The sequence below is a fragment of the Bradyrhizobium sp. INPA03-11B genome (assembly GCF_040446015.1).
Taxonomy (GTDB): Bacteria; Pseudomonadota; Alphaproteobacteria; order Rhizobiales; family Xanthobacteraceae; genus Bradyrhizobium; species Bradyrhizobium macuxiense_A.
Window position 1 is genome coordinate 1 of the sequence record NZ_JASGSR010000011.1, and the last position, 110923, is coordinate 110923.

106 protein-coding genes, 1 tRNA gene and 2 pseudogenes are annotated in these 110923 nt (G+C 63.1%); 67 read left to right on the top strand and 42 right to left on the bottom strand.

Features of this window, described 5'->3' with window-relative positions; translation table 11 throughout:
- Positions 1-10 precede the first annotated feature (10 nt).
- Together QMZ05_RS06510 and sfnG are read left to right on the top strand one after the other, a co-directional pair.
- Complete coding sequence (locus QMZ05_RS06510) at positions 11-799, top strand: ABC transporter ATP-binding protein (RefSeq protein WP_353700133.1); 789 nt, start codon at positions 11-13, stop codon at positions 797-799.
- Between the two features lie 16 nt (positions 800-815).
- Positions 816-1901: a dimethylsulfone monooxygenase SfnG gene (gene sfnG / locus QMZ05_RS06515; protein ID WP_353700043.1), complete on the top strand. Its 1086-nt coding sequence runs from the start codon at positions 816-818 to the stop codon at positions 1899-1901.
- Between the two features lie 569 nt (positions 1902-2470).
- Here the strand turns inward: sfnG and QMZ05_RS06520 are convergent.
- The gene (locus tag QMZ05_RS06520) at positions 2471-4093 is read right to left on the bottom strand and encodes an AMP-binding protein (RefSeq protein WP_353700044.1); all 1623 of its coding nucleotides are present in this window, start codon (positions 4091-4093) and stop codon (positions 2471-2473) included.
- Between the two features lie 478 nt (positions 4094-4571).
- Here QMZ05_RS06520 and QMZ05_RS06525 point away from each other — a divergent pair, with 478 nt between their 5' ends.
- Together QMZ05_RS06525 and QMZ05_RS06530 are read left to right on the top strand one after the other, a co-directional pair.
- Entirely contained in the window at positions 4572-4814 is a 243-nt protein-coding gene (locus tag QMZ05_RS06525; RefSeq protein WP_353700045.1) for a carboxymuconolactone decarboxylase family protein, read from the top strand.
- Positions 4815-4818: 4 nt separating this feature from the next.
- Positions 4819-4905 (top strand): hypothetical protein, encoded by an 87-nt coding sequence (locus QMZ05_RS06530; protein ID WP_353700134.1) that lies wholly within the window; start codon positions 4819-4821, stop codon positions 4903-4905.
- Between the two features lie 192 nt (positions 4906-5097).
- Here the strand turns inward: QMZ05_RS06530 and QMZ05_RS06535 are convergent, their stop codons facing one another.
- Together QMZ05_RS06535 and QMZ05_RS06540 are read right to left on the bottom strand one after the other, a co-directional pair.
- Positions 5098-5925 carry an MBL fold metallo-hydrolase gene (locus tag QMZ05_RS06535; protein WP_353700046.1) on the bottom strand — a complete coding sequence of 276 codons (828 nt, stop codon included), beginning with the start codon at positions 5923-5925 and terminating at the stop codon, positions 5098-5100.
- On the bottom strand, positions 5926-6153 hold the full coding sequence (locus QMZ05_RS06540) for a hypothetical protein (RefSeq protein WP_353700047.1): 228 nt from the start codon (positions 6151-6153) through the stop codon (positions 5926-5928).
- A gap of 607 nt (positions 6154-6760) precedes the next feature.
- Between QMZ05_RS06540 and QMZ05_RS06545 the strand changes: the two genes are divergently transcribed.
- Positions 6761-7360 carry a TetR/AcrR family transcriptional regulator gene (locus QMZ05_RS06545; protein ID WP_353700048.1) on the top strand — a complete coding sequence of 200 codons (600 nt, stop codon included), beginning with the start codon at positions 6761-6763 and terminating at the stop codon, positions 7358-7360.
- A gap of 17 nt (positions 7361-7377) precedes the next feature.
- Here the strand turns inward: QMZ05_RS06545 and QMZ05_RS06550 are convergent, their stop codons facing one another.
- Positions 7378-8595: an ABC transporter substrate-binding protein gene (locus QMZ05_RS06550; RefSeq protein WP_353700049.1), complete on the bottom strand. Its 1218-nt coding sequence runs from the start codon at positions 8593-8595 to the stop codon at positions 7378-7380.
- A 221-nt stretch (positions 8596-8816) separates the two neighbouring features.
- Between QMZ05_RS06550 and QMZ05_RS06555 the strand changes: the two genes are divergently transcribed.
- Genes QMZ05_RS06555 through QMZ05_RS06565 form a run of 3 tightly spaced genes read left to right on the top strand, consistent with a single transcriptional unit; the run spans position 8817 to position 12732 of the window.
- Positions 8817-10283, top strand: coding sequence for an NAD(P)/FAD-dependent oxidoreductase (locus QMZ05_RS06555; protein WP_353700050.1), 1467 nt, complete (start codon positions 8817-8819; stop codon positions 10281-10283).
- A gap of 25 nt (positions 10284-10308) precedes the next feature.
- Positions 10309-11964, top strand: coding sequence for an AMP-binding protein (locus QMZ05_RS06560; protein WP_353700051.1), 1656 nt, complete (start codon positions 10309-10311; stop codon positions 11962-11964).
- Positions 11965-11982: 18 nt separating this feature from the next.
- A complete protein-coding gene (locus QMZ05_RS06565) occupies positions 11983-12732 on the top strand; it encodes an SDR family oxidoreductase (protein WP_353700052.1) in 750 nt (249 codons plus the stop codon).
- Between the two features lie 901 nt (positions 12733-13633).
- Here the strand turns inward: QMZ05_RS06565 and QMZ05_RS06570 are convergent.
- A complete protein-coding gene (locus tag QMZ05_RS06570; protein WP_353700053.1) occupies positions 13634-14455 on the bottom strand; it encodes a fumarylacetoacetate hydrolase family protein in 822 nt (273 codons plus the stop codon).
- Positions 14456-14603: 148 nt separating this feature from the next.
- Here QMZ05_RS06570 and QMZ05_RS06575 point away from each other — a divergent pair, with 148 nt between their 5' ends.
- The 3 genes from QMZ05_RS06575 (at position 14604) to QMZ05_RS06585 (ending at position 17591) form a co-directional block, all read left to right on the top strand.
- Positions 14604-15863, top strand: a complete 1260-nt coding sequence (locus tag QMZ05_RS06575; RefSeq protein ID WP_353700054.1) for a flavin reductase — start codon at positions 14604-14606, stop codon at positions 15861-15863.
- A gap of 160 nt (positions 15864-16023) precedes the next feature.
- Positions 16024-16812: a fumarylacetoacetate hydrolase family protein gene (locus QMZ05_RS06580; RefSeq protein ID WP_353700055.1), complete on the top strand. Its 789-nt coding sequence runs from the start codon at positions 16024-16026 to the stop codon at positions 16810-16812.
- Positions 16813-16961: 149 nt separating this feature from the next.
- Positions 16962-17591, top strand: a complete 630-nt coding sequence (locus QMZ05_RS06585) for a cupin domain-containing protein (RefSeq protein ID WP_353700056.1) — start codon at positions 16962-16964, stop codon at positions 17589-17591.
- Positions 17592-17695: 104 nt separating this feature from the next.
- Here QMZ05_RS06585 and QMZ05_RS06590 read toward each other — a convergent pair whose 3' ends face one another.
- Complete coding sequence (locus tag QMZ05_RS06590; RefSeq protein WP_353700057.1) at positions 17696-18472, bottom strand: GntR family transcriptional regulator; 777 nt, start codon at positions 18470-18472, stop codon at positions 17696-17698.
- Between the two features lie 896 nt (positions 18473-19368).
- On the opposite strand from QMZ05_RS06590, the gene QMZ05_RS06595 reads away from it, so the two are divergent.
- From QMZ05_RS06595 to QMZ05_RS06610, 4 genes are all read left to right on the top strand, one after another.
- On the top strand, positions 19369-20337 hold the full coding sequence (locus QMZ05_RS06595; protein WP_353700058.1) for a transporter: 969 nt from the start codon (positions 19369-19371) through the stop codon (positions 20335-20337).
- A gap of 119 nt (positions 20338-20456) precedes the next feature.
- Positions 20457-21605: an LLM class flavin-dependent oxidoreductase gene (locus tag QMZ05_RS06600; RefSeq protein WP_353700059.1), complete on the top strand. Its 1149-nt coding sequence runs from the start codon at positions 20457-20459 to the stop codon at positions 21603-21605.
- 14 nt (positions 21606-21619) lie between these two features.
- Positions 21620-22444: an alpha/beta hydrolase gene (locus tag QMZ05_RS06605; protein WP_353700060.1), complete on the top strand. Its 825-nt coding sequence runs from the start codon at positions 21620-21622 to the stop codon at positions 22442-22444.
- 131 nt (positions 22445-22575) lie between these two features.
- Positions 22576-23016 (top strand): hypothetical protein, encoded by a 441-nt coding sequence (locus QMZ05_RS06610; RefSeq protein WP_353700061.1) that lies wholly within the window; start codon positions 22576-22578, stop codon positions 23014-23016.
- On the opposite strand, the gene QMZ05_RS06615 is transcribed toward QMZ05_RS06610, so the two are convergent.
- The 3 genes from QMZ05_RS06615 to QMZ05_RS06625 all read right to left on the bottom strand — a co-directional run bounded on the left by QMZ05_RS06615 (position 23004) and on the right by QMZ05_RS06625 (position 25256).
- Positions 23004-23579, bottom strand: coding sequence for a DUF4411 family protein (locus tag QMZ05_RS06615; protein ID WP_353700135.1), 576 nt, complete (start codon positions 23577-23579; stop codon positions 23004-23006). The two genes, QMZ05_RS06610 and QMZ05_RS06615, sit on opposite strands and share 13 nt — an antisense overlap.
- A gap of 115 nt (positions 23580-23694) precedes the next feature.
- Positions 23695-25002, bottom strand: coding sequence for a type II toxin-antitoxin system HipA family toxin (locus QMZ05_RS06620; RefSeq protein ID WP_353700062.1), 1308 nt, complete (start codon positions 25000-25002; stop codon positions 23695-23697).
- Positions 25002-25256 (bottom strand): helix-turn-helix domain-containing protein, encoded by a 255-nt coding sequence (locus QMZ05_RS06625; RefSeq protein ID WP_353700063.1) that lies wholly within the window; start codon positions 25254-25256, stop codon positions 25002-25004. Before QMZ05_RS06625 ends, QMZ05_RS06620 begins: the two co-directional genes overlap by 1 nt.
- Positions 25257-25283: 27 nt before the next feature.
- Between QMZ05_RS06625 and QMZ05_RS06630 the strand changes: the two genes are divergently transcribed.
- The 3 genes and pseudogenes from QMZ05_RS06630 to QMZ05_RS06640 form a co-directional block, all read left to right on the top strand.
- Entirely contained in the window at positions 25284-25457 is a 174-nt protein-coding gene (locus QMZ05_RS06630; protein WP_353700064.1) for a hypothetical protein, read from the top strand.
- A complete protein-coding gene (locus tag QMZ05_RS06635; RefSeq protein ID WP_353700065.1) occupies positions 25454-25777 on the top strand; it encodes a hypothetical protein in 324 nt (107 codons plus the stop codon). The genes QMZ05_RS06630 and QMZ05_RS06635 overlap by 4 nt, the downstream gene beginning before the upstream one ends.
- Before the next feature lie 56 nt (positions 25778-25833).
- A pseudogene (locus QMZ05_RS06640) lies at positions 25834-26637 on the top strand (ABC transporter substrate-binding protein); the annotation flags it as partial.
- A gap of 407 nt (positions 26638-27044) precedes the next feature.
- Here the strand turns inward: QMZ05_RS06640 and QMZ05_RS06645 are convergent.
- Positions 27045-28085 (bottom strand): LysR substrate-binding domain-containing protein, encoded by a 1041-nt coding sequence (locus QMZ05_RS06645; RefSeq protein ID WP_353700066.1) that lies wholly within the window; start codon positions 28083-28085, stop codon positions 27045-27047.
- On the opposite strand from QMZ05_RS06645, the gene QMZ05_RS06650 reads away from it, so the two are divergent.
- The 5 genes from QMZ05_RS06650 (at position 28084) to QMZ05_RS06670 (ending at position 33698) form a co-directional block, all read left to right on the top strand.
- The gene (locus QMZ05_RS06650; protein WP_353700067.1) at positions 28084-29052 is read left to right on the top strand and encodes a hydroxymethylglutaryl-CoA lyase; all 969 of its coding nucleotides are present in this window, start codon (positions 28084-28086) and stop codon (positions 29050-29052) included. The genes QMZ05_RS06645 and QMZ05_RS06650 overlap by 2 nt on opposite strands.
- Complete coding sequence (locus QMZ05_RS06655) at positions 29042-30244, top strand: CaiB/BaiF CoA-transferase family protein (RefSeq protein ID WP_353700068.1); 1203 nt, start codon at positions 29042-29044, stop codon at positions 30242-30244. The genes QMZ05_RS06650 and QMZ05_RS06655 overlap by 11 nt, the downstream gene beginning before the upstream one ends.
- Positions 30245-30283: 39 nt before the next feature.
- A complete protein-coding gene (locus QMZ05_RS06660) occupies positions 30284-31333 on the top strand; it encodes an SMP-30/gluconolactonase/LRE family protein (protein ID WP_353700069.1) in 1050 nt (349 codons plus the stop codon).
- 71 nt (positions 31334-31404) lie between these two features.
- Positions 31405-32838: an MFS transporter gene (locus QMZ05_RS06665; RefSeq protein ID WP_353700070.1), complete on the top strand. Its 1434-nt coding sequence runs from the start codon at positions 31405-31407 to the stop codon at positions 32836-32838.
- A 134-nt stretch (positions 32839-32972) separates the two neighbouring features.
- Positions 32973-33698: a hypothetical protein gene (locus tag QMZ05_RS06670; protein ID WP_353700071.1), complete on the top strand. Its 726-nt coding sequence runs from the start codon at positions 32973-32975 to the stop codon at positions 33696-33698.
- A 142-nt stretch (positions 33699-33840) separates the two neighbouring features.
- On the opposite strand, the gene QMZ05_RS06675 is transcribed toward QMZ05_RS06670, so the two are convergent.
- Genes QMZ05_RS06675 through mdcA form a run of 7 tightly spaced genes read right to left on the bottom strand, consistent with a single transcriptional unit; the run spans position 33841 to position 39856 of the window.
- Positions 33841-34761 carry an acyltransferase domain-containing protein gene (locus tag QMZ05_RS06675; protein ID WP_353700072.1) on the bottom strand — a complete coding sequence of 307 codons (921 nt, stop codon included), beginning with the start codon at positions 34759-34761 and terminating at the stop codon, positions 33841-33843.
- Positions 34762-35610 carry a triphosphoribosyl-dephospho-CoA synthase MdcB gene (gene mdcB, locus QMZ05_RS06680; protein WP_353700073.1) on the bottom strand — a complete coding sequence of 283 codons (849 nt, stop codon included), beginning with the start codon at positions 35608-35610 and terminating at the stop codon, positions 34762-34764.
- Positions 35607-36227 (bottom strand): malonate decarboxylase holo-[acyl-carrier-protein] synthase, encoded by a 621-nt coding sequence (mdcG, locus tag QMZ05_RS06685; protein WP_353700074.1) that lies wholly within the window; start codon positions 36225-36227, stop codon positions 35607-35609. Before mdcG ends, mdcB begins: the two co-directional genes overlap by 4 nt.
- 19 nt (positions 36228-36246) lie before the next feature.
- Complete coding sequence (gene mdcE / locus QMZ05_RS06690; RefSeq protein WP_353700075.1) at positions 36247-36984, bottom strand: biotin-independent malonate decarboxylase subunit gamma; 738 nt, start codon at positions 36982-36984, stop codon at positions 36247-36249.
- Complete coding sequence (locus QMZ05_RS06695; RefSeq protein ID WP_353700076.1) at positions 36971-37885, bottom strand: biotin-independent malonate decarboxylase subunit beta; 915 nt, start codon at positions 37883-37885, stop codon at positions 36971-36973. Before QMZ05_RS06695 ends, mdcE begins: the two co-directional genes overlap by 14 nt.
- On the bottom strand, positions 37882-38199 hold the full coding sequence (gene mdcC / locus QMZ05_RS06700) for a malonate decarboxylase acyl carrier protein (protein WP_353700077.1): 318 nt from the start codon (positions 38197-38199) through the stop codon (positions 37882-37884). Before mdcC ends, QMZ05_RS06695 begins: the two co-directional genes overlap by 4 nt.
- 10 nt (positions 38200-38209) lie before the next feature.
- Positions 38210-39856 (bottom strand): malonate decarboxylase subunit alpha, encoded by a 1647-nt coding sequence (gene mdcA, locus QMZ05_RS06705; RefSeq protein ID WP_353700078.1) that lies wholly within the window; start codon positions 39854-39856, stop codon positions 38210-38212.
- 194 nt (positions 39857-40050) lie between these two features.
- On the opposite strand from mdcA, the gene madL reads away from it, so the two are divergent.
- From madL to QMZ05_RS06730, 5 genes are all read left to right on the top strand, one after another.
- Entirely contained in the window at positions 40051-40491 is a 441-nt protein-coding gene (madL, locus tag QMZ05_RS06710) for a malonate transporter subunit MadL (RefSeq protein ID WP_353700079.1), read from the top strand.
- Positions 40488-41252, top strand: coding sequence for a malonate transporter subunit MadM (gene madM, locus QMZ05_RS06715; protein WP_353700080.1), 765 nt, complete (start codon positions 40488-40490; stop codon positions 41250-41252). Before madL ends, madM begins: the two co-directional genes overlap by 4 nt.
- The gene (locus tag QMZ05_RS06720; RefSeq protein WP_353700081.1) at positions 41253-41969 is read left to right on the top strand and encodes a GntR family transcriptional regulator; all 717 of its coding nucleotides are present in this window, start codon (positions 41253-41255) and stop codon (positions 41967-41969) included.
- A gap of 120 nt (positions 41970-42089) precedes the next feature.
- Positions 42090-42458 (top strand): AAA family ATPase, encoded by a 369-nt coding sequence (locus QMZ05_RS06725; protein ID WP_353700082.1) that lies wholly within the window; start codon positions 42090-42092, stop codon positions 42456-42458.
- A 750-nt stretch (positions 42459-43208) separates the two neighbouring features.
- Positions 43209-43523, top strand: coding sequence for a hypothetical protein (locus QMZ05_RS06730; RefSeq protein WP_353700083.1), 315 nt, complete (start codon positions 43209-43211; stop codon positions 43521-43523).
- A gap of 210 nt (positions 43524-43733) precedes the next feature.
- On the opposite strand, the gene QMZ05_RS06735 is transcribed toward QMZ05_RS06730, so the two are convergent.
- On the bottom strand, positions 43734-44336 hold the full coding sequence (locus tag QMZ05_RS06735) for a MarR family transcriptional regulator (protein ID WP_353700084.1): 603 nt from the start codon (positions 44334-44336) through the stop codon (positions 43734-43736).
- Between the two features lie 153 nt (positions 44337-44489).
- On the opposite strand from QMZ05_RS06735, the gene QMZ05_RS06740 reads away from it, so the two are divergent.
- The 13 genes and pseudogenes from QMZ05_RS06740 (at position 44490) to QMZ05_RS06800 (ending at position 55924) form a co-directional block, all read left to right on the top strand.
- Entirely contained in the window at positions 44490-45008 is a 519-nt protein-coding gene (locus QMZ05_RS06740) for a flavin reductase family protein (RefSeq protein WP_279707898.1), read from the top strand.
- Positions 45009-45028: 20 nt separating this feature from the next.
- A pseudogene (locus tag QMZ05_RS06745) lies at positions 45029-45771 on the top strand (4-hydroxyphenylacetate 3-hydroxylase N-terminal domain-containing protein); the annotation flags it as partial.
- A 132-nt stretch (positions 45772-45903) separates the two neighbouring features.
- Positions 45904-46497 carry a 4-hydroxyphenylacetate 3-hydroxylase C-terminal domain-containing protein gene (locus QMZ05_RS06750; RefSeq protein ID WP_353700136.1) on the top strand — a complete coding sequence of 198 codons (594 nt, stop codon included), beginning with the start codon at positions 45904-45906 and terminating at the stop codon, positions 46495-46497.
- Positions 46498-46515: 18 nt separating this feature from the next.
- A complete protein-coding gene (locus QMZ05_RS06755; RefSeq protein WP_353700085.1) occupies positions 46516-46896 on the top strand; it encodes a cupin in 381 nt (126 codons plus the stop codon).
- 194 nt (positions 46897-47090) lie between these two features.
- Positions 47091-48350 (top strand): ABC transporter substrate-binding protein, encoded by a 1260-nt coding sequence (locus QMZ05_RS06760; protein WP_353700086.1) that lies wholly within the window; start codon positions 47091-47093, stop codon positions 48348-48350.
- Positions 48351-48385: 35 nt separating this feature from the next.
- Positions 48386-49285 carry a branched-chain amino acid ABC transporter permease gene (locus QMZ05_RS06765; protein ID WP_353700087.1) on the top strand — a complete coding sequence of 300 codons (900 nt, stop codon included), beginning with the start codon at positions 48386-48388 and terminating at the stop codon, positions 49283-49285.
- Entirely contained in the window at positions 49285-50208 is a 924-nt protein-coding gene (locus QMZ05_RS06770; protein ID WP_353700088.1) for a branched-chain amino acid ABC transporter permease, read from the top strand. Before QMZ05_RS06765 ends, QMZ05_RS06770 begins: the two co-directional genes overlap by 1 nt.
- On the top strand, positions 50205-50951 hold the full coding sequence (locus QMZ05_RS06775) for an ATP-binding cassette domain-containing protein (protein ID WP_353700089.1): 747 nt from the start codon (positions 50205-50207) through the stop codon (positions 50949-50951). Before QMZ05_RS06770 ends, QMZ05_RS06775 begins: the two co-directional genes overlap by 4 nt.
- Positions 50951-51643, top strand: a complete 693-nt coding sequence (locus QMZ05_RS06780; RefSeq protein ID WP_353700090.1) for an ATP-binding cassette domain-containing protein — start codon at positions 50951-50953, stop codon at positions 51641-51643. The genes QMZ05_RS06775 and QMZ05_RS06780 overlap by 1 nt, the downstream gene beginning before the upstream one ends.
- Positions 51627-52310, top strand: coding sequence for a DUF2848 domain-containing protein (locus QMZ05_RS06785; RefSeq protein ID WP_353700091.1), 684 nt, complete (start codon positions 51627-51629; stop codon positions 52308-52310). Before QMZ05_RS06780 ends, QMZ05_RS06785 begins: the two co-directional genes overlap by 17 nt.
- Before the next feature lie 66 nt (positions 52311-52376).
- Positions 52377-53657 carry an amidase family protein gene (locus QMZ05_RS06790; RefSeq protein ID WP_353700137.1) on the top strand — a complete coding sequence of 427 codons (1281 nt, stop codon included), beginning with the start codon at positions 52377-52379 and terminating at the stop codon, positions 53655-53657.
- A 691-nt stretch (positions 53658-54348) separates the two neighbouring features.
- Complete coding sequence (locus QMZ05_RS06795; protein WP_253624811.1) at positions 54349-54672, top strand: helix-turn-helix transcriptional regulator; 324 nt, start codon at positions 54349-54351, stop codon at positions 54670-54672.
- Positions 54647-55924, top strand: a complete 1278-nt coding sequence (locus QMZ05_RS06800; protein ID WP_353700092.1) for a HipA domain-containing protein — start codon at positions 54647-54649, stop codon at positions 55922-55924. The genes QMZ05_RS06795 and QMZ05_RS06800 overlap by 26 nt, the downstream gene beginning before the upstream one ends.
- Before the next feature lie 658 nt (positions 55925-56582).
- Here QMZ05_RS06800 and QMZ05_RS06805 read toward each other — a convergent pair.
- The 4 genes from QMZ05_RS06805 to QMZ05_RS06820 all read right to left on the bottom strand — a co-directional run bounded on the left by QMZ05_RS06805 (position 56583) and on the right by QMZ05_RS06820 (position 60337).
- Positions 56583-57548, bottom strand: a complete 966-nt coding sequence (locus tag QMZ05_RS06805) for a hypothetical protein (RefSeq protein WP_353700093.1) — start codon at positions 57546-57548, stop codon at positions 56583-56585.
- 557 nt (positions 57549-58105) lie between these two features.
- A tRNA-Val gene (locus QMZ05_RS06810) sits at positions 58106-58180 on the bottom strand.
- 113 nt (positions 58181-58293) lie between these two features.
- The gene (locus QMZ05_RS06815) at positions 58294-59589 is read right to left on the bottom strand and encodes a hypothetical protein (protein ID WP_353700094.1); all 1296 of its coding nucleotides are present in this window, start codon (positions 59587-59589) and stop codon (positions 58294-58296) included.
- A 142-nt stretch (positions 59590-59731) separates the two neighbouring features.
- On the bottom strand, positions 59732-60337 hold the full coding sequence (locus tag QMZ05_RS06820) for a DUF1134 domain-containing protein (RefSeq protein ID WP_050420523.1): 606 nt from the start codon (positions 60335-60337) through the stop codon (positions 59732-59734).
- Between the two features lie 153 nt (positions 60338-60490).
- Between QMZ05_RS06820 and QMZ05_RS06825 the strand changes: the two genes are divergently transcribed.
- On the top strand, positions 60491-60955 hold the full coding sequence (locus QMZ05_RS06825; RefSeq protein ID WP_353700095.1) for a YHS domain-containing (seleno)protein: 465 nt from the start codon (positions 60491-60493) through the stop codon (positions 60953-60955).
- A gap of 90 nt (positions 60956-61045) precedes the next feature.
- Here the strand turns inward: QMZ05_RS06825 and cysQ are convergent, their stop codons facing one another.
- On the bottom strand, positions 61046-61870 hold the full coding sequence (cysQ, locus tag QMZ05_RS06830; RefSeq protein ID WP_353700096.1) for a 3'(2'),5'-bisphosphate nucleotidase CysQ: 825 nt from the start codon (positions 61868-61870) through the stop codon (positions 61046-61048).
- A 151-nt stretch (positions 61871-62021) separates the two neighbouring features.
- On the opposite strand from cysQ, the gene chpT reads away from it, so the two are divergent.
- The 6 genes from chpT to QMZ05_RS06860 all read left to right on the top strand — a co-directional run bounded on the left by chpT (position 62022) and on the right by QMZ05_RS06860 (position 68665).
- Entirely contained in the window at positions 62022-62669 is a 648-nt protein-coding gene (gene chpT, locus QMZ05_RS06835; protein ID WP_353700097.1) for a histidine phosphotransferase ChpT, read from the top strand.
- Positions 62670-62870: 201 nt separating this feature from the next.
- A complete protein-coding gene (locus QMZ05_RS06840) occupies positions 62871-65582 on the top strand; it encodes a hybrid sensor histidine kinase/response regulator (protein ID WP_353700098.1) in 2712 nt (903 codons plus the stop codon).
- A gap of 75 nt (positions 65583-65657) precedes the next feature.
- Entirely contained in the window at positions 65658-66125 is a 468-nt protein-coding gene (locus QMZ05_RS06845) for a chemotaxis protein CheW (protein WP_353700099.1), read from the top strand.
- Positions 66126-66188: 63 nt separating this feature from the next.
- Positions 66189-66554, top strand: coding sequence for a response regulator (locus QMZ05_RS06850; RefSeq protein WP_021081912.1), 366 nt, complete (start codon positions 66189-66191; stop codon positions 66552-66554).
- A gap of 75 nt (positions 66555-66629) precedes the next feature.
- A complete protein-coding gene (locus QMZ05_RS06855) occupies positions 66630-67796 on the top strand; it encodes a chemotaxis response regulator protein-glutamate methylesterase (protein WP_353700100.1) in 1167 nt (388 codons plus the stop codon).
- Positions 67793-68665: a protein-glutamate O-methyltransferase CheR gene (locus tag QMZ05_RS06860; RefSeq protein WP_353700101.1), complete on the top strand. Its 873-nt coding sequence runs from the start codon at positions 67793-67795 to the stop codon at positions 68663-68665. Before QMZ05_RS06855 ends, QMZ05_RS06860 begins: the two co-directional genes overlap by 4 nt.
- Before the next feature lie 181 nt (positions 68666-68846).
- On the opposite strand, the gene QMZ05_RS06865 is transcribed toward QMZ05_RS06860, so the two are convergent.
- From QMZ05_RS06865 to QMZ05_RS06880, 4 genes are all read right to left on the bottom strand, one after another.
- The gene (locus tag QMZ05_RS06865) at positions 68847-70004 is read right to left on the bottom strand and encodes a glutathionylspermidine synthase family protein (RefSeq protein ID WP_353700102.1); all 1158 of its coding nucleotides are present in this window, start codon (positions 70002-70004) and stop codon (positions 68847-68849) included.
- A 42-nt stretch (positions 70005-70046) separates the two neighbouring features.
- Positions 70047-70259 carry a hypothetical protein gene (locus QMZ05_RS06870; protein ID WP_353700103.1) on the bottom strand — a complete coding sequence of 71 codons (213 nt, stop codon included), beginning with the start codon at positions 70257-70259 and terminating at the stop codon, positions 70047-70049.
- Positions 70260-70367: 108 nt separating this feature from the next.
- Complete coding sequence (locus tag QMZ05_RS06875) at positions 70368-70772, bottom strand: hypothetical protein (RefSeq protein ID WP_353700104.1); 405 nt, start codon at positions 70770-70772, stop codon at positions 70368-70370.
- Positions 70773-70788: 16 nt separating this feature from the next.
- Positions 70789-71193, bottom strand: coding sequence for a DUF350 domain-containing protein (locus tag QMZ05_RS06880; RefSeq protein WP_074132099.1), 405 nt, complete (start codon positions 71191-71193; stop codon positions 70789-70791).
- 321 nt (positions 71194-71514) lie between these two features.
- Between QMZ05_RS06880 and QMZ05_RS06885 the strand changes: the two genes are divergently transcribed.
- From QMZ05_RS06885 to QMZ05_RS06895, 3 genes are read left to right on the top strand one after another with little or no spacing between them, the layout of a single operon-like run.
- Positions 71515-71772, top strand: a complete 258-nt coding sequence (locus tag QMZ05_RS06885) for a hypothetical protein (protein WP_353700105.1) — start codon at positions 71515-71517, stop codon at positions 71770-71772.
- A 21-nt stretch (positions 71773-71793) separates the two neighbouring features.
- The gene (locus QMZ05_RS06890; RefSeq protein WP_353700106.1) at positions 71794-72981 is read left to right on the top strand and encodes a hypothetical protein; all 1188 of its coding nucleotides are present in this window, start codon (positions 71794-71796) and stop codon (positions 72979-72981) included.
- 10 nt (positions 72982-72991) lie between these two features.
- A complete protein-coding gene (locus tag QMZ05_RS06895; RefSeq protein WP_353700107.1) occupies positions 72992-74578 on the top strand; it encodes a S53 family peptidase in 1587 nt (528 codons plus the stop codon).
- Positions 74579-74640: 62 nt separating this feature from the next.
- Here QMZ05_RS06895 and ctrA read toward each other — a convergent pair whose 3' ends face one another.
- Complete coding sequence (gene ctrA, locus QMZ05_RS06900) at positions 74641-75342, bottom strand: response regulator transcription factor CtrA (protein ID WP_016848562.1); 702 nt, start codon at positions 75340-75342, stop codon at positions 74641-74643.
- Positions 75343-75709: 367 nt separating this feature from the next.
- Between ctrA and fliI the strand changes: the two genes are divergently transcribed.
- The 4 genes from fliI (at position 75710) to QMZ05_RS06920 (ending at position 79305) form a co-directional block, all read left to right on the top strand.
- Entirely contained in the window at positions 75710-77035 is a 1326-nt protein-coding gene (gene fliI / locus QMZ05_RS06905; protein WP_353700108.1) for a flagellar protein export ATPase FliI, read from the top strand.
- A gap of 108 nt (positions 77036-77143) precedes the next feature.
- On the top strand, positions 77144-77563 hold the full coding sequence (gene fliJ, locus QMZ05_RS06910) for a flagellar export protein FliJ (RefSeq protein WP_021081901.1): 420 nt from the start codon (positions 77144-77146) through the stop codon (positions 77561-77563).
- 212 nt (positions 77564-77775) lie between these two features.
- Positions 77776-78321, top strand: coding sequence for a sigma-70 family RNA polymerase sigma factor (locus tag QMZ05_RS06915; protein ID WP_050425319.1), 546 nt, complete (start codon positions 77776-77778; stop codon positions 78319-78321).
- A 3-nt stretch (positions 78322-78324) separates the two neighbouring features.
- Positions 78325-79305: an anti-sigma factor gene (locus tag QMZ05_RS06920; protein ID WP_353700109.1), complete on the top strand. Its 981-nt coding sequence runs from the start codon at positions 78325-78327 to the stop codon at positions 79303-79305.
- 298 nt (positions 79306-79603) lie between these two features.
- Here the strand turns inward: QMZ05_RS06920 and QMZ05_RS06925 are convergent, their stop codons facing one another.
- From QMZ05_RS06925 to QMZ05_RS06945, 5 genes are all read right to left on the bottom strand, one after another.
- Positions 79604-79804, bottom strand: a complete 201-nt coding sequence (locus QMZ05_RS06925) for a hypothetical protein (protein WP_353700110.1) — start codon at positions 79802-79804, stop codon at positions 79604-79606.
- A 420-nt stretch (positions 79805-80224) separates the two neighbouring features.
- A complete protein-coding gene (flhA, locus tag QMZ05_RS06930) occupies positions 80225-82357 on the bottom strand; it encodes a flagellar biosynthesis protein FlhA (protein ID WP_353700111.1) in 2133 nt (710 codons plus the stop codon).
- A 285-nt stretch (positions 82358-82642) separates the two neighbouring features.
- Complete coding sequence (locus tag QMZ05_RS06935) at positions 82643-83740, bottom strand: DUF2971 domain-containing protein (protein ID WP_353700112.1); 1098 nt, start codon at positions 83738-83740, stop codon at positions 82643-82645.
- A gap of 153 nt (positions 83741-83893) precedes the next feature.
- The gene (locus tag QMZ05_RS06940) at positions 83894-84178 is read right to left on the bottom strand and encodes a hypothetical protein (protein WP_353700113.1); all 285 of its coding nucleotides are present in this window, start codon (positions 84176-84178) and stop codon (positions 83894-83896) included.
- 116 nt (positions 84179-84294) lie between these two features.
- Entirely contained in the window at positions 84295-84504 is a 210-nt protein-coding gene (locus tag QMZ05_RS06945; RefSeq protein WP_050425323.1) for a hypothetical protein, read from the bottom strand.
- 262 nt (positions 84505-84766) lie between these two features.
- Here QMZ05_RS06945 and QMZ05_RS06950 point away from each other — a divergent pair, with 262 nt between their 5' ends.
- A complete protein-coding gene (locus QMZ05_RS06950) occupies positions 84767-85210 on the top strand; it encodes a hypothetical protein (RefSeq protein WP_353700114.1) in 444 nt (147 codons plus the stop codon).
- 108 nt (positions 85211-85318) lie between these two features.
- The gene (locus QMZ05_RS06955) at positions 85319-86554 is read left to right on the top strand and encodes an MFS transporter (RefSeq protein WP_353700115.1); all 1236 of its coding nucleotides are present in this window, start codon (positions 85319-85321) and stop codon (positions 86552-86554) included.
- A gap of 42 nt (positions 86555-86596) precedes the next feature.
- Here QMZ05_RS06955 and QMZ05_RS06960 read toward each other — a convergent pair whose 3' ends face one another.
- On the bottom strand, positions 86597-87088 hold the full coding sequence (locus QMZ05_RS06960; RefSeq protein WP_050425326.1) for a MarR family transcriptional regulator: 492 nt from the start codon (positions 87086-87088) through the stop codon (positions 86597-86599).
- Positions 87089-87402: 314 nt separating this feature from the next.
- Between QMZ05_RS06960 and QMZ05_RS06965 the strand changes: the two genes are divergently transcribed.
- Entirely contained in the window at positions 87403-88962 is a 1560-nt protein-coding gene (locus QMZ05_RS06965; protein WP_353700116.1) for a porin, read from the top strand.
- A gap of 998 nt (positions 88963-89960) precedes the next feature.
- On the top strand, positions 89961-90938 hold the full coding sequence (locus QMZ05_RS06970) for a dienelactone hydrolase (RefSeq protein WP_353700117.1): 978 nt from the start codon (positions 89961-89963) through the stop codon (positions 90936-90938).
- Positions 90939-90967: 29 nt separating this feature from the next.
- On the opposite strand, the gene QMZ05_RS06975 is transcribed toward QMZ05_RS06970, so the two are convergent.
- Both QMZ05_RS06975 and QMZ05_RS06980 read right to left on the bottom strand, forming a co-directional pair.
- Positions 90968-91372 (bottom strand): DUF4864 domain-containing protein, encoded by a 405-nt coding sequence (locus QMZ05_RS06975; protein ID WP_353700118.1) that lies wholly within the window; start codon positions 91370-91372, stop codon positions 90968-90970.
- A 161-nt stretch (positions 91373-91533) separates the two neighbouring features.
- Positions 91534-91959, bottom strand: coding sequence for a hypothetical protein (locus tag QMZ05_RS06980; RefSeq protein ID WP_353700119.1), 426 nt, complete (start codon positions 91957-91959; stop codon positions 91534-91536).
- Positions 91960-92098: 139 nt separating this feature from the next.
- On the opposite strand from QMZ05_RS06980, the gene QMZ05_RS06985 reads away from it, so the two are divergent.
- Positions 92099-92851: a helix-turn-helix domain-containing protein gene (locus QMZ05_RS06985; RefSeq protein WP_353700120.1), complete on the top strand. Its 753-nt coding sequence runs from the start codon at positions 92099-92101 to the stop codon at positions 92849-92851.
- Positions 92852-93067: 216 nt separating this feature from the next.
- Here QMZ05_RS06985 and QMZ05_RS06990 read toward each other — a convergent pair whose 3' ends face one another.
- Positions 93068-94573 carry a lysozyme inhibitor LprI family protein gene (locus tag QMZ05_RS06990; RefSeq protein ID WP_353700121.1) on the bottom strand — a complete coding sequence of 502 codons (1506 nt, stop codon included), beginning with the start codon at positions 94571-94573 and terminating at the stop codon, positions 93068-93070.
- A gap of 100 nt (positions 94574-94673) precedes the next feature.
- Entirely contained in the window at positions 94674-95222 is a 549-nt protein-coding gene (locus tag QMZ05_RS06995; RefSeq protein ID WP_018273259.1) for a cupin domain-containing protein, read from the bottom strand.
- Between the two features lie 148 nt (positions 95223-95370).
- On the opposite strand from QMZ05_RS06995, the gene QMZ05_RS07000 reads away from it, so the two are divergent.
- From QMZ05_RS07000 to QMZ05_RS07010, 3 genes are all read left to right on the top strand, one after another.
- The gene (locus tag QMZ05_RS07000; protein WP_353700122.1) at positions 95371-96699 is read left to right on the top strand and encodes an aspartate aminotransferase family protein; all 1329 of its coding nucleotides are present in this window, start codon (positions 95371-95373) and stop codon (positions 96697-96699) included.
- 106 nt (positions 96700-96805) lie between these two features.
- Positions 96806-98071 carry a D-amino acid dehydrogenase gene (locus tag QMZ05_RS07005; RefSeq protein ID WP_353700123.1) on the top strand — a complete coding sequence of 422 codons (1266 nt, stop codon included), beginning with the start codon at positions 96806-96808 and terminating at the stop codon, positions 98069-98071.
- Positions 98072-98169: 98 nt separating this feature from the next.
- Positions 98170-98853, top strand: coding sequence for an FCD domain-containing protein (locus QMZ05_RS07010; RefSeq protein ID WP_353700124.1), 684 nt, complete (start codon positions 98170-98172; stop codon positions 98851-98853).
- A 3-nt stretch (positions 98854-98856) separates the two neighbouring features.
- Here the strand turns inward: QMZ05_RS07010 and QMZ05_RS07015 are convergent, their stop codons facing one another.
- Positions 98857-100152 carry an MFS transporter gene (locus tag QMZ05_RS07015; RefSeq protein WP_353700125.1) on the bottom strand — a complete coding sequence of 432 codons (1296 nt, stop codon included), beginning with the start codon at positions 100150-100152 and terminating at the stop codon, positions 98857-98859.
- Between the two features lie 57 nt (positions 100153-100209).
- Entirely contained in the window at positions 100210-101823 is a 1614-nt protein-coding gene (locus QMZ05_RS07020; RefSeq protein WP_353700126.1) for an FAD-dependent monooxygenase, read from the bottom strand.
- Positions 101824-102046: 223 nt separating this feature from the next.
- Between QMZ05_RS07020 and QMZ05_RS07025 the strand changes: the two genes are divergently transcribed.
- Positions 102047-102463: a hypothetical protein gene (locus QMZ05_RS07025; protein ID WP_353700127.1), complete on the top strand. Its 417-nt coding sequence runs from the start codon at positions 102047-102049 to the stop codon at positions 102461-102463.
- Between the two features lie 30 nt (positions 102464-102493).
- On the opposite strand, the gene QMZ05_RS07030 is transcribed toward QMZ05_RS07025, so the two are convergent.
- A complete protein-coding gene (locus QMZ05_RS07030; protein ID WP_353700128.1) occupies positions 102494-105625 on the bottom strand; it encodes a multidrug efflux RND transporter permease subunit in 3132 nt (1043 codons plus the stop codon).
- Positions 105626-106089: 464 nt separating this feature from the next.
- Positions 106090-106734 carry a TetR/AcrR family transcriptional regulator gene (locus QMZ05_RS07035; protein ID WP_353700129.1) on the bottom strand — a complete coding sequence of 215 codons (645 nt, stop codon included), beginning with the start codon at positions 106732-106734 and terminating at the stop codon, positions 106090-106092.
- Positions 106735-106886: 152 nt separating this feature from the next.
- Between QMZ05_RS07035 and QMZ05_RS07040 the strand changes: the two genes are divergently transcribed.
- Genes QMZ05_RS07040 through QMZ05_RS07050 form a run of 3 tightly spaced genes read left to right on the top strand, consistent with a single transcriptional unit; the run spans position 106887 to position 110698 of the window.
- Positions 106887-107384 carry a (2Fe-2S)-binding protein gene (locus tag QMZ05_RS07040; RefSeq protein ID WP_353700130.1) on the top strand — a complete coding sequence of 166 codons (498 nt, stop codon included), beginning with the start codon at positions 106887-106889 and terminating at the stop codon, positions 107382-107384.
- Positions 107381-108427, top strand: a complete 1047-nt coding sequence (locus QMZ05_RS07045) for a xanthine dehydrogenase family protein subunit M (protein WP_353700131.1) — start codon at positions 107381-107383, stop codon at positions 108425-108427. The genes QMZ05_RS07040 and QMZ05_RS07045 overlap by 4 nt, the downstream gene beginning before the upstream one ends.
- 3 nt (positions 108428-108430) lie before the next feature.
- Positions 108431-110698, top strand: coding sequence for a xanthine dehydrogenase family protein molybdopterin-binding subunit (locus QMZ05_RS07050; RefSeq protein ID WP_353700132.1), 2268 nt, complete (start codon positions 108431-108433; stop codon positions 110696-110698).
- Positions 110699-110923 lie beyond the last annotated feature (225 nt).

A 110923-nucleotide genomic window follows, 5' to 3' on the forward strand; every position in this document is an offset into this window, starting at 1 on the left:
AGGGATCGCCATGACCGCGTCTCAATTTCTCGACGTCGACAACATCGAGGTCCTCTACGGTCAGGCGATCCTGGCCCTGCGCGGCGTGTCGCTCAGGGTCGAACAGGGATCAATCGTTGCTCTTCTCGGCGCCAATGGCGCCGGGAAGACCACGACCCTGAAGGCAATCTCCAATCTGCTTGGATCCGAACGCGGTCATTTGAGCCGTGGTGCGATCACGTGGCGCGGTGAGGTGACCAGCCGGCTCGACCCGGCCGATCTCGTTGGCAGGGGGGTGGTCCAGGTTCTCGAAGGTCGCCATGTCTTTCCCCAGCTCACGGTCGAGGAGAATCTACTCAGCGGCGGGTTCGTCCGTCGGCCGAGCCGCCGCGCGCTCGCCGACGATCTCGAGCGCGTTTACACATGGTTTCCGCGGCTCAAGCAGCGCCGCAGCGCGCGTTGCGGCCTGACCTCGGGCGGCGAGCAGCAGATGGTCGCGATCGGGCGCGCCCTGATGACGCATCCGACTCTCGTGCTGCTCGACGAGCCCTCGATGGGGCTTGCCCCGATCATCGTGGAGGAGATCTTCCACATCATCCGCGATCTCAACAGGAACGAGGGTGTCAGCTTTCTGCTGGCCGAGCAGAACGCGCATCTCGTGCTTCAGTTTGCCGATCACGGCTACATTCTCGAGAACGGCAGGGTCGCCGTGTTGGGCACGGCGGCTGAGCTCGCCGGACGGGACGACGTCGCCGAATTTTATCTCGGCGCGTCGACGGCCGGAACGGCGGAGGCATCCCTTCGAACCCCGGTCGTCTAAGCAGGAGTAGTGCATCATGGCCATTCGTTTCGGATATTGGATGCCGCTCGGCAGCGGCGGCTTCGTCATCAGCAACGTTCCGCAGCGGACCGATTGGACGCTCGACTACAATGCCTCCCTCGCGCGTGAGGCCGAACAGCTCGGCTTCGAATATGGCCTCGCGCCGGCGCGCTTTATTGCGAGCCATGGCTGGGAGCTGCAACAAGAGGCAATCACCTGCACCGCAGTGCTCTCGGCGCAAACCAAGCGGCTGAAGCTGATCAGCGCGATTCACACCGGCTTTTGGCATCCGGCGATGATCGCCAAGGTCGGCGCCACGATCGACGTCTATTCCAAGGGACGGTTTGCCATCAACATCCTGACCGGCTGGTTCAAGGACGAGTTCCGCGCCTTCGGCGAGCCGTGGCTGGAACACGACGAACGCTACCGCCGCTCGGAAGAGTTCATCCAGGTGCTCAGGGGTCTCTGGACCCAGGACCGTTTCAGCTTCAAGGGCGATTTCTACAGCATCAACGATGCCTGGTTGAAGCCACGACCGATCTCGCACCCCTATCCGGAAATCTTCCAGGGCGGCAATTCCAAGGCCGCGCGCCGGATGGCTGCGAAATATTCGGATTGGTATTTCCTCAATGGCACCACGGTGGACGGTGCCAAGCAGCAGATCGACGAGGTCCGCGCGCTTGCCAAGGCAGAAGGCCGTACCGTGAAATTCGGGCTCAACGGCTTCATCATCCAGCGGCCGACCGAGCGGGAGGCGCTTGAGCAGCTCGAAGCGATCGTCGCAGGCGCCGACCCCGAGATCGTTCAGGCCTTCGCCGAACAGGTGAAGCAGGCCGGCGCATCGACCGCGGAGAAGATCGGGATGTGGGCGGATTCGAGCCACGCCAATCTGGTCCAGCCCAACGACGGCTTCAAGACTCGTCTGTTCGGTCCTCCCGAGCTAATTGCGGAGCGCATCCGTGCCTATGAGGCCGTTGGCGTCGACATGATTCTTTGCGCCTTCCTGAATTTTACCGACGAACTGCCAGCGTTCGGCCGCGAGGTCATTCCGCTCTTGGACACGACCGAAGCTAACAGGGCCCACGAGCCTGAACCGGCTTGAGTCGGCTAGGTTAGGATACAAAAGCGAACGGACTGAAATGGCAGGCGAATTCAAAACAAAGCTCGTGTCGGAGCAGCTATCGGCCGTGAAGCGACCCGCAACATTGAGCCCATGGACATGAAGACGGTCAAGCGCTTGGATGATCGATGACCCGACCAGGGCTCGTTACCGGAACGCGCCTGATGTCCTTCGCGGCTTGGCGCACCACGATCCGCGCCAATTGAAGATGCCCCAAAATCACGCGGCTCAGAGCGCATCTGCTCCGGAGCAGAACTGCTGCCTCGGTGAACCTCGATGGCCGAAGAACCCGCCTCAACAAAGGGCTCGTCCGTGCCCTCAGTTCCATCAACTCCGCATTGGGACGTCCTTGACGGTCCAGGCTGACCATTGCGCATCATTTGCTCCGATTGACGCTATGCCGCTGTCAGTACACTCGATCAGTCGCATCAACGCCTGGATGGAACGGCATGGATATTCCACCAGCTTGCGCAGCCAGTGCGTGTCGGCCGGCTGGCTGGTTCAACCGGCGCGGGGAACCTTCACACGTCCACTCGGCGATCGCTGGACCTTTATTGAAACGAAGCTAGCTCCTGCTTCGCTCGATCTCGGAGAAGAACGCGTTGCACTTTGCCCGAGGCGGTCATCGGGAGGGCATCGACTGGTATGACATAGTGCGGAATCTTGAAACTGGCGATCTTGCCCTTGCAGCGGGCTTTCACGTCCTCGAGCGAACATTCCATGCCTGGCTTGAGCACGACATAGGCGCAGGGCACCTCGATCAAACGGGGGTCGGGGACGCCGACCACCGCGACCTGCTCGATCGACGGTATCAGGGCCAGCAGCTCCGTCTCGAGCGCGGCGGGTGAGACGTTCTCGCCCCCGACCTTGAGCATCTCCTTGTACCGGCAGAGAAACTGGAGGAAGCCATCCGGCCGCCGGAAGCCTCGATCTCCGGTGAGCAGCCAACCATTGTCGATCGTCGCGGCGGTAGCCTTCGGATCACGGAAGTAACCGCGCATGACGGTGTAGCCGCGGACGGCGATTTCGCCTTCGACGCCGTCAGCCTGCTCCTTGCGGCCAACGGGATCCAGGATCTTGAATTCGAGCCCCGGCAGCGGGCGGCCTGATGTGGTGCAGCGCTGCTCCTCCGTATCTTCCAGTGAGCTCAAGAACACATAGCATCCGGCTTCCGACATGCCCCAACCCGACGCGGTTGGGCACATGACCGTTTGGACCTTTGCGGCGACGGCATTGGAATTCTCCATGCCCGCCGGTAACGAGCCGAAGCGGAGGCTAGAGAGATCGGCCTTCAGATGGGCTTGCGCACGCATCATGTCGGCATAATGCGTCTCGAAGCCGTGGAGACCGGAGATGCGCTCGCTTTCGATCAGCCTCACTGCCGTCTCGGCGTCCCAAGTGTCCATCACCACCTGACTCGTGCCGGCATACATGCAGCCGAATACCGTCTCGGACAGGCCGTACAGATGGAACATCGGTAGGAAATTAAGGACGACGCTTCCTTCCTTCAGCGGCCAGATGTCATAGCGTTTGCAAATGCTCCGCAGCAGGGTGTGATCGTGCATCACGCCCTTGGGATTGCCCGTTGTGCCAGATGTGAAGACAATCATGGCGATGTCGTCGACCTTCACCTCCGCGGCGACCCTCTCGAGCTCGTCGGCCGACACCCGTCCGGCATCGTCGAGGAAACGCGCCCAGGACAGCGGTCCGCCGTCCGGCGTATCGCTCATGATGACGATGTCGACCAAATGCGGGAAGGAGTCCGTGCGCTCGAAACGCTTGCCGTCGAATCTAGGAAGAACGGTCTTCAGGATATCGACATATCCAACCGGACCGGAGCGCTCGATGACGAACAGCAATTTGCACTCGGCCAGGCGAAGCGCATAGGCAACGTCATGTTCGCGATAGCGAGTGTTCATCGAGGCTGCAATGGCGCCAATCCTTAGGGTCGCATACAGCGCGATCGTGAACTCGATCCGGTTCGTGACCCACAGGCCGACGACGTCTCCCTTGCTCACGCCGCGTGCCAGCAGTGCGCGCGCCGCACGGTCGATTTCGGCGTTGAGTTCGCCGAAGGTCAGCCGGACATCCCGGAAGGTAATCGCGGTTTCCTTGCTCCAGCGCTCGGCCGCGGCCCGCGGCAGGTCGCCAAATCTCGATGCGATTGGGGACATGTATTCCGCTCCCTCGACAAACCCGTTTGGTCATTACTTGGTGATCGGTTTCTCGCCGCGCTGGTCCGGTTGGCATCGGGGGCTGCGGCGATCGCGATCGTCCAGCCCAAGACCGACAAGCGTAATACCATCTGGTTAATATATATACCGAATAGTATATTTCGCCAAGCTTTATGTCGAAGGCTGAACCCAAGGCCGAACGCGCGCCGGGAACAGACCTACGGGCCTGCTCGGAACCGCTGAGCAAGTGCGAAAGCGATCAAAGAGGTCATGGTGAAAGCGTTGAACAAGAGCGAAGCCGTCTCTGTGACGGAGGAAGCAGCGGACAACTGCTGCGGATCGCGCGGGGAGTCGGAGATCATCCGTTTCCACGATTGAGGTCGAGCCGGCGCGGTTCGCGAATAGGCGCGCCGCACGCAGCCGCAGAAATTGCTAGGAATGCGTGTGTTTCTAATCCAACGCACGGGAGGAGGCAGGAATGTCGGATGGGCAGTACAAAACGAAGCTGCAGCAGGTCAGAGCCAACGCCGCAAGGCTCTACAAGGCCGCGCCCGAGCCGATGAAAGCTTTTCAATCGCTGGTCACCGCGGCCTCGAAGGACGGCGCGCTGTCGGTCCGGCACAAGGAGCTCATCGCGATCGCGACGCGTTGCGAGGGCTGCATCGTTCATCACGTCGACGCCCGCAAGGCGTCACGGCGCCACGCGCGAGGAAGTCACTGATACCATTGCGGTCGCGGTCGAGATGGGCGGAGGTCCCGCGACGGTCCATGGTGCCGCGGCCCTCGTGGCGTTCGACGACTTCGCCACATAGCGAGGCGCGCCGCGACGTCTCGCGGGACAACTGGAGAGACTAGCATGGGAGCCAATCTGGCCCTTCAACATCGTCCGTGCGACTGGATGTCCCAGTCGCGCCTGGCCGGGCCCGTCGCGCTCGTCGTCCGCGAGGGGCCCGGCGGTTCCCATGATGTTTTCTTCCGACATGTATGTGTTGACGTTAGCGCGATTACTGCAGCCGGCAGACCGGACGGCCGGCGTCGACGCTCCAGGCAAGGTCGCCGCGCCGGATCAGACGGTTCACATGTGCCAGTGTTTCGGTGAAGGCGAAGCTCATCTCATGCGCTGTGAGATTGCGTGAATGGAACAGCGTCGGGACGAGCTCGTCTACCGATTTCGGTCCCTCGCGGCAGGCTTCGATGGCACGGCTGCAGCGCTCCTCGTGATGAGCGAGGATTTCCGCGCAGCGCCGGTGCAGGCCGTGGAACGGCCGCCGATGGCCGGGCAGGACGAGCACGTCATCGGGAATCTCCGAGATCATGCCGCGCAGCGTGCGCATGTAGTGGCCGAGCGGATCGCCGGTCGGCTCCATCGCCCACACGCCAATGTTCGGCGTGATCTTCTCGAGCACCTGGTCGGCTGCGAGCAGCAACTCCTCCTCGGGGCAGTAGAGCAGGACCTGTTCGGGCGCCCGCCCGTCGGCGCTCAGCACGCGGAAGCGGCGGCGTCCGATAGTCAGCGTATCTCCCATCAACAGCCGATAGAAGGTCTCGGGCAGCGGGGTCACTTCGCGCAGATAGTCGAGGCCATGGGTTGCGACAATCGACGCCGCCTCCGCCGTCATGCCGTAGCGCCGGTAGAACGACCGGTTCTGCTCTGATGCCGTCGAGTGCGGGTCGAGCGAGAGCATCTTGCTCGCGGCATAGGTCGAGTAGCTCGTCAGCAGCGGAACGTCGAAGCGCGCGCAGAGCCAGCCGGCCAGCCCGATATGATCCGGGTGGTAGTGCGAGACGATGATCCGGGTGATGCGTATGCCGGCGAGGGGGCCGGCGAACAATCAGTCCCAGACCCCCTGCGCCTCTGCGGTGCGGATGCCGGTGTCGAAAATGGCCCAGCCGTCGTCATCCTCTAGCAGGTAGATATTCACGTGGTCGAGACGATAGGGCAGCGGCATCCGCAGCCACCGCAAGCCGGGCGCAACCTCGAGCACCTCGCCGTAGGCCGGCGGCGTCTCGAACGGAAACGTCAGCGCGCGTGCCTCGTCAGGGCGTGCATTTAATGGCATGATCGCTCCTCATTCGATCGTCCCGGTGGCCGGCGCGATCGTCGCCGGCCCTTGCTCCGAAGCCCGCCCCGGTCAGTAGGCGGTTGGCCAGCATCGTCTCGGCGAGCGGGACGCTGTGTGATATCCGGCGATGCGCAGGACATCGATCGCCTCGACCGGATAGACGCTGAAGCCGCCCGCCTCCTCGCGGACGAACCCGAGCGCAAAGCCGGCTTCCGCGGCCTGCTGTCAGCACGCCTCCGACCACTGCTGGGCCGCCCTGACGTGCCGATCGGACACCGACGCGAAGAGACGGCCGGCACTCTCATTGAGAGCTCGCTTGCCTCGCTCCGGTATTGCAAGGTCGCCATCTCCGGATCCATTCACGGCTGTTGTGCGCCGGGATGGCCGCGACACTGCCACCTCGATTCGGCGTTATCCTCCAATATACTGGCTAGTATATTTATTTGTCCGTCTTATATTCTATGAAGAATGGGCAGTCGGCCAGCCGAATGCGGAGTTTCGGCCCGGTGCCGGCATCTCGGCTGCCGCACGCCTGGCCTGAAAAGGGCGCGGCGCGAAGCCCGCAGAATCACGTATCAATAAGAAATCGTCACGAAGGGCCCACATGAGCGTCAAGCAGCATATCAAGGAATACAAGCGCGAGTTGATTCTGGAGGCGGCGGCGAAGCTCTTCTACGAGAAGGGCTTTCAGAAGACGACGATCGACGACATCGGCGCCGCGCTCGGCGTCACCAAGCCGTTCATCTACACCTATTTCGAGAACAAGTACTCGATCCTCGAGCAGCTGTTCGATCAGTCCTATGGCGACCTGTATGTCGACCTGACGCAGGTTCTGAGCAACAAAAAGGGGGCCGCAAAGGATCGCTTGCAGCAATTCGTTGCGCTCTATGTCGAGAAGAACATTGAGTATCAGAAATTCTCGGCGATTATGCTTGAGGAGGAGAAGAGCCTCAGCCCAAAGAAGATCGGAGACATCAGGCGCAAGCAACGCGACTTCGACGCCAAGCTTGCGCGCCTGATTGAAGAGGGCGTCTCAAACGGAGAATTCCATGTCAGCGACCCGACGATCGCGTCCCTTTCGATCAGCGGCATGGTTCGATGGACGCATCGCTGGTATTCGCCCAAGGGGCGGCTGTCCGCGGCAGAGCTGACGCGGACGATGAGCGAACTTGCCTTGAACCTGGTGGGATGCGCTCCGACTTGAGCTCATCCGAAGGGCCTCTATTTCCTCGCGTGGGCTTCCTTGATCAGTGGGCACTCGCTTTCCGTGAGCGGACGGGTCGCGTCCTCGGCACTGAGCTTCTGGATCGGCTTCAGGACGTCCCAGTCGGCAGTCGATTCCTTCGGTGATTTTGCCTGAAACAGGTACATCGGGCGTGGCAGGCGGCCGTCCTCACGGACCTTGCCGTTTTCGGTCATGAAGTCGTTGACCGGCAGTTCCCGCATCTTTGCAACGACCTTCTTGGCGTCGGCCGTTCCGGCAGCCTGCACCGCCTTGAGATAGTGCATGACCGCGCTGTAGACCCCGGCCTGCATGCTGTTCGGCATCTTCTTGGTGGCCGCGAAGAAGCGCTTGGAGAAGGCGCGCGTCTTGTCGTCCAGATCCCAATAGAACGCTTCGGACGACAGCAGTCCCTGTCCGGTCTGCAGCCCCAGGGAATGGATGTCGTTCATGAAAGTGATGAACGACGCAAGCTTCTGACCGCTTTCGACAATGCCGAATTCATGCGCCTGCTTGACGAAGTTGACGAAGTCGGCTCCCGCAAGCGCGAGCAGGATCGCCTTTGCCTTCGATGACTGCGCCTGAAGAATGAAGGAGCTGTAATCGGCCGTGTTCAAGGGAACGCGCACGGTGCCGACTGGCTTGCCGCCTGCCTCTTCGGCGAAGCGCGAACCGTCACGTGCCATTGCGGCGGCGAAGGCGTAGTCAACCAGGACCTGGTAGAAGGTATCAGCACCGGAGCGGATCGTCGCCATGCCAACCGTCTTCGCAAGCCCGTAGCTGTCATACACCCAGTGGAACGAGGTTGCGGTGCAAGCCTTGCCGCTGAGGTCGGCAGAGCCCGCGCTGGTCACGATATCGATCTTGCCGTTCGCCGCGACGACGTTACGAACGGCGAGTGCCACGGCCGTATTGCTGAGGCCGACGATCATCTCGACGCCGTCGGCTTCGATCCAGCGCTTGGCGATAGCCACGCCCGCATCGGCCTTGTTCATGTGATCGGCCGAGACGATTTCCACCTTGCGGCGCAGCACCGGACCGAAATCCTCGACGGCCAGCCTGGCTGACGTGAGCGAGCCCTGTCCGGACAGGTCGGCATAGGGGCCCGACATATCCTCGAGCACGCCGATCTTCAGGGGCGGCTCATCGGACCAGACAGGACCGGCCAGCAGTAAGATCGAGCAGGCGAGCAGGAATTTACCAACTAGGTAGCGCATGAATCCTCCATTTCGCTGATATACTTGTTGGTATTTTTAAATTACATACAGTACGAGGACGGTAAAGGCAAACGGAACTGGCACGCCCGGAAATCCTCGATCAAACTCGGCGCCACGCGACCCCCAACACGCAAATAAGGGCTCAAGCTTGACATATACCAATCAGTATATTTTTATATCACAAAGAATGTCGATTAAATCGCGATGTCGGAGACGCCAAAATGACCAGCGCGGGCAATGCTTCGTTTAAGGTGGCCATAGTCGGTGCCGGCGCGTCCGGCATCGCAACGGCGGTGTATCTGCAGCGTGCGGGCATGGCGTTCACGGTGTTCGAGCGCGCTGCCGATGTGGGCGGAACCTGGCGTGACAACACTTATCCGGGTTTGTCCTGCGACATTCCCTCGCACCTGTATCGCTATTCATTCGCGCCAAACCCCGAATGGAGCCGCGAATATTCACCGGCCGCGGAGATCCACGCTTATTTCCGGGGAGTGGCGGAGAAACTCGGGATCATCGATAAGGTCCGCCTCTCCAGCGAGGTCACCAGGGCCGAATTCGTGGGCGAGGGACTGTGGCGCATCACGACCACACAAGGCGATGAAGGCCTGTTCAATGCCGTAATTGCTGCGACCGGTGTGCTGCACAAGCCCGTGCTGCCCGACATCGGCGGCCGCGACAGCTTTTGTGGGGTGTCATTCCACAGCTCGCGCTGGAACCACGACGTCGTGCTCGCCGGCAAGCGCGTCGGCATCATCGGCACCGGTTCGACCGCCACGCAGATCCTGCCAGCCATTGTCGACGAGGTGGAATCAGTGTCGCTGTTTCAGCGGACGCCGCAATGGATTATCAGCGTCCCCAACAATGAGTTCTCCGAAGAGAAGAAGCGCGCGTTTCGGAAAGAGCCGCAGAAGATGGCGGAGCTCTATGACCACCTGAACAATCTGTTCAACCGGCGATTTGCCGCATCGCTGGTCGGCGAGAACGACGAGGGCCTCGCCGAAATGGCGCGGGCCTGCCGGCAGAACCTCGAGGACAACGTCCATGATGTGAAGCTGCGGCGCCGGCTGACGCCGTCCTATCAGGCCGGATGCAAGCGCCTGATCGTATCCGACAAGTTCTACCCTGCGATCCAACGCCCGAATGCGCGTCTGGTCGACACCAGGATCATGCGGATCGAGCCTCCAGGGATCCGAACCAACGACGGCCTGATGCATGAGCTCGACGTGATCGTCTACGCGACCGGCTTCGATCCGTTCGCATTCTTCCGCCCTGCGGTGATAGTCGGTCGCAATGGCGTCAGCCTCAACGAGCGCTGGAAGGAGTCCTGCCAGGCCTATCGTTCGGTGGCGGCGCCGGGCTTCCCCAATTTGTTCTTCATCGGCGGTCCGAACAGTCCGATCGGCAACTTCTCGTTCCTGCGCACCGCCGAAGTTCAGATCGGTTACGTGACCGAGCTTGTGAAGCTGCTCTCTGAGGGCGCCCATCGCGAGGTCGAGCCGACCGAGGAAGCGACCGAAGCATTCAACGCCGAGGTCGAGCAGGCGATCAAGCATACGGTCTGGGTCACCGGCGGGTGCAAGAGCTGGTACTTCGACAAGCAGGGCAAGGTTGTCTCGTGGCCGTGGTCGTACGGGCGGTTCGAAGCCGATTTGAAGCAGCCCCGTATGGAGGAGTTCAAGGCGGCCTGACGGCAAGAGCAAAAGGAGAACGTCAATGACCGGGACAATCCCGAAGGCGCGGCCCATCGTTGCCGCGGCGGAGGCCGATGCACGGCGCGTTCCCGAGCGCGACGAGGCCGTGCTGCGCTATGTGCTGGAGCGGCGCGCCGCAATGCATCCCGATCGGCCGTTCCTGCGTTTTCCCGATGGAACGATGACGACCTATGGTGCGTTCAGCGCATCGGTGCAGAGCCTCGCCGCAGGCCTTGCGTCGATTGGTGTGAAGCAGGGCGATACGGTCAATGTTTGGCTGCCGAACACGGTCGATATCGTGCGGGCCTGGTTTGCGATCAATTGGCTCGGCGCCGTTTACGTGCCGATGAACACGGCCTATCGCGGCAGCCTGCTTTCGCACGTCCTGATCAATGGCGGTGCGAACGTCCTGCTGGCGAATGGCGGCCTGGTGGACAGGTTGCAGGGTATCGACTGCGGCACGATCGAGACGATTGTAGTCGCCGGTGAGCCCGACGCTGAAATCGAGGGCAAGAGCCAGATTCCGCTCGCTGCGCTCAACCGCAGCCTGGCGGATTTACCACCGCTGGCAAGACCGATCGAACCCTGGGATCCGCAATCGATCGTCTACACTTCGGGCACCACGGGTCGGTCGAAGGGCGTGGTCAGCTCCTACGCGCATATGTGGCACATGTGTGGTCCGGCCGCCTATCCGATGCTGGACGAGACCGACAGCGTCCTGTGCTTCCTGCCGTTCTTCCACATCGGCGGAACGCTGCCGGTCTCGGCGATGCTCAATCGCGGCGGCGCGGTGGGACTGGGCGGCGATTTCACCACCGACCGGTTCTGGCCGACCGTCCACGCCACGCAGGCGAGCTACACGATCCTGCTTGGCGTGATGTCGAGCTTCATCGAAAAGCTCCCGCCATCGGATGCCGACCGCCAGCACGCGCTGAAGAAGGTGACGATGATTCCGCTTCCGGGCGACTCCCAGGCGTTCGCGGAGCGGTTCGGCGTCGATGTCTGGACGCTGTTCAACATGACCGAGCTCAACACGCCGATCGTGTCGGAGCGCAATCCGCTGATGCCCGGCACCTGTGGCAAGGCGCGGCCGGGCAACGCGCTCCGCATTGTCGATGATCATGACCGCGAGGTCCCTCCGGGGCAGATCGGCGAATTGATCATCCGCAGCGATGCGCCATGGGCACTTAACTCCGGCTACTTCAAGAATCCTGAAGCGACGGCGCATGCCTGGCGCAACGGCTGGTTCCACACCGGCGATGCGTTTCGCAGGGATGCCGACGGGAATTTCTTCTTTGTCGATCGCATCAAGGACGCGATCCGCCGTCGCGGCGAAAACATCTCCTCGTTCGAGGTCGAGGCCGAGATTCTGTCGCATCCGGCCATCCGCGAATGTGCCGTGGTCGCGGTGCCGAACGAGCTTGCCGAGGACGACGTGCTAGCGATCGTGTCGCCGGCGCCCGGCGCCGTGGTCAAGCCGGAAGAACTGCTCGCGTTCCTGCAGTCCCGGCTCGCGCATTTTATGATCCCGCGATACGTGCGCGTCGTCGCCGAATTGCCGCGCACCCCGACGCAGAAGGTCGAGAAATATGTGCTGCGGCAGCAGGCCGTCACGGCGGACACCTGGGATCGCGAGAAAGCAGGCATCCGGATCAAGCGAGAAAAACTCACCAACTGAAATCATGGGCAGATCGATATGACGCGCACGGTAATGGTGACAGGCTCGTCCCAGGGCGTGGGCCTCGGGATCGCGAAGGTGTTCCTCAAGTATGGCTGGCAGGTGTTCGGCGTCGACCAGAAGCCGGCGAGCGAGACGGTTGCTACGCTCGGTAGTTACGCGCATGTTACAGTCGATCTTCGCGACGGTAAGGCCTGTGAGCAGGTTGTCGCCGAGTGTGTCGGCCGCTTCGGCGGGCTCGATGCGCTCGTCAACAATGCCGGTCTCGGCAATGCGCGCGGCTTTCTGGAAACGAGCGACGAGGACTACGAGCGCTATTATTCGGTCAATGTCCGGCCGGTGCTGCAACTCTGCCGCCTGGCGCTTCCCGCCCTGAAGAAGAGCCATGGAGCGATCGTCAATATCGCCTCGGTGTTCGGCATGGTCGGGGCGGCGGGCAGCGCGGCCTATGTGCCGACCAAATTCGCCGTCGTCGGCATCACCCGGATGCTGGCGACCGAGTTCGGCAAGGATGGCATCCGCGTGAACGCGGTGGCGCCCGGCCTGATCTGGAGCCCCGGTACCGACGACCGGATCAAGAATAACGCATGGTGGCATCGCATGATGATCGAAGGCTGCCCGCTCGGCCGGGTCGGCCAGCCCGAGGAGATCGGCGAGGCCTGCGCCTTCCTTGCGTCGGACGCCGCCAGCTTCATTAACGGCGTCGTCCTTCCGGTCGATGGCGGCTGGTCGATTGCGAAATTCCTGCCGCAGCCAGCGGATGCGTGAGGCAAGAAATTGCCGCGCGGCAACGGCTGCTGCGCGGTGTCCGGTTGGAATTGAAGGAGTGCCGCCTTGACCCGCAATGCCGTGATCGTCGATGCCGTCAGGATCCGATAGGCAAGGACGGCGGGGCCCTGTCATCCGTGCATCTCGTTGAGGTGCTAGCGACCGTTCTCAAGCCGGTCGTCGCGCGAAACGCACTTGATCCTGCGCTCGTCAATAACGCCATCGTCAGCTGCGTGACGCAATCGGGCGGGCAGGCCAACGTCCGCGGATGGCGGTGCTCCCGGCCGGATCCCGGTGCAGGTGCCTCGCGACCATGATCGACCGCAAATGCGGCTCGAGCCAGTAGGCCGTGCATTTCGCCGCCCGGGACATCGCTGCTGGCGCCCGGCCACGATTTCTCCAACACGCTCTATGGCGTGCGCAAGTCCAGGAAGCAGCGGGGCGGCCGGCGCCAATGTGCAGATTCTTAAGATGGCGCCGTGGCGAAGAACAATTCATCGTCAGTGTTCGCTGGCCAGATCACCGGCGTGTTTGGCCTCGTCGGCGCCGGCCGATCGCGAAGTCAATAAGGCCGGCTTGACCGGGGTCGACCGGCTGATCGTCAAGTCTCAGATTCGAAAAAGCTGATTAGCCGCGACGACCCTACTCGGGATCGTCGATATCGACGCTATCGTCGAGACCCACGAACTAATAATCCCCTACGGAAAGGCAAGGTACACCAATAGACGGGTTGATCGACAAAGAATTGCAGCGCCCGGCCCGTCCTTCCCAAGGCTATCGTGTACGTCGATCCCACGTGGCTTCTCGCTGCCAACAACGACAGCTGGTCTTGCCTGCAAGATTGACAGATAAATTGCTGACGGGACGGCGGAGCATCGATCGACCAAGACGTGTGGCAGTGTCAACCGCAAACCCACGGCCGCGCAATGATCGGCGTGGTCACTGCGCCTAGCTTGCCGACCTCCACGCGCACCACGTCACCGGGCTTGAGAAATCGCTGCGGCTTCAGGGCGGCCCCGACGCCCGGCGGCGTTCCCGTAATGATTAAGTCGCCGGGCTGAAGAGTCATCGCCCTTGACACGTGTGCGATGAGCGTTGGTACGTCGAAGATCATATCGGAAGTGTTGCCATCCTGCATCAGGTCACCATTGACGTGTGCCGTAACACGCCATCCTTCAGCCGGATTGCCTGCCTCGTTGACCGTAACAATTGGACCCATTGGTCCACTGCGGTCGCTATTTTTGCCGAGCGTCCATTGTGAAGTCTCCATCTGCAGGGTGCGAGCGCTTAGATCGTTGAACGTGCAGTAGCCGAGGATGCCCTCTGACGCTTCTTTCGGCGTGACGGCGAGCGTCCGCCGCCCAATGGCCACGCCTAGCTCCGCCTCCCAATCGTAGGCCTCGTCCATCGCGGGCGATGCATCGCCGGAGACGATCACAGTGTCCGCCCAGCGTGAGAACACAACGGGCTTCTCGGGGATCGGCGCGCCAGTCTCGATCGCATGCGCCCGATAGTTCAGTCCGATGCAGATTATTTTTGCGCCGAGGGGCAAGGCAGAACATAAGGTCAGTTCGGCCCGCGGCGAGCGCACCGAACCGCCGGCCGCAATGCACCGTTCGGGATTCCTCCAGAAGGTGGCGCGGTCTGCTATTCGGACCACTTCGTCGCCATTCATATAGCCGATAAAGACATCGTCGTTTTCGCCGTAGCCGATGAGTCTCATGGAATTAAGCTCCGTCGTCGTCACCAAACAAAGGTCTATTGATATATCACAAAGTGTTTTGTTTTAAAGTCCCTTTATTTTCTCTTGCATAAAACCCGAGACCGGCGTTTAGTCATAAAGTATTTGATATATCACAAATGGAGACGGCATGACTGGGTTCGTTCACGAGCCGTTTGATTCTCATGGCTTCCGAAGGGTGCTCGGCAGCTTTCCAACTGGCGTTACCGTAGTCACCTCGCGGGCCCCCGATGGAAGGCGTGTCGGCATGACTGCCAGCAGTTTCAACTCCGTTTCTCTCGATCCGCCGCTCGTATTGTGGAGCGTAAGGCGGAAGAGTGGACTTTGTGATGTCTTCAGCAACGCCGCGCGCTGGGCCATTCACGTTCTATCGAAGGATCAGGTGGATCTTTCAGTCAGGTTCGCTTCCAATTCGGAGGAGCGATTTTCCGGTTTAGCTCTCGATGAGGGGCTCGGAGGCGTTCCCATTCTGGCGGGCTGCGTAGGGGTGCTGCAATGCGCTCGCTATGCCGCATACGACGGCGGCGACCACGTGATCATGGTTGGTAAAGTGAAGGCGTTCTATCACCGCGAAGGCGAACCGCTCCTGTTCCATGAGGGCAGGTATGCAGGGCTATCTTCGGCGACCGAGCAGGCCTACCGCGCGCTCCGATCGCGCATCGTATCGATGAGGATCCCTTCGGGCGGTCGATTCAAGGAGGGCGATCTCCTGGGCGAGATCGGCTTGAGCGCCATGGCAATCCGGGAGGCACTGGATCGGCTTTGCGCGCAGGGCCTTGTGACCGCCATGCCGTTTGGCAGTTACCAGGTCGTGCCGATTACTCCGAAGCACGTAAAAGACTCATTCGATGTGCTGGAGTCCATCGCGCCATCGTTATTCTCGTTAGCTGTGCGCAAAGCCTCGCAGAAGGTCGTCAATGACATTTGTAGGTCGTTGAGCGACGAACTACGTGCCTGGGAGGCTGGCACACAGACAGGCGATCTTTGGCTAGATTGCTGCCAGCGGCTATTCGAGCTGATGCTAGAAATGGCTGACAACGAACACTACCTGGCATTGTGGAGGCGAATGTCAGGTGTCAACGAGCGCCTATGGCGTATCGCGTTCGACCATGCCTTAGCGCCGCCCGCGATTGCGATAACCCGGGATTTCATCGTTGCAGTCAGAGAGCGCGATCATCCGACCGTGATGTCGCTCGTTCAGCGGTTCGTGCAGGACTCCCGAGATCTCGTCCTGTCCGTGCTTGAGAGTGCAAGCCCCACGAAGCATGACGATGCAGCAGAGCATCATATGCCCTGCGATAATCGTTACCGCGACTTCCGTCCGACTCAAAACACCACAGAACACGCGTCACCTTGTCACTCCGAATATGGATATCCGACCCCGGCGTAAGGGGAGAAAGTAGGATGGGTTTGGCCGATTCTCGCAATATGTGGATGCGATGACGCGGCATACAGTCGGATTTTCCATAGTCACGCCTACCTCCGTCCGACGACACCGATAACCAGGCTGCAGGCAGCCCCGTCCAATCACTCGGGGGAGAAAGACGTTTATGACGACATTCGACGACCTTGTGGCGCATATCGATCAAGCTGGTATCGACGCCGACCCTCTCCGGGACATAAGTAAGCTAAAGTCTGACATCACACACGACGAAGCGCTTGCTGTCCAGCTGGCGGTCAAGCGACGCCGCGTCGCCGCCGGCGATCGGATTATCGGCCATCAGGCTTCCTTCACTTCATCGGGCATTCGCAAGCTGTTTCCCGATGCTCCCCGGCCAATGATCGGCACGCTCCTCGCGTCGATCGCGTGCACTGATGGAGACGAAATCAAGTTGGATTGCGATGCCGCCTTCATCGAGAGTGAAATGGCCCTTCTGCTTGGCCGCGACCTTGAGGGTCCGAACTTGACGCCCACAGACGTTCTGGCAGCCATGGACGGAGTTCTACCGGCGATCGAAGTCGCGCCGCTGCGCCCTGGTGTGCTGGAAGGCCATTACAGCTGGCCACACCTCATCGCGGTCCAAAAGGCCGCCGGCGGATACGTCGTGCTCGGTTCTCGGGTCACTTCCGTGCATCGAATTGATCCTCGGCTTGAGGCTTGTCTGGTCGGGATCGATGGTGAAGCGCGGGCCGCGGCCGCAGGCTTCGAGGCGATGGGGAGTCCACTGAAAGTCATCTCGGCGATGGCCGCCGGGCTTCATAGGATCGGGGAGAAGCTGCATGCCGGGCAAATTCTCCTGACCGGAAGTCTCGCGCCACCACAGCGGATTACCCCCGACAACAACTTCGCTCACCTTGAGTTTGCCACGCTCGGTACCGTGTGCGTCCGACTACGCTGACTCATGCAATTGCCGACTTTGGCCAGAGAGAAACCACCATGCGTTACGTGAGATCATTCGAACCGAGCGGGCTACATTCGGATCCAAATAACTGGCTCCTCTCGCAGGATGACGGGGCTGGTTGCACCATGCGACTTCGATGCGGAGGCGTGCAAACGTCGCCCCGATCGATCGATAACGTCGAGCGCTTCGCTCTGTTGTTGGCCGGCACGGCGCGGCTTGCAGGCGAAGCAATCCATAACGAGGTTTGTGCCGGCGAATTCGTGTTCATCCCGGCGGGTGTGGTCGCTTCACTAGTTGGTGAGCCCAATGCTGTTTGGGTCGAGATTGAGGCTCCGCTCGCCTCTACTGCACCGACCACAGCCATTGATGGTGGCGCTAGAGTTGTCACCGTCGACGACAGACGCTTCGAGGGGCACGGCTTTGCATATCAAACCGTTATGGATCGCGCGCAAGGAGCGCATTCGATGCGCATCAATTTGCTCGAAGTACAGCCAGGTGCCGGCAGTCCCGACTATCACATCCATACCTTCGCTCAGATATATCTGATACTAGAAGGAGAGATGACGCTCGAAATTGGCGGCCGACGTACGAAAGCTGGCGCGCACACACTCGTATTCCTTCCGCCTGGCGTCGTGCACCGCAACTTCAATGCCTCCCGTGTCGTTGAGCGTCACGTCAGCTTTCTAGTGCCAGAGCCTAACGCGGGCGAAATCTTCGACTACGCAGTCACTATCCACGACAAGGAAGCAGAGCTGTTGCGGGAATTGCCTGTCTAGTTCAAAGCGAGCCCCCGGCTTTGCGGGACAGATCGGCATTTGCCTCTGCAATCCCGATCATCGTGGCAACCAAGAGAATCGTTCCGGAGTGGGCCTTGGTGTATTCAGAGTAACCGAAGCACGCTCGCTCGTGCGGTGGCTATATATTGCTCGGCTAGCTCGGTTACCGAGTCGACATCACGCGACCGCCAGGCATCGGCCTGACGTCCCTGCACGACGAGTGATCGCGAAATCCCGGGATCCTTGCCGAGCGCTGCTCGAAAGATTCGCTCATTAATTCCCGACAATCTGCGCCAGATCACGGCGAAGTGCTCGTTGTCAGCGGCGGCGATCGTCTTATCAAACAGACCCATGGTCAACTCGAGCACTTTGGGGTCTCGCTCCGACCGGTTCAGTGTGCGTTCAAGCTCTTCTATGTCGCGCGTGATCTCGTGGATCTGATCCTCCGTAGCTCGCGTGCATGCCATACGGCACAGCGAAATGACAAGTGGTCGCCACACATCGAAGAAGTCACGAATGTATTTGACGGTCATCGGAGTGACCAGTGTGCCGCGACGAGACACTACTTGAACTAGACCGTCCTGCTCCAACCGATCGAGAGCCTCGCGAAGCGGCATCGCGCCGAAGCCTGTCTCGACGGCGATCTCTCTTTCCTTGAACCAGGTCCCTGGCGCCAATTCTAGGGTGACGATCCTTCTCCGGAGCTCTGCGTATGCTTTGTCAGCAAGAGATTGCCTCTGCACGGGAGGTGCGATCTCTCGCTCGCCGCTCCCCAGCCGAGCCTTCGGTCTGCCAATCGGGGATTTGGTGACCGATGAACCGTGAGTATTCGTTCGCGCGATCGGCTTAGCTCGGCTCCCACTTGCAGTGCGAACTTTCATGCTAAACTCGCCCTGGCCCGGATTCACTGGTCGGCCTACAACAGGAAAAACGTGGAAAGCCCTCGGATTTCATCAAGCTCGCTTCCTTTGTCACCATACGCTGGTGGTAACTGAAGTTCAGTGCCGCCTTCGCACACCCGTCTTTGCCGGGCGCAAGATATGTCTGTAGTAACTCGCACTATATATGTAAGAACTTAAGGCGAGGAAACACGCATAATTTCCAGCAAGATCAGTTTTCTGCTCGATGGATTCGGCCGCTTAGATATCTTGACCATAGACCGGTGTGTCCCTCGCTGGATCGCGCCACTTCGTGCTCAACCCCATCTGCGCAGCGCCGAACATTCTCGCGCGCCGAAACGGGGTTGAAAAGCCTTAGGCATCAAGATTTTGCAACATAGTCGCTTTGCGTGAAGGTTTACCCAAGCCGACTGATGCAGAAACACCTTGCTGACAAAAATGTAGACGGCAATCAGCAGCTAAAATCCTTAAGCTCGCGGAACAATTGTGGATATCCGCCATCAGATATTATCGATCGTTATCGATCGCGCGGATCAGCCCTGCGCAAGCTGGCCGTTCCGATTTCAGTAGTATCGCTATGAGCCTGCTCACATCCCCCGAGTATCTCTCTCTTCCACGTTTGCGCGTTTAGCCGGTCAAGTCGACATACCGCTCAATTGCAGCGCCTTTCCTCCTACGTAGGATGTGACTCTCGTTCGACATTTGGTTGGTGATATTTCAATCCGATCTGTGGCGAAAAATAGGTTAGTAACCGCTTTACAGTCGTTCATCGGTGATATATCAAAAGTCACATGGCGGCGCCTATAAGAGACCGCTGATTTGGGACGCGATGCCGGGAGGCCCCCTTTAGGCGGGCCCAAACAATGAGGGAGGACACGATGAAACGAGGGACGACGCTCGCTTTAGCAGTAACGACTTCACTATCGCTTTTCTCTGCCTTGGCTTGGGGTGACGAAAGCATAAGGCCCGCGGGACCGATCGGCGGGACCGACATCAGGCAAGCCGAGTTGCCGCCCCCTGGTGTTTATGGCGTCGGCGTGGGAATGGGACTGGATTTCCCGACATTCTGGGGGGCGAACCAGGATTTCGACGCTCAAGGACGTTCCGGAGCGCTTGGGACTGGACTTGTAGTTGTCTATTCGGCGCAGGTCTTGGGCGGGTCAATCGGGTCGTCGATCTTTGCAAGTGCAGGCAGAACCTGTTTCGGCTTCCAGCCGGGACCGAAGAGTTGTTCTGAAGGTCTCGGCGACCTGTATTCCGACGTGTTTGTCTGGTCTCGATATTTTCCGAGTGGGGTGCCCGCGTCTCCGAACAACCCCCTTATCCGCTATGGGCTGAACGTGATGTTCGGGTTGGGCATTAACTTTCCGACGGGGGCGTACAATTCAGCGCAACTCGTCAATCTGGGCGGCAACATGTACGACATTGCGCCTAATGTCGCGCTCACCTACACGGCTCCGAGCATTCTAGGCCCGGGACTCGGAGATGCGACCGAGTTCAGCGCTCGGGTATTCTTCAATAACTATACCAAGAATCACGCCACCGACTATCAGAGCGGAAATGTCGTGAGCGCCGATTTTGCGATCACGCAGCGTGTAAACCAATGGCAATTCGGCCTCACCGGAACAAGCTATCTCCAGATCGAAGACGATCTAGTCGCGGGCGTCACGGCTCCGAACGGCGGCAACAGGGCCGTCGGACTCTTTTTGGGACCGATCGTTTCCTATGACTTCCTGGCGGCTGATCGGCCGTGGAACGTTACCCTCAAAGGCCTCTTCGCGGTCACGGGGCAGAACGCGGTAGCGGCGAACGGCTTGGTGTTGCGGGTCGCAACCAAGCTCTTCTGACGTTTGATAGTCGAGAGCAGTGTTCCGCTCGGTGAGCCAGTCTGAGTTCTACCGCTCAACGAATTAAATCCGACGTGGGTACGTTCGCCGTTTCTCGTGTCGCAAAGATGGAGTTACCAATGATCAAAATCTGGAGTTTCGAATTCTGGAATGCCCAAGGGACCCGCCCGAGCAGTTACGAGGACGAAGTCGTCGTTCAGCAGGCGTTCGAGAGCAATATGAAGGTCATCGAAACGCTCGATCGCATCGGATTTGAAGGCGTCTTCTTCAGCGAGCATCACTTCTTGGCCGCTCTGATACCGTGTCCAAATCTCGTCATCGCGGCGGCGGCTCAGCGAACGAAAAGGCTGCGCCTTGGCGTAATGGGTAACGTTCTGCCGTTCCACCAACCCTTCCGGATTGCAGAGGAATTGGCGATGCTCGACTATCTTTGCGGCGATCGGCTTGAGATCGGCTACGCCAGCGGCATCGCTCCTGAATATCTTTTCGTCAACATCCCACAGGACGAGATCCGGCCGCGGTTCACGGAAATGCTAGACTTCATGGCGGCTGCTCGAGAGAGCAAGCTCGTCAGCCATCAAGGTAAGTTCTATCAATACGACGAGCTCTATTCAATGCCTCGCCGCAAGCGCCCGGCGCGTCGGCGGGAGTGGATGGCCATTTACACGGAGGGGGCGGCCAATGCCGCTGCCAGGCGCGACATGAAGATCGCTTGTGGCTACCAGTCCGTGGCGAATATGACCAAAGTGTTCGATGCCTACCGGGACCAGATGGCTGCTGAAGGCCGCCGGGTCTCGCCCGACGATATGGCCATCCGCCGTTCCGTTCTGATCGCCGAATCCGATACGGAGGCAGCCGAGCTGCACGAGAAGACGTTACAAGCGTCGCGGCGTCACCAGGAAGAAGCATTCCTCCCGCTCGCCGATCGGATAACGAGGTTGCTGGGCAGGGCCATACCGGAGGGTGTAGCGGCTTCCGGTGTGAAGGATGCGCAATTCGCGTCAGCGCTTATGGGGCAGACAGAGACCAAGAAAGGATTCTCCGTCTTCGATACGGGCATGGTCGATATGAACGATGAGTTCATCTTCGGCTCGCCGACGACCGTCGCGGAACGTCTCATCGATCAGTGTCGCCGCACTGGTGCCGGCAATCTCTGCGCCTATCACCCGGCGTCCTTCGACTATTCCGAGCTCGCGCACCATTACCGGCTCTGGGAGCAGGTTATGCCTATCGTTGCGTCAACTAGTCTCGACTCGATCATGGCCTAAGCGGGAGCCGAGCTATGTCCGACTTCCACATCCCAGGTTCGGGTTTTGCGCGGCATCATGTAACGGTCGATAGATATAACATCCTGTATGCGGTTGCAGGCGAGGGACCCACGCTTGTCAGCGTGCCCGGCTCGGCTGGTGCTGAGATGTCCACGGCGAAGGATTTGCTGGCGAGACGCTTCAAAGTGATCGAGCTGAATCCGCCTGGCTTTGGTCCAAACGACGACTTGTTGGGTACGATCGACCATAAGGAGCTGGCATCATTGTTGGGCCGAGCGCTGGAAGCGATGGGCGAACACAGCTACCATGTGCTAGGCACCTCGATCGGCGGCTTCGCCGCCATGTGGCTTGCGTTGGAAAGACATAAGGAGACCCTGTCGCTTACGCTCGAGGCTCCGATGAACTTCCTTGACGCAAGCGCCGCGCGGTCCCCCGAAATGTTCCACACATTTGCCGCGCTAGGAACCGGAAGCGTTCGTCTGGCCGATGTCCTTCCGATGATCGACAAGAGTCCTGCTCCTTCAATTCACCCGCGCAAGCCCTGGGCCGACGTTGATTTTTTCAGAGAACAGATGCGCAATCGATTGCGTCTGTTCCAGCATCTCGTCAACTTGCATGACGAGGAGCTGAAAGAGCGAGTGCGGACGCTGAAATGCCCTATCATGTGGATACTGTCGGAGCAGGACGAAGTCATCCATCCCCATGCTAAGGATCAGTTCCTTCAGTACGCGCCTCTGGCCCGAACGGAGCTTTGGCCTGAGGGTACTCATGATCTTCAGAACACGCAACCGGAGCGCTTTGCCGAAAGCGTGACGAGATTCATCGGAGAGCTCGGCTGAAGAAATTGTGAGATCGGAGTCAGGATGTGCTCCGATTATCGATCCGCTCTCGCCAGTTGGACCGCAGCCGACGCGAAATTGGCGCTTCTACTGTGATGAGTTGCGCGACCGTTCGATATGGAGATCCCAATATGTCTACATTCATGCAAGCCCAGATCATGCTGACTTTCGCCAATCTTCTGATCACTGGAGCTCCGCTAATCGCGGATCTGAACAAGACCCATGCGACAAATCCACTGTGGATAGGACACGCGCGCTTTCATGTCGTCTGGCAGGTGCTCAGCTATGGCTGCCTTGGACTGTTGAACATGTACATAATTTGGAGGAAGCCGAGCAGCGAAAGCCTCGCCGTTAGTTGTGCTATCCTAGCCTGCATCATTATCGGATTCTTCTCTGCGGCGTTCAGCGTCAAGCGCTTTGGCGGTGCCTTTTACGACGAGAAGGGCTATCTACCTTTCGCTCATCGGACCATTATGGGTCGACACGTTGAATTTGACGTCAATGCCGTTGGTTTCTCATTCTTCGGGCTTATTCTTATGATAGCCGCTGCGATGAGTTTTTATGCGCCTTGATTAACTTGATTAAGAAGTGTGGCTCGGGGTCCCAGCGAGTACCTATGGGTGCAGTCAGTCTGGTGTTTGTTGCTCGTGGATCGATCGGTAAACATAGGGTCACATAACACCCAGTCCTCTGCGACGATCAACTGGATCAGGTTGATGCAGTTGACCTCCATGTCGTTACAGACACCGGAGCCTTGCCGATGCTGCCGATGCCGGTCTCCTCGGTAACGATCGTTTAGACTTGCACCTTGGCAAACGCGATGACGAACGGGTTGGCTTTTTGCCCGCCGATACCAGGCCTGTGTAGGTGTTGACGATGTGGTTGACCTGCTGCTGCACCGCTGCACCACTTCGTCAGGCGTAATGAACATGGTCTCACGCGACTTTAGCCAACCGTGAAGCTCCTCAGAACGTTGTTTGTTGCATTCCCGAAGGACCAGTGTCGAGGAAACCAGCCGGCCGTCGGTGACGAGCTGGTCCAGTTGCTCCCATAGCTTCGGAAACGGTTCGGCTTGTAGCGTTCGTACCAGGCGGCGATCAGCGCGCTCGTATCTGGTAGATCGCCGGCCAATCACGGCGAAGCGGTGCGCTCTTTCGGACGTCGAGGTCTTGTGGGAGAGCGCCGCCGGCGACCGAGGAACCCACGCGCTCTGGCTTCGCGAAGGTAGATCGAATACGCACTTGGATTGGCTACGAAATGTCTTTGCTGAGGCGTTCGATCCGGTGAAGGGCAGCAATCCGGATCGAATCGGTCAGCTGTTTTGGAAAGCGCTCAGGTAACGCCTTCAGAACCTCAGCAAAGGCTGCTTCGAATCTGTTCGCGAGATCGTCAAAGATGGCCCGGACGACGGGAGTTCCGACGCCGGACATTTCAGCGGTTTGTACGAAATGGCGCGGCAGTATCTCATTGATCGTGTAGTGGCGGCTCTTGCCAATAGACATCGCGAGCTTGAACGGCTGAATCTGCTTCGTATCCAGGCTTGGTTGCGCGCTGAGTACGTCATAGAGCGGTGTGAGACGGAAACGACCTCCTGGATTGAGAAATACGCTGAAGTTCTTGGCATGTGCATCTGTTGCGCCAATCAGCCAGAACACAACGCCGGCGCGCATGAATGTTGCCAGATCCTCCGTTGGAGCATCGCTACCTTTCAGCAATTCCAGAATTTCTCTCATGCCCGGACCACCGTCGGACTGATATTTTCGTGTTGGTGGTACGGATAGGGCCTGGCAGCAATCCTCTTGTGGCAGGCGCAGCAAGCGCCTGTCTTTGGTCCAACGGCGATCAAACCGCTCGACGACGAGCGTGCGCCGCCCGCCGAATTTTGCGATTTCCGCGCTCGCCGCGGGTATGCCGAGGGCCGCTATCAGCTTGAGGCAGAAGTACTCGTTTTCGACGCTGTTTGAGAGATCGACTCCGTTAGGCAGACGTCCGATCTGCGGCTTCAGAATGTGCGTCGTCGCCACGGTGCCAACGGGCTTGTACCATTTGCCGTCACGGCGCAGCAAGGCCGTCTTCTCCTGAGCGCCGGCGAGTGAGATACGAAAATCGTCGTCCTCACCGAGGCCGAGCGGCGCTGTGGCCAGGTTCTGGATGATGTAGGCGACCTCGGCGTCGTTGACGAGTTTGCCATCGATCATTCCAGCTTGGCCTGGATCGACGCCTTCCGGCAGAAGCTGGAGCGCGCCCACGCAGTCATGGCCGAGGGCCGTGAGCATGCTGTAGGCATCGGTACCGGCTGCGCCGACACGCTCGGCGACACGTCTTCGTATCGGCTCACTGTCCGGCAGAAGATTGTCGAACACATTGATCACGGGAGCGCCGATGTAGCGGTCCTCACGAAGCGGCAATGAGAGCGAAATCGGGAAGGTTGACTCCCAGGCAAGCCAGTTGCGATCGTATCGGAATTCGACGGCCCCACTGGTCTCGCGGTTGAACACCCCTGCATGGCGTCCGTTTACGAATACGTTTAACGGCGCATTGGCTCTCGGGCGGCCCATCAAAAGATATCCTCAATATCGGTTGCGCTGGCTTTGCTCCGCGGGCGGACCACCAGCTCGAGATCAAGCGCCGCCAGCGCTTCCATGACGGTACGAAGCTGAATAGCGGGCGCCCCTCCTTCCAGCCGGGACACAGTTGCCTGACGCAGGTGGATGTTTTTTCCCAGATCAGCTTGTGTCAGTCCGGCTTTCTTGCGAGCTCGGCGCAAGATAGCGCCAAGTTGCTTCTCGGTTCGCGCGATCTGTTGAGTCATGTGGACCTCCGAGAGAGGGCGCGGACCGTGCGGGCGCTTGCTGAACAAGCTGACCCGACCATCAAGAAGCGCCTGTTACAGCTGGCCGCTCACTACGAACGACGCGTCGATCAACCAGAAAAGGCCGATCGAGACGGCAAGCGGGTCAACAATCCGGCCGTCGTGTCGATCCGGCTCGTTCTAGCACGCGGTTACCGGTGAGCACGCTATCCGCGCGACACTACCGCGAAGCCGTGTTGAAGTGCCCGCTGGAATACGGTTTTCAGGCCTTGATCGGCCAATATAGCTTCGCCAGGTCGGAAGTCGCTGACGACGCGCCATTCGAAACCTGTGTTCGCCTTGGGCAACTTTGCCCGATCGAGGACGTAAGCAGTGCGACCCGGCCCTTCGCCGACAGCGCCTTCCTCAACGAATTTCTGAAGCCTGTTCATCGATCCCCCACTGCACGGGTAAAGGGCAGCATGCCATTCCAGGAGGAGGGCAGCAACGTCGTCGGCACAGCTATCACGCCGGCGGCATGAGCGGTCATATTCTCGGCCGCGGCCTTCATTTAAGAGTGCATAGTAGGACTCGTCGCTCGCCGAACGCCATTCAATGGGTCAACGACGCCTGGGCGACCGGCGACACCACGGCGGCCGCAATGATGCAGCGCGGCGGCAAGGACTGATATTTCGTCACGGTCGATTATGCGCTGGGCAAGGGCATCGAGGCCGAGGCAACCAATTACATCGAGAAGCACGGCGGCAAGGTGCTCGGCTCCAGCAAGCATCCGCTCGGCACCTCCGACTTCGCCTCCTTCCTGCTGCAGGCGCAGAACTCCAAGGCCAAAGTGATTGGCCTCGCGAATGCCGGCGGCGACACCATCAACGCGGTGAAGCAGGCAGCCGAGTTCGGCATCCAGCAGAGCGGCCAGACCATGGTCGCGTTCCTCTTGTTCGTGAACGATATCCACGGCATGGGACTGAAGGTCGCGCAAGGTCTGCAACTGCTCGAGGCGTTTTACTGGGACACGGACGACGACACCCGCGCCTTTGCAAAGCGCTTTGCCGCGCGTCCCGGCATGAACGGCAAGATGCCGAGCGGCAACCAGGCCGGCGTCTACGCCTCGACGCTCGCCTATCTCAACGCGGTTGCCGTCACCGGCAGCGACGATGCCAAGGTCGTGGTGCCGCAGATGAAGACCTTCAAGGGCAAGGACAAACTGTTCGGCGACGTCACCATCCGCCAGGACGGCCGCGTCATCCACCCGATGTATCTGTTCGAGGTGAAGAAGCCGGAAGAGTCGAAGTACCCCTACGACTATTACAAGCTGATCGCGACCATCCCGGCCGACCAGGCGTTCCGCCCGCAGGCCGATGGCGGGTGCTCGCTGGTGAGATAAGGGCAGCTGCGGGGACGGATGGGCGAAGCCCGCCTCGCGCAGCGGATAACCTGCCGTCAAGAGTCGAGCCTCTGATGCTTCGCTTCTCGCTCGGCTTGCCGAAAGAACCGGATTTGGTCGAACGCGCGGTTTCCGATGCGCGCACTATATAGCAATCGGCGGCAAGTATATCTCGACGGTCGAGATGGGGGACGCCATAGCATCGAAGCTGTCACCGTTCTTGAGCTGACTTGGTATGCGCGGCGCGTACGTCCACGACCGTAACACGGGCGTCTACGGTGCCTAGGCGGAAACGATGTATAGCGGCACGGCCACGATCATCACCTGCGGGCCGCAGGTATACGGTGTCGGGCCGTTGAGTGAATCAAGCCCAGCCTCGAGATGCGGTCCATCTGATAGTTGGATGGCTATACGGTGCTCGACGCCAGCCCGACAAATCGCATCAGCTGATCGGACGTGCGGTCCTGATTGTATGCAAGGCAGACGTGGCTGGTCGATGCGGGCGAGGCCAGCGGGCGTTGGACGACGTCGCGCACTGCGATCTGACCGTAGCATTTCGGCAGCGCGGCGACGCCGAAGCCTGCGGCGACGAGGCCAAGGATGGCGCCGCCGTCTTCGGCTTCCTGAGCCATATGCGGCACGAATCCCGCGCTGCTGCACAAATGAACCACGTGGCCATTGAGGCCGCGCCGGCTGGCATTTGAGAAGAAAATAAACGGCTGTTGCGCCAACGCCTGCACCGCAATGGCTCCGCGTTTGCGGAGCAGCGGATGATCCTTCGGCGCAAACAGCTCCAGCGGATCGGGCCACAGCTCGCGAAGCGTCATCGTCCTCGGGAGCGGAAACACCGGAGACGGTCGCAGGAAACCGAGGTCAAGCCGCCGCTCCGTCAACATCTCGGCCTGCTCGCTGGTCGAGGCGTGCAGCAGTTCGAGACGGATCTCTGGATATGCGCGCGAGAAGCGGCGAAGGATCTTTGAGAACGACGCATGGATTGGAGCCGAGCCGGTGTATCCGACGCGCAGCAGACCGGCTTCTCCGCGCGCGGCCCGCTGCGCCGTTCCCATGGCGTCGTCGAGTTGTGCCAGCGCCTTGCGCGCCTGCGCCAGCAGGACCTGTCCGGCCTGGGTCAGTTCGACGCCCCGGCGCTGCCGCAGAAACAGCGGCGCACCCACTTCATGTTCGAGGGCCTTGATCTGCAGGCTGAGCGGTGGCTGGCTGAGGTTGAGCCGGCGCGCAGCCCTGCTGAAATTCAGTTCTTCAGCGACCGCGATGAAATAGCGAAGCCGGCGGATGTCCATTCTGCTATTTAACAAATAAATAGCTGAGGTCGTCAAATAAATATTGGACGAAATATCACCTCCGCTGCCATTTTCTGCCGGGAGGCGCCGACGATTGCGGACGGCCGGCGACCCCGTCGCCGCCATGCCGATGGAGGATGGATGCATGGGAGACCTGCCGAACGAAGTGGAGATCCAGGAGGAGGGGCCGCGCGAGGGATTCCAGATCGAGCCCGGACCGATTGCCTCCGCCGACAAGATTCGCCTGATCGAGGCGCTGGCGCAAACCGGACTTCGTCACATCCAGGTGTGCTCCTTCGTCAATCCTCGTCTGGTCCCGGGATGGTCCGATGCGGATGACGTCGTCGCGGGCTTTCGGCCGGCGAGCGGCGTCCACTATGTCGGACTGTGGTTCAACGACAAGGGGCTCGATCGCGCGCTTGCGTTCGCGGACAAGCTGACGCTTCTGGGCTCGATCTCGCTGTCGGCGTCCGATGCCTTCACCCGCAAGAATTTGCATCGCAGCCACGTCGAAAATCTCGAAGCGATGCGCAAGCAGACCCGCCTGCATCTGTCGAAGAATATTCCCGTCCGGCGGATCGGCGTCATGGCGGCGTTCGGCTGCAATTTCCAGGGCGACATTGCGCCGTCGCAGGTGCTGGCGACGCTTCAGGACGGTTTTGATATCGCCGATGAATGCGGCGTCGCGATCGGCAGCATCTCGTTGTCGGACACCATGGGATGGGCGACGCCGCAGCGGGTCGAACGGCTGCTCGGCGAGGTCCGCGGCAAATGGCCGTATCAGCAGATCACGCTGCATCTGCATGACACCCGCGGCCTTGCGATCGCCAATGCGATGGCAGGACTTCGCATGGGCGTGACGCGCTTCGATTCCACCGTCGGCGGGCTGGGCGGTTGTCCGTTCGCCGCGCACAAGGGCGCCGCCGGAAACATCTGCACCGAGGAACTGGTGCTGCTGTGCGAGGAGATGGGGATCCGCACCGGCGTCGATCTCGACGCGCTGATCGAGGTCGGACGCATGGCGGAAGAGATCGTCGGGCACCAACTGCCGAGCGAGTTGCTCCATGCTGGCAGTCTCAATTCATTCCGAAGGAATGCGTCAGGTGTCCACTAAACCGCTCACGGGGCTGAAGGTCCTCGAATTCAGCCACACCATCATGGGCCCCTGCGCCGGCTTGATTCTCGCCGATCTCGGCGCCGACGTGATCAAGGTCGAGCCCGCGCCGGACGGCGATCATACGCGCCGCCTACCGGGCTTCGGCGCAGGTTTCTTCGCCGGCTTCAATCGCAACAAGCGCAGCATTGCGATCAACCTGAAACATCCCGACGGGCGGGCGACCGTGCATCGCCTGGTGAAGGATGCCGATATCCTGATCGAGAATTACGCACCGGGCACGATGGAACGGCTGGGGTGCGGGTACGCGGATCTGGAAGCGCTCAATCCAGGTTTGATCTACCTGGCGCTCAAGGGCTTTCTCGCAGGTCCCTACGAGCATCGGCCGGCGCTCGACGAGGTTGTGCAGTTTCAGGCCGGGCTGGCCTATATGACCGGTCCTGCGGGGCGGCCGCTGCGCGCGGGGGCATCGGTCAACGACATCAGCGGCGCCATCTTCGGCGTCACCGCAGCGCTCGCGGCGCTGCGCGAGCGCGACGCGACGGGGCGAGGCCAGCGCATCAGCAGTGCGCTGTTCGAGAGTGCGGCCTTCTTCATGGTCACGCATATGGCGGGCTCGGTCGCGAGCGGCCACCAGCCAAGGCCGATGCCGGAGCGCCGTCATGCTTGGGCGATCTACGACGTCTTCAACACCAGCGACGATCAGATCTTCATTGGTGTCACCAGCGACCAGCAATGGAGCAGGTTCACCGAGGCGTTCGAGCTTGCCGCGCTCTGCGAGAATCCGGATCTCGCCACCAACGTGATGCGGGCGAGCCATCGCAGCTGGCTGATCCCAGCCGTGCAGGAGGCGCTTGCGCCGCTGTCGAAGGCTGTGATCGCCGAGCGCTGCGAGCGCGCGTCCGTCTCATGGGCACCGGTGGGCCGGCCGACAGATCTGTTCGACGATCCGCATCTGCTCAGCCATGGCGGGCTGATCGATGTCGAGATCCGCAATCCCGAGGGCGCAACGGAGATGACGCGGCTTCCCGCGATGCCGGTCGAATTCGGCGCCGGCCGCGAACGGCCCGGGCTGACCCGTCAGCCGCCGCGTCTCGGCGAACATGCCGACGAGATCCTGGCGGAAGCCGGTTTCGATCGGGCCGAGATCGACCGGCTGAAGGGCGATCGGGTGCTTGCGGCGAGCTCATAGCGCAACAAGCCAATAATGAAAATACAAGGGGAGGCTTCATTGCTGTCGAGACGAAAACTGTTTGGGCAGGCGCTGGCCTGCGCCGCGGCGCCGGTCATGCTCGGCACATCGCTCGCTTCCGATGCGCGCGCGGAGGAGCCGGCCGGCCAACCCGGCCTGAACTTCTATCCGGCGCCCCAACTGATCAGGGCCGAGATCTTCACCGAGATGCCGGACAAATTCCGGCGAACCGGCGTGAAGTCGGAATGGTCGACCGTCAACAAGGTCGGGCTGCCGCCGGTCGACAGCTTCATCGAGGGCCTGACGCTCGATCGGCAGGGCAATCTCTACGTCGTCGACGTCCCGTTCGGGCGCCTGTTCAGGATATCGGCCGATCGCGAATGGACGCAGCTTGCGGAATGGGACGGCGAGCCCGGCGGCATGGCGCTGCATCCCAGCGGCAAGTTCTTCATCACCGACTACAAGCAGGGGCTGCTGACCTTCGATCCGGCGACCAATAAGATCGAGTCGTTCCTCGGCCGCCGCGACAGCGAGCGCTTCAAGGGGCTGAACGATCTGACCTTCGCCATGAACGGCGACATCTATTTCACCGATCAGGGGCAGACCGGCCTGCAGGACCCGACCGGCCGGGTCTACCGCCTGCGCACCAACGGACAGCTCGACCTGCTGCTGTCGACCGGCATAAGCCCGAACGGCCTGGTGCTGCATCCGAACGAGACCGTGCTGTTCGTCGCCATGACACGCGACAATTCGGTCTGGCGGCTGCCGCTGTTTCCCGATGGCACCACCGGAAAGGTCGGGCGGTTTGCATCGTTCTACGGCGTCAGCGGGCCGGACAGCATCTTCATCGACGAGCAGGCCAATCTGTTTGTGCCGCACGCATCCCTCGGCTCGGTGTTCGTGCTCAATCCGGATGGCGAGCCGATCGCACGGATCGTGTCGCCGAAGGGGAAGACCACCACGAACGCCAAGTTCGGCGGACCGGACCGCAAGACCGTCTACATCACCCAATCCGACACCGGCGCGATCCTCAAGGCGTCCTGGCACATCGCTGGACGCCGCGTCTACGCCGACGCGGGACGGACGTGATCGCGGCCGATCGCCGGCGCTTCCCGATCGGCGATCAACAACAAACACAAGACGATCAGGAGGAAACGCGCATGCATGGGCCGGTGCAACAGATGGCCGGAGCGCTCGCGAGCGGCACGGCAGCGCCTGATGATGCGGCGGTGATCAACGCCCGGCTGGATCGGCTGCCGATGAGTTGGCCGATCTGGAAGCTGGTGCTGATGGTCGCGCTTGGCGCCTGGTTCGAGATCTATGACGTGTTCTTCACCGCCTATATCGGGCCGGGACTGGTCAGGAGCGGAATCTTCACGACATCGACCGTGAATTTCTTCGGCTTCGCCGGGCTTGGCGCCTTCGTCGCGGCGATGTTCGCCGGCCTGTTCGTCGGAACGCTGGTGTTTGGTCAACTCGCCGATCGTTTCGGGCGGCGGATCGTCTTCACCGGCGCGCTGCTCTGGTACACGGTAACGGCGGTGTTGCTGGCGTGCCAGCACAGTGCGGAGTGGATCATCTTCTTCCGGTTTCTCACCGGAATCGGCGCCGGCGCCGAGATCGTGACGATCGATTCTTATACGGCCGAGCTCGTTCCGGCGGATGCGCGCGGGCGATCGTTTGCCTTCCTGCAAGCGATCCAGTTCACGGCCGTGCCGACCGTCGCGCTGGCGGCCTGGTACTTCGTGCCGACGGCGCCGCTCGGTGTCGACGGATGGCGCTGGGTCGTCTGGCTCGGCTGCCTCGGGGCGGTGGCGGTCTGGTTCATCCGGCTCGGCCTGCCGGAAAGTCCGCGCTGGCTGGCGCAACGCGGCCGGATCGCCGAGGCCGATGCGATCGTGTCTCGGCTCGAACGCGACATCGTTGCGCGGATCGGTGCGCCATTGCCTGATGCGAAGCCGCATCCTCCGGCGGCGCAGGAGGCGAAAGCGAGCTTTGCGGAGCTATGGCGCTCGCGCTACCGCGGACGTACCATCATGATGCTGGTGTTCAATTTCTTCCAGTCGATCGGATATTACGGGTTCGCAAGCTGGGTTCCGACGCTCCTGATCGCCAAGGGCATCAATGTGACCCACAGCCTGCTCTATTCCTTCGTGATCGCGATCGCCAATCCGATCGGCCCGTTGCTGTCGATGTCGTTCGCGGACCGCATCGAACGCAAATGGATCGTGGTGGCATCGGCCGCCGCGATGGCGCTGCTCGGATTGATCTTCTCCCAGCAGGAGGATGCTGCCCGCATCGTCGTCCTCGGGGTCGCCATGGCGCTGGCGAGCAATTGCCTGACATTCTCTTACCGCACCTATCAGGCCGAGCTGTTTCCGACCCGGATGCGCAGCCGCGCCATCGGCGCCGTCTATTCGGTCAGCCGCATCAGCGCGATGTTCTCGGGCTTTTTGATCGCGTTCTGCCTGCGCGATTTCGGCGTGACCGGCGTCTTCGTGCTGATCGCGGGATCGATGGCGATCGTCGTCGCGACCATCGGCCTGTTCGGCCCGCGCACCAACGGCCTGCAATTGGAGGCGGTTTCCGGATAGCAATGACGAGGCCGCTACGAACCCTGTTGGGCGACTACCCCGGCACCGAAGCCGTCAAGCGCGGCGCGGTGGCCTCGGACCGGGTCATGCTCGATTTCGTCCAGCTTGCGTCTGTTATCGACGGCTTCAAGCCGATGATCCGCGAGCTCGCGTTCGATCTCTCGGAGCTGGCGATCGTGAGCTATCTGATCGCGCGCGATTTCGACAAGCCGCTGGTGCTGCTGCCGGCCACCATGACCGGCAGGTTTCCCCACGCCCGCGCGCTCTACAACGCCGAGCGCGGCCGGTTTGGCCCTGCCGATCTCACCGGCAAGCGCGTCGCGGTCAGGTCGCTGACGACGACCACCGCGGTATGGCTGCGCGGCATGCTCGCCAACGATCATGGCGTCGATCTCGATCGCATCGACTGGGTGACGCTCGAGGATCCGCATGTTGCCGAATATCGCGATCGCGCGACACGTGCACCCGCCGGACGAACCATCATCTCGATGCTGCTGGACGGGGAGGTGGATGCCGTGCTCGGCGAAACCTCCGACGATCCGCGACTGCAGCCGCTGTTTGCTGATCCGAAATCCGCAAGTGAGGCCTGGTTCAGGAAGCACACGGTGGTCCCGATCAATCACGTCGCGGTCGTCGCTCGCGAGTTTCACGACGATGCGCCCGAATCGGTGCGAGAGACCTATCGGTTGCTGAAGCGGTCGAGTGAACTCTCTTTGCCGCGAGACAGGATGCCGTTTGGCGTGGAGGCTATGCGTCCCGCTTTGCAAATGGTTATCGCATACGCTACCCAGCAGAAGCTCATTTCGCGGCAATTCAGCGTTGAAGAGCTCTTTAGTGATCTGACATTGAGCTTGGCCTAGGAGGACCTGTTTGTCCAAACAAAACCTCGTTCTACGCTCCGTACGACTGTCTCGGAATCTCGAGGCAGGTACCGCCGCCTATCTCGACGATCCTAGCGTAAGACGCAGCGTACCTGCTCAGAACCTCAACTAGACCAGCGGCTTATTCGGCGAGAAGCCAGCTTCGCAAGCCATCGATCCTGTGAAATCCGTCGGCAGCGTAGCAGCGGATCGACGGAAACAAGCCTTGCATCATCTCGGCAAGCGCATGTCCTGGACCCAGGTCCAGCACGCGATCGACACCGAGCTCTGCAAGAGCCTCCAGTGTCGCGGCCCAATCGATAGGGCGCGCAACCTGGCAGGCGAGCTTCGCCGTTGCATTGGATACAGAGAAGATGCGCTCGCCGTCGCCTCCGGCGAGAAGGATCCGTTGGCTTGCGATGGCGGAGTGTCTGCTATCTGCGAGCGCTTGTTGCAGGGGCGCGCAGGCCTGATCGAGCAGTGGGGTGTGCGAGGCGATCCTGACAGCGAGAAGGCCGGAGCGCGCAGCGCCATGCGTTGTCGCGTCACGGCAGAGGCCGATGACATCATGCTCTGCGCCTCCGACCACGAAGAGAAGATCGGGATTCCTGATCGCGATCTCGCAGCGGTATTTTTCAAGCAAGGGTTGGAGCGCGGTCCGGTTGAGTCCGCGGACATAGCCCAGGCGGCCGTTCGGCCCTGCCACGCGATCCATCTGTCGGGCGCGAATGCCCGTCAGTCGTAACGCTTCGGCGGCGGTCCATATGCCCGCAATGCTCCAGGCCGCCATCTCGCCAACGCTGTAACCTGTCACCGCCGTTTGATCGGCCAGGAGGTCAGCAACGCAGGTATGGATCGCGATAGTCGATGTGACGGTGAGGATCTGGCTCACACGATTTTCGGACAGTTCTTCCGCACTACGGGTCCGGACGAACTCCCGCGGATCCTCGCCGAGCCAGGCGGTCGCGGCGGCGAACACCGGCGTTGCGGCAGGCTCCTGCGCGACCAGGTCAAAGGTCTTGTCCGAGAGAGTACCTTGTCCGCCGCAGAGCAGTGCAAGCATTCAGCGCTCCAGCCTGTCGACGAAGAGGGCCATGGCAAGCAGGTCGGCCGAGCCGCCGGGACTCAGATTGCGCGCGACGAACGCGTGATGGATCTCGGTCGCCCGTTCCCGCCATTCGGGAGATGCCACGCCGCCTGTGGCGAGGAACGCCGACGCGCTGGTTTGTGCGAAACACAACCCGTCAGCTCCGCCCCGGTGCAAGAGGTTGGTGTCGACGACTTCGGCGATGAGCGTCATGCAGGTCTGAACGCGAACCGCTTCCTCGTCGTGGGGAGCGAGCATCCGCGCCGCGTGCAAGGCGGGGAGGGCGATATCATAGACCGACGGGAAGCCGCCGGCTGCTTCCGCCCTGGCGCCGCCGGCGCCATAGCGCCGCGAGGCTACCGCGCCATGGCTGCGAAGCGATGCGGGGCCGGAGAGGATGGCCTCGCCCCAGCGCTGCGACACCAGGCTGCCGAGCGGCCTCTGGATGCCGACGGCGCCACGAAACCCGGCCGCGGCGCACAGCAGCCCCAGCCCGAAGATTGCGCCGCGATGCGTGTTGACGCCGGACGTCGCAGCCAACATGGCACGCTCCGCAGCAACCCCGATCGCGCGCAACCGGTTCATGCCGGCGCCCTCAGCGCCCGCTAACGCCAGGTCGCGAAAGAATGGCTCCAGCGTGTCGGCGCTGCGGCACAACAGTTCGGCGTCCATGTCGCTGTGCGAGCCATTGTCGACATGGCTGACCAGCCCCGGCTTCGGATAGGTGTTGACCTCGAGCTTCAGGCAAAGCGAAGCCAGATGACCGAACCGCTCCCCATGGAGCGCGCGCTGCGGCTGCGGTTGCCATCTCAGCGCGACGTTCATGACATGCCACCAGAGAGGAAGGCTGCGCGCGTGCTGCTGTGGACTCCGGCCGGGCCCTTGACGAGGACCTCGTCCTCGTCAGCGCGAGTTAGCTCGCGCCATTGCACCCCTCCGGCGTGACCAACGATCTCGCCATCGAGCCGCATCGGCGCGTGCTGCGCGATCCGCGCGATGTCGGACGGCAGGGTGCTCGCCTGTCTCGCCGACGACAGCGGCCAGAGCAGATCGAGGTCTGAACGATCGGCGAGATAGGGAAGGCCCGTGAGGTGCTGCCAGGCCAGGCTGCCGAAGGCGCGGGTTTCCGGCAGAAGTTGGAGCAGCAGGTCGATCGTAGCGCGCCAGGCCGCAGGTGCCGCTGCGGCCACGTCGGCGAGCGATGGCGGCGGTGCCGATGCGATGATGTCGTTCGCCGCGAGCGCGACCGCGATGCGCCGTTTGCCATGGCTGGGCGGCAGCGGCAGGCCGAGCGGAATCATGCCGGCGGCATCGCTGCAGGCTGGCCGGCGAACGATGAGAGGGCGGCCGGCGCGCGTCCACTCTTCGATGATCGGCTCGGCGGCGAGTTCGGGATAGCGGGTCATCACGGCCGCCCAACCGGCCGCGGAGACCTTCACCATGGTATGGCGCGCGAGAGATTCAGCCATGTTGCGCTTCCTGCGAGGCTGCAGCGAGCGCGACGACTCGATCGGCGATCTCGGCGGCTTTCCGCCGTCCGCCACGCTCGGCGCCGAGCCGGGCGCGATCATCCTGCCCCTGCGGCCGCTGCAGCACGGCCGCAAGCTGCGGTCCCAAAGGCGCATTGTCGTCCCAGACGTCGTGAATGCCGCCGGTCCGCACCATGTTTTCGAGTCCAGGCGCGAACACCGGCGTGGCTTCCGCCTTCGCCTTCAAGACGTCGATCGGAAGCTTGGTGACCCGCGCCATCGACGGCAGATCCATCACGGCCGGATGGGCGCCGGGAAACGCCACCAGCGTGCCGGTCGCAAGCGCCGTCGCGATGAATGCGCCGGCGGCGCTGCCGCCATAGAGCAGGCCGACGGTGTGGTGTCCTTTCGCTTCCGCAAGCAATAAAGCCTTGGCGAGATGCGACAGGTACTCGCTAAGGCCAAGCAATTCGTCGCGCCGGCTCATGCGCTGGCTGGCGGAGTCCACCAGAAATAGGATCGGAGCCCGATCGTCTGTTCTAACGATCTCGATCACGTGCTCTGCGAGCGCAATCGCTTCGTCGACGCCGAGGGGCTGTCCCTGCGTGATGCCGAGCACGTGGATTGGCCCGCCGTCGGTCAAGCTCGCCTTTCCAGCAATCGTCGCGCCCACGACGTCGATATCGCGGCCGTTCGGGAACAGGCCGGTCAGGATCTCATCGAGCGTCATCGGCGTTCTCCCTCTTGCCGGCGGCGTGCAGAAATGCCTCGGTCGAAAGCGCGGGGATTTCGATCAGCTTGTCGATGCCAAGGGTCTCCCAGATCTCGACGGCGTCGTTGGCCTCGCCGAAACGTTGCAGCCGTCGCTCCAGGCGCTTCTGCTCGGCCTCGAGAACCGCAAGGTCGCAACGGTGCTTGATCTTGAGCCCATCGATCGCAGCTTGGCGAAACGCCAGCGCCTCGTCGTCAACGAACGTGTCGGCGCCGCCGATCAGGTAACGGTGTTTGCCGCCCATGGTACGCCAGACGAGCGCGCGGTCGCGCGAGTCGAATTCCTCGATGCCTCTATTGGTCTCGATCACCTCAGGGCCGCTGACGCTGATCCGCCCCTGTTCCGACACGATCAGCCGCGAGCAGGTGCCGGCGATCAGGCTGCCACCGCCATAGCATCCGGCGCGGCCGCCGATCACACCGACGACGTTGATGCGAGCGCGCCGCGCTTCGATGATTGCGCGCATGATCTCCGCGATCGCGAGCTCACCGGCATTGGCCTCTTGGAGCCGCACGCCGCCGGTGTCGAACAGGATCAGCACGTCCTGGCCGAGCTTGCGAGCCGCACGCAGCAGCCCGGTGAGCTTGGCGCCGTGGACCTCACCGAAGGCGCCGCCCATGAAGCGTCCCTCCTGCGCGGCAACGAGCACGCGCGTGCCGTCCAGCCGGCCGCGCCCGATGACGATGCCGTCATCGAACTGCTCCGGCAGGTCGAAGATCGCCAAATGCGGGCTCATCTCGCGCTGCTCGGGACCGATGAATTCGACAAAGCTGCCGTGATCGACCAGCGCATCAATGCGCTGCCGGGCGCTCGCCTCGTACCAGCTCAGCGAATCCGTGTTGGCGGTGGCTGCGGTCATCGTTCCGGCTCCTCGATCTTGCGGACGCCCTGGGCGAGGCGCAACGCGACCGTGTCCGGCCGGGCGCCGCCGTCATTGATGGAAATGCGCAGGCCGCCGGCTGGGCGGCGGTCGACGAAGTCGCGAACCACGGCCTCCCAGACCGCGCCGAAGCCATGGGCCGCAGTTGTTATGTCGATCATGCAGATGTCGGCCGACGCTGCGCGTTCCAGCAGGATCTCGAGATTGCCGGAGGCGACGACGCCGACGATGGCCTGCATGCGGGTGCCGCCGGCGCGCGTCGGGGCAGATAGTCGGAAGCTGAGCGTTTCCATGCGAAACTCCTCACCAGTTGCGGAAGCGGCTGGGCGGACGATAGAGGCCGCCGGAAGCCAGCATGAGATCCTTGATCGAGCGGGCGGCGAGCAGCCGGCGATCGGCGTCGAGCGGATCGATGCCGAGATCTTCGGGGCGCCTGATCACGCCACGCGCGCGCAGCTTCTCGACCAGTTTCGGATCGCGGGCGCGGCCGATGTCGGTGTAGCCGGCAACACCGCGGATCGCCTGCTCGCGCTCGTCCTTGTCCCGGCACATCAGGAGGTTGGCGATGCCTTCCTCGGTGACGATGTGGGTGACGTCGTCGGAGTAGACCATGACAGGCGCGAGATCGAGCTTGAGCGCGCTTGCCAGCTCGAGCGCATCGAGCCGCTCGACGAACAGCGGCGCGTTGCGCTCGCCAAAGGTCTCGCCGATCTGCACCACGAGCTTGCGGCCGCGGCGCAGCGCGGCGTCGGACTCGGGCGCCGCCTCGGCGCCGGCCTTGAGCCAGGGTTCGCTCGGGTGGCGGCGGCCGCGCGGGTCGGAGCCCATGTTGGGCGCGCCGCCGAAGCCGGCGATGCGGCTGGTCGTCACCGTCGAGCTGTGGCCTGCGAGGTCGATTTGCAGGGTCGATCCGATGAACATGTCACAGGCATAGAGGCCTGCGGTCTGGCAGAAGGCGCGATTGGAGCGCAGCGAGCCGTCGGGCCCGGTGAAGAACACATCCGGGCGTGCGGCGACGTAATCCTCCATGCCGACTTCCGATCCGAAGCTGTGGATCTGTTCGACCCATCCAGCTTCGATCGCCGGAATCAGCGTCGGGTGCGGATTGAGCGCGAGGTGGGTGCAGACCTTGCCCTTGAGGCCGAGCTTCTCGCCATAGGTCGGCAGCAAGAGCTCGATCGCGGCGGTGTTGAAGCCGATGCCATGATTGAGCCGGCGCACGCCATAGGGCGCGTAGATGCCCTTGATGGCGAGCATTGCTGTCAGGATCTGGGTTTCGGTGATCGCTGCGGGATCGCGTGTGAAGAGCGGCTCCACATAGAACGGCCGTCCTGCTTCCACCACGAAATGCACGAGGTCGCCGGGGATATCGACGCGCGGCACTTTGTCGACGATCTCGGTGACCTGGGCGACGACCAGGCCATTCTTGTAGCTCGTCGCCTCGACGACCGTCGGCGTGTCTTCGGTGTTGGGCCCGGTATAGAGGTTGCCGTCCTTGTCGGCGCTGACCGCCGCAATCAGCGCGACGTTCGGCGTGAGATCGATGAAGTAGCGCGCAAACAGCTCGAGATAGGTATGGACGGCGCCGAGCTCGATCTTGCCGCCGAACAGCATCCGCGCGATGCGCGCCGATTGCGGGCCCGAATAGGAGAAGTCGAGCCGGCGCGCGATGCCCTTCTCGAAGATGTCGAGGTGGGACGGCAGCACGACGCCCGACTGCACCATGTGGAGATCGCTGATCTCGGCAGGGTCGAGGTCCGCGAGCGCCGAGGCGAGGATGTCGGCCTGCTTCTGGTTGTCGCCCTCGAGGCACACCCGGTCACCTGACCGGATCACCGCCTTCAGGAAGGCGGGCAGGCTCGGGATGGGGACGACTTTTCCGTTGGCGTGCCGTCGACCGGCCATCAGGCGCACGCCCAGCGCGGCCTTTTGCATACCCCACTCAGTCATTTCGGGCTCCTTGGCATGCGAGGTGGGCTTCTGTTCCGATCAATGTATGCGTATTGCGTCGTATTGTCAATTAGTGTATACGAAACGTCATAAGCGACCGATATTCGCATACACAGGAGGAAATTCACGATGCGAATGCATACGAAGTGTCCAAGTCCTGCTGCCGGCGTCCCGTTCACCGCGGGGAGGCGCCCGTGACCATTTCCGGTGTCGCGCTGCTCGCGATCTGCACCCTGCTGGGCGGCTTCCTGGGAGACCTGCTCGGCGTTGGCCTCGGCGTGAAGGCCAATGTCGGCGGCGTCGGCATTGCGATGATTTTTCTGATCGCGGCCCGGCTCTGGCTGGTGCGCCGCAAGCTGCTCAGTCACGGGCTCAAGACCGGTGTCGAGTTCTGGGGCAGCTTCTACATCCCGATCGTGGTCGCCATGGCCGCGCAGCAGAACGTCGTCGCCGCGGCGAAAGGCGGTCCGATCGTCATCATCGCCGGCGCCGGTGCCGTCGCGGTGTGTTTCGCAATGGTGGCCCTGATCGGCCGGCTCAGCGGCCGGGTCGAGACGATGGACGAGATCGAGGCACGCGAGGCCGAGACGCTTGCCGCGCCTGTGCCTCAGTTCAAGTCGGGGAGGGTCGCATGACCATGCTGTCTCACGTGCTCGTCGCGAATTCGCTGATCACCGCGTTCGCCGCGGTCGGAATCCTGATGTGGATCTCCGGAGCGATCTCGAAATACTTCACCTTCGGACGCATTCACGGCTCGGCGATCGCAATCATGCTGGGTCTCGCGCTGGCCTTTCTCGGCGGCCTCTTCACCGGCGGTGAGAAAGGCGTCGCCGACCTGCCGGCGCTGGCCGGGATCGGTCTGATGGGCGGCGCGATGCTGCGCGACTTTGCCATCGTCGCCACCGCCTTCGAGGTCGACGTCGTGCATGCGCGCAAGGCCGGGCTGATCGGTGCGGTCGCGCTCGGGCTGGGAACCGTGGTCCCGTTCATTCTCGGCGTTCTCGTTGCCGCGGCGTTTGGCTACACTGATGCCGAATCATTGACGACGATCGGTGCCGGCGCGGTCACCTACATTGTGGGACCGGTCACCGGGGCGGCAATCGGTGCATCCTCACCGGTCATTGCCCTCTCGATTGCGACCGGTGTGTTCAAGGCGGTGATCGTGATGATCGGTACGCCGTTCGTCGCCAGGATGATCGGCCTCGACAATCCGCGCAGCGCGATGGTGTTCGGCGGATTGATGGGGACGGTCAGCGGCGTTTCCGGAGGGCTTGCCGCGACCGATCGGCGTCTGGTGCCTTACGGGGCGTTGACTGCGACATTCCATACGGGATTGGGATGCCTGGTCGCACCGTCCATCCTTTACTTCGCAGTGCGTGCGATCACAGGAGGCTAAATGGCGGGTTTGCTCAAGGTCGCGACCGACACGGAAGACGACGGCGGATTGCTCTCCGACCGGATCCGGAACGCATTGACCGACGAGATCGCGTCGGGTGCGCTGGTTGCCGGTTCGGCCCTGGAAGAACAGCAGCTCGCCGATCGTTTTGGCGCGTCCCGCACGCCGGTGCGGGAGGCGCTGCGTCAGCTCGTGGTCAGCGGCCTCGTGGAGGTGCGTGGCCGCCGCGGCCTCGTCGTGGCGCGGATGACGCCCGAGCGCATCATGGACATGTTCGAGACCAGCGCCGAGGTCGAGGCGATGTGCGTCAGGCTTGCGACCTATCGCATGACCCCGCTCGAGCGCAGCGATCTGATCGAGCTGCACGAAAGTTCGCTGGCGATGGTCGAGGCGAACGACGTCGATGCCTATGATGCGTTCAACCGTCAGTTCCACGAAGGCATCTACCGCGCGACGCACAACACGTTCATGGCGGAGCAGGCGCAGGATGTCCGCTCGCGGCTCAGCGCCTTTCGCCGCACGCAGTTGCGGCAGGGTGATCGCATTCGCAAATCTCGCGACGAACATGATGCTATCATGCAGGCGATCGCCGAAGGCGATGGCGATACGGCTTCGCGCAGGATGCGTGCGCACATGTTGAACGCGGCCGCGGCGCTTCGACGCTACATCGACGATCGCCTCAGGCCTGTCGACGGTTCGACGCTCGACAACGTCTGATAATTGCGGTTTTTGGTCGCTATTGATGAACAATAAGTAGATCGGCGCAGCAGGGCGATCAGCCCTGCAATGTAACGCGGACACACCCGTCGCCGGGCCCATAACCCAAGCGATCGAGGAATGGTCTCAGCCAGCCTTCGAGCTCCTCCTCCAAGCCGACGTCGCGTTCCCCATGGTTGGTCCTACAAAAGCCGCCCCCTATGTAATGTCGATCTGTTGGAGGAAATGGCCAAGAGAATCGGCACGGTCAGGCTCATCGTCGTTGACCCCACCTCGGCGTACACGAGTGGCAGTGACGGCAACGGAAACGGAAACGTGGAGACCCGCGAAGTCCTGGAGCCGCTGGCCGATATGGCCAACCGGTTGCGCATCGCCGTGGTCGCCGTGACGCACCTCAACAAAGGGGGCGGAGGCGACAATCGGAGCGCTTTGAACCGGTTGCTGGCTCGATCACGTTCGTGGCTGCGGCTAGCGCTGCGTTTGCTGTGATCGAGGATCCCGAAGATGACGAGCGACAGTTCCTGCTGCAGGCCAAGAACAATCTCGGCCGAAAGTGCAAGGGCTGGCCTTCCGGCTCGAGCAGCGCTTAGTCAGGAGGACGTGATGTCATCGAACGTCATGTGCGAGGGCGACCATGTCAGCGAATCGATCGACGAGGCGCTGTCCGCCTCGGAAAGCAGGGGGACTAAGAAGGGTCAGTCGGGCGGCGGCAAGGAGGACCTCCGGAACATCCTGCCCGGTGGTCGGTGGAGGTTCTGGAGGTCGAGCGTCCTGCGAGGGCGGCATCGCTGCTGGAACACGACAAGCGGCTCAGCAAGAGCAAGGCCTTCCGTGACGCTCGAACCGAACCAAGTCCAACCGAGACGGTTTCGACCCCGGTTTCCGGTACGTGCTGGAGTTGCCAGACGCATCATGGGCGCCCATGGAGATATCGGGGGCTCGCGATTGACAGGCCTCGGGATCGGCCTGAAGGACCATCGGGCCAATGGCTCTTCCGGTTCGAATGCGATGGCCAATCCTATACCGGCGGCATCGGTCGGTTTGAGGATGGTCGGATCGCCAAGGTCTTCATCAATGGGACGAAGGTCGGCACGGCCGCTGAGACCAACGCTCAGGACGCGGCAATCGTCACGTCCTTGGCCCTCCAGCATAGCTGCCCGATAGAGACCATCCGGCACGCCTCAGCGAGGTCGGGCGGCTCGACGGGCCGGTTGGCGACGCCGCTGAAGGAGGTCGAGCATGAAGCGCGCCGAGGAACAGGTGTGTCTCACATTCATACCGTTCGATCGACGGGAAGCTTGCAGCCTTGGAGAAGCAGCGATGTGGCTGGGAAATCGGTTGGCACCCTTCGAAATTGGTGCGTTCAACATGGCCTGGGTCGAAGGATCGGTGGCGGATGCGGCGAAAGTTTCGTCCGCCGTGCTGGCCGCAGCCGCAACACGCGAACTTACACCATCAGATGCCGGCGAGATCAGTAAGCTGATTGATACATGGGTGAAGGCGTTCGAGACGGCTGAACTGGCGGAGCGTCTGGAAAGGATGACGAACCTATGATGGGGCGGAATCTGAAATCTCGTCTCGTCAGATAGGAAGAGCAGCGAAATGCGAAGGTAGGCCCTTCCCGAGCGCGGCGTTAGCCGGCCCGCGAACTCAACGGTTACTCAACCTAGGTGGCCGGATCACAATGACCGTCTCGACCAGGTTTCTGATACTGTGGCTCAGAGAGGCACGAGGATGCAGCAAATGGTAACCGCCCAAACGGCGTCACCGAGTGTTGTGAAGCGTCGCGCGTCGCTTCCTGCGTGGGACGGGCAAATTCGCTGCGGAGCCCTTTTTTTCCTGTGACTTGAGCGTCGCTTTGACATGTTCGGCGAGTTTCACCGCGCTGTCGGCGTTCGACGCGAGCCGGGACAACAGCTGAGACAGCACCTTGAACTCATCGCGCGTCAGCATCCCGAACAACGCATCGTTGACGGGACGTTGCAGGGCGGCAAGACGGGTCAATAAACCGAGGCCGTGCTGGGTGAGCGTGAGTTGCACGCGCCGCCGGTCGTCCGGATGCGGGCTCTTCTCGAGGAGGCCGTCGGAGACCAGCTTGTTGATCTCGTTGGTGACAAAGGCGCCGCTCAGATACAGCCGTTCGGCGACCTGATTGACTCCCATCGGTTCTTCCGCCGTCGAATTCTTGATTGCGATCAGGATCAGATACTGAGTGGTCGACAGGTCGACGAAGTTCGCGAATATCTCACGGCAGGCTTCAAGGCTGCGTCCGAAGGCGAAATAGTCGTAGAGGACGCCGCGAAGCGTTCGGTCCCCTTCCTTGTCGAGCAATTCGGGCTTCGACGCCGTCAGAAGCGCTTCGGTCACGGTCGTTCTCCCCGCGAAATCATAGGCTTGCGAATTTGCCTAAGAAGCACGCATGCGCGCGCCCATCAAGAGGGCTTGACATTTCCAAATAGCTTTGTCAGAAAGCTATCTGAAAATTATAAATCGGGGTCGAAGCAGCGAGGCAGGCGTCCCATGGAGGACCGTGCATTCAGGCGAGTGTTGGGGGAGTTCGCAACGGGCGTTGCGGTGGTCACCGCGCGCGGCCAGGGCGAAGAGCTCATCGGCATGACCATGAGCTCGTTCAACTCCGTCTCCCTCGATCCGCCGCTGGTCCTGTTCAGCGTCGACCGCAAGGCAAAGAGCCTGCCCGCGATGCTCGATGCCAAGGGCTTCGCCGTCAACATCCTCGCCCGCGATCAGGAACAGATTTCCAATCAGTTCGCGCGCGCTCTTTCCAACAAGTGGGATCAGGTCAAGACGTCGGTCGGTCATGCCGAGGCCCCGCTGATATCGGGTGCCCTGGCTCATTTCGAATGCGCGCCGTTCGCAAGCTACGACGGCGGCGATCACGTGATCTTCGTGGTCCGCGTCGTGCGTCACTCCGCGCGCAGCGAGCCGGCCGCGCCGTTGATCTTCTTCCGGGGCCGCTATCGTGACCTCGTCGACGAAACCGAGCGCGAGCCGACCTGGCCGCTTCCCATTCATTACTAGCTTCGAACCGGAGAACCGCGATGCGTAGCGCAAATGAATATCTGTCTGGCCTGAAGGACGGACGGACCATCTACATCAACGGGGCTGCGGTCGGCGACGTGACCGCTCATCATGCCTATCGAAATCTCGCCAGCTCGATGGCGGGGCTGTTCGACTTTGCGAGCGCTAGGGAGAATGTCGATCTCATGACATTCGAGACCGATGCCGGACGTGCCAACCGGATCTGGCAGCTTCCGACGTCCTATGCCGATCTCGTCCAGCGGCGGAAGGCACTGGAAGCATGGGCTGCGCTGCATGCCGGCTTTATGGGCCGGGCCCCGGATCATGTCGCGTCGTGCATCTCGGGTCTCTACATGGGGCTCGACGTTTTCAAGGCGTACGATCCGGCCCGAGCGGGCGCGCTCGAGAGCTACTACCGCTACGCGCGCGACAAGGATCTCTACCTGACCTACGTCATCATCAATCCGCAGGCCGATCGTTCGAAGGGGCCGCCGAGCAGGCGGATCCGTTCCTCACCGCCGGCGTCGTCGATCGCGACGCAGACGGGATCACGATCCGCGGCGCCAAGATGCTCGCCACCGGAGGCGTGGTCGCCGACGAGGTTTTCGTGACGACCATCCAGCCGATGCGTCCAGGCGAAGAGCGCTACGCGATGTCCTTTGCGATCCCGATGAACACGAAGGGTCTCAAGATGCTGTCGCGCAAGTCCTACGAGGATGCAGCCGGCGCGGTGTTCGACAATCCATTGTCCAGCCGCTTCGACGAGAACGACTCGGTCCTCTACTTCGACGACGTGAAGGTTCCCTGGGATCGCGTCTTCATCGAGGGCAACGTCGAAATGTGCCAGAAGCAGTTTCACGCCACGCCCTGCCACGTCTATCAGAACTACCAGGCGATGGTGCGGCTGAGCGTGAAGCTCAAGTTTCTGGCCGGCCTCGCGCATCGGACCGCCGAAATGAACGGCGTCACCCAGTTCCCGCAGGTGCGCGAGATGCTCGGTCAGCTTGCCGCCGAGACCGGCATGGTCGACGCCCTGGTGGCGGCAATGGAGGCGAAGGGCGCGCAGGTCGGTCCCTATTTCATCCCGGACCGGCACACGCTCTATTCCGCACAAGTGCTGACGCAGCAGCTCTACGCGCACATCATCAATACGCTGCGCGAACTCGCCGGCGGCGGCATGATCATGCTGCCGTCGTCGGTCGCCGACTTCGATAACCCCGAGATTGCGGCCTTGATCGGCAAGACCCAGCAGTCGCCGAAGGCCAATTCGCACGACCGGGTGAAGTTCTACAAGCTCGCCTGGGATGCGGTCGGATCCGAGTTCGGGTCCCGCCATCAGCAATACGAGATGTTCTACGCCGGCGCGACCTTCGTCACCAAGGGACACTCCTATCGCACCTACGACTGGTCCGGCGCCGATCGTCTGGTCCAGACGATGCTCGATTCCTACGACCTCAACGGCATCTCGATCGCCAGCAAAGCCGCCTGAACCCAACGGAGACGACACATGCCCGTCAACAAGAAGCACGACGAGTTCTACACGCTCGACATGACCAGCGGCTGGGAAACGCCCGCGGGCTATCCTGCCGGCATCCAGCAGAAGATCCTCGCGGGGGCGCTCGACGAGGAGAACCGGCGCGGGACGCGAACCCGGCTGCTGCGCTTTGCTCCGGGCGTCTACACGACCGCACCGTTTTCACACGAGTATTGGGAAGAGGTCTATCTCGTCTCCGGCGACCTGATCGTCGGCAATGACGAGAAGGGCGAGGGCGGCAAGAGCTTCCCGCCCAACACCTATGCCTGCCGGCCGCCGCACGCACCGCACGGTCCGTTCAAGTCCGTCAACGGCTGCCTGCTTCTCGAAATGCATTATTTCGATCCGGTCTGAGGCCGGTCCGCTAGCACCGACAAACATCGTTCGACCGCTCCAAGGGGGAAAATATGGCGTTCAAAAATATCTCGCTCGCATTCGCGCGTTGCCTGTCCTCGCTTCAACCGCGCTTCCGATTTAATCGGGAATTGCCGCGCGGCAATCTCCGCGTGGTGGTCGATGGCCTTACGGGCGCTCTTGCGATTTGCGTCGTGGCGACAACTCCGGTCGCTGCGCAGGACAAGCCGAACTCGGTTGGACTTGGTATCTTCACGTTCACGTCCGGTCCCGCCGCAGCCTATGGCATGCCCGGCAAGAACGCCGCCGATCTCATGATTGACGAGATCAATGCCAAGGGCGGGATCGGAGGCGTTCCGGTCACCGCGACCTTCGTCGACGAGGCGCAGGGTGCGCAAGGCGTGATCGCGGAATATCGGCGGCTGGCCGGAGATGCAAAGAACCAGGTGATGGTCGCTGCCTTGTCGAGCGCGACCTGTCTCGCGCTGGCGCCGATCGCCGAGCAGCTGGAGGTTCCGACCGTCGGTTGGAACTGCGACACCCACCAGCTGCTCATGGACAGCAAGAGCAAGTACGTGTTCCGTCCCAACGGCAACACCGTGCCCGAATTCATCGCCTATGCGATCTACCTCCTGGATCGCAAGCCGGACGTGAAGACGGTGGCGATCATCAATCCGGACTATGCGTTCGGCCATGACGCGGCCAAGATCTTCACCGCGGCGCTCAAGGCGCTCAAGCCGGACATCGAGATCGTCGCCGAACTCTATCCGAAGCTTGGCTCGCCGAACTACCAGACCGAGATTTCGCGCCTCACCACCGCGCGCCCGGACGTCGTCTTCTCCAATCTCTGGGGCGCCGACCTCGAAAACTTCGTTCGCCAGGCGACGCCGCGTGGGCTGTTCACATCCAGTCAGGTGGTCCTCGCGCTCGGCGAGACCGTCCTGCAGCGCGTGCCGTTGCCGGATGGCGTGATCGTCGGGGTTCTGGGTGACGGCTGGTGGATGTCGCCGGACGCCAAGGCCAATCCCGAGACCGTGAAGTTTGCCGAGGCCTACAAGTCGCGCTTCGGCGAGTATCCGGTGTTTCCGTCCATCAAGATGGCCAATGCGCTGATCTACGTGAAGGCCGCCTACGAGGCCGCCATGCAGAAGAACGGCGGAAAGTGGCCGACGCGTGCCGAGCTCGCGGCTGCCATGAAGGGTAGCAAGGTCGCAACCCTGACCGGCATCACGCAGACGCGCGCCGACAATGACGGTCTCGTCGACCAGATCGTCGGAGTCACCGTGAAGACGTCGGCGCAGCCGTTTCCGGTGATCGGCGACATGGTCCGCTACAAGGGCGATAGCCTGATGCCGCAGGCCGGTCAGGATCCGCTCGCCTGGATTTCGACGCTCAAGCCCGAATTCGCGAAGAGTCTTCCGAAGCCGGGGAGCTACAAGATCGGCGAACGATAGCGTCCACTCGCAACCAATCACGCAGGCGTAAGCCGATGTCGAATGCAATCATTCCCTTGCTGCTGGATAGCCTCGCCAGCGCCGCGTTGATCTTCTTCGCGGCGGTTGGCCTGACGCTGGTGTTCAGCGTGCTGCGCGTCCTCAACGTGGCGCACGGCAGTCTCTACTCGATCGGCGGCTATGTCGCGGCGTCGGCCTGCCTGTTCATCGCGAGCAAGCAGCTCAACCCCTATTTGTCGTTTGCTGCGTTGCTGTTCAGTGCGGTTTTCGTGGCCGCCATCTTCGGTCCGCTGATCGAGCGCAGCCTGGTCCGCTGGACATACGGCAAGTCCGAAGCCGTCCAGATCCTGATCACGTTCGGACTGTTCCTCATCCTGGAGGACCTGCAGCGGCTGGTCTTCGGCGTGCAGTCCCTCTACGAGGATGCGCCAATGCGATTGCTTGGCACGTCGAGTATCGGCGGCGTGGTTTATCTCAACTACCAGATTCTGCTGATCGCCATGGCGGCCCTCGTCGTCGTCGGGTTGCGGCTCCTGATCAGCCACACGCGGCTCGGGCGCCTGATCACGGCCGTCGTGACCGACCGTGAAATGGCGCAGTCGATCGGCATCGACACCAACCGGATCTTCATCCTGGCGTTCTCGCTGGGCGTGTTCCTTGCCGCACTCGGAGGAGCCCTGGCGACGCCGACATCGGGCATTGCCCCGGGGCTTGGCGCCGACACCATGGTGCTCGCCTTCGCGGTGGCAGCGATCGGAGGGCTCGGGCAGATCGAGGGCGCCGCGGTCGCCTCTCTGATCGTCGGTCTGGCGCGCGTGCTGGCGATCTATCTCGCGCCTTCGCTGGACGCCGTTGCGCCCTATGCGGCAATGCTGGTCGTGCTTCTGATCCGACCCTACGGCCTGTTCGGATCGGTCACGGCGCGGAGGATATGATGCGGATCATCCTGACCGCCGCCGCGGTCCTCACGCTCGCCGTCCTTCCCGTCGCCGCGCCATGGCTGCAATTCGTGTTGACGCTTGCGATCGCCAAGGGCTTTGCGGCGCTCGGTGTCGCGGTGCTGCTGCGGGCCGGCCTGATCTCGATCGGCCACGCGATGTTCTTCGCGGCCAGCGCCTATGGCATCGCCTTCCTGGCGCATGCCGGCATCAACGATCTCGGATTGCTGCTGGTGCTCTCGGTGCTGGTCGCTGCGCTGACCGGCGCGATCGCCGGCGCGTTCCTCGTCCGGTATCGCGCGATCTTCTTCGCGATGTTGAACCTCGCGGTCTCCATGGTGTTCTACGCGCTGTGCGCCAAACTCTACGGTATCACGGGCGGAACGGACGGCATGCCCGTTCCGATTCCGGCGGTGTTCGGCATCATCTTTGCCGAGCCGGTCTTCAAGAGCGTGCTGTTCTATCTCAGCCTGGCGCTGATGGTGCTCGTCGGCCTCGCCGTCCAGCGGTATCTCGACAGTCCGCTGGGGCATGCGTTATCGGCCGTCCACACCAACGAGATCCGGCTCGAATATCTGGGCATTCCGGTCTGGGCGGTGCTGCTGATCGCCTATGTGATATCGGCGGCTCTCGCCGGGCTCGGCGGCGCGATCTCCGCGTTTGCGATCGGTCGCGTGGTCCCCGACTTCGCGTTCTGGACGGCATCCGGCCATCTCGTCCTGATCGCCGTGCTTGGCGGCATCGGTGGCGTGCCGGGCGCGTTCATCGGCGCCTTGTTCCTCGAACTGCTGCACAGCGCAGCCGTGACCGTAACCGATGCCTGGAATCTGATCGTGGGCATGGCTCTGATCATCGTGATCATGTTCATGCCGCAGGGCATCTACGGACTATTCGCGCGCAAGGAGGCGTCGAGCCCATGAGGCGTCCTATCCTGGTGGCCAAGAACCTCTGCGTCGCATTCAACGGGGTCAAGGCCGCCGACGGGGCGAGCATCGCGATCCACGACGGCGAGTTCCTCGCGATCATCGGTCCGAACGGATCGGGCAAGACGACGCTGCTCAACATCTGCACAGGTTATATCCGCCCGGTTTCAGGCAGCGTGCTGCTCGACGGCAACGATATCACCCGGCTGTCGCCGCGGGCCATTGCGCGACGCGGCGTCGCGCGCGCCTTTCAGATCCCGCAACTGTTCTCCGCGCAGCGCGTGATCGACAACATGATGCTGGCGCTTGCCGCGAAAGACGGGCTGTGGAGCGCGGTCCGGCCGCTTGAAACGGCGCAGCGGCGCGACGAGGCTATGGGCTTGCTCGAACTGGTCGGGCTCGACGGCGATGCCGACCGGATCAGCAGCACCCTGCCTGAAGGTCATCGCAAGCTGCTCGACATCGCGGTTGCGCTGGCCCTCAAGCCGCGCCTCCTGCTGCTGGACGAACCAACCAGCGGCGTGAGTGCGCTGGAGCGCTTCCCGCTGATGGAGGCCCTGATGAGCGCGCTGCGCCAGCGCCGCATCACCGCTCTTTTCGTCGAGCACGACATGGACGTGGTTGCACGTTACGCAAGCCGCGTCCTGGTGTGGAATGCCGGGAATATCATGGCCGAAGGGCGGCCAGACGAGGTGTTTGGCAACGCGCAAGTCCGCGAACGCGTCGTGGGAGTGGCCTAATGCTCAGGCTCGACAAGGTCAGCGTCTCGATCGAGGGCGTTCGCGTGCTGCGCAAGGTCAGCTGCGAAATCATCGCGCGCAAGACGACGGTGTTGGTCGGCCGCAATGGCGCCGGCAAGACAACGACGCTTCGCGCGATCATGGGGCTGATCGCGCACGACGAGGGCTCGATCCGCCTCGATGCTGACGATCTCGGCAGCCAGCCTGCCTATACGCGCGCCCGGGCAGGCATCGGATATGCGCCGGAAGATCGCCGGCTGATACCGGAGTTGAGCGTCGAGGAGAACATTCGCCTTCCGGCACTGGCTCTGAACCTCGACAAGCCGGAAATCGTTCGCAGGCTGGACGAGATCTATACGCTGCTGCCTGAGCTGCATGTGATGCGGTCCCGGCCTGCGGGCGGCGTTTCCGGCGGGCAGGGCAAGATGGTTGCGCTGGGGCGTGCGCTGATGGTGGCGCGCAAGGTCTTGTTGCTCGACGAACCCTTCCAGGGGCTGGCGCCGGCCCTGGCGCTCGATTATGCACGGACGCTCGGTGAGCTGCGCAAGCACCGCCCGGAGCTTACCCTGCTGATCACGGAATCCTCGCCGGCCCTGCTCGACCGCGTCGCCGATCGCACGTTGCAGATCGAGCGCGGCGAGATTCTCGTTCCGTCTACCAAGGATGACAAAGCCCATGTTCATGAAGTTTGACCGCATCGCGAAGGATCGGACCGATCACGTCGGCGTCGAAATCGGATCGCTCGTGATCGCCGGTTGGGCGGGCAGGAACGCGGCGGCGATCGAGCACCATATCGAGGAGCTCGCCGCGCTCGGAATCCCGCGCCCGTCGACGACGCCGCTCTACTATCGTGTCGCAGCCCAGACGCTGACGCAGGCGGATCGCTTGACTGTGCTCGGTCCGGACAGTTCCGGTGAGGTCGAGCCCGTGGTGGTCGCCATGGCCGACGGACTCTGGATCGGAATCGGATCCGATCATACCGATCGCAAGGCGGAAGCTGCGGGTATCGCACTTTCGAAGCAGCTCTGCGGCAAGCCGGTCGGCCGGCAGCTCTGGTCCTATGCTGATGTCGAGCCGCACTGGGATGAATTGGTGCTTCGTTCGTGGGCGACGATCGACGGCAAGCGGGTTCTCTATCAGGAGAGCCCGGTTTCCTCGCTGAGAACGCCGCGCGATCTGATTCGCCGCTACGCGAACGCCGACGTCCTTCCCGCCGGAAGCTTGATGTTCTGTGGCACGCCGGGTGCGATCGGCGGAATTCGCCCAGGAGCACGCTTCGAAATGGAGCTGAGCGACCCGGTTCTCAAGCGCTCCCTGACCCACGGCTACGATATCGACGTGCTTCCGGTCGTCTCTTGACCACCAACGTCCGGTGAGGAGCGTCGACCAATGACGTTAACTAACGACCAATCTCAACCCACCGCCGTGGCACGATTGGAAGCCGCACTGACGCGCGCGCGATCACCTGACGCAGCGAATACCTTCACCGCCCTGTTCGAGGAGAGCGCCCGGTGCGAGGCCGAAGCCGCCGATCGGCGCGCCGCTGCCGGGACGACGCGCGGCCCGCTCGACGGTCGCATTGTCTCGGTCAAGGCTCTCTTCGATGTTGCCGGCACCGTGACGAGCTCGGGTTCCGCGGTCCTGCGCGCTTTGCCTCCCGCCGCTGAAGACGCGCTGGCTGTGAAGCGTTTGCGCGCGGCAGGAGCCGTGATCATCGGCAAGACACAGATGACCGAGTTTGCCTTTTCGGCGCTCGGCACCAACCCGAACGATGGGGTGCCGCGCAACCCCCGCGACCGCCGGCGCGCTCCGGGAGGATCCTCATCTGGGGCTGTCGTCTCGGTCGTCGACGGCATGGCGGACATCGCCATCGGGAGTGACACCGGAGGGTCGATCCGAATTCCGGCGGCGCTGTCGGGTGCAACCGGCTTCAAGCCGACGAGCGGCTTTGTGCCAACTGCCGGCGCGTTCTCGCTGTCGTCGAGCCTCGATACCATCGGTCCGATTGCCTCGAGCGTCGCGGACTGCTTCGTGGCCGATCAGGTGCTTTCGGGTGGCGACGTGACGTCGCGGCCGCAGCTTGCCTCTCCTTATACGTTTCGGCTCACTATCGCTCGCGGTCGCCTGTTTCACGGTTGCGAGCCGGAGGTGCTTGGCGCGTTCGAGAGCGCCGTCGAGCGGCTTCGATCAGGTGGCTTGCAGATTGCGGATAGATCGATCGAGGCTGCGCTCGATCTCGTTGCAGAGATCGATGGGATCGGCACCTTTCCGTCGATCGAGGTCGGCGCAACGCTGCGCGGTCTCGGCCTATCGAGCCTGGATGGCGTCGATCCGAAAACCCGCGTTCGTATCGAAGCGGGGGCTGGAATCCTCGGTGTCGACTATGTGCGCATGGTGCGGCTGCGGGATTCCGCAATCCGATCCTTCGAACAGTCGTTCGGCAATGATGAGGTTTTCATCTTGCCGACGACGCCAATCCGCGCGCCGCTTCTGTCGTCGATCGAGGAGGACGTTGCGTTCCATCAAGCCAATGGGCTCGTGCTTCGAAATCCACGCGTCGCCAATATGCTAGATTGTCCGTCGATCTCATTGCCGATACCGCTCGACGGCCTTCCCGTCGGTCTTATGCTGATCGGCCGCAGGAACGCCGACCGGCGCTTGCTGGAGATCGCGTCTTGTGTGGAGATGATGCTGCGAGGTCATTAGCACGCCGCTTGGCGTTCTCGCCAATGGGCCGCCCAATCTGCGATCGAGCGGAGAGGCTGCCCATTTCGATCAGCCTTTGCTTGGTAGCCTTCGTCGGCTGAAGGTACTGCTGACGGGCATCCTCCTCGCCGATCTCGTTTCTCAATACATGAGCCTTGCATAGCTTCGAGATGCACGATTGATCTTTGTGGGACTCCAATCAGTCTCCTTTCTAATGAACTCAACAAAATCTTCCAGCGAGCTTCTTCTGGAAGATGGCTAGTAGGTGCGGATTGATGGCGATGTACCACGGGGAGGGGGTGTAGGAGCCAGGTTATGTGCCGTGGCTTGCCGGGCGATGTCTGTGTCGAGTTTTCCGGAAGGACAGGGGATCAAGACGGCAAGCCCTGCCATGATTGGCTTTACTGCCTCTCCATTCATTACCTTGAGCGGGGCGTCTCGCCTCCTCGACGGCCGCTTTTGGCAGGGCGGGGCGCCGCGGAAGTCGCGATGGTTCTTTCCATGACCGCCTGGAGGCACTGCCGAAGACTGCTTTGGGGCGTTTTTGGGGATCGATCTCTAGCCATGAAAGATACGTTTAAGGACCATTCCATTGTTCCATGATACGTAAACAGATCTATGTCTTGACAGGCTAGCCAAGAAATGATACCTATAGGTATCTTTCAGAAGACAAAAGATACGTAAACAGTTCATGGAACGGAACTCAGAAGCAACTCAACAGCTAGGGCGGCTCCTCCGGGACGCAAGAAAGCAAGCGGGCCTGACGCAAGAGCAGGTGGCCGAACGCGCGGGCATTTCTCGGCCGCGTTACCGCGATATTGAGCAGGGCAACGCCGCTGCGCGGGCGACCACGCTGATTAACGTCGCGCGCGCGCTTGGTATGGAGCTGATGCTGATCCCACAGGCAATGGTACCAGGCGTCAACGCACTCCTTCGCCCGTCCGAAGACGAAGATCGACCGGCGTTCACCACCGATATGGATGATGATGATGAGCACCCGGGTCCGCGCCCCTAACACCATTCAGTCGCTGGACGTGTTCCTTCAAGACCTCATGGTCGGAACGGTCGTGCGTACGCCTGGCGATTTCAACGCCTTCAGTCTCGATCCGGCCTATCGAGCCATGGCGCGGCCCCCGATACTGAGCCTTTCGTTGCGCTCCGCCGATGGTGGCCTTCGCAAGGATCCGAAGCCGGCAGCACACATGCTGCCCGCGTTCTTCGCGAACATGTTGCCCGAGGACAAGCTTCGCGAGGCGATGGAAAAGCACCATGCGGGAGCAGTGAGGCAAGGAAACGATTTCGACCTCCTGGCGGCGCTTGGCGCGGACCTGCCAGGTGCGGTGCGCGTCGTACCGAGCGACGGCAGCACCACGATAGCGGCTCAAGAAAATCCACGTGAGATCAAAGCGCGGTTTTCCTTGGCGGGAGTTCAGATGAAGCTGTCCGTGATGAAAAACACGGGCAAGAGCGGCGGACTGACTTTGCCCATCGGCGACGAGCAAGGTCAGTACATTGCAAAATTCCCTTCGACCAACCTTGTCGGATTGTCGGAAAACGAGTTCGCCATTTTGGCACTGTCCGAAGTCCTCGGAATGGATGTGCCCGAACGCGAACTTGTCGAGAAATCCGATTTCGACGGAATTCCCGAAGAGTTCAATACTCTGTCGACCGGCAAGGTCTTGCTGGTGAAGCGCTTCGACCGAGGGCCCGAAAGTACCCGAATTCACATCGAAGACTTCGCTCAAATTTTTGGCCGGCAGCCATCCAAAAAATACGATGACGCATCATACCACGACATCGCCGCCGCGCTAAACGTGGCGACTTCGACAGACGTCGCGCTCGAATTCGTTCGCCGACTGGCCCTTGCCGCGCTCGTCGGCAACGGCGACATGCACTTGAAGAATTGGTCCACGATATACCCAGGTGACGGTTGCACTCCAGCCATCGCCCCTGTGTACGACGTCCTGTCGACCACTGCTTATTTTCCAAAGGACGATATGGCCCTCTCCTTGGGAGGAGAGAAGTCCTTCAAAGCGCTTACTCCCGACCGCTGGCGAAAGTTCGCCAATCGCGCGCGACTACCCGAACCGGCGGTCATCTCGGCCGTCGAGGAAGTCGTATCGTTGGTAAACGACCATTGGTGGCATCTGCCAGAGCGGGATGTCGTTCCGGCCGCCGTTCTCAATAAGATCGATGCTAAAATCGAGGAAATGAGCCTGGTTCTAAATCCCGGCCACGTCTCGAAGCCTTCGCTGCCTAACGCCTGAGTTTGGTGCTGTTCGGCTCTAGATCCGCGGGCTGCCGGTTGCGCTTCTGAACGCTCCACGCACTTCGCGTAGGCCCGGCGGATTCGGCTGTAGACTTCTCCGCCGGTGTCAATCTTTTCACTTCGCTCCCCGAAATCGGCGACCGCGATGACCGTATCGAAGACGCCTTCTATGGTGTCGCCGTCACGAAAGGGGATCGCGACTGCCCCGAGGTATTTGTCCCGCTTCCACTTCTCGAGTCCCCACATCTCGTATTTCAGCGAGACCAGCACATGGATGACGTCGTCGCCTGCAGTCGAATCGATCGCATATCCTCACCAACAACATAGCCACAGGCGGCCTGTTACTTCTTCGCTGGCTGGCGCAGCTCTTCAATCTTGGCACCGTGACCGGCAGCATCGGTGGCGTTCGGGGCCACGGCTTCAGCTCTGCATCGCGTTGCCGGCGGATTACCGCATACACGACCTATCTCAGCCCACCCGACGCACTTGCCATTCGGACCACGATAACCGGGGCCGCCACGTTCTCCGCACTCCGCGGCTGCGGGCCCTGCAAGACAAAGCAATACGGTAATGGCCGTTAGGAGTGGAGCGGTCATGGCGCGAAGTCCAAATCGACGGTGGGTAGGCAAAGATGGCGCTGCTAGAGCGCGCGAAGTCTATTCATCTGCAATCTTTGACCAGCCGCCCGCGCTGTCCTTCATATCACGGTGCATGGTGCCATTGTCCCAGTTGACGCAGGTCCGAACGTCATTGAACTCATTCAGGGTGCACGCTTCACGTGCAATAATTTTGCCTTTCATATCTTCTTCAGTTTTCAGAAAGGCGATCTTTCCCTTGTTATCCACGTAGGTCAGACCGGTGATGCAGACTTTATGCTCGGGCTGACAAGAGCGAGAAAAAAGCGGCTTTCCATTATTTTGACTCGCTGACTTCTCTATCGCTTTGTTCAGTAGTTCGCCCCAAGTAGGCACATCATTGTTGGAAGAGCGAGAAGCGGCAGCGTTTGCGCCTGATGGCGCTAGCGACATCGGCGCGGTTGGCGAAGTTTGCTGCAAGTTGGCGACAGGCGGGCTATCCGTTTGAGATGGGCGCCCCATCATGGTCGTGCCCATGGACTGAAGATCTTGCGGACTCAGCCAAACCATGTCGCTCGGCGCGGTGACGACCATTCTCCCGATGATCGCCGGCGGCACTCCGAGTTCTTTCGCCATTTTGGCCATCGAGACGGTTGCTGCGCCAGAAGCGACCGTCTCCTCACCATTTTCGTTCGACGCACCGTGAACGCCGACTTGGGCGCCATAACTCACGTTTTTTGCGGATCCAGCCGCGAACATGAGGAAACAGGCCGACGCGCAGACTGCAGTCCTTCCGACGTTGGTCGACATTTTGCCGAACCTTATCGAGTCCGCGATTTTCGCGCCCTCGAGTAAGTTGCCGCCAGGAGAATCAAGCCGGACGTTCGCGACATACTTCCCGGCGTCGTTGGCCTGCTTCACGGCCAGTAAAAACTTGTCTGAATCGCCCGGAACGATCTCCCCGGTAATCCAGATGGCCGCCTGGCCGGACTTGCCGACCCCACTCTTGATCTCGGCGGATTGACCTGCCCGGAGGGTGAAGAACATGGCCCCAAGGGCGCAGGCTACTGCGCTCGCAACACGTATCGCACTCATAAAGCATGCCCCAACAAACCGTGAGATTGTCCCGCAACCAAAAAGCGCGGACAAGCCCATTCACAACAAAGCGGAGGGATACTTTCGGTGGGCGCGTGGCGCGTTTGAGTTCACCCCAAAAAGGGGCACTAGGAAGACCCAATCCACCTCAGAACGCCCAGCCCGCCGCCGCTGGCGAGCCTTATAATTCGACTGGCCATTTCCCGAGCAACTCTTTGCGGTACTAGGACGCCTCCGTTGCGAGTTCTGGACAAGATCTAGCGGCCGCTCGCTTTTCTTGATGAGACAGCGCCAGAATCCGACCTCGAGACCATGCTCAGGGCGTTGAAATCGCAGCAGATGCGACTGCCCTCCGAGCGCACCATAAACCCAGCCGTGCCGTGAGGTTTCTTCGGTGCACATTTTCGCGATCATCGGGACGGGTGTTGTGTGTCCCCATTGTGCCCCAGCTATTTCTGGGCACGCGTTAGGGGAACGGGGTTCGTAACCTATTGATTTGTTTGGATTAATGGTGGACGCACAAGGGATCGAACCTTGGACCTCTCCCGTGTGAAGGGAACGCTCTCCCGCTGAGCTATGCGTCCGGGATATGACGTGCCAAAGGCCGCTGGTCGGCGGCCGGTCGATAAAGGCGCTTCGTCAGAGCGTGCGATTTACGAAGTGCCGGGTAGGGGTGTCAAGCCAAACCCTGCGTAAATCAGGCGCCCTGCTGACGGGCGCGGGAGGCGTGTGACTGCAGCGCCCGGATGCGTTCGGCGAGCGTGCCGCCGCCTTCGGGCATCCCGCTGCCCGGCGCGGCGCCGTTTGCGGCACCGTTGGCGGGCTTGGCGGCGGCCTTGGCCGGCACGGTCGGCTCCGCCGCCAGCATGGCCTCGATCGCCGAATTGGGGCCCTCGAGCTGGATCGCGAGCTTGGCGACCTCGGCGGCGATGTCGTTGATGCGCTCGCGCAGCAGCGCGTTCTCCATCCGCTCGGTCGCCCAGGAGCTCTCGGCCTGCTGCTGGATCGCGTTGATGTCGCGCTGCAGCTTGCCGCGTTCGTCGCGAGCTGCGCGCAGCTGTTCCTCGACTGCGGCCTTCTCCTGGCGCAGCTTCTCGAGCACGGACGATTTGCCGCCGCCCGCTGCGGCGATCTCCTCGCGCAGCTCCTGCACCGTCCGCTCGGCGGCGGCGTTGGCCTGCTTGAGCTGGCCGTTCTCGAATTCGCGCTCGGCCAGCAGCTTGCCCTGGGTCGCAAGCCGTGTCTCGAGGTCGCTGACGCGGTTGCCGAGCATCTCGGCCTCCTTGACCTGGACGATCAGCTGGCGGTCGAGGTCGGTGACGCGCTGGCTCAGGTTCTCGACCCGGCCGCGCGCGTCGGTGAGGTCGCGCGTCACGGTTTCCGACTGGCTGCGCTCCTGGGCGAGGCGGGCCTCGGTGGCGGCGAACTCCCTGGCGGCGTCGCCGACCCGGTTCTTCAACTCCTCGACCTGGGTCCGCACCGCGACCAATTCGACCTGGCGGCTGTCGGCGGTCATCGAGCGGTCGCTGAGCTCGGCGTTCATCCTGCCAAGCTCGCCCTGCTTGTCGGTCAGCGCCTGCTCGGCGTTGCGCAGCAGCTCGGTCTTGGCGCCGAACTCCTCCTCGGTGGCGCGAAGCTGCTCCTTCATCGCCTTCTCGCGCGCCTCCATCGCGAAGATCGCGGCGTTCTTCTCGCCCAGCTCGATCTTCATGCGGTTGATCGCGTCGGTCTTCTTGCCGAGCTCGGCGAGCTGGCTCGTGGTCTTGCTCTTGAGCTGGTCGACGCTCATCTCGAGCCGGCGGGCCGACATGGCGAATTCGGCGCGGAGCTGGTCCTTGTCGGCCTGGATCTCGGCCATCGACAGCGGGGTGGCCGCCTCCATCCGTCGCGTGGTCAGCCGCACCGCCCGGTTATGCACCAGGGGCACGATCATCAGGCCGCACAGCATAGAGATCAGGAAACCGATCGCCGCGTACATGATCGGCTCGATCATGAAGGGTCACTCCAAAGAAAGAAGGAATTTGTTAATCACAATGCCACGGCGGGCCGGCCAAAGGCCAGCCCGTTTGCCGCGTTAAGGTGAATCGCTAACCGTGCCGGAGCGCTTCGCGCAACGACCCGTTCGAGGCTGCGACCTAGAACGGGTTCCAGGTCGCGCGCGGGGTGTATTTGAGATAGCCGACGCTGGCACCGAGCCGCAGGCCGATGCCCGAGCGAATCGGGACCAGCACGATGTTGTTGGCGGTCAGCGCCGTCATCCCGAAGCCGCCGACGATATAGGCCGAGCCGTCGATGCCGACGAAGCGCTGGTAGATCGCCTGCGTCGAAGGCAGGTTGTAGACCAGCGTCATGGTGCGGGCGCCGTCGCCGCCCCAGTCGAAGCCGACCGAGGGACCCTGCCAATAGACCCGGAGGTCGCCGGCGTTCTTGGTGTAGAGCGTGCCTTCGCCGTAGCGCAGTCCGGCGACGAACGCGCCGGAGCCTTCCTCGCCGAGCACATAACCGTTGGGCAGACCCCATTGGCTGACCGCGCGCTCGATCACGGAGGCGAGCCCGCGCGAGACGTTGCCGAAGAACTTGTGGCCGGCGCCGACCAGCTCGTCGGGCCCGTAAGTATACGGGGTCGGTTCACGCTGTGGCGGCGGATATTGCGGTGGTGGGGGCTGCTGCGCGGACGCCCCTGCGCTCCAGCACATCAGCGCGGCAAACGCGACCGCGGCAAGGCGTGATGCGAAAGTCATTAAGAACCCCTGCTATCGAAATCCGGGCGTTGCCCTTTAACCTGATGCCAACAGGCACGGCTCTAGGTTGCGCCCAGTGTCCCCTCGACTCGGATGTTATCGGTATCAACTATGACGGCACAACGGCAGGAAAGATATGGATCGTGCCGGGGCATGGCGTTTTTCGGCCTGTTGGCGGGCATTTTGGCGGCCATCTGGCCCGCTTTGCCTGTTCGGGCCACCACGACCGAGCGCGTGGTGTCGAACCGCTACTCCGGCCTTGCGATCGAGGGATTCGATCCGGTCGCCTATTTCACCGACGCCGCCGCCACCCAGGGGCGGCCGGAATTCGAGGCCGCCGAAAGCGGCGCGGTCTGGCGCTTCCGCAACGAAGGCAACCGCGCTTCGTTCGTCGCGCATCCTGAAATCTATGGTCCGCAGTTCGGCGGCTACGATCCGACCGATCTGGTGCGGGGCGTGACCTGCGCCGGCAATCCGCGATTCTGGGCCGTCGTCGGGAACAGGCTCTATCTGTTCAACCGGGAACACAGCCGCGACGCCTTCGCCGCCGATCCCGCGCGCTTCCTGAAGGAAGCCGCGGCGCGCTGGCCGGAGCTGGAAGAAGATCTCGCGCAGTAGTCAGCTCTTTGTTTTGAGCATGATCTCCGCGCAAACGCGTTCCGCGTTTGTCGCGAGGGAAAACCGCTTCGCACTTTTCCGGATCATGCTTTAGGCTGCGGCGGGGTCGCCCCAGGCAATGAATTCGGGCACCAGGAAGTCCTCGCGGCCGAGCCCGAAATGCAGGGGATGCCCGTGCGAATCGGTCACCTTGCCGCCGGCCGCAACGACCACCGCGTGACCGGCCGCGACGTCCCATTCGGACGTGGGCGAGAGGCGCGGATAGATATCGACCGCGCCCTCGGCGACGCGGCCGAACTTGACCGCCGATCCCAGCACGGCGCGGACCGCGCCGCCGCGTTCGTCGATGAAGGCTTCGGTGCGCGCATCACCATGCGAACGGCTCACCGCAACGGTCCAGGGCGCGCCGCGTGGCGGGCAAGGACGGGACTTGATCGCCACCGCCTGCGAAGCCGCGCCGCCCTGCAACGTCAATCGCTCCGCACCCTTGCCGACGATGCCGCGCCAGATCAATCCGAGCGCCGGCGCGCCGACGATGCCGAGCAGCGGCATGCCGTGCGTGACCAGCGCCACATTGACGGTGAACTCGTTGCGGCCGGCGACGAACTCCTTGGTGCCGTCGAGCGGATCGATCAGGAAGAAACTGTCCTTGTAGGGCGGCGTCGCCAGATGGACGCGCTCCTCCGACAGCAGCGACACACGCGGCGCCAGCCGCGTCAGCCCTTCGACGATGATGTGGTCGGCGGCGAGATCGGCTTCGGTGACCGGCGAGCCGTCGCTCTTGCCGGTCACATTCATGGCGGAACGATTGACCGCAAGAATCGCCTCGCCGGCGCGGATCACGAGCTCGGTCAGCTGGTCGAGCAGCGTGGCGGCCTTGTCGCAGTCGAGGGCGGGCGATTGTGCCTTATTCATGGGCGGCTCTCATATCCTGTTCGTCTTCCCCTGAGATCATGATGCCAGCCTCGCCGCAAGCTGGCAGCATCCGTCTGCCCGGTGTATCAAGCCGACAGGCATGCGTGATTCGCACTCCTCGGTCGGCGTGCGGCTTTCCAGGAAACAATTGATGTCTGGCACTTCGTCTCCCGGTCCCGCTCCCGATGCACTCGAGCTCGCGGCGCTGTTGTGCTCGCGGGTCTGTCACGATCTCATCAGTCCGGTCGGCGCGATCGTCAATGGGCTTGAGGTCCTTGACGACAATCCGAAGCCCGAAGATCGCGACTTCGCGCTCGATCTGATCCGCAAGAGCGCCAAGACCGCGTCGGCGCGGCTGCAGTTCTGCCGGCTGGCATTCGGCGCCGCCGGTTCCTCCGGCGCGCAGATCGACCTCGGCGATGCCCAGAACATGGCGAAGGGGCATATCGAGGACGGCAAGGTGACGCTGACCTGGAATTTGCCGCGGCTGCTGCTGCCCAAAAATCGCGTCAAGCTGCTGCTCAACATGCTGATCATCGCGCAGCAGACCATCCCGCGCGGCGGCACGCTCACGATCGACCCGGTCGGCGAGGGTGAGACCATGAGCTTCCGCATCCTGGCCGCGGGCCTCAATGCGCGCGTGCCGCAGAACATCGTTGACCTGCTCAATGCCAGCTCGCCGAACACGGTCGATGCACACGCGGTGCAGCCGCATTACACGCGCCTCTTGGCTGAGGCCTGCGGGTTGAAAGTGACGCTCGCGCTCGAAGGCGACAAGGTCATTATCGCAGCGTCCTGAACGCGGCCGCCGGAAGATCATTAATCAAAGGTTACGACGGGCCGTGCGTTCAATCGCGCGGCCTTATCTCTTTGTTGATCCCGTTCTTTTCCATTTACTCAACCAAACTTAAACGCTTTGCGGAGAAGCTGACCCAAGTTCCGTCAGGCGCGTGGATATCGCGCGCCGCAGCGTTTTCGGCGTTTTTCGAAGGTTGGTTTCATGGACGATCTGTTGCGCGAGTTCCTGACGGAGAGCAGCGAGAGCCTGGACACGGTCGACAACCAGCTGGTGCAGTTCGAGCAGGATCCGAACAACGCGAAGATCCTGGACAACATTTTTCGCCTTGTGCACACCATCAAGGGGACCTGCGGCTTCTTAGGATTGCCGCGGCTGGAAGCGCTGGCGCATGCCGGCGAGACCTTGATGGGCAAGTTCCGCGACGGCATGCCGGTGAAGGCGGAAGCCGTGACGCTGATCCTGTCCTCGATCGACCGCATCAAGGAGATCCTGGGCGGGCTCGAGGCGACCGAAGCCGAGCCCGAGGGCAACGACCGCGATCTGATCGATCAGCTGGAGGCCATGGTCGAGCACGGCATGGCGGCAATGGCGGCCACTGAAGAAGACGTGCCGGTCGTCGAAGCGCCGTCCGTGCAGGCAGCGATGACCGAAGGCACGCTGGTGGTGCAGACGCTGGAGCGTCCCTTACGTCCCGGCGAGGTCTCGCTCGACGAGCTCGAGCGCGCCTTCCGCGAGACCGAGACCGAAGTGGCCGCACCCGCGCCCGTCGCGAAGCCCGCCGCTGCTGCACCCGCAGCAGAGCCCGCTGAAGCCGTGAAGAAGCCGGTCCGCAAGGCCATAGCCGAGGATGTCCAGGAAGGCGACAAGATCGCCAACCAGTCGATCCGCGTCAACGTCGACACCCTCGAACACCTCATGACCATGGTCTCCGAGCTGGTCTTGACCCGCAACCAGCTCTTGGAGATCTCACGGCGCAACGAGGACACCGAGTTCAAGGTGCCGTTGCAGCGGCTGTCCAACGTCACCGCCGAGCTGCAGGAAGGCGTCATGAAGACGCGGATGCAGCCGATCGGCAATGCCTGGCAGAAGCTGCCGCGCATCGTCCGCGACCTCTCCGGCGAACTCGGCAAGCAGATCGAGCTGGAGATGCACGGCGCCGACACCGAGCTCGACCGCCAGGTGCTCGACCTGATCAAGGATCCGCTGACGCATATGGTGCGCAACTCCGCCGATCATGGCCTGGAGACCACCGCCGAGCGCCTCGCCGCCGGCAAGCCAGAGCAGGGCACCATTCGCCTCAGCGCCTATCACGAAGGCGGCCACATCATCATCTGCATCGCCGACAATGGCCGCGGGCTCAACACCGAGCGGATCAAGGCCAAGGCGCTCCAGAACGGTCTCGTCACCGAGGCTGAACTGGAGAAGATGACCGAAGCCCAGATCCACAAGTTCATCTTCGCGCCGGGCTTCTCGACCGCGGCGCAAGTCACCTCGGTGTCCGGTCGCGGCGTCGGCATGGACGTGGTGCGCACCAATATCGACCAGATCGGCGGCACCATCGACATCAAGAGCGTGGCCGGCGAGGGCGCTTCCGTCACCATCAAGATCCCGCTGACCTTGGCGATCGTCTCGGCGCTGATCGTGGAAGCCGGCGGCGACCGCTTTGCCATCCCGCAGCTCTCGGTGGTCGAGCTGGTGCGGGCCCGCGCCAACTCCGAGCACCGCATCGAGCGGATCAAGGACACCGCAGTCTTGCGGCTGCGCAACAAGCTGCTGCCGCTGATCCACCTCAAGAAGCTCTTGAAGATCGACGACGGCGCCACCACCAGCGATGCCGAGAACGGCTTCATCGTGGTGACGCAGGTCGGCAGCCAGACCTTCGGCATCGTGGTCGACGGCGTGTTCCACACCGAGGAGATCGTGGTCAAGCCGATGTCGACCAAACTGCGGCACATCGACATGTTCTCCGGCAACACCATCCTGGGCGATGGCGCCGTGATCATGATCATCGACCCCAACGGCATTGCCAAAGCCTTGGGCGCCTCCGGCTCGTCGGCCCATGACATGGCCGAGGACAATGCCAGCAGCCATGCCGCGAGCGGCGAGCAGCTCACCTCGCTGCTGGTGTTCCGCGCCGGTTCCTCGCAACCCAAGGCGGTGCCGCTTGGCCTCGTCACCCGGCTGGAAGAGATCGCAACCGACAAGATCGAGCTCTCGAACGGCCGCTACATGGTGCAGTACCGCGAGCAGCTGATGCCGCTGGTGCAGATGGCCGGTGTCGAGGTGCAGTCGCAGGGCTCGCAGCCGATCCTGGTGTTCGCCGACGACGGCCGCTCGATGGGGCTCGTGGTCGACGAGATCATCGACATCGTCGAGGAAAAGCTCAACATCGAGGTCGCAGGCTCGCAGGACGGCATTCTGGGCTCGGCCGTGATCAAGGGCCAGGCCACTGAAGTGATCGACGTCGGCCACTTCCTCCCCATGGCGTTCGCCGACTGGTTCTCGCGCAAGGAGATGCGCCCGTCGGCCTCGGCGCAGTCCGTCCTTCTCGTCGACGACTCCGCGTTCTTCCGCAACATGCTGGCGCCGGTGCTCAAAGCTGCCGGCTACAAGGTGCGGACCGCAGGCGGCGCGCAGGAAGGGCTCGCCGCGCTGCGCTCGGGGCAGGCCTTCGACGTCGTGCTGACCGACATCGAGATGCCCGAGATGAACGGGTTCGAGTTCGCCGAGAACATCCGCTCTGACCACAATCTCAACCAGCTGCCGATCATCGCGCTGTCGGCGATGGTGTCGCCGGCGGCGATCGAGCGCGGCCGGCAGGCCGGCTTCCACGACTATGTCGCCAAGTTCGATCGTCCCGGGCTGATCGCGGCGCTGAAGGAGCAGACCGCCGAACTGCGCCGGGCGGCATGAGCATGATCCGGAAAAGTGTGAAGCGGTTTTCCGATCAGATCATGCTCAAACAAAAGGCTTGAGGAAACAGCATCGATGACCAAGACCGAGAGCAGTGAGGGCGCGATGGCCGAATACGTCACCGCCGTGATCGGCGGGCAGCTGTTCGGGCTGCCGATCTCGCGGGTGCAGGACGTGTTTATGCCGGAGCGGCTGACGCGGGTGCCGCTGGCTTCCAGCGAGATCGCCGGCGTGCTCAATTTGCGCGGCCGCATCGTCACCGTGGTCGACATGCGGGCCCGGCTCGGGCTGCCGAAGGCCGACGACGGCAAGCTGCCGATGGCGGTCGGGGTCGACCAGCGCGGCGAATCCTATGGCCTGTTGATCGACCAGATCGGCGAGGTGCTGCGGCTGCCTGACGACGGCCGCGAGGACAACCCGGTCAACCTCGATCCCCGCATGGCCAAGCTCGCCGGCGGCGTCCACCGCCTCGATGGCCAGCTCATGGTCGTCCTCGATGTCGATCGCGTGCTCGAACTGGTGCCCGATGCCAAAGCGGCCTGAGACGGCCGCTGCAAATGAAGAAACTGAAACATCCCACCGGGGATGAGGAAGTAGAGGTCGCAGATGAGAACCTGTCTTGTTGTCGATGACTCAAGCGTCATTCGCAAGGTCGCCCGCCGTATTCTGGAAGGGCTCGATTTCACGATCGTCGAGGCTGAGGACGGCGCGAAAGCGCTTGAGGCCTGCAAGCGCGCGATGCCCGAGGCCGTGCTGCTCGACTGGAACATGCCTGTCATGGACGGCTACGAGTTTCTCGGCAATCTCCGCCGCATGCCCGGTGGCGATCAGCCCAAGGTCGTGTTCTGCACCACCGAGAATGACGTCGCGCATATCGCACGCGCGCTGCATGCCGGTGCCAACGAATACATCATGAAGCCGTTCGACCGGGACATCGTCACTGCGAAGTTCCAGGAAGTCGGGCTTATCTAAATCTACGTTCGATCCGGCGGCAGAAGCCTTCGGCTCAACGGTTGTTGTGCGTCGTGTTGCGTCGCTGGTGAAGTCATGAGTGTTGCGTTGACAAGTACTGCGGTTCCGACATCGACCCGGTCCGACAAGGTGCGGGTGATGGTGGTCGACGATTCCGTGGTGATCCGCGGGATGATCTCGCGCTGGATCGGCGCCGAGCCCGACATGGAGGTCGTGGCCTCGCTGCGCACCGGCCTCGACGCCGTCAACCAGCTCGAGCGCATCAATCCAGACGTCGCGGTGCTCGACATCGAGATGCCCGACCTCGACGGCATCTCGGCGCTGCCGCAGCTGTTGGCGAAGAAGCGCGATCTCGTCGTCATCATGGCCTCCACGCTGACCCGCCGCAACGCGGAGATCAGCCTGAAGGCGCTCTCGCTCGGTGCGTCCGACTACATTCCGAAGCCGGAGAGCACGCGCGAAGCCACCGCCGCCGAAACCTTCCGCCACGACCTGATCCAGAAGATCCGTCATCTCGGCGCCAAGGCGCGGCGCGGCACCGTGCACACCACGGCGAGCCCGCCGCTTGCGCCCGGTCACGACAGGCCGCGGACTCTGGCTCCCGTCGCTGCGCCCACCGCGCCGGCCCAGATCGCGCGCCGTTCGTTCGGCCTGTTGCAGCCGAAGGTGCTGCTGATCGGCTCGTCGACCGGCGGCCCGCAGGCGCTGATGTCGCTGGTTGCCGAGATCGGACCGGTGATCGATCGCGTCCCGGTGCTGATCACCCAGCACATGCCGCCGACCTTCACCACGATTCTCGCCGAGCATCTGGCGCGCGCCAGCAAGCGGTCGGCGCATGAGGGGATCGACGGCGAGGCCATCAAGCCGGGCCAGATCTATCTGGCGCCGGGCGGACGCCATATGCGCATCGCCCGCCACGGCGTCGACGCCACCATCGCGCTCGACGACGGGCCGCCGGTCAATTTCTGCAAGCCCGCGGTGGACCCGATGTTCACCTCCGCGATCGACGTCTGGCAGGGCAGCATCATGTCGGTGATCCTGACCGGCATGGGCTCCGACGGCATGCGCGGCGGCAAGGATATCGTCGCCGCCGGCGGCAGCGTGATCGCCCAGGACGAAGCCACCAGCGTGGTGTGGGGCATGCCCGGCGCTGCGGTCAATGCCGGGATCTGCGCCGCCGTGCTGCCGCTCAATCAGATCGCACCCAAGCTTGTTCGCGTGTTTGCGGGAGATCGTTCGTGACGCCGCTGGACTACGAGTATCTGCGTAAGCTGCTGAAAGAACGCTCCGGGCTCGATCTGTCGAGCGACAAGCAATATCTCGTCGAGAGCCGCCTGCTGCCTTTGGCGCGCAGGTCGAACCTTGCCGGCATTCCCGCGCTGGTCCTGAAGATGAAGGGCGGCGCCGAGATGCTGACCTCGGAGGTGGTCGAAGCGATGACCACCAACGAGACCTTCTTCTTTCGCGACAAGGTCCCGTTCGATCATCTGAAGGAAGCGGTGCTGCCGGCGCTGGCACAGGCGCGCGCTGCGCGCCGCAGCCTGCGGATCTGGTGCGCGGCATCGTCGACCGGGCAGGAGCCGTATTCGATCGCGATGCTGCTGAAGGAAATGACCGCGCTGTTCAGCGGCTGGCGCATCGAGATTATCGCCACCGACCTGTCGCAGGCGGTGCTGGAAAAGTCCAAGGCCGGCCTGTTCAGCCAGTTCGAGGTGCAGCGCGGCCTGCCGATCCAGCTGCTGGTGAAGTACTTCACGCAGCAGGGCGAACTCTGGCAGCTCAACGCCGACATCCGCGGCATGGTGCAGCACCGCCAGCTCAATCTGCTGCACGACATTGCGCATCTCGGCACTTTCGACGTGATCTTCTGCCGCAACGTGCTGATCTATTTCGATCAGCAGACCAAGGCGGGCATCTTCGGCAAGATCTCCCGGATGCTCGAACCCGACGGCGTGCTGGCGCTGGGCGCGGCGGAATCCGTGGTCGGCATCACCAACCTCTTCAGGCCCTATCCCGACCGCCGCGGGCTCTATCAGCCCAGCACCGCTCCGGTGGCGCGCGCCGGCGCCGCGCTGCACGTGCTGAAAGCGGTTGCGTCCGCTGCGCGGTGAGTGCGAGTCCTCCGTCCTAGAAAATAGCTTCGCTGCTTCTCCGTCATCCTGAGGAGCGCGCTTTGCGCGCGTCTCGAAGGATCGACGGCCACCAACCGGGCCGTGCATCCTTCGAGACGCCGCTTCGCGGCTCCTCAGGATGACGGTGAAGGAACTACGCTCGCTCTAACTGTTCTCGCCGCTACAAAATCGCGTGCGGCAGGAAGCGCGAGGTGTTGCCGGTGATCGGATTTTCATCTTCGCGGATCGAGAGCCCGCAGGGCGTGTGGTCGACCAGCCAGCTTCCCAGCACCGGATACTGTCCGGAAAAATTCGGCAGCGGCGCGAGTGCCTGGCGGATGAAGCCTTCGGCGCCGTAGGGACCTTGCTCGGCGACCAGCGTGATGCCGGCGCTGACCAGTTCGACATTGGCGCCCTCGCGCGAATAGATCGGCTTGCGCACGAAGGAGGTGCCGAGCTGGGCTGCCTGCGGGTCGTCGTCGAAATAGGCCGGCAGCAGATTGGGGTGGTTTGGGAACATCTCCCACAACAGCGGCAGGATGCCCTTGTTGGACAGGATCGCTTTCCATGGCGGCTCGATCCATTGCGTCGGCGCGGAGCTGAGGTTCTTGCCGAATGCGTCGTGAAACATCCACTCCCACGGATAGAGCTTGAAGGCGAGCGCGATCGGGCTTTCGTCGAGGTCGACGAACCGGCCATCATCGCGCAGCCCGATCTCCTCGATGTCGAGCAGCGTCGTCTTCAGCCCGGCTTGCGCCGCGGTGTCCTCGAGATAGGCGAGCGTGCCGGCGTCCTCGGCATTGCCGGTCAATCCCGTGAGATGCAGCGGATGGTTGGCGCCGATGGTCTTCCAGGCCTCGATCAGCCGCTCATGGATCGAGTTGAACTGGTCGGCGCGCTTGGGGATGATGTTGCGCTGGATCGCCTGTTCGAGCCAGGTCCATTGAAACACCGCCGCCTCGAAGATCGAGGTCGGCGTGTCGGCATTGTATTCGAGCAGCTTGGCCGGGCCGCTGCCGCTGAACTTGAGGTCGAGCCGGCCGTAGAGGCTTGGATCCTTGCGGCGCCAGCTCTCCGCGATCAGGCCCCAGAACGCCTCGGGTATCTTGAGCCGGCGCAGATAGCGCTCGTCCTTGACCGCGCGTCCGGCGAGCTCGAGGCACATCGCATCGATCTCGCCGGTCGGCGCCTCGATATCGCGCTCGATCTCGTCGAGCGTGAAGGCGTAATAGGCGCGCTCGTCCCAGTAGCGTTCGCCGTCGATGGTGTGGAAGGTGAAACCGGCGCTCTCGGCGGTTGCCTGCCAATCGTCGCGCTCGGGACATGCGATGCGTTGCATGAAGGGGACCGTGATCTTCAGAAGATGTGTGTCAGCGTCGTGTCAGCCACCGCCATGCGAGAACTCGCCGCGAGCGAGCGCGCGCGGCGCATCGCCGAAGCCGCCGGAGGGGTACACTTGCTCGGGCTTTCGCCTTTCCCCGTGCCTGGCATGGTGGTGATGACTGCGAGCATTGCCTGGCGTCAGGCCGATCGACGCTGCGCCGATCGCGACGCTGCCCATCAATTTCAGCCAGACGCGGCGCGAGCGCTTCATCGGCGCGATCCCTGCTGTCTGCCCTGCCTTTTGCGGAGCCGCGCCGAGTTTCCATCAGCTCCGATCGCCGGGCAAGTGAAAGCACGTGACGACGCGCCAAAGTGCTCATCAGCCACCGCCGAAGCCGAATGCATGCGCGAACGAGCCGAAGCCGCCGCGGCTCACCGACGAACTCGACGAGGATGAGGAGCCGCCCGACGACGAGCTGCCGCTGTAGAAGCTGCTGCGCGACGAGCCGCCGCCGCTGCTGCCCGATCCGGACGACGAGCTGCGTTGCGTGCAATCGGCGCCGGGTTGCGGGACGGCCGGCGCGGTGACGCCCGGCGGTGTCGGCGGGATCGGCTGGCAATTCTGCCGCGGCATCAGCGCGTAGGCGCCGCCGCCGACCGCGAGCGTGCCCATCATCAGCAGCGCGACATGGTTGGAGCGCTTGGAGGGCGGATCCGGCCGCGGCGGCACCGCCGGCACCACCGGCCGCCGCTTGCCGAATTCCGGGTTGGGTTTGCGCGCCATGGTTCGGCTCGATGGCTCAGTAGATCATGCAGGCCGCGTTCAGCGCGCCTGCGGCCAGTGAGGACAGCCCGAGCCAGATCGCCGCCGCCATTTCGCCGGAAGCGATCCGTGCCGACAGGTTCGGCACGGGGATCTTCACGATGTAATAGACGATGATCTGCACGATCAGCGCGATGATGCTCCAGATCAGGCAATCGATCACATTGGCGGAGTGGGCGATGGCGCTGACCACCGGCAGCACGAAGCCGAGCAGGCTGAGGCCGAGCGCAATCGCCGCCGCGGAATCATTGTCGCGGATCAGCTGGAATTCGTCATGCGGCGTGACGCGGGTGTAGACGAAGAGGTAGGCGACCACGGCGATCAGCGCCGTGCAGAAATAGACCAGGAACGCCGGCAGGCCGGCCAGGGATTGCAGGATCATGTGATGCGCCCGAACAGCCCTAAAAGCGCGATGAGATCAGGTTGAATTGTCATCGCGCTTTTGCTCGTTGTTTGAGCATGATCTTTCCGGAAAACCGCTTCGCACTTTTCCGGATCATGCTCCAGATGGTCATCCTATAGCTGATTGGTCGCAGTTCGCGAAGCTCCGGTTCGATCCGGCCACCGGCTTGTGCACCGGCGTGCGCGGACGGCAGCCGGAAATTGCTGCGCCGGTGTGAGCCGCTTCACAGCGGCCCTTGCGATAGCCGTCTATACGATATGCAACCAGAAGTGCATGTCGCGAATGGGCTCGGTGATCCCGATGACGACCAGTTTCGGCAACGACATCCTGCCGATGTTTCGACCGGGCGACATCGCCTGCATGACGCCAAAGGGCGTTCGGCTCGGCGACGCCGACTGGATGGGCGACCCGTCCGGCAATGACGACTTCGCCGATCACGCCAATGCACGCCGCGTCTTCGCCGCGCTGTCGTCCGGCTTCATGCCGCCCGGTCACCGATGGTCGCAGGACTCGCTCGATCTCTATGCGAGCTGGATGGGGGACGGCTTCCAACCTTGAACCTCAATGTGGAGAGCAAAGATGAGAAGGTCGATCGACACGCTGCTCGTCTGTGGTCTGTTTGTGCTTCCCGCCGTTCCGGCCGCGGCGCAGTCGCCGCCGAATCCGGCGATGACCGCGCCGGATCAGGTCGCCTGGCAGCTCTTCATCCAGGCCAACACCCGCGCCGGCGGCAGCAATTCGACGTTCGAGACCTGGGCGAGCGATACCGACCTGTTCCAGCCCAATCCGCAGTTTCCGGCGGCCGCGACGCCGCCGTCGTTGCGCCCGCCGATCCTGCCGCAGGTGGCGCGGGAAGGCGTGCAGCAGAGCGGCGGATTGCTGCCGGCGCTGCCGCCTGGCGCCGCGCAGGGGCAGATGGAGGAAACGCGTCACAACAAGGCGACGTTCGACTTCATCGTCCAGAACAACCTTTACAAGCTGTCGGGCGTGAAGGCCGCATTCGGCAAGACGCTGTCGTTCCCGGTCGATTCGATCGAGGTGAAGGGAAACTGGGTGCCGGTCAGCGACATTCCGCAATTCACCAACAACAAGGTGACGGCGGCGCAGGCGCCGCAGCTCTATCACGTCAACAGCGCGGCCGGCGTACAGTACGCCCTGGTCTCGATGCATGTGATCAGCAAGCAGGTGCCGAACTGGACCTGGGCGACGTTCGAGCACCGTTTCAATCCGGGCCGCTGCGACATCATCGGCTGCCGCGATAATTTCGGCGCGCAGACCGCGTTCGTGCCGTCGAACCGGACCGCCGGCCAGGGCTATCCGGATTGCGCGAAGACACCTGCGCTGACGGCGATGCTGTCGAGCGCGGACATCGATCCCGTCTACAACAATTACTGCCTGAAGGGGTCGCAGGTCGATTTCGTCGACAATGTCGGGCTCGACATCAGGGTCGGCAATTCCGTCACCGAGGACGGCTTCGTCGCGACGTCGTCCTGCATCACCTGCCACGGCCGCGCGGCGTTCAAGGCGGACGGCACGCCGGCGTCGCAGGCCGGATTCCTCTCGTTCGGTCCGAATGGCCCGATCGCTCCGCTCGGGCCGCTGCTGCCCGAATGGTACTGGAAGTTCGCGAGCCAGCCGCCGATCTTCGAGGGCAAGCCGGGCCTCACGCGGATCGCGACTGCGGCGGACTTCGTCTGGTCGATCCCGTTCTGCGCCTATGACGATACGCAAAGTCCGGTGCAGCCGACGCCATGCGCCGGGAAGTGAGACCGGACTGATGGCCGGCTCGCGCGAGCGCAGGCTTCCGCTTGCGGGCAGTGAGCGCGCCGCGCCTGATGGCGCGACGCTGGTCGGCGATGTCGATCCGAACGAGCGGATCTCCGTCGTGGTCTATGTCAAGCGGCGCACCCCGGACAAGTTTCAGCCGGGCAGCGCCGGTGATCTGGCCCGGCTCGCCAAACCGGTCACCCGGCACCAGCTCGCGACGCAGCGCCATCGCAGCCATGCCCGCGCCGCCGCGCGGATCGCAGGATTGGCGGCGGAGAGGGGATTGAGCGTCCTCGGTACCGATCTTGTCGCGCGCACCGTCATGCTTGAAGGCACCGCAAGGCAGATGGCCGAGACCTTCGGTGCAACGCTGCGCATCTATCGTGACGGGCAGCGCGAATTTCGTGCGCGGGTCGGCGGCCTGACGGTGCCGGCCGAGATCGCGCCATGGACCCGCGCCATTCTCGGTTTCGATCAGCGCCCGCTCCGGACCAGGATGCCGCTTGTGCAGGCCCGCGCCGACACGGGGGGCGACAGCGGGTTGTGGCCGACCGACATCGCCGCCCGCTACGGCATTCCGCTGGACCATGACGTGTCGTCGATCTGCGTCGGCATCGTCGCGCTCGGCGGCGGCTATCTCCAGAGCGACCTTGCGATGGCGCTGACCGGCATGAATCGGCAGCCGCCGGCCGTCGTCAATGTGCCGCAGACTGGTAACGACAGCGGTCTCGGCAGCAACGATGTCGCCGATCAGGAGCTCGCGCTCGACCTCCAGGTGCTGGCCGGCCTGCTGCCGAAGGGCAAGATCGTGGTCTACTTTGCCGAGAACTCCGCAGCCGGTCTCACCGACGCGATTCATCAGGCGGTGTTCGATGAGCAGCATGCGCCGCAGGTGATCTCGGTCAGCTGGGGCAGCGCAGAGAAATTCTGGACCGCGCCGGGGCGCGATGCGATGCAGGCGGTGCTCGCCGATGCCGCGCGGCTGCGCGTCAGCGTGCTGTTCGCCTCCGGCGATCAGCTGGCGACCAGCGGCCTGACCGACGGCAAGCTCCATGTCTGGTTTCCCGCCTCGAGCCCGTATGCGACGAGCTGCGGCGGCACGCAGCCGGTGCCTGCCGCGGGCAACGGGTCGGCCGCGGCGGAGGCGGTGTGGAACGCCGGCGCGATCGGCACCGGCGGCGGCATCAGCGATGCGTTTCCAGTCCCCGATTATCAGTCGCATCTGACGCTGCCGAAGTCGCAGAACGATGGCGCGATCCGGCGCGGCGTCCCGGACGTCGCCTGCGCGGCCGCGGCAAGCCCGGGCTACCGCATCATCGTCAACGGGCAGTCGATGGCGATGAGCGGGACCAGCGCCGCGACACCGCTATGGGCCGCCCTGGTCGCGATTGCGATCGCCGCGCGCGGCGAGCAGATCGGCTTCCTCAATGCGGCGCTTTACGCCAATCCCGGCGCCTTCCGCGCGATCGAGCAGGGCAACAACCGCGTCGGCGGCAAGGGCTACGATGCCGGCCCCGGCTGGAGCGCCTGCACCGGGCTCGGCGTTCCCAGGGGGGCGGATGTTCTCGCCGCGCTGGCCGCGGTCCCGGTGGTGTAGCCTCCCAAAAACAAAAACCCCACCATTCGCGGCGGGGTTCAGGAGGTTTGCTGCAGAAAGCGTCAGGCGGGAATGCGCTCGTCGGCCTCGTGCGGCTCGCGCAGCACGTAGCCGCGGCCCCACACGGTCTCGATGAAGTTGCGGCCCTCGGAGGCGTTCGCGAGCTTCTTGCGGAGCTTGCAGATGAAGACGTCGATGATCTTCAGCTCCGGCTCATCCATGCCGCCGTAGAGGTGATTGAGGAACATTTCCTTGGTGAGCGTGGTGCCCTTGCGGAGCGAGAGCAGCTCCAGCATCTGGTATTCCTTGCCGGTCAGGTGCACGCGCTGACCGCCGACCTCGACCGTCTTGGTGTCCAGATTGACCACGAGATCGCCGGTCTGGATGACCGACTGGGCGTGACCCTTGGAGCGGCGGACGATCGCGTGGATGCGGGCGACCAGCTCGTCCTTGTGGAAGGGTTTGGTCATGTAGTCGTCGGCGCCGACGCCGAGACCCTTGACCTTGTCCTCGATGCCGGCGAGGCCGGAGAGGATCAGAATGGGAGTCTTGATCTTCGAAACCCGGAGCTGCTTGAGCACGTCGTAGCCGGACATGTCGGGCAGGTTGAGGTCGAGCAGGATGATGTCGTAGTCGTAAAGCTTGCCGAGATCGACGCCTTCTTCACCGAGATCCGTCGTGTAGACGTTGAAACTCTCGGATTTGAGCATCAATTCGATCGACTGCGCGACGGCGCTATCATCTTCAATCAGCAAAACGCGCATGCCAGTCCCCTATAGTCGCCGCTCCGGGCGTCAGGTCGGCCGCACTTGCGGCACTCACAAAACGCCTTTGAACAACTGATTCGGATCCTGACAAGATATGGTTAACAAAAACTGATTCCTCGACGCAAGCTCTAACCGTGCAATTTTTGTCGAATCGCCCTAAGATATTGCGTAGAAGAAGCTTTTCCTAACCGCGCTCGTTCAGTTTCCACATTAAGAGACGGGCCTAACCGACTCTCGCGACTCGCCCTTCTTCTGATGGGCAAGCGACCTCAGTCACCAAAGACAGTGACGCAATGATTAATGATGCGGGTAAACACGAAGTTAAGCGGCTGGAGCAAAATCGCGGAAACTTAAGGTTTTCGCAATGAAGGCCCTCGCGGAGCAGATCGGCGACATCGACGGCGTCAATATTTATGGCCGTGTCGTCGGCGTCCGCGGGCTGATGGTCGAGATCGCCGGGCCCATTCACGCGATGTCGGTCGGCGCACGCATCGTGATCGACGTCGGCGCCGGCCGCTTCATCCCGGCCGAGGTGATCGGCTTCTCCGGCGAGAACGCGGTGGTGATGCCGTTCGGAGGACTCGAGGGTGTCAGGCGCGGTTGCCGCGCCGTCATCGCCAACGCGGCGAGCCAGGTGCGGCCGTCGCCGGCCTGGCTCGGCCGCGTCGTCAATGCGATGGGCGAACCGATCGACGGCAAGGGGCCGCTGCCGCAGGGCGCCTCGCCGATGTCCTACCGCAACTCGCCGCCGCCGGCGCATTCGCGCAAGCGGGTCGGGCCGCCGCTCGATCTCGGCGTGCGCGGCCTCAACACTTTCCTGACCTGCTGCCGCGGCCAGCGGCTCGGCATCTTCGCCGGCTCCGGCGTCGGCAAGTCGGTGCTGCTGTCGATGCTGGCGCGCAATGTCGATGCCGCGATCTCGGTGATCGGGCTGATCGGCGAACGTGGCCGCGAGGTGCAGGAATTCCTCCAGGAAGATCTCGGCGAGGAAGGGCTGGCGCGCTCGGTCGTGGTGGTCGCCACCTCGGACGAGCCGGCGCTGATGCGGCGCCAGGCGGCGTACCTGACGCTCGCCATCGCGGAGTATTTCCGCGACGAGGATCAGGACGTGCTGTGCCTGATGGACTCGGTGACGCGCTTTGCTATGGCGCAACGCGAGATCGGGCTCTCGGCGGGCGAGCCGCCGACCGCCAAGGGCTACACGCCGACAGTGTTCACCGAACTGCCGAAGCTGTTGGAGCGGGCAGGGCCCGGCACCGGCGCCGGCACCATCACCGCGATCTTCACGGTGCTGGTCGACGGCGACGATCACAATGAGCCGATCGCCGACGCGGTGCGCGGCATCCTCGACGGTCATATCGTGATGCAGCGGGCGATCGCCGAGCGCGGCCGCTATCCAGCCGTCAACATCCTGAAGTCAGTCTCGCGCACCATGCCGAAGTCGGCCGACCCCAGCTTCCTGCCCTTCATCAACAAGGCGCGGCAGGTGATGGCGACCTATGCCGACATGGAGGAACTGATCCGGCTCGGCGCCTACCGGCCGGGTTCCAGCCCCGAGGTCGACGAGGCGATCCGGCTGCATGAGCCGCTCGAGGCCTATCTGCGCCAGGCCAAGGACGAGGCGACCAGCCTTGGCGACGGCTACCGGCAACTCGCTCAAATCCTGTCGGGTTTGGAAACGGAACGCTAACTTTGTCAGGCCATCATCCCCGGCACACCATAGCTATGCCGGCGGGGCCCAGCGGGGAGCCGGCTCTGTCCCGCGTTCGGATTTGGGACTTCTGGGGAGTATGAGTCGATGAAGTCACGTGAAACGCTGATCCGCCTGAAGAAATTTCAGGTCGATGAAAAGCGCCGTCGGGTTACCCAGATCGAAGGCATGATCGCCGACTTCCAGCGCATGTCCGTCGAGCTCGAGCGCGAGATCCAGACCGAGCAGGAGCGCGCCGGGATCAATGATCCCTCGCACTTCGCCTATCCCACCTATGCCAAGGCCGCGATCCAGCGCCGCGAGAACCTGACCCGCTCGGCCGACGAGTTGCGCGCCCAGCTCGACGACGCCAAGGCGCTGCTGTCGGAAGCCTTCGAGGAGCTGAAGAAGGTGGAGCTGCTCGACGAGCGCGACCAGGCGCGCGAACGCGCGGAGGAGAGCGCTCGCGAGCAAGCCGACATGGATTCGATCGGCCTGATGCGGGCCCGTCTCGGCGTCATCGCCTGAACCCTCGCTCCCTCCGCTGACCATCTTGCGAGCCCGGGCCGATCGCCCGGGCTTTTTGCTGGGCGCTGTCCACGAGCCGGCCTCTTGTCGGCCACTTGTCAGCCACTTGGCGGATCGTGCTGTCCCAAAATATGCTACCACCGGTCCGGACCGGATGATCGGCGGCGCGGTGGCAATGAGGCGATGGGGGATGCAGGCTTGGAGGGCGCTGAATGCTGACGCCGGCTGAGCTCGTCTGGCTGATCGCCGCCGTCGCCAAGGGGGATGAGGCCGCCTTCGAGCGGCTGTACGCCGCGACCCGCGCGAAACTCTTCGGCGTGGTGCTCCGTATCTTGCGGCGACAGGACCTCGCCGAGGAGGTCATTCAGGAGGCTTACGTCAAGATCTGGAACAGCGCCGGGCAGTTCAACCCAGCCCTGTCGTCCCCGATCACGTGGATGACGTCGATCGCGCGCAACCGCGCCATCGATGTGGTGCGCAAGCGAGGCGAGTCCTCGCTGGAGGAAGAGCCGGCCGCGATGGAAGTCGCCGCCGACCAGCCCGATCCGCTGGCGCGACGGGAGATGACGGAAGAGTTGAAGCGGCTGCTGGAGTGCGTCGGTCGCCTGGAGCCCGATCGTCAGAAGCTCGTGCTGCTCGCCTATTACAACGGCTGGAGCCGCGAGCAGCTCGCCGCAAAGTTCGAGACGCCGGTGAACACGGTGAAGACCTGGCTGCGCCGCAGCCTGATGGATATCCGGGAGTGTCTTGGACTCTGATTGATGGCCTATAGCGAAGACCATATCGCGCTCGCCGCGGAATATGCGCTCGGTACACTCGATGCCGACGAGCGCATGCAGGTCGAGACCATGATGGCCGTCGACACCGAGTTCGCCGCGCTCGTGCAGGCCTGGGAGTTCAGGCTCGGACCGCTGAACCAGATGGTTGGCCTGGTCGAGCCGCGCCCGGTGGTCTGGGAGAACATCAAGGCGGCGATCGGCCATGCCACCACGCCGCAGGCGCCGCTGGTGCTGCCCGAGGCGCCGGCTGCGTCGGTGACGCCGCCGCCACCGACGCCGATCGCAGACGATGTCGAATTCGGCTCGGCGTTCGATCCGGAGCCTTCGCAGCCACCAGCGGTCCAGCAGCCGGCCGAGGCCCGGCGGGCATCGGTCCGGGCACGTTTTGGCATCGACGACAGCCAGGTGATCTCGCTGACGAGCCGCATGAAGCGCTGGCGCGGCATCGCGTCGGCCGCGACCGCGATCGCGGCCGCGCTGCTGGTGACGCTCGGCCTGCAGATTTACCGGCCCGACGCCTTGCCGAATGCGATCCGGCCGAAGCCGCGCATCCAGACCGTGGAAGTGAAGACGCCCGCGCCGGCCTTCACGCCGTCGGCGCAATATGTCGCGCTGTTGCAGGGTCAGAATGGCGGGCCGGCCTTCATCATGACCATCGACGGCGCGACCAAGAACTTCACCGTGCGCAAGGTCGGCGCCGCCTCGGAGCCCGGCAAGAGCTTCGAGCTCTGGCTGATCTCCGACAAGCTGCCGCAGCCGCGCTCGCTCGGCGTGATCGGCGCCGATGATTTCACCGCGCGTCCGGTGCTGTCGGGCTACGATCCCGACGTGATCAACGGCGCCACCTATGCGGTGACCGTCGAACCGGCCGGCGGTTCGCCGAACGGCCAGCCGACCTCGGCGCCGATCTTCACCGGCAAGCTGATCGAGACCGTGCCGCCTGCGTCGAACCCGCCGCGATAAACCCGCTATGAGAGGTCGCGAGCGCTTCCGTCATTGCGAGGAGCGGAGCGACGAAGCAATCCATGCTTCCGTACATGCGGAGACATGGATTGCTTCGCTTCGCTCGCAATGACGTGGACGGAATTTTGCGCGCCTCAAAGTAAGTGACTTGGCTCCGCCACTCGCACAAAAAAGAAAACGCCCGTGGGGAGCGGGCGTTTTCGATAGTCAACTTGGGGGTAGTTGGGGGTCTTAAATATCCACGTAGCGACTTTGGGGGGCTGTAAAGAACACCACGTGAATTCGTGAAACTCTCCTGTTAGCGGACCATTGAGGTGCCCGAGCTCGTGATTGCCACCGGCTTGCCGGCCTTCATGACTCGCGCCGTCTGCGTGTATCCATCATCCGACGAATTATGTGCCGCAATGCCGAAGCCCGCGACCAAGATACCGGCGAACAACGCCACAACCACAATCTTCAGATGCGTCATACGATCGGCGCTGTAGATCGAGTGGTTCATGGAAGTCTCCTGCCGCCTTCCTGCTCTCAGTCAATCTGTCGGTCTGGTCTGTTGCCCGGTTCAACGTCTCGTGCCTCGCTAACGTAGGATTTGCCGATTCCGTTCCCCAGAGGTCATCACAAGGGCGTGATGAGACGTGATCGGTCGCGATCAAAGATGACCCTTTGGTAATCTGTGATCGCATTAAACCAATGTAATATCAGTATCTTGGGCGGACGCTGGGATGCTGCATCCCAAATGGGTCCGTTTCGGTCTGTTCCACATAAATCAGTTGCCTGTGGCGAGAAAACACAGGCGAAAACGCAAGTGATTTGCGGCCGCTAGGGCGTTTTCAAACGAAGTGGGCACCCGGTTCACGGGGAGACAACGCGTCAGATAACAACCCAGGGCTTCGGTTCCGCCTCGGCCGGAATCGAAGCTCTAGACGCTGCCGACCGTCTTCAGCCGGGCCCGCGGATGGATCTCGGCCTGTGACAAAACGGTGGTCTGCGAACGGAACCGTTCCACCAGCGAACGAACGAACGGCCGGATCGCGGCCGACGTCACCAGCACCGGCGCCTCGCCCTCGCGCGCCGCCTGCTCGAAGGCGTTGCGCACGGCGGTCATGAATTCCGAAAGCTTCGAGGGCTGCATCGCCAGGCTGCGGTCGTCGCCGGTGCCGACGATCGACTCGGCGAATGCCTGCTCCCAGCGCGCCGACAGCGCGATCAGCGGAAGGTAGCCGTTCGGCGAGGTGTTCTGGGCGCAGATCTGCCGCGCCAGCCGGGCGCGGACGTGCTCGACCATGGTCGCCGGATTGCGCGAGAACGCCAGCGCGTCGGCGATGCCCTCGAGGATGGTCGAGAGATCGCGGATCGAGATGCGCTCGGCGAGCAACAATTGCAGCACGCGCTGGATGCCCGACACCGTGACCTGGCTCGGCACGATGTCCTTGATCAGCTCGCCCTGCTCCTTCGGCAGGTCCTTCAACAGCTTCTGCACCTCGCCGTAGGACAACAGGTCCGACATGTTGGTCTTGAGCAGCTCGGTCAGATGCGTCGACAGCACCGTGGCGGCGTCGACCACGGTGTAGCCCTTCAGCGCGGCCTCTTCCTTCAGGCCGGCATCGACCCAGGTCGCGGGCAGGCCGAAGGTCGGCTCGATGGTGTGGATGCCGGGCAGCTGTACCTGGTTGCCGGCGGGGTCCATGACCATGAACTGGTTCGGCCAGATCTTGCCGGTGCCGGCGTCGACTTCCTTGATCTTGATGGCGTAGCTGTTGGCCTCGAGCTGCACATTGTCGAGGATTCGCACCGCCGGCATCACGAAACCCATCTCGATCGCGAGCGAGCGGCGCAGCGCCTTGATCTGCTCTGTGAGGCGGTCGGTGCCGTCAGGACCGTTGACCAGCGGCAGCAGCGCGTAGCCGAGCTCGATCTTGAGGTCGTCGATCTTCAGCGCGGCGGCGATCGGCTCTTCTGCGGCGGCTGCGGCGGCGGCCGCGGCTGCAGCGGGGGCTGCAGCGGCTGCAGTTTCGGCAGCCTTCGCGGCGCGCTTCTGCTTGCGCGCGTTCCAGGCCAGCATCGCCGCGCCGGAGCCCAGCGCCAGGAACGGCAGGGTCGGAATGCCCGGCAGCAGCCCCAGCACCAGCATGACGCCGGCCGACATGCCGAGCGCCTGCGGATAGCCGGAGAGCTGGCGCATCAGCGCCTTGTCGGCGGCGCCGGTGATGCCGGCCTTGGAGACGAGCAGGCCGGCTGCGGTCGAGACGATCAGCGCCGGCACCTGGGTGACGAGGCCGTCGCCGACCGTCAGCACGGTGTAGGTGCGGGCGGCTTCGCTGAAGGACAGGCCCTGCTGGGCGACGCCGATGATGATACCGCCGACGATGTTGATGCCGACGATCAGGAGGCCGGCGATGGCGTCGCCGCGAACGAATTTCGAGGCACCGTCCATCGCGCCGAAGAAGCCGCTTTCGTCTTCCAGCGCCTTGCGGCGCTCCTTGGCGGCCTTCTCGTCGATCAGGCCGGCGGAGAGGTCGGCGTCGATCGCCATCTGCTTGCCGGGCATCGAGTCCAACTGGAAGCGTGCCGCGACTTCGGCGATGCGGCCCGAACCCTTGGTGATGACCACGAAGTTCACGATCACCAGGATCGCGAACACGATGATGCCGATCACGAAGTTGCCGCCCATCACGAAGTTGCCGAAGGCCTCGATGACGTGGCCGGCGGCCGCCGTGCCCTCGTGGCCGTGGCTCAGGATCAGCCGGGTCGAAGCCATGTTCAGCGACAGCCGCAGCATGGTCGAGATCAGGAGGATGGTCGGAAACGACGAGAATTCCAGCGGCGCCTGGATGAATAGCGAGGTCATCAGGATCAGGATCGAGACCGTGATCGAGACCGCCAGGAAGAGGTCGAGCACGATCGAGGGCAGCGGCAGGATCAGCACCACCAGGATGGTGAGGACGCCGACCGCGAGCGCGATGTCGCCGCGCTTCAGGATGTCGCCGATCTCGCCGAGGCTCGGTAGTCCGCTCTTGCCTGCCGTGCCCTGACCCGCCGTGACGTCGACCATGGTAGCCGCTCTCCCTCGCGACTGGCGGCCGCGGCCGCCAAGCGTCTGCGCGACGGCCGCAGGGCCGCCGTTCCGAAAGTGAGGCACCGCGCTGGCGTTCACGGGGATCTCCGCCCGTTAGACGCGTTCGACGACACTCGACTTCACTCGGCAATTCTTGCCGGGTGTATGGTTAGCAAAGGGTTAATGAGCGGGGTTCGGTGTCTGGATACCGTGAAATTGGTCCATTAGCCGTTTTTGCAGATTCCAGACATCACTGCGTGATCCGGCGGATACTCGACGATATCAGGTTTGACGAAACGTGAGTTTCGACCTTCGAACGGTAGCGTCGATCTTGCACTGATCCAACAATAGCTGGAGGGCTGTTGCCTGATTGTCCTGATTCGAGTGAGGCCCGATCAGAATTCCTTTGATCGGCAGTCCTTCGTCCAGTCCGGCGAACAGTTGTATGTACGGCACCACCGCGCCACCCTTGCTCTCTCGAAAAAACACTTTCTTGGGCTTGCGATTGTCGTCGGGAGCTTGAACACCCGGTCGATTGCAGAGAGCAGCAATGCGGTATTCCCTCTCTTCAGAAAAACCAGGATCTTTCAAAAACGGCAGTATTGATAGGAATGGGCGTGTGAAGCTTTCGAAACGCGTCTTACCGAAATCATATTGGTCACCATTCACGTCTTCGAACAATACGCGGAGCATGGCACGACCGAGCCCATTGAACTGATCGAGCTTCGCACGATCTCTGTGATCGTCATAGCTTACCGTTTCCGTGAGCAGGCCCTGATATTGAAACGTTGCGTTCTCTCGTTTGGCAAGCTCATCAAGTGCTAGCTCATCGAATTCAATGGCAAAGCCTCCATTGGCGTAGCCCCTCCACTGACTCAACAGCCCGTTCTCGTACTCGGGCTCGGCGCGATCATGCAGGCAGAATGAACAGATATAGAATGGAGCAATCTTCTCAAGCGCGACGAACATGCTGTCCAAGACCTTCTCGGCTTGCATTTCATGTATCTTCGCGCCGTGCTCCTTGTATATCTCTTCTTTCAGAACCTGCTGCCTAATGAGCTCAGGAACGATTTCTGCGATTTCTCTAGTGAGTTCTGGCTTGAGGAGCTCTCTTAAAATTCTGCATTCGGCGGAGTCATTCAAAAAGTTCGCGTGCGTCGCAAACAGTGATTGAGTTTGAAGTATGCCGACTAAGCCCGCTGCAGTCGTATAGTGGAAGAGGGATCGGCTGGTGGTTGAGGCTGCCTTTTGTACCTTAGTATCCAATGTCGGCGTGGGATCGAGCGTTCTTGGCGCATTGTTGGCTTCGTTCTCATTGGGGCCCCGCCGTTCGGCCTGCGACGCGAGCGATCGCCGACGTCTGCGTTCTTTGCGATTCATTCAACCCTCTGCCCGGTGACAGGGCTCGCTCGCCCTGAGCCCGCCGTTGTACCGAATCGCGGGACGCGCAAAGTCTAACATCAAGCGAGGATGCCATCGGGTGAGCATAACCGTGTGAGCGAACTACTTGTATCGCACTCGGCCTAGCCGAGATTATCTCAGCACACCGAGCACGGCGCCCGATGCGGCGATGAGGCCGAGCGTGATGACGCTGGCGCGCCACAACAATTGCTGCCGGGCGGCGCGCCGGTCGTGGAATACCAGCCAGTCGTGGACAAAGCCCGCAGGGATGTCGAACACCACCGCCGGCTCGCCGCGATAGTGCGTCTCATGCTCGCAATACATCGTCCGGACCGTCGGCACGCCCAGCCGCTCGAGCTCGCAATGCCATTCCCAGGCATGCTTGCCGTTGGTCCAGCGATTTTCGAAAGGGGTCACGTGTGATTCCATGACGAGCCTCCTGGCCCACCCTTGAACCTCACGTGGCAATTCTAGCTCAATATCCGGGCCGGTGCGAGGCCGGCGTCGGCTGGACCGGACCGATCAGCGCGGTGCTAGTTGGCTGACTGCATCCATTTGCGCCAATGCGTCGGCTGGATGTCGAGATGCCTGCTGCCGGCATGGTCGACCCACTCGGTGCCATCCCGGTGGCACGGGAACATCAGCGCATGGACCATGCCGTCATAGTCGAGGACACAGACCTCGAGCTCCCGGTCCGACGGCGCCGTTGCAACGGGTAACCACTCTGCTGACGACGAATGCATGATGAGCCTCCGACAGTGTGCGCTTCGATCCTCATAACCTGCGAACTGCGCGCCATCCGGCGGGATGATAGGTCCGGATGGCGAGCCGCCAGTGTGAACCGGCTCGCATTGTAGCAGTTTTTCCTCGTCAGCATGGATCACGGTTCGGCCGACGATATTCCCGGCCGACCGGTCCGGCCGCGATCGCGCACCGCCATTGAACTTTCGCGGCCTCGTCGTCGACGAAAACGCCAGCAAGGCAATTCAGCCGCCGGAGGCATCCATGGTGAACCGCGCAGGTCGAACCGTCACGGCAGCATTCGCCGCGGCAATCGCGCTGCTGTCGGCGCCGGCCTCGGCCGCGACGCTGCCCGACGATCGGACCTGGCTGATCCGCATGATCGCCTGCAACGGCAACGGCGTCCTGATGGAGGTCTATTTGCCGCAATCCGTCGCGTTCGCGCCGCGTGGCGGCATGGCCGCGGGCACGACGGCGGAGGGCTATTACACGCTCGATCTGACCGAGCTCAACAAGGGCAAGGGGCTCGAGCCGGTGCATGTGACGATGAGCGCGGACAAGAAGTTCGTGACGGTGGATCAGTACACGCGCGGCCTGCCGCCGACCCGCATCCCGGTCGGCGGCGGCACCGTCGATTTCGATCACCGGTTCGGGCTCGACGCGAAGTGCGGCCCGTTCCAGGCGCAGGATCCGAACTACGGCAAATGAGGTGCTCACGCGCCGGTGAAGTTCGGCGCGTCCCCTTGCTGCTGCATGCCTAATCTCTCGGCAATGCGGCTTGACCCGGAGGCAATTGGCGACGAAGTTCCGCGTGCCGTGGTAATTTCTTCTGAATATTCCCCTGAAGCTGCAACGTTCGTTCCCGACTCGAGCCGGGCATGGCTGCGCCTTGTCGTCGCCGTGGTGATCGGCTCGCTCGGCAGCGTCGGCATGTGGTCGGTCGTGGTGGCGCTGCCGATGGTGCAGACCGACTTCGGCGCGACCCGCGGAACGGCCTCGCTCGCCTTCACGATGGTGATGCTCGGCTTCGGGCTCGGCCAGGTCGTGACCGGCAAGATCAGCGACCGCTACGGGATCGTCGCGGCAATCGGCGCCGGCATCGGCATTCTCGGCCTCGGCTATATCGGGGCCGGCTATGCGCCGTCGATCTTGGCCTTCATCCTGCTCCATTTCGCGATCGGCCTGTCGTCGGCCGCGACGTTCGGTCCCTTGATGGCGGAGGCTTCGCACTGGTTCGAGCGCTACCGCGGGCTTGCGGTCGCGATCGCCGCCAGCGGCAATTATGTCGGCGGCACGGTGTGGCCGCCGCTGGTCAATTTCGGCATGCAGAGCGTCGGCTGGCGCACCACCCACATCGCGATCGGGATCTTCACCGCGATCGCGATGGCGCTGGCGCTCGTGGTGCTGCGGCTCTTGATGGGGGCGGCGACCCGGCGCAGCCACGTCAACGCGGCGCCGCCGCGCGTCGACCTCAAGCTCTCCACCAACGCGCTGACCGCGGTCCTGTCGCTGGCGTCGATCTCCTGCTGCGTGGCGATGTCGATGCCGCAGGTTCACATCGTCGCCTATTGCGGCGATCTCGGCTACGGCGTGGCGCGCGGCGCCGAGATGCTGTCGCTGATGCTCGGCTTCGGCATCATCAGCCGGATCGGTTCGGGATTCCTCGCCGACAGGATCGGCGGCATCCGCACGCTGCTGATCGGCTCGATCGCGCAGGGCTCGGCGCTGCTGTTCTATCTGTTCTTCGACAGCCTGACCTCGCTCTACGTCATCTCGGCTATGTTCGGCCTGTTCCAGGGCGGCATCGTGCCGAGCTACGCCATCATCGTGCGCGAGGCGATGCCGGCCGCCGAAGCCGCGACCCGGATCGGCATCGTGATCTTCGCCTCGGTGTTCGGCATGTCCTTTGGCGGCTGGATCTCGGGCGTGATCTTCGACGCCACCGGTTCCTATGCGGCCGCCTTCGCCAATGGCCTGGCCTGGAACCTGCTCAATGTCAGCATCATCCTGCTGCTCTTGCTGCGGTCGCGGCAGCGGCTCGCAATGGCTTGATCAGGAAGAGCGCGACGCGGTTTTCCAGATATTGGTGGCGTCCTAAAGATCGACCGAGATCCTCGCGATCGCCTTGTCCAGGCGGCTCTTGATGGAATCCATCTTGCCGGTCAGTTGCAGCAGCTCCCGCAGATCGAGGTCGGCATAGACGAACTCGTTCAACTCCCGGCGTTGCGCGGACAGGTTCGCCATCTGCTTCTTGGCGTGCTCGGTCAACGACAGGTTCACGACCCGGGCATCCTCGGTCGAACTCTTGCGGCGCACGAGGTTCTTCTTTTCGAGCAGCTTCGACTGCGTCACCACGAACGACTGATCGACGCGCAGCGCCCTCGAAACCGCGCCGACGGGCAGGCCGACGCTGCGGTCCTCGGCATTCGCGAGCACCGTCATGATCATCCATTGCGGACCGGTGATTCCGATCATCTTGGCCCAGATGCTGCGCAACTCGTCCAGGCGGATGCTGGTCGACACGATCTCCCAAGCCAGTCGCTCAGCCGCGTCCTGCAGTTTGTCGGTCGATTTGCGCTCGGTCATGACCTACCTTAACAAAAATTCATCTTCACAGATATCGAGCAATTTTTGAAGCAGGCGCCGGACGAAAATGTTCGTGCGGCCGTTGCCTGAATGACACATGGGTGCGCAAACATAGAATGACTAACTAATATAAGTTGAATATGTGACTTCTCACTTGCATTGTTCCGCATCGTAGATGGGGGGCATCCACCATCTCACGCCTGCAGTGGCCGAGTTGACCACGAGCATCTCGAATATGGCTGCGCCGCAGCGGTTTTCGGGAGGGGAACGTTTGTCGCTTTGCCAGCAGTGCAAGGCATCAATTGGAGGATAGCATGAAGATAGTTAAGGGCCTTTTGTTGGGCTCGGCGGCAGCTCTCGCCGCGAGCAGCGGAGCCATGGCGGCCGACCTTCCGGTCAAGGCCAAGGCAGTCGAGTACGTCAAGGTCTGCTCGCTCTATGGTCCGGGCTTCTACTTTATTCCGGGCACCGACACCTGCATCAAGCTGGGCGGCTACTTGCGCGTCGACGTTCTCGCGAACACCAACTCGGATCACACCGGCAACTACGCCGGCGCCGGCGGCGCGAACAACCGCTTCACCAACGGCTACACCTGGCGCTCGCGCGAAGACCTCAACGTCGACACCCGCACCGCGACCGAATACGGCGTGGTTCGCACCTTCTTCGATGCGACCTTCAGCTGGACCTCGGACAGCTATGGCGCGGGCGCCGCGGCAGGCTCGACGGTCTACTCGCCGATCGGAACGTCTGCTGCTCCGAACAACGCCAGCGCGGGCGGTGTCGCCGCCGGCACGGTCGGCGTCTATTACGCCTTCATCCAGTTCGCCGGCTTCACCATGGGTAAGGCGGTCTCGCAGTTCGCTACGCCGTGGGCCAACTATCCGGGCAACAACTTCGACGGTCTCGTCGGCGGCGGCGGCACGATCACCGGTGTCAACCAGTTCACCTACACCGCGCAGTTCGGCAACGGCGTGTCGCTGGCTTTGTCGGCCCAGGATCAGTCGGCCTACTATCAGGCCGGCGTGCAGAATCTCGGCGTGCTCGGTACCGGCGCTCTCGGTCCCTACGGCGCGAGCGACTATGCCGGCACGATTGCGCCGGATCTGGTCGCGTCTCTCCGCGTCGACCAGGCCTGGGGCCTGTTCCAGGCGTCGTTCGCGGCGCATGACAATCACGCGGCCTATTACGGCGGCACTGAACTCACCGGTCATCCCGACGACAAGTGGGGCTGGGCCGGTCAGTTGGCCCTGTCGATCAAGAACATCCCGACCGGACCCGGCGATACCATCAACGTCCAGGGCGTCTATACCAACGGCGCAACGCGCTACAACATCCAGGATCTCTCGGGTGCCGGTGCGTTCACCGCCTTCGGCAACACCAGCGTTCCCGGTGCCTATCAGAGCATCGGCTTCGGCATCGCGCCGGACAGCGTGTTCGTCTCGGGCGGTCAGCAGCAGCTGATCACGACGTACGGCGTGCGCGGTGCGTACGTCCACAACTGGAATCCCTATTGGAACACCAGCGTCTATGGTGCGTGGGCCCAGGTCAACTACAACGGCACCGCCAAGAGCTACATCTGCGGCCCGGGCGGGACTGGCGTGGGCGGATCGTTCGGCGTCCTGATCGGCGCCACCTCGAACCTGACCTCGTGCAACCCCGACTACAGCATCGCTCAGATCGGCACGCAGACTCAGTGGACCCCGGTGAAGAACCTGACCTTCTCGGCTGACTTCACCTACACCCATCTGGATCAGAACTACGCCGGCACGATCAGCTACCCGGGTAACGCTGCGATCGGCAAGCCGGCCGCTGTCTACTCGCTCAGCAACCAGGATACCTACATGCTGCTGCTCCGCGCGCAGCGCAACTGGTAAAGCCCGGTTGATCCGGACTTGATCGCGACGCAAAGCCTCGACGGGAAACTGTCGAGGCTTTGATTTTGAACGAAGGGCGTCATTGTATGATTTACTAACATTAGTCGATCATGTAGAAACCAGGCGTCGGTTGCTCTGCCGACCATGACGAGGAGATATCAGACTTCTTCATGAACTAGCCTCCGAAACCTCCGGCAATGCCCTGCCGGAGGTTTTTCATTTCAGGGAGCTAGGATCGCGCGCTGTTCGAATAGCGTGCGCCGATGCAGTCGAACGTCAGCGACGTCTGGCACGATTGCATGATTGATGAAGAGTTCTTGATCTCTCTCGATCTCGTCGAGCGCTGCATCAGCGATCGAGCGCCGGCGATGCAGAACTACCCGGTTAAGGACAGCGCGACGGCGCTCCCGTTTAGCGGTGCGTGGATATGCCTGCGCGTTCGAGCGGTCAGCTCTGCGCAGTCACGACCGAGTGAGTGGCGGCGTACCAGTTCTCGCGATCCCGTGAGTGGGCTGCTTGCGCCGGCGGCAAGTTCGCAAACGGAACATTTACCGAGCGTTTGCTCGGTAACGATTGCCGCAGCAACGTTCGGCCCTCAGGCATAAGCGCAACGCATTCCTGCGCCGCCATATCAACATTTGCCGCCGCCGAATTACTTCAATTATATGAAGCGACATTGCAATATTTCTTGGGAGAGCCCGGTGATTGGCGTTTGCGATCTCGACGCCAACGTCGTGCGGCTACCGAGGCGGCGGCTCATCGATAACAACAAGTGGACTCGTACCGATCACGCATACCGGCAGCGGAGCCGGGTGCGAACGAGTTGACGAAATATGCATGACCACTGTGGGGCGCGCGGTGCCTCGTCAAGCAGCGTCGAGTTCGACGACAAGGGCTGGCCTGCCTGGCCGGATCGAGAGGATCTGTCGGCGGAGTTCGTCAAGCTTCTGGCGGCCGCGCAGGAAGGCGGGTCGACGGTCTCCGAATGCTGGTTGACCTTGAGCAAGATCAACCTCGCGTCGGAGAGCTCGTGGTCCGAACAGTGGATCAAGACCGCGGAGCTGAACGAGGCGCGCGCCGAGCTTTCGTTGTTGAACAACAATCTGGTCACCGCCCGTCGCAATTGGCTTCGGGCTACGACCTACTTTCACGCGGCCGCAAGGCCTCCCGGATACGCCAACGATTTGCTGGCACGTGCCGTCGACGGCATGCGGCGATGCGCGACCAGCTTCTTGAAGACCCGGGTTCCGGCCGGCCAGGTGCTCTCGATTCCGTGGACCGAAGACCTGTCGCTTCAGGCCTACTATCTGCCGTCGGCGTTTCGCGACGACGGGCCCGTCATCGTGTGCATCGGCGAGCCGGGTTCCTACAAGGAAGAGCTGATCACCAAATACGCCGGTCATGCGAACGAGCGCGGCTTCTCGCTGCTCGCCGTGGACCTGCTGGGCACGCAGACGGCCTTGTCACCGGCACGGCTCGACGGCCACAGGTTCGAAGCCGCCATGAGCCGAGTGCTGGACTTCCTGTCGGAGAAGCCCGGTGTCGACAGCACGCGGATCGCCATCGTGGCGGACGCGTGCAATTCCTCCCTGGTCGCCCGTGCGGCGGCAAGCGACGCCCGGTTTGCCGCGGCCGTTTGCGATGCCGGAATTTGGGACTCGCACGAAAGAAGTTTCTTCTATCGGCAGGCCGGCGACGACGAGCGGGCCGGATGGCTCGAGGAAGCCAATGCGATCTCGAGAAGCATCGAATGCCCGCTGCTCGTCACCGCGGGTGAAGCCGGCTGGCTTCTTCCGGGCGCCTTGACCGAATTCGGCGATCAATTGGGCAGCTCTCACCGCGACGCCAGGCTGATCCTGTTCCGGCGTGCCGAAACCGCCGCCATGCAGGGTCATATCGACAACCCGACATTGGTCAACGAAGTCATCTTCGACTGGCTCGAAGACAGGCTGCGCTTGCGAAAGGGCTTGTCCTGAGGGGACAATGGCGCGGCCGATCGCGGCGATCACACCGATTGGCCGGCCTTCAGCAATGAGCAGCCGGTGATCTTCAGGCTGCCGTCCGCCTGCCGCTCCAGCGTGTAGAGCGCCTCCCACGCCTCGCCATTGGCGTCGATGATGTGAACGCGCTGCGCAATCCGGTCGCCTTCGCTCTGCGCCGCGCCGAACTCGAAGCTCTTGTGGCGATAGACCGGCGCGTATTGGCTCTGCACCATCGACATGAAGATCTCGGCCTGCGGAAAGATTCGCCGGATCGCGGGCGCGGCATAGGAATAGGCCGCCGCGGCGTCGTCGCGGCCGAACGCCTGCTCCTGGGCGCGGATCACATCCTGCGCGGCGCCGGCGTCGTCGGCTCGGGCAGGTGAGGCGAGGGCGAACAGAATGGCGGCAATGAGGGCGATCGCGCGCATGCGGGGCTCCATCTCGGATACCAGCTGCTACGGATGACACCCCGGGCCGGTTTCCGCTGCAAGCACAAATGCCGCGCCTTGGCGCCGAACGTCCTTGCGCGAAGCCTTGCCGCCCGCGCCATGACCGCGCCGCATGATCCGGCCCGACGCGGGCGGCCGTGTCAGTTGATCCGCCAGCTGCCGCGCCGCAGCGCGTCTGCGGTCGGGCATCCGGCGTCTCGCGCGCGGCGCGTGACGAAGGGGCGTTCGATGGTGACGATCTGGCAACCGAACTGCTGCGCCACGTCGGCGACGACGTTCGCCACTGCGTCGTCGATCTGCGATCCGGCAAGGTGTGCCACGATCAGGTCGCCGATGCTGAGCCGCTTGCGGACGCGCAGGTCGCTGTCGATCCGGTAACTGAACAGGGCATGGACCACGCCGCGGCGGTCGCGGATCGCGATCAGCCGGGAACTGCCCCGGCTGTGCCGGCGCACGAATTGCAGCCATTGGCCCGTGGTAATACTGGCATCATGCATGAACACGAGCGGATAGGCCGAATTCGCGTGCCGATCGTCGATCGGAAGTGCCTGAAATTGCTTGTTCATCGTCCGAAATCCCCGATCCCTGCGAAATTGCCGGGGGATGGCGGTGGCGGCATTGATTTGCATCAATGCCGGGGATGGTTGATCCAGCTCAAATAGCGGCCGATAAAGGTCGATATCGAACCATGCGGACCCCCGAGCCATGAGGATTGCCGACCCCCTGCAGGAATCATGTGCCGGCGCTGCGACGCGCGACTGCAGGCATGGCCTGGCCACGAATGGCTGCGAGGACTGCAAGGTCAGGCTGTTCAGCGTCTGCGCCGCGCTGGAGGCGCCCGAGCTCGAAGAGCTCGACCGGATCAGCCAGGCCCGGGAAGTCCCGGCGAGAACGACATTGTTCGAGCAGAGCACGCAGGCGGGCAGCGTGTTCAACGTCACCGACGGCGTGGTGCGCTTGTACAAGTCGTTGCCCGATGGCCGCCGGCAGATCGTCGGTTTTGCGCTGCCGGGGGATTTCCTCGGGCTCGCGTTGCAGGACCGCTACGGTGTGACCGCCGAAGCCGTCACCGCGGTCGCGGTGTGTCGTTTTGCGCGATCCGCGTTCCTCGTCTATGTCGACGACAAGCCGCATCTGTTGCGCCGGTTGCACGAATTCGCCGGGCATGAATTGAGCCTTGCACAGGAGCAGATGCTGCTGCTCGGCCGGCGCACCGCCGAGGAGAAGATCGCCGCATTCCTCCTCAACATGCAGGCGCGCTACGCCCGCATTGGCACGGTCTCCGTCACCGTGCCGTTGCCGATGAGCCGGCAGGATATCGCCGACTATCTCGGTCTCACCATCGAGACGGTGAGCCGCACCCTGACGCGGCTTGCGCGCGAAAAGGCGGTGTTGATCGTGCCGGACGGCGTGCGGCTGCTCGATCTGGAGCGGCTCAAGCTCGCAGGCGCGAGCTGATCGTCCCGACCCCTGCATTTTGATCCAGCACAAGGCAATGTGCGCTGCCGCACGCTAGGTTTTCTCCGCAGCACGCAGGAGAAGACCGATGTCTCTCGACACCATCCTTGTCTTGATTGCCACCGTCGCGATGTTTGCCACCGTTGCCGCCGTGATTGCCTGGGGCGATCGGCAGACGCGCGACCTGTGATGATGCGATGACCGGCGCTGTCGTCGTTACCTGATCGAGCCCTTGAGATTGTCGATATCGGGCGAGGGACGGGCGGGAAACAGCCGCGCGGTCGAAGAGTTGTCGAGCCGGCGCCTGCATTTGGCCTCGTCGGCGCTGTCTTCAGCGCCGTCCTTCCCGGTGCGTTTCTTGGCAAAGACATCGTCGAGCCGGTTGACGATCAGCATCGCATGGTCGCGCTCGATCGTATCGGGATTCCTGCGCCGCTCGTCGGAGCGGAACGCGCCGCCCGCCATCTTGCCCGTCATCTCGTAGTCGCAGCCGGCCTTCCAGTCGCCCTGGTCCCATTTCCATCCCTTGGCCGTTACGGCGCCGTTGCCGTCGACGGTGACCTTGATGATGGCGTTGTAGGCGAGCCAGACGCCGGCAAGTCCGCTGCGCTTGTCGTCAAAGCCTTCGAGCAGCGCCAGGCGTTCGCGCTGCAAGCCGTCGACGTGATCGCGTGCATCGACGGTGAAGTGGACCTGCGAACTCTGCTTGTTCCAGGCCGGATGCAGGAATTCCGGGAATTGTGCGGTCTGGCTCTTCACCCAGTTGCGCTGGTCGTCGATCAGCGCGCGCCGCGTCGCCTCGTCGAGCCGCGGCTGCAACGCCTTCCAGGCGCGGTTCAGCCGCTGGTCGTTGTCGGCGAGATCAGGATCGGCGCAGATTTCCTCGTCGGTGGCGGTGTCAGGTTTCGTGCAGTCGAAGGTCGGTGTGACGAAGGCGGTGTCCGCTTTGTCGGATGCCGCATCCTTGCCGGCGGCAAAATAGCTGCCGGTGACCTGCCACATCGACGAGCAGTCGTTGAGGCCGTCCCAGTCCTCGTCATCGATGGTCCCGACGATCCGCAAGGTCTCGCCCTGGCGGCGGAGTTTTAGTGACGGCGGCTTGGCGGGCGCGGCGGCTGCGTCCGTCGCTGTGTCGATCTTCGGCTTGTCGGCCGGTGTGTCCGCAACGATTACCACGGTGCCGGCGAGCCATGCCGTCCCCGAAGGCTTCAACTCGGCGGTCAGCTTGCAGGTCCGCCTGCGGTCGCCGCCATAATCGCCGCGCAGATCGGCGGCGAGGCGATAGGCGCCGCCGTCGGCCGGCGTCAGCGTGATGCTGCCGAAGGCATCGACCCATTTGCCGGCAATGCCGGGCCGGCCGGATGCGATCCCCTCAAGCGCGGCCGCGCGGCGGCGCAACGCTTCAGTGAAACTCTGCTTCAGTTCGTCCTCGCCGGAATCGGCCAGCACTTCCGCGGCATCGATGATCATCTCGTTGAACCAGGCCTGGTCGCGCTTCAACAGCGGCTTGGCATTCGCCGGCATCTTCGCGAGTGCCGCGTCGAACGCCTTGTCGATCTGCGTCACCAGCCTGTCGGTGCCGGCCTTCTTGCAGTCGGCGGTCTTGATCCGAGCGTCGCCGCCGCTGCCGCACAGGCTGATCGCGGTCGGCGCGCTGCTCGATGCGCGCAGGAAATCGTCCATCGCAAGGGACGGGGCGGACGCAAGGACTGAGATGGCCACGACGGCGGCCGCAAGCCGAGGGGAGCAAGGCATGGATGTCACCCGCGAGGCCGCGACAAATGGCCTCTGCGGCTTGGGTCGCGCATCGCCCGCGCCGGGTTCAAAATGTCGGCGGCGTGCAGGCTGAAATCACCTCGCAGGGCTTGGCGCCGATGCAGCGGAAGCGGTGCGGCCGGCGGCTTTCGAAGTAATAGGCGTCGCCGGCATTGAGCACCCGCCGCTCGTCGTCGACCGTGACCTCGAGCCGGCCCGAGACCACGATTCCGCCTTCCTCCCCCTCATGCACCAGCGGCACCCGGCCGGTGTCGCTGCCGGGCTCGTAGCGCTCTTTCAGGATCTGCAACGCACGTCCGAACAGGCTGTCGCCGATCTGCAGGTAGGAGATCGGCTTCTTGCCGATCTCGGTCAGCTCGTCGGCGCGGTAGAACGCCTTGCGCGGCCGCTCCGGCTCGATCGCGAAGAATTCCGCAAGCCCCATCGGGATGCCGTCGAGGATGCGCTTCAGCGCGCCGACCGACGGGTTCATCTGGTTGGATTCGATCAGCGAGATCGTCGAATTGGTCACGCCGGAGCGCTTGGCGAGCTCGCGCTGCGACAGCTTGTGCCGCGCGCGGATGAATCGAAGCCGACCGCCGATGTCGACGCTCATGACAGGATCCCCGTTGCAGGTGTTGCGGATCGAACAAATCTTCGCAGACCGCCTCAACAAGATCAATGGCTTGCGGTGCGACAGAAAAGGACTTGTTGAGTGCCGTGAAGAATGGTCCGACTAGGCTAACCAACAATGGAGCGCCGCCGTGACCGTTCATCAGATTCCGAACACCATCAAGACCGATTCGTTCTGGATGCCCTTCACGGCCAACCGGCAGTTCAAGAAAGCGCCGCGGCTGTTCTCCTCCGCCAAGGGCATGTACTACACCTCGGTCGACGGCCGGCAGGTGATCGATGGCTCCGCCGGCCTGTGGTGCGTCAACGCCGGCCACGGCCGCCCGCAGATCGCGGCCGCCGTCGAGCGCCAGCTGTCGACGCTGGACTTCGCGCCGTCCTTCAACATGGGCCACCCGCTGGCGTTCGATTTCGCCGAGCGTCTCGCCGAGATCGCCCCGAAGGGGCTGGACCGCATCTTCTTTACCAATTCGGGCTCCGAGTCGGTCGATACCGCGCTGAAGATCGCGCTGGCCTATCACCGCGCCGCCGGCCAGCCGACCCGCACCCGCCTGATCGGCCGCGAGCGCGGCTATCACGGCGTCGGCTTCGGCGGCATGTCGGTCGGCGGCATGGTCGCCAACCGTCGCCAGTTCGCGACCCATCTGCCGGGTGTCGACCACATCCGTCATACCCATGATCTCGCCCGCAACGCCTTCGCCAAGGACCAGCCGGACCACGGCGCCGAGCTCGCCGACGACGTCGAGCGGATGGTCGCGTTGCATGGCGCCGACACCATCGCCGCCGTGATCGTCGAGCCGGTGCCGGGCTCCACCGCAGTGCTGCCGGCGCCGAAGGGCTACCTGCAGCGGCTGCGCGAGCTCTGCACCAAGCACGGCATCCTCTTGATCTTCGACGAGGTCATCACCGGTTTCGGCCGCCTCGGCACCCCGTTCGCCGCCAACTTCTACGGCGTGACGCCGGACATGATGACGACCGCCAAGGGCATCACCAACGGCACCGTGCCGTGCGGCGCGGTGTTCGCCAGCCGCCAGGTCCATGACGGGCTGATGGTCGGCCCCGACAACGCCATGGAGCTGTTCCACGGCTACACCTATTCGGCGCATCCGGTGGCCTGCGCGGCGGGTCTTGCCACGCTCGACATCTACAAGGACGAGGCCCTGCTGACCCGCGGCGCTTCGATCGCCGACTACTGGCGCGATGCGCTGCATTCGCTCAAGGGCCTGCCGAACGTCGTCGACATCCGCAACCAGGGCCTGATGGGTGCGGTCGAGCTCGCGCCGCGTGATGGCGTCGTCGGCGCACGCGGTTACGACGTGATGGTCGATTGCTTCAATCGCGGCCTCTACTTCCGCATGAGCGGCGACTCGCTGGCGCTGTCGCCGCCCTTGATCGTCGAGAAGTCGCACATCGACGACATCGTCTCGATCCTCGGCGATTCAATCAAGCGCGTGGCCTGATAATTGCTAGCGATATAATCGCTAGCTCTACAAATTGCTGTCGCCGTTGCGAAGCAGAGTGGTTTCGCAGCGGCGATTGCGTTTTCGCTGCAGGATGTGAGGAAAAGTGAAGGTCCTTGTTCTCGGCAGTGGCGTGATCGGCGTCACCTCGGCCTATTATCTCGCGCGCGCCGGCCATGAGGTGACGGTGATCGACCGCCAGCCGAAGCCCGCGCTGGAAACCTCCTTTGCCAATGCCGGCGAGGTGTCGCCGGGCTATTCATCGCCCTGGGCCGGCCCCGGCGTGCCGGTGAAGGCGGTGAAGTGGCTCTTGATGAAGCACGGCCCGCTGGTGATCCGCCCGAAGCTCGATCCCGTGATGTGGTTGTGGCTGCTCAAGATGCTGCGCAACTGCACCACGGCGCGCTACGCGGTGAACAAGAGCCGGATGATCCCGATCGCGGAATACAGCCGCGACTGCCTGCAGGCGCTGCGCAGCGAGATCGGCATCAAATACGACGAGCGCGCGAAAGGCACGCTGCAGCTGTTTCGCTATCAATCGCAGCTCGATGGCACCCGCGACGACATCGCCGTGCTCAAGCAATATGGCGTGCCGTTCGAGGTGCTCGACCGCGAGGGCTGCATCGCAGCCGAGCCGGCGCTGGCCGGCATGAAAGAGAAATTGGCCGGCGGGCTGCGGCTCCCGCATGACGAGACCGGCGACTGCCACATGTTCACGCAGGCCCTGGCGCTGGAAGCCGAGAAGATCGGCGTGCGCTTCAACTTCAATGTCGGCATCGACGGGTTGAATGCCGATGCGACCCGCATCACCGGCGTTGCGACCAGCGCCGGCATGATGACCGCCGATGCCTATGTCCTCGCGCTCGGCAGCTATTCGCCGCATCTGGTGCGGCCGCTCGGCATCTCGCTGCCGGTCTATCCGGTAAAGGGCTATTCGATCACGGTGCCGATCAAGGATGCATCCGGCGCGCCGGAATCGACCGTGATGGACGAGAGCTACAAGGTCGCGATCACCCGGCTCGGCGATCGCATCCGCGTCGGCGGCACCGCGGAAATCTCCGGCTACTCGACCAAGCTCTACGCCGCGCGGCGCGCGACGCTGGACCATTCGCTGACCGATCTGTTTCCGCGCGGCGGCGATCTTCCCAAGGCCACCTTCTGGTGCGGCCTGCGCCCGATGACGCCGGACGGCCCGCCTGTGATCGGCGCGACGCGCTTTGCCAATCTGCACCTCAACACCGGCCACGGCACGCTCGGCTGGACCATGGCCTGCGGCTCGGGGCGGGTGCTCGCCGACATGCTCTCCGGCAAGAAGCCCGAGATCGACACCAAGGAGCTGTCGATCAAGCGCTACGATCATCGCTTTGGATAGCGCGTCGCGTCGCGGGCCGGTCGCGTGAATAGCGCTATTCGGCTTCTTGCCGGGGTAGTAGACTCCCGCGAGAGTCCTTTCAGGATAGCGAGCCCGACGTGCCGAGAGCGGCGCCATCAGATCGAGAAGCCGACACCGAGGAAACCAACGAGCTGCTTGATTTCATCGAGCAGAACGAGCTCGGCGAGGGCGATCGTCTGCCGCCGGAGCGGGAGCTCGCCACCGAGCTCGGCATCAGCCGCCGTGCGTTGCGCAAGATCCTTACCCAGATGGAGCTCGAGGGGCAGATCTGGCGCGGCCGCCGCAACGGCACGTTTCTCGGCCGCCGCACCGTCGGTCCCATCAGCATCGAACGCCTGATCGCGCGCGGCAGTCCGGCCGCCGTGCTTGAGGCCCGCCTCGTCGTCGAACCCTCGATCGCAGCGATTGCCGCGGTCAACGCCAGCGAAGCCGACCTTGCCAATATCGAAACCTGCATGCGCCGCACCACCGAGGTGAAGGACGATGAGGCCTGGGTACGCTGGGACGGCGCGTTCCATCTCGCGATCGCGGAGGCGACCCGCAATGACATCCTTGTCGGCCTGGTGACGGCGTTCAACGCGGCGCGATCGACCGGAGACTGGCAGGCCCTGCGGCTCGCCGCGATCACGCCCGAAAAGCGGCGCCGTTCGTTTGCCCATCACCGCGCGATCTGCGAGACGTTGCGACGGCGCTCAGCCGACGACGCGGCCCGCGCGATGCGCGATCATCTGCTGACGACGCGACGAAACCTGTTCGAGTAATCGTCAGCCGATTGCCTTGACCCGTCGCCCGAGGTGATAGGATGCCCGCCAGTAATGGATGGCCGCCCACGCCGACATCAACGACATGATCCCAAGCGACCAGCGCAGCGATTCGGCGCCGGCAAGCGGCACCAGGCGGTCGCTCAACAGTCCGGTCAGGAAAGCACCGCCAGCGATGCCGACGGCGTTGATGCAGAACATCGTCACCGCCGATGCGAAGCTGCGCGCATTCGGTTTCGCCAGCGACTGGATCGTCGCATAGGTCGGGCCGGGATAGAACAGTTGCAGAAAGGCGGAGATCGCGCCGAACGCCAGGAACAGGACGTAGCTCGGCGTCAGCAGCGAGATGATCTTGGCAATGGTCGAGATCACGAACGCCGCTGCGAGCAGGCGGAAGCCGTATCTGACGTCCTTGTTGGAGAGCCAGCCGGCGATCAATCCGCCTGCTAGCGTGCCGACGATTGCGAGGATACCCAGAAGTGTGCCGTAGGTCGCACCCGTGGCCGCGGCCGACAGGTGGAAGGTGCGCATGATGTAGGCCGGTCCCCACGCGCTCACCGAGCCGTTGGCGATGCCAAGGATCATGCCGCCGACGATGGTGTTGCGGATCGCCGGATCGCTGAGGAGTGCGACCAGGCTGCCCTCAGACATCTGCCGGCCCGACGTGCTGAGATCGCGCGCCGGTTCCCGGACCGTGGCCGCGACGATGAAGGACAGCGCCAGGCCGACACCGCCGACGATCATCAAGGTCGTGCGCCAGCCCAGCCGATCGGACAGCGCGCCGCCGACGGTCAACGCGATGAAGCTGCCGATCGCAATCCCGCACGAGTAGATCGCGATCACCTTGGAGCGCTGGCCCGCCGGGAAATAGTCCGCGAATATCGAATGCGCGGCGGGTGTCAGCGCCGACTCGCCGAGCGCGACGCCGGTGCGGCTGAACATGAATGCGAGGAACGAGTGGGTGGCGCCGCCGGCGGCGGTGAAGCCGCTCCAGATCGTCACCGCAACCGCGATGACGTATTTGCGGGCGATGCGATCCGACAGTTTTGCAATCGGCATCGCGCCCGCGGCATACATCAACGAGAAGGCAGGCCCCGCGATGATGCCGAGCTGGGTGTCGGTCAGCGCGAGATCGCTCTTGATCGCCTGCACCAGGATGAACGGGATCTTGGAATCCACGAAGGCGAGCGTGTAGCAGGCGGTCAGCACGAACACGACGTACCACGCGTACCACGTGGCCTGACTGGCGGCCTGCTCCACACGCGGAGATTCCTGCACATCCGGCACAGCTATCGTCACGGCATCCCCCTCTTCGGCAACGCGCAGGCGGATCGCCGGCGGGCTGGTGCGCAAGGCTCAGGCAGCTTGGGTGTTGAGCTGGCGGCCGAGCAGGTGAGCGAAAACCTCGGCGAGAACGCGCGCGGGATCATCAGGCAAGGACGCGGCACGCCAAGCCACATAGCCGTCCGGACGCACGAGCACCGCGCCGCCGTCCTGAACGCCGTAGGCGTTCATCCAGATGGCCTCAGCGTCAATGAGGTCTTCGCCGATAACGCGCAGGTCGATCCGCGGCAGACCGCGCTGGTTGACGGCCGCGCGCCAGGCCTCGCCGCCAGACGCGGTCAGAAGCACGAAACCCCGTCCGACCAGATCGATTGTCGAGATGCGCTCGCCGTTGCGCGCGAGCCAGACATGCGGAGCGCGGCAGCCGGGATGGGCCGAGGGCTCGTACTCGGTGACGCTTGTGACGGGGGGCGGCGATCCGTCGGGTACGACGGCCGTTGAGCGGTAGCATGCACCGAAGATCAGGCCGCGCTCGTTGAGAAACTCCTTCCGCGGCAACTTTGCCTCGACCTGGCGCGCCGTACGATCGAAGCTCTGCATGTTGAGCAGCGTCGCCTGCACGACCTCGGAGGCATGCGGCCGCCGTTCCGCATCGTAAGTGTCGAGCAGCGATGGGTCGGCTTCGCCGTGCAGCACGGCGGCCATCTTCCACGCAAGGTTCTGCGCGTCCTGCACGCCGAGATTCATGCCGAAGCCGCCGCTCGGTGTCGTTTCATGCGCGGCATCGCCGACCAGGAAGATGTTGCCGTCGCTGAACCTGTCCGCGACCATCGCCGAGCAGTTCCAGAAACTGATGCCGAGCACTTCCACCGTCAGGTCCGGCGCTCCCACGGCCTGGCGAACCAATGCGACGCATCGCTCGGGCGTAAGATTCTCGCGCGTGAAGCCGTAGGCGCTGAGGCTGTGGACGAGAAAGCCCCAGCGGTCGGTGCCGTTCACGGTCAGGAACGTGGCGCGAAAGTCCGGCTGCTCGATGAGATACAGCGCAGCCGGGCGGTCTTCGACCCAGGGGCGCAGATCGGCGCGGAAATGGACGTTGACTGAATCGTAGATGTCTCTTTCGCCAGTCCTGCCGATCTGGAGCGCGTCGCGCACCGAGCTCCGCGTGCCGTCCGCAGCGACGACGTAGCGTGCATGGAATGGAATCGTGGCCTGCTTCACGAGGTCCGTGAGGACGCCGCTGACACCGCTTGCACCCTGCTTGAGTTCGGTCAGCTCCGTGTTGAACCGCACGCTGCCCGGGGCCAGCGCTTCGGCGTGACGCCGCAGGATCGGTTCGAGAATATCCTGCGAGCAGCCGCAATTGCCGGCCGGGGACATCGTGCGGCTCGCTGCCGAGCCTCGTCCGGGTTCAAGGCGATTGATCTCCCGGCCGGCCAGGCTCTCCGCCCACAGGATCATCTTGCCGTATCGCGCCGGCATGCCGACCGCGCGGATGTCGTCTTCGATGCCCATCTGCCGGTACATCTCCATCGTGCGCGCGTTGATGCCGCGGGCCTTGGGCGCGATGGAGGTCGATGGATGGCGTTCGACCAGCACGGAGCGGATGCCGTGCTGAGAGAGTGCGATGGCTGCCGTCAAACCGACAGGTCCGGCGCCGACGATCAGGACAGGCGTTTCCAACATGGCACTTCCTCTCGCGTCGCTGACGCCGCAGCGTTTCGACCGTTGCAAGGCGGCAGCTTGTTTTGTCCGGTCGTAAGTCTTCGGCCCGCGCCATGTCAAGATCAATCATGAATGGTACCGATGGTTTGACCTTGCGAACAAGGAATTATGCGAATATTTGCGTGAATATCAGTCTTGTGTTGAGACCAATAGTTACTTTGGTATCAAAGGAGCCAGCAAACCGATGTCGGAAAATTCTCGTGCGGCCTGGCCGAAAGAGCTTCAGGACGCCTATGAAGCGGGCAAATGGAATGGTGCGGTCGGCAGCCAGCTGGTGTCCGAGACCGCAAAGCTTAGGGTCTGGCATCTGCACATACCTGCCGGGACCTGGTTCGGCTTTCATCGTCATGTGGTGAGCCATTTCTGGACCGCGATGACGGATGGACGCTCGCGCAACTGGTTCGAGGATGGCTCCTCGGCCGAGCGCGTGCTCTACAAGGGTTTCACCCAGCACCGTGAACTGGCCGCGAACGAATATTTCGTGCACGCCGTCCACAACATCGGCGACACCGACCTCGCCTTCACGACCGTCGAATTCCTCGACGGACCCAACAAGCCGTTGCCGATTCCCGATCACGTTCGCCTGAAGTCGCCGGAGTGACGATCACCAGGGACCATCGCGCACGAATTGTCATTCGGCGGCGTTCCTCACCGGCGGTTCGGCATCGTCGTCCTTCTTGGTTGCCGTCCAGCTCGACAGCGCGTTCGAGAGCCGGTCGAGGTAGAGATACACGACCGGCGTCGTGAACAGCGTGAGCGCCTGGCTCACGATCAGGCCGCCGACCATCGCATAGCCGAGCGGTTGACGGATTTCCGATCCCGTTCCGGTGCCCAGCATCAGCGGTACGCCGCCGAGCAGGGCTGCCATCGTCGTCATCATGATCGGGCGGAAGCGCAGCAGCGCCGCCTTCCGGATCGATTCCTGCGGCGACAGATGCTCCTCGCGTTCGGCGGCGATCGCGAAGTCGACCATCATGATGCCGTTCTTCTTCACGATCCCGATCAGCAGGATGATGCCGATCAGCGCGATCAGGCTGAAATCGAACCCGAACGCCATCAGGATCGCCAGCGCGCCGACCCCGGCCGAAGGCAGCGTGGACAAGATCGTGAGCGGATGGATGTAGCTCTCATAGAGCATGCCGAGGATCAGATAGACCACGACCAGCGCGGCCAGGATCAAGAGCGGCACCGAGCTCAGTGATTGCTGGAAGGCCTGCGCCGTGCCCTGGAAACTCGAGCTGAGCGTGCCTGGAGCGCCCAGGTCGGCGACGGCGTTCTGGATCGCGTCGGTGGCTTGGCCGAGCGCCACGCCTTGCGCGAGGTTGAAGCTGATCGTGGTCGCCGGAAACTGCCCCTGGTGGGCGATCGCGAGCGGCCGCACCGGAACCGTCGTCCACTTGGCGAACACCGAGAGCGGCACTTCGTCGCCGGTCGTCGGCGACTTGATGTAGAGCCTGTCGAGCGTGTCGAGCTTGCCCTGCAGCTCGGGGAGGATCTCGAGGATGACGTGATAGCTGTTGAGCTGGGTGAAGTATTGCGTCACCTGGCGCTGGCCGAACGCGTCGTACAGCGTGTCGTCGATCAATTGCGGCTGGATGCCGTAGCGTGAGGCCGTATCGCGATCGATCGTCAGCGTCAGCGTCGTTCCCTCGGTCTGCTGGTCGGTGGCGACGTCGCGTAGTTGGGCTAGGGTCTTCAGCCTGGTCAGGATCTTCGGCGCCCATTCATTCAGCTCGGCGAGGTTGGCGTCCTGCAGCGTGTATTCGAACTGCGTCCGCGTGGCGCGGCCGCCGAGCCGGACGTCCTGCGAGGCCTGCATGTAGAGCCGCGCGCCCTCGACCGCCTCGAGCTTCGGCCGCAGCCGCGCGATGATCTGCTCGGCGTTCGCGTCGCGCTCCTCGCGCGGCTTCAGCGTGATGTACATGCGGCCGGAATTCAGCGCGGTGCCGCCGCCGCCGATGAACTCGGCCATGCTGTCGACCGCGGGATCGGCCCGGACGATGCTGCTGAGCTCCTCCTGATGCCGCTTCATGTCGGCAAACGAGATATCTTCCGCCATCTGCGACACGGCGATCAGGAAGCCGTTGTCCTGTTGCGGGAAGAATCCCTTGGGAATGATCACGAACAAATAGACCGACAGCGCCACGGTCGCGAAGAAGATGCACAGCGTGGTGCGGCTCCAGCGCAGCGCCAGATCGAGGCCGCGCTCATAGCCATGCAGCATCCGATCGAATGCCGCTTCGCTCCATTGGTAGAGCCGGCCGTGCCTGGTTTCGGCACGCGCGCGCAGGAAGCGCGATGCCATCATCGGCGTCAGCGACAGCGACACCACCAGCGAGACGAAGATCGCCATGGCCAGGGTCACCGCGAACTCGCGGAACAGCCGGCCGATCACGCCGCCCATCAGCAGCAGCGGGATCAGCACCGCGACCAGCGAAATGCTGATCGACAGGATGGTGAACCCGATCTCGCCCGCGCCCCGCAGCGCCGCGGCGAGCGGCCGCTCACCCTGCTCGACATAGCGCGTGATGTTTTCCAGCATGACGATGGCGTCGTCGACCACGAATCCGACCGCAATCGTCAGGGCCATCAGCGACAGATTGTCGAGCGTATAGCCGAACACCCACATCAGCGCGCAGGCGCCGAGCAGCGCCAGCGGCACGGTGACGGCCGGAATCACCGTGGCCCAGAAGCTGCGCAGGAACAGGAAGATCACCATGACGACCAGCACGATGGTGATCAGCAGGGTGATCTGCACGTCCTCGACCGCCGCGCGGATCGTCAATGTCCGGTCGCTGATGATCTTGATCTTGACGGCGGGCGGAATGGCGGCAATCAGCCTCGGAAGCTGCTCCTTGATCCTGTCGACCGTTCCGATGACATTGGCGCCGGGTTGCTTGAAGATGACCAGGAACACGCCGCGTTGGCCATCCGCCCAGGCGGCCTGTTTCATGTCTTCCGGCGCGGCGACGGCCCGGCCGATGTCGCGGATCCGCAACGGGCCGCCGTTGCGGTAGGCGACGATGACGTCATTCCAGTCCTTGGCATCCGGCAGCTGATCGTTGGCGTAGATCGTGTAGGCGCGGCTCGTGCCGTCGATGTTGCCCTTCGGACTGTCTGTCGTTGTGATGGCGATCTGGCCGCGGATGTCTTCCAGCGAGAGCCCCTTGGCGACCAGCTTGGCGGGATCGACCTGGACGCGAATGGCGGGCTTCTGCTGCCCGCCGATGAACACCTGGGCGACGCCCGAAATCTGACTGATCTGCTGGCCGAGCTGGGCGTCGACCGCATCGCTCACCTTGATCAGCGGCAGGGTGTCCGAGGTCGCCGACAGTATCAGGACAGGCGAGTCCGCCGGGTTGACCTTGCGATAGGTCGGCGGCGACGGCAGGTTCTTGGGCAACTGGCCGCCTGCGGCATTGATCGCCGCTTGGACATCGTTGGCGGCGCCGTCGATGTTGCGGTTCAGATCGAACTGGATGGTGACCGCGGTCGATCCGAGCGAGCTCGTCGAGGTCATCTGCGCGATGCCGGGAATCTGCGCGAATTGCCGCTCCAGCGGCTGCGCGACGGAGGAGGCCATGGTTTCGGGGCTGGCGCCGGGCAGGCTTGCGGAGATCTGGATGGTCGGAAAGTCGACCTGCGGCAGCGGCGCAACCGGCAGCAGCGGATAGGCGACCATGCCGACGAACAGAACGCCGGCCATCAGCAGCGAGGTGCCAATGGGGTAGCGGATAAACGGAGATGAGATGCTCTCGTTCATTTCTGCAATCCAAATGAACGGCAGGCGCATCTTTTCCCGAATGCCGGGAGTCGTCCTCGAAAGCTCGAGCGCGAACGCGCGTTTTCCTCGCCATGGCCAATCGGCAGATCGCTAGGTTGGCCTGCGCGTCCGCCTGTTTTCTTGCCAGCATAGTCATTCCTGAGGACGGCGTGAATGGAAACATCGGACGGTCCATTCGACCTTCGTTCAATTGCAGCTGTTGGGGAGCCGTCAACCGTGTGCCTCGCGCGTGATATATCTTATTACGATATATCCGTGCCGTTCTGCCAGCTGCGCGATGGATCAACGAAAAGCCCGGCGCGGTGGCCGGGCTGGATCGCGAATATGAACTAGAGCAAATATGAGCTTGGACGCGTCAATACGACGATCTAGCCCGACGCCGGCCGGACCGTCTGTGCACTTTTTCACATTTGCCGACTTCTTTTTTCTGCAGGCTCCGGCAGCTATGCCTTGCGCGGCGGCTTCCGCCCGGCGTTCTTCGCAGGTTTCGCCGATGCTACCTTGGCCACAGGCTGCACCCGCAAGCCGTCGACGAACACATCCAACAGCCTGAGCGCGGTGGTCTGCCAGCCCGGCTGGTCGTGCATGTAGCACATGCCGATCAGCGCGCGCAGCACGTCCTCGGCGCTGATGTCGCTGCGGATGACGCCGGCTGCGACGGCGCGCGCGAGCAGGGTGCCGATCGCCTTGGTCAGGCGGTCGAACGAATAGGCGTGCAGCTCGGTCGAGCCGTGCGCGACCAGCGCCAGCGCGGCGACCATGCCCTTCTTGGTGGCGACGAATTCCACATTGGCGCGCAGCCAGCGCCGCAGCGCCTCGACCGGCTCGGGGGCGCATTGCAATTGCTCGGCAAGATCGCCGAGCTGCTCGACCTCGCGGCGATAGACCGCCTCATACAGCGCCTCGCGGGTCGGGAAGTGGCGGTAGAGCGTGCCGATGCCGACGCCGGCATGGCGCGCCACGGCCTCCAGGCTCGCCTCGCTGCCGCCGGCCGAGAACACGGCCTTGGCCGCTTCCAGCACGCGCTCGCGGTTGCGCACGGCATCGGCGCGCGGCTTGCGGACAATTTCTGGTGATGGATCGGCCATTGCTTTTTCTTTTCACCCTCCCTTGTAAACGGAGGATGCCTCCGTATATGGCGACCAGCACCGGGCCTGACAAGGCGCGCCGATCATGCATCGGCGGCCACGGGTTCGCGTTGCCTCGATTCAACCCGACCATACACGGATCGGAGCCTTGCATGAATCTCCCACTCAGTCTCACCATCAACGGCGTCCGCCGGGAAATCACCCTCGACGACCCCCGCGTCACGCTGCTCGACCTGCTGCGCGAGCGGCTCGACCTCACCGGAACCAAGAAGGGATGCGACCGCGGCCAGTGCGGCGCGTGCACCATCCTGGTCGATGGCCGTCGTATCAATTCCTGCCTCGCGCTCGCCGTCAGCCATGACGGCGCCGAGATCGTCACCATCGAGGGCGTCGGGCGCGGCGGCGAGCTGCATCCGGTGCAGGCCGCCTTCATCGCCCATGACGGCTTCCAGTGCGGCTTCTGCACGCCGGGCCAGATCATGAGCGGCATCGGCATGATCCAGGAGGGGCAGGCCGGCGACGATCCCGAGCGCGTGCGCGAATGCATGAGCGGCAATCTGTGCCGCTGCGGCGCCTATCAGGGGATCACCGAGGCCGTGCTCGAGGCACAATCCAACATGACCGCCACTAAGCAGAGGCGCTCCGCATGATGAATTTCGATTATGTCAGGCCGGCCAGTGTCGCGGACGCGATCGCGGCGGGCTCCGAGAAGGGCGCGAGCTATCTCGCCTCCGGCACCAATTTGCTCGATCTGATGAAGGGCGGTGTCAGCCGGCCAAGCCGCCTCGTCGACGTCACGCGGTTGCCCGGGCTCGACCGCATCGAGCAGCTCGCCGACGGTAGCTTGCGCATCGGCGCGCTGGTGCGCAATGCCGATCTCGCGCATGACGCCCAGTTCGCGCGCAACTATCCCGCGGTCGCCGAGGCGTTGCTGTCGGGCGCGTCCGCGCAGCTGCGCAATGCCGCGACGGTCGGCGGCAATCTGATGCAGCGGACGCGCTGCGCCTATTTCTACGATGCCGGCAGCGCCTGCAACCGGCGCTGGCCGGGCGCCGGCTGCGACGCGCTGAAGGGCGAGAACCGCCTGCACGCCGTGCTCGGCTGGAGCGAGGGTTGCATCGCGACCCATCCGTCTGACTTCTGCGTGCCGCTGGTGGCGTTCGACGCCGTCGTCGAGATCGAGGGCAAAGGCGGCCGGCGCGAGCTGCCGCTGGAGGCGCTGCATCGGCTGCCCGGTGATGCGCCGGAGCGCGAGACCGCACTGGAGCGCGGCGATTTGATCGTCGCGCTGCGGCTGCCGGTTGAAGCGAAAGACTTCGCCAGGCATGCCCGCTACATCAAGGTGCGCGAGCGCACCTCCTATGCCTTTGCCGTGATCTCGGCCGCAGCTAGCCTGCGCATCGAGGACGGCAAGGTCCGCGAAGCGCGGCTTGCGCTCGGCGGCGTTGCGGCCAAACCGTGGCGGGCGCGCGAGGCCGAGCAGGTGCTCGCCGGCGCAGCGCCGGATCCGGCCCTTTATCGCGAGGCGGCACGCGCCGCGCTCGCGGACGCAAAACCGTCCGGCGACAACGCCTTCAAGATCGAGCTCGCGCAGCGCATCGTCGCGCGCGCGCTCACCCTTGCTGCCAGAGGCACGCCGGACCGGATTCCCGCGCTGCCCGGCTCTCCCTTCTCGTCCGTTGCAGGAGCGTAACGCATGACGGTTGAACTCAGTCTGACCCGCGACCCCGCCCATATCCGGCATGGCTCGAACATTGGCCAGCCGCTGACCCGCACCGACGGCGTGCTGAAGGTCACCGGCAAGGCGCGCTATGCCGCCGACAATCATCCGGCCGGCATGGTCTATGCCGTGATCGCGACCAGCTGCATCGCGCGCGGCCGCGTCACTTCGCTCGACGTCGCCGCCGCCAAGCGCCACCCCGGCGTGATCGACGTGATGACCCCGGCGCACAAGCCGGAGCTGGCGGAAGATCCCGACGCCAAGGGCAATCCGTTCGCCTTCCGCATGGAGCTGCTGCAAAGCGACGAGGTGCGCTACGCCAACCAGGCGATCGCGGTCGTGATCGCCGAGACGCTGGAGGCCGCGACTGAAGGTGCGGCGCTGCTGTCGCCGCGCTACCAGGTCGAGATCGCGCGCGTCGGCCTCGACGCCGGCGAGGCCTATGCACCGCCGGTGGTGGGTATCGGCAATCCCGCTGAAGTCCGTCACGGCGATATCGACGCCAGCATGGCTGCAGCTACGAAGCTGACCGATGCGACCTACGAGACCCCGGCGCAATATCACAACGCGATGGAGCCGCATGCGATCGTCGCGGTGTGGGATGGCGATCGTCTGTTCATCGATACGCCGAGCCAGGGCATGGGGTTCGCCCAGATGCGCGTCGCCGGGCTGTTCGGCATTTCGCCGGCGAATATTCACATCAACAGCCCGTTCCTCGGCGGCGGCTTCGGCTCCAAGGGGCTGATCTCCGGGCCGCAGGTGCTCGGCATCATGGCCGCCAGGCTGATCGGGCGTCCGGTCAAGCTCGTGCTGCGCAGGAGCCAGATGTATGGCCCGGTCGGCCATCGTCCGCCGACCCGCCAGCGCATCCGGATCGGCACCGACGATGCCGGCGTGCTGGCCGTGATCAATCACGAGGCGCGCGTCACGACGTCGAGCTTCGACGATTTCTACGAGCCCGCCGCCGACGCCTCGCACACGCTCTATGCCAGCCCCGCGATCCGCACCGCGCATGAAGCGGTGCGCGTCGACACCGGCACGCCGCTGTTCATGCGGGCGCCGGGTGAGGCCACCGGATCGATCGTGCTGGAAAGCGCGATCGACGAGGCGGCGTTCGCCTGCGGCATCGATCCGCTGGAGTTCCGGTTGAAGAACTATGCCGAGGTCGAGCCGACCACCGGCAAGCCGTTCTCCTCCAAGGCGCTGCGCCAGTGTTATGCCAAGGCCGCCGAACGCTTCGGCTGGGCGGGCCGTCCGCTGCAGCCGAGGCAGATGCGCGACGAGAACGGTTTTCTGGTCGGTTGGGGCATGGGGACCGCGACCTTCCCGGCCATCATGTTCCAGGGCAATGCGCGCGCGGTGATCCGCGCCGATGGCAAGGGCGTGATGGAGACCGGCGCGCATGACATGGGGCAGGGCGCCTGGACCGCGCTGGCGCAGATCTCGGCCGACTCGCTCGGTCTCGATTTCGACCAGCTGGCGTTCCGCTCCGGCAGCTCCGATCTGCCGGATGCCGGCATTGCCGGCGGCTCGGGCCATACCGCAACCGTCGGCGCCGCGATCCATAACGCTGGTGCTGCCGTAATCGCAAAACTCGCCGAGCTTGCGACCACGGACGAGCGCTCGCCGCTGTTCGGCGCAGGCAATGCCGGCGTGGTGGCGCGCGGTGGACGGCTGCATCGCCGCGACGACGATGCGCGCAGCGAAAGCTACGCCGAAATTCTCGCTCGCGCCGGCCTCGCGGAGGTCGACGCCAGCGGCAGTGGCGCGGCCGATGCGGCGGCGCAGTCGCAATATGCGATGCACGCGCATGGCGCTGTGTTTGCCGAGGTCAAGGTCGATCCGGAGCTCGGCCAGATCCGCGCCACGCGGCTGGTCGGCGCGTTCGCCGCGGGGCGCATCATCAATCCGTTGCTGGTAGAGAGCCAGCTGCGCGGCGGCATGATCTGGGGCCTGTCGTTCGCGCTGCACGAGGAGGCGGTGATGGACCATCGTTCGGGACGCATCCTGAATGCGAACCTCGCCGAGTACCATGTGCCCGTGAATGCCGACGTGCCGCCGATGGAAGTGATCACGGTCGACGAGCACGATCCGCATGTGAACCCGCTCGGCATCAAGGGCGTCGGCGAGATCGGCATCACCGGCAGCGCCGGCGCCGTCGCCAACGCCGTCTTCCATGCCACCGGCATCCGGGTGCGGAATTTCCCGATCAAGATCGAGGAAGTGGTGATGGGGCTCGGCTGACGCGTCTTGACGCGAGGGTTCCGTAACAACAGGTGTCGTCCCGGCGAAAGCCGGGACCCATAACCACGAATGTGAGTTATGGAGCGACGCTGGGGCCGCAGCTTTCTTTGACAACACAATCCTGTGGTAATGGGTCCCGGCTTTCGCCCTAGGGCATGCACAGATCTGATGCGACAGATTGACTCGGACGCTGAGCCTGGGATTCCAGAATCGGCAATGCATGTG

Bases quoted from the DNA above. Each gene is read 5' to 3' on its own strand.
- chpT (WP_353700097.1), top strand. From the start codon at position 62,022: ATGTCTGGCACTTCGTCTCCCGGTCCCGCTCCCGATGCACTCGAGCTC.
- QMZ05_RS06870 (WP_353700103.1), bottom strand. From the start codon at position 70,259: ATGAAGCGCTCGCGCCGCGTCTGGCTGAAATTGATGGGCAGCGTCGCG.
- QMZ05_RS06665 (WP_353700070.1), top strand. From the start codon at position 31,405: ATGCATGGGCCGGTGCAACAGATGGCCGGAGCGCTCGCGAGCGGCACG.
- fliJ (WP_021081901.1), top strand. From the start codon at position 77,144: ATGAAGTCACGTGAAACGCTGATCCGCCTGAAGAAATTTCAGGTCGAT.
- QMZ05_RS06865 (WP_353700102.1), bottom strand. From the start codon at position 70,004: ATGCAACGCATCGCATGTCCCGAGCGCGACGATTGGCAGGCAACCGCC.
- QMZ05_RS06795 (WP_253624811.1), top strand. From the start codon at position 54,349: ATGGAACGGAACTCAGAAGCAACTCAACAGCTAGGGCGGCTCCTCCGG.
- QMZ05_RS06605 (WP_353700060.1), top strand. From the start codon at position 21,620: ATGTCCGACTTCCACATCCCAGGTTCGGGTTTTGCGCGGCATCATGTA.
- QMZ05_RS06750 (WP_353700136.1), top strand. From the start codon at position 45,904: ATGGTGCGGCTGAGCGTGAAGCTCAAGTTTCTGGCCGGCCTCGCGCAT.
- QMZ05_RS07045 (WP_353700131.1), top strand. From the start codon at position 107,381: ATGATGAATTTCGATTATGTCAGGCCGGCCAGTGTCGCGGACGCGATC.
- QMZ05_RS06800 (WP_353700092.1), top strand. From the start codon at position 54,647: ATGAGCACCCGGGTCCGCGCCCCTAACACCATTCAGTCGCTGGACGTG.
- QMZ05_RS06965 (WP_353700116.1), top strand. From the start codon at position 87,403: ATGAAGATAGTTAAGGGCCTTTTGTTGGGCTCGGCGGCAGCTCTCGCC.
- fliI (WP_353700108.1), top strand. From the start codon at position 75,710: ATGAAGGCCCTCGCGGAGCAGATCGGCGACATCGACGGCGTCAATATT.
- QMZ05_RS06825 (WP_353700095.1), top strand. From the start codon at position 60,491: ATGGCGTTTTTCGGCCTGTTGGCGGGCATTTTGGCGGCCATCTGGCCC.
- QMZ05_RS06820 (WP_050420523.1), bottom strand. From the start codon at position 60,337: ATGACTTTCGCATCACGCCTTGCCGCGGTCGCGTTTGCCGCGCTGATG.
- QMZ05_RS06960 (WP_050425326.1), bottom strand. From the start codon at position 87,088: ATGACCGAGCGCAAATCGACCGACAAACTGCAGGACGCGGCTGAGCGA.
- QMZ05_RS06565 (WP_353700052.1), top strand. From the start codon at position 11,983: ATGACGCGCACGGTAATGGTGACAGGCTCGTCCCAGGGCGTGGGCCTC.
- QMZ05_RS06885 (WP_353700105.1), top strand. From the start codon at position 71,515: ATGACGACCAGTTTCGGCAACGACATCCTGCCGATGTTTCGACCGGGC.
- QMZ05_RS06695 (WP_353700076.1), bottom strand. From the start codon at position 37,885: ATGACCGCAGCCACCGCCAACACGGATTCGCTGAGCTGGTACGAGGCG.
- QMZ05_RS06785 (WP_353700091.1), top strand. From the start codon at position 51,627: ATGTTCATGAAGTTTGACCGCATCGCGAAGGATCGGACCGATCACGTC.
- QMZ05_RS07035 (WP_353700129.1), bottom strand. From the start codon at position 106,734: ATGGCCGATCCATCACCAGAAATTGTCCGCAAGCCGCGCGCCGATGCC.
- QMZ05_RS06610 (WP_353700061.1), top strand. From the start codon at position 22,576: ATGTCTACATTCATGCAAGCCCAGATCATGCTGACTTTCGCCAATCTT.
- QMZ05_RS06850 (WP_021081912.1), top strand. From the start codon at position 66,189: ATGAGAACCTGTCTTGTTGTCGATGACTCAAGCGTCATTCGCAAGGTC.
- QMZ05_RS06975 (WP_353700118.1), bottom strand. From the start codon at position 91,372: ATGCGCGCGATCGCCCTCATTGCCGCCATTCTGTTCGCCCTCGCCTCA.
- QMZ05_RS06650 (WP_353700067.1), top strand. From the start codon at position 28,084: ATGGGAGACCTGCCGAACGAAGTGGAGATCCAGGAGGAGGGGCCGCGC.
- QMZ05_RS06580 (WP_353700055.1), top strand. From the start codon at position 16,024: ATGACGACATTCGACGACCTTGTGGCGCATATCGATCAAGCTGGTATC.
- QMZ05_RS06925 (WP_353700110.1), bottom strand. From the start codon at position 79,804: ATGAACCACTCGATCTACAGCGCCGATCGTATGACGCATCTGAAGATT.
- QMZ05_RS06525 (WP_353700045.1), top strand. From the start codon at position 4,572: ATGTCGGATGGGCAGTACAAAACGAAGCTGCAGCAGGTCAGAGCCAAC.
- QMZ05_RS06920 (WP_353700109.1), top strand. From the start codon at position 78,325: ATGGCCTATAGCGAAGACCATATCGCGCTCGCCGCGGAATATGCGCTC.
- QMZ05_RS06575 (WP_353700054.1), top strand. From the start codon at position 14,604: ATGACTGGGTTCGTTCACGAGCCGTTTGATTCTCATGGCTTCCGAAGG.
- QMZ05_RS06550 (WP_353700049.1), bottom strand. From the start codon at position 8,595: ATGCGCTACCTAGTTGGTAAATTCCTGCTCGCCTGCTCGATCTTACTG.
- QMZ05_RS06945 (WP_050425323.1), bottom strand. From the start codon at position 84,504: ATGCATTCGTCGTCAGCAGAGTGGTTACCCGTTGCAACGGCGCCGTCG.
- QMZ05_RS06755 (WP_353700085.1), top strand. From the start codon at position 46,516: ATGCCCGTCAACAAGAAGCACGACGAGTTCTACACGCTCGACATGACC.
- QMZ05_RS06740 (WP_279707898.1), top strand. From the start codon at position 44,490: ATGGAGGACCGTGCATTCAGGCGAGTGTTGGGGGAGTTCGCAACGGGC.
- mdcC (WP_353700077.1), bottom strand. From the start codon at position 38,199: ATGGAAACGCTCAGCTTCCGACTATCTGCCCCGACGCGCGCCGGCGGC.
- QMZ05_RS06995 (WP_018273259.1), bottom strand. From the start codon at position 95,222: ATGAGCGTCGACATCGGCGGTCGGCTTCGATTCATCCGCGCGCGGCAC.
- QMZ05_RS06880 (WP_074132099.1), bottom strand. From the start codon at position 71,193: ATGATCCTGCAATCCCTGGCCGGCCTGCCGGCGTTCCTGGTCTATTTC.
- QMZ05_RS06590 (WP_353700057.1), bottom strand. From the start codon at position 18,472: ATGAAAGTTCGCACTGCAAGTGGGAGCCGAGCTAAGCCGATCGCGCGA.
- QMZ05_RS07030 (WP_353700128.1), bottom strand. From the start codon at position 105,625: ATGAACGAGAGCATCTCATCTCCGTTTATCCGCTACCCCATTGGCACC.
- QMZ05_RS06675 (WP_353700072.1), bottom strand. From the start codon at position 34,761: ATGCTTGCACTGCTCTGCGGCGGACAAGGTACTCTCTCGGACAAGACC.
- QMZ05_RS06775 (WP_353700089.1), top strand. From the start codon at position 50,205: ATGAGGCGTCCTATCCTGGTGGCCAAGAACCTCTGCGTCGCATTCAAC.
- QMZ05_RS06595 (WP_353700058.1), top strand. From the start codon at position 19,369: ATGAAACGAGGGACGACGCTCGCTTTAGCAGTAACGACTTCACTATCG.
- ctrA (WP_016848562.1), bottom strand. From the start codon at position 75,342: ATGCGCGTTTTGCTGATTGAAGATGATAGCGCCGTCGCGCAGTCGATC.
- QMZ05_RS06915 (WP_050425319.1), top strand. From the start codon at position 77,776: ATGCTGACGCCGGCTGAGCTCGTCTGGCTGATCGCCGCCGTCGCCAAG.
- QMZ05_RS06600 (WP_353700059.1), top strand. From the start codon at position 20,457: ATGATCAAAATCTGGAGTTTCGAATTCTGGAATGCCCAAGGGACCCGC.
- QMZ05_RS06765 (WP_353700087.1), top strand. From the start codon at position 48,386: ATGTCGAATGCAATCATTCCCTTGCTGCTGGATAGCCTCGCCAGCGCC.
- QMZ05_RS06985 (WP_353700120.1), top strand. From the start codon at position 92,099: ATGAGGATTGCCGACCCCCTGCAGGAATCATGTGCCGGCGCTGCGACG.
- QMZ05_RS06815 (WP_353700094.1), bottom strand. From the start codon at position 59,589: ATGATCGAGCCGATCATGTACGCGGCGATCGGTTTCCTGATCTCTATG.
- QMZ05_RS06555 (WP_353700050.1), top strand. From the start codon at position 8,817: ATGACCAGCGCGGGCAATGCTTCGTTTAAGGTGGCCATAGTCGGTGCC.
- QMZ05_RS07025 (WP_353700127.1), top strand. From the start codon at position 102,047: ATGTCGGAAAATTCTCGTGCGGCCTGGCCGAAAGAGCTTCAGGACGCC.
- madM (WP_353700080.1), top strand. From the start codon at position 40,488: ATGACCATGCTGTCTCACGTGCTCGTCGCGAATTCGCTGATCACCGCG.
- QMZ05_RS06980 (WP_353700119.1), bottom strand. From the start codon at position 91,959: ATGAACAAGCAATTTCAGGCACTTCCGATCGACGATCGGCACGCGAAT.
- QMZ05_RS06895 (WP_353700107.1), top strand. From the start codon at position 72,992: ATGGCCGGCTCGCGCGAGCGCAGGCTTCCGCTTGCGGGCAGTGAGCGC.
- QMZ05_RS06510 (WP_353700133.1), top strand. From the start codon at position 11: ATGACCGCGTCTCAATTTCTCGACGTCGACAACATCGAGGTCCTCTAC.
- QMZ05_RS06855 (WP_353700100.1), top strand. From the start codon at position 66,630: ATGAGTGTTGCGTTGACAAGTACTGCGGTTCCGACATCGACCCGGTCC.
- QMZ05_RS06935 (WP_353700112.1), bottom strand. From the start codon at position 83,740: ATGAATCGCAAAGAACGCAGACGTCGGCGATCGCTCGCGTCGCAGGCC.
- QMZ05_RS06645 (WP_353700066.1), bottom strand. From the start codon at position 28,085: ATGCATCCATCCTCCATCGGCATGGCGGCGACGGGGTCGCCGGCCGTC.
- QMZ05_RS06840 (WP_353700098.1), top strand. From the start codon at position 62,871: ATGGACGATCTGTTGCGCGAGTTCCTGACGGAGAGCAGCGAGAGCCTG.
- flhA (WP_353700111.1), bottom strand. From the start codon at position 82,357: ATGGTCGACGTCACGGCGGGTCAGGGCACGGCAGGCAAGAGCGGACTA.
- QMZ05_RS06545 (WP_353700048.1), top strand. From the start codon at position 6,761: ATGAGCGTCAAGCAGCATATCAAGGAATACAAGCGCGAGTTGATTCTG.
- QMZ05_RS07020 (WP_353700126.1), bottom strand. From the start codon at position 101,823: ATGTTGGAAACGCCTGTCCTGATCGTCGGCGCCGGACCTGTCGGTTTG.
- QMZ05_RS06875 (WP_353700104.1), bottom strand. From the start codon at position 70,772: ATGGCGCGCAAACCCAACCCGGAATTCGGCAAGCGGCGGCCGGTGGTG.
- mdcB (WP_353700073.1), bottom strand. From the start codon at position 35,610: ATGAACGTCGCGCTGAGATGGCAACCGCAGCCGCAGCGCGCGCTCCAT.
- mdcE (WP_353700075.1), bottom strand. From the start codon at position 36,984: ATGACGCTCGATGAGATCCTGACCGGCCTGTTCCCGAACGGCCGCGAT.
- QMZ05_RS06845 (WP_353700099.1), top strand. From the start codon at position 65,658: ATGACCAAGACCGAGAGCAGTGAGGGCGCGATGGCCGAATACGTCACC.
- QMZ05_RS06730 (WP_353700083.1), top strand. From the start codon at position 43,209: ATGAAGCGCGCCGAGGAACAGGTGTGTCTCACATTCATACCGTTCGAT.
- QMZ05_RS06620 (WP_353700062.1), bottom strand. From the start codon at position 25,002: ATGGGCCGCCCGAGAGCCAATGCGCCGTTAAACGTATTCGTAAACGGA.
- QMZ05_RS06950 (WP_353700114.1), top strand. From the start codon at position 84,767: ATGGTGAACCGCGCAGGTCGAACCGTCACGGCAGCATTCGCCGCGGCA.
- QMZ05_RS07050 (WP_353700132.1), top strand. From the start codon at position 108,431: ATGACGGTTGAACTCAGTCTGACCCGCGACCCCGCCCATATCCGGCAT.
- QMZ05_RS06780 (WP_353700090.1), top strand. From the start codon at position 50,951: ATGCTCAGGCTCGACAAGGTCAGCGTCTCGATCGAGGGCGTTCGCGTG.
- QMZ05_RS06520 (WP_353700044.1), bottom strand. From the start codon at position 4,093: ATGTCCCCAATCGCATCGAGATTTGGCGACCTGCCGCGGGCCGCGGCC.
- QMZ05_RS07040 (WP_353700130.1), top strand. From the start codon at position 106,887: ATGAATCTCCCACTCAGTCTCACCATCAACGGCGTCCGCCGGGAAATC.
- QMZ05_RS06770 (WP_353700088.1), top strand. From the start codon at position 49,285: ATGCGGATCATCCTGACCGCCGCCGCGGTCCTCACGCTCGCCGTCCTT.
- QMZ05_RS06720 (WP_353700081.1), top strand. From the start codon at position 41,253: ATGGCGGGTTTGCTCAAGGTCGCGACCGACACGGAAGACGACGGCGGA.
- sfnG (WP_353700043.1), top strand. From the start codon at position 816: ATGGCCATTCGTTTCGGATATTGGATGCCGCTCGGCAGCGGCGGCTTC.
- QMZ05_RS06805 (WP_353700093.1), bottom strand. From the start codon at position 57,548: ATGTTCTTCACCCTCCGGGCAGGTCAATCCGCCGAGATCAAGAGTGGG.
- QMZ05_RS06570 (WP_353700053.1), bottom strand. From the start codon at position 14,455: ATGAGACTCATCGGCTACGGCGAAAACGACGATGTCTTTATCGGCTAT.
- QMZ05_RS06670 (WP_353700071.1), top strand. From the start codon at position 32,973: ATGATCCGCGAGCTCGCGTTCGATCTCTCGGAGCTGGCGATCGTGAGC.
- QMZ05_RS06560 (WP_353700051.1), top strand. From the start codon at position 10,309: ATGACCGGGACAATCCCGAAGGCGCGGCCCATCGTTGCCGCGGCGGAG.
- mdcG (WP_353700074.1), bottom strand. From the start codon at position 36,227: ATGGTGAAGGTCTCCGCGGCCGGTTGGGCGGCCGTGATGACCCGCTAT.
- mdcA (WP_353700078.1), bottom strand. From the start codon at position 39,856: ATGACTGAGTGGGGTATGCAAAAGGCCGCGCTGGGCGTGCGCCTGATG.
- QMZ05_RS06625 (WP_353700063.1), bottom strand. From the start codon at position 25,256: ATGACTCAACAGATCGCGCGAACCGAGAAGCAACTTGGCGCTATCTTG.
- QMZ05_RS06540 (WP_353700047.1), bottom strand. From the start codon at position 6,153: ATGCCATTAAATGCACGCCCTGACGAGGCACGCGCGCTGACGTTTCCG.
- QMZ05_RS06890 (WP_353700106.1), top strand. From the start codon at position 71,794: ATGAGAAGGTCGATCGACACGCTGCTCGTCTGTGGTCTGTTTGTGCTT.
- cysQ (WP_353700096.1), bottom strand. From the start codon at position 61,870: ATGAATAAGGCACAATCGCCCGCCCTCGACTGCGACAAGGCCGCCACG.
- QMZ05_RS06725 (WP_353700082.1), top strand. From the start codon at position 42,090: ATGGTCTCAGCCAGCCTTCGAGCTCCTCCTCCAAGCCGACGTCGCGTT.